The organism is Reyranella sp. GW821-FHT14A01 (assembly GCF_058803965.1).
This window is the reverse complement of sequence record NZ_JBXAPM010000018.1, coordinates 1-109,534: the sequence shown is the minus strand read 5'-3', so window position 1 is coordinate 109,534 and position 109,534 is coordinate 1. Positions and strand designations below refer to the sequence as shown.

Genomic DNA, 109,534 nt, shown 5'->3' with positions numbered 1-109,534 from the left:
GCCCGCCTGGCCGGCGAGTGGGAATCCGACAAGGGCATCGACATCGCCCCCAAGGCGGCGGGTCCCGAACAGCGCAACTTCCGGGAACATATCCGGATGGAGCCGATCGATCCGCAGCCCAACGGGCCGCAACTCCTCTACGGGCTGCGCTACCACATCCATATCAACACCGACGAGGAAGCCATCACCTTCCACGACCAGGTCGGCTACTGGCTGTATGAGCCGGCGACCGGCCTGATCATGCAGTCCATCGCCATTCCGCGCGGCCAGGTCGTGCTGGCGGGCGGAACGGCGAAGCCGGGCGACAAGACCATTTCCGTCGAGGCCAAGCGCGGCGACACGCGCTTCGGCATCTGCTCGACGACTTTCCTCGAGGAAGCGTTCCGCACCGACTATTACCGCATCGACATCACCTTCAACGATGACGGGACCTGGTCCTACGTGACGCGCACGGACCTCGCGGTCCGCGGCAAGACCCCGGCCTTCAACCATCGCGACACGAACACCTTGCGCCGTGTCGCGGCGCCGGCGCAGAACCCGATGATCGACCTGCTGAAGACCGGCAAATACGAAGACTGACGGGATTTCTACTTGAGCTTCAGGCCGATGACCCGCACGAGACCGTCCGGCATCGGCCTGTAGCCCTCCAGCCGGTCGATGTGGGCGATCAGGATCTGCGGGTGGTAGAGGTAGAAGATCCAGCCTTCTGACAGGAACTTGGCGGTGATCTTTTCGTAGATCGCCTTGCGCGCGGCGGGATCGGTGACGGCGCGCGCCTCCTGGTGCCAGGCGTCGATCTCCTTGTCGCAATACTTGCCCATGTTCTGCGGCGCGCCGCAGGTCTGGTAGATCACCGAATTGCCGTCGGGGTCGCTGCGGCCGCTCCAGGTGTTCATGTAGACCTGGAAATTGCCGTCCTCGCCCTGCTTCAGCGCGGTGGCGACTTCGGTGACGCGGATCTTGAGGTCGAAGCCGGCTTCGGCCGCCATCGACTGCACGACCTCGGCCACGGCGCGTGTCTCGGGCGTGTTGGTCACCATGAAGTCGAGCACCAGCGGCGTGGTCACGCCGGCTTCCTTGAGCAGTGCCTTGGCCTTGGCGACGTCGCGCTTCGGGACCGGGAACTTCTGCTGATAGTAGGGATTGAGCGGACTGACCCACTGGTTGCCCGGCACGAATTCGCCGTTGAACACCACCTGGTTGATGGCGTCGCGATCGATCGCCAGTTCGAAGGCGCGGCGCACCCGCGGATCCTTGCCCAGCGGATTGTCGGCCTTGGGACCGTTGGCGACATTGGCGAACAGGGCGAACCAGCCCAGCGACACCGCCTTGCTGAGCTTGAGCTTCGGCGTGTCGCGCACCGTCTTGATGTCGGTCGCCAGCACGCGCTCGATCAGGTCGAGCCCGCCCGAGCGCAGGTTGGCCAAGCGGACGGTCGCATCGACGATCGGCAGGTAGGTGATCTTGTCGATGAAGACCTGGTCCTTGTTCCAGTAGTCGGCGAACTTCTCGACGACGATGCGGTCCTGCTGGACACGCTCGACCAGTTTATAGGGGCCAGCGCAGACCGGCTTCAGGCCGAACTTGTCGCCCGCGGCTTCGGCGGCCTTGGGCGAAACCATCATGCCGGCGCGGTCGGTGAGCTGGGCCAGCAGCGGCGAGAAGGGCTGCTTCAGGTTCAGCTTGATGGTGAGCGGGTCGACGACCTCGACTGTGTCGATCGTGCCGATCTCGGGCTTGCGGAACGAGCTCTTCATGTTGAGGTGGCGGTCGAGGCTGTACTTCGCAGCCGCCGCGTCGAAGACCTCGCCGTCGTGGAATTTCACGTTCGGGCGGAGCTTGATGATGACCGTCTTGCCGTCGGCCGAGGTCTCCTGGCTGAGCGCGAGCTGCGGGACGATGCCGAGCTTCTCGTCGATGTCGAACAGCTTGTCGCAGATCGAGGCGAAGACGATGCGCGCGGTGTAGGTCCGCGACAAAGTGGGATCGAGAACATCAGGGTCGTCACCCAACCCGATGCGCAGATGGCTCTGTGCCGAGGCGGCCGTCGCCATCAGGCAGAAAGTGGAAGCCACGACGAAGCAGCGAGCGATCGGTCCCATGATTCCCTCCGGTCTGTCCCCGAAAAGGAGATTGCACACGCCGTGCCAGCCTGCGCCCTGAAACAGGTGTTACGCTTTTACGTCGGCGGAGGTCGCTCTTATTCGAGGTAGTCTGGCCATGCGCCAGCTTCCGACGATAAGGACTTGGATCATGCCTCTCTCCACTTCTCCCTCCGGCATCTACGACGGGATCTTCGCCTCCGAGGAAGCCGACCACACCCTGCCGAGACGGCATTTCCCGCGACATGAGCGCGATGCCCGCATGATCTACCAGGCGGTGCATGACGAACTGCTGCTGGATGGCAACTCCCGCCAGAACCTCGCCACCTTCTGCCAGACCTGGGTGGAGCCGGAGGTCCATCAGCTTCTTGACGACTGCATCGATAAGAACATGATCGACAAGGACGAGTATCCCCAGACCGCGGTGATCGAGAGTCGCTGCGTGATCATGCTGGCCGATCTCTGGAACTCTCCGGACAAGGACAATTCGATCGGGTGCTCCACCACCGGTTCGAGCGAAGCGGCCATGCTGGGCGGCATGGCGATGAAGTGGCGCTGGCGCGAAAAGCGCCGGGCGCTCGGCCTTCCGACGGACCGTCCCAACCTGATCACCGGCCCGGTCCAGGTATGCTGGCACAAGTTCGCCCGCTACTGGGACGTCGAGCTGCGCGAGATCCCCATGGAGGAGGGGCGCTTGCTGATGACCCCCGAGGAAGTCCTGAAGCGCTGCGACGAGAACACGATCGGCGTGGTCCCGACGCTGGGGGTGACCTTCAACGGACGCTACGAGCCAGTGAAGGAAATCGCCAACGCGCTCGACCGTCTCCAGGCGGAGACCGGGATCGACATTCCCATCCACGTCGATGGGGCGAGCGGCGGATTTCTGGCGCCGTTCTGCGCGCCGGACCTGGTCTGGGATTTCAGGATCCCCAGGGTGAAATCGATCAACACGTCCGGCCACAAGTTCGGGCTCGCGCCGCTGGGCTGCGGTTGGGTGGTGTGGCGCGAGAAGGCCGACCTGCCGGAGGATCTGATCTTCAACGTCAACTATCTCGGCGGCAACATGCCGACGTTCGCCCTGAACTTTTCCCGTCCCGGCGGCCAGGTCATCGCCCAGTACTACAATTTCCTCCGCCTGGGCCGCGAGGGATATACCAAGGTCCACTCGGCCTGCTATCGCACCGTGCAGTTCCTGGCCAACGAGATCGCGGCGCTCGGTCCCTTCGAGGTCATCTTCGACGGCAATCCGCTGGAAGGCATTCCCGCCGTCTGCTGGAAGATGGGCGCGGAGGATCCCGGCTACACGCTCTACGAACTGGCTGATCGCCTGCGCATGAGAGGATGGCAGGTTCCCGCCTATTCGCTTCCGGCGAATCAGGAGAGCCTCGTCGTCCAGCGCATCATCGTGCGCATGGGGGTGAGCCGTAATCTGGGCGCGCTTCTCCTGGACGACATCAAGGCGGCGATGGTCTATCTGGCGCAGCAGAAAGGCTCCGGCACGCTCCCCGTTACCAACGCCCATCATCACTGAGGCGAGGCGGGAATACGTCATGTTGCCGTGGATCATCTGGGTGCTGTCGGCACTCTTCGTGGTGCTGAACTATGTCCAGCAGGTCTTCCCCAACGTCATCGCGCCGGAACTCGGGGCGGCCTTCCATGCCGATGACACCGTCCTGGGAAGCATCGCGTCGGCCTACTTCTATGCCTACGCGATTCTCCAGATTCCGGTCGGCCTGATCATCGATCGCTTCGGCGTCCGCCGTTCCCTGGCGCCGGCCGTCCTGGTGGCGGGACTGGGAACCCTGGCCTTCGCCTTTGCCCAAACGGCGGAAAACGCCTTTGTCGTACGGCTTCTGATGGGGGCCGGTTCGGCATTTTCGTTCATCGGGTGCCTGAAGCTCGTCCAGGAATGGTTTCCCGATCGCTTCTCGATGTTCGCCGGCATGACCAATACAGCCGGCATGCTGGGTGCCGCCTGCGCAGGCCCGCTTGCGGTACTCGTGAAGGTGATCGGTTGGCGCTCTGCCATGGGCTGGATCGGTGGCGTGGAACTGGTCCTCGGGATTCTCATCCTGCTCGTCGTCCGCGACAGGCCGGTGTCGCCCCCCGAGGTGAGGGAGGTTTCTGCAGGGCCGGCGGCGTCCGGCAAGCTCGGTTTGTTGCGTAACGGGCAGGTCTGGCTCAACGCCCTCTACGCAACCGGCATCAGCCTGATCTTCGTCGCCTTCGGCGGACTCTGGGGCGCGGGCTACATCCAGAAAGCCTATGGCCTCGACGCCGTGTCGGCCGACGGCACGAGCTCGATCCTTTTCCTCGGAGGGATTGCGGGAAGCCTCTTCTATGGATGGTACTCGGACTATCTCAAGAGCCGGAAGATCCCCATGGTGCAGGCGGGCATCGGCGGGCTCCTGACGATATCGCTGCTTCTCTACGTCCCCGGCATTCCGCTTCTCGTGTTCGAGATAGGGCTCTTCCTTGCCGGCTTCTTCAGCAGCGCGAACATCGTCTCCTATGCCGTCGCCCGCGACCTCTATCCCAACCTCTCGGGCTTCTCGATCGGCTTCCTGAGCACCTGCTACTATGCAGGAAACGCGACCTCGCAGCCCCTGGTCGGCTTCCTGCTGGAGCGTCATGCGTCTGGCAGCGGCGGGACCGAAGTGCTTACGGTCGGCGACTACCGCTTCGCGCTTACGTCCCTCGTCATCTGCATGGCGGGGGCTCTCGTTTGCGCCCTGCTCCTCAGGGATCCACTGCGACCCGCTTCCTGAACCGCGGATCGGAAGCGGCGGCGGAACCTACTTCAGCTTCAGGCCGACCACGCGGAGCAACCCGTCCGGCACGGGGCGGAAGCCTTCGAGCCGGGTCGTGTGGGTCGCCAGATTCTGCGGATGGTACAGGTAGAAGATCCAGCCCTTGTCGAGGAAGCGCTCGGTGATCTTGCGGTAGATCGCCTTGCGCGCCTCCAGGTCGGTCGCGGCCCGCGCTTCCTGGTGCCAGCCGTCCAGTTCCTTGTCACAATACTTGCCCATGTTCTGCGGCGCGCCGCAGGTCTGGAAGACCACGGAATTGCCGTCGGGATCGCTGCGGCCGCTCCAGGTGAGCGCATAGACCTGGAAGTCGCCGTCCTCGCCGGCCTTGAGCGCGGTCGCCACCTCGACCACGCGGAGCTTCAGGTCGAAGCCCGCCTCGGCCACCAGCGACTGCACGACCTCGGCGATGGCGCGAGACTCGGGCGCATTGTTCACCATGTAGTCGAGCGTCAGCTTGCCGGTGATGCCGGCCTCCTTCATCAGGGCCTTGGCCTTGGCGATGTCGCGCTTGGGGATCGGGAAGTCTTTTTGATAGTAGGGGCTCTGCGGGCTGATCCACTGGTTGCCCGGCACGAACTCGCCGTTGAACACGACCTGGTTGATGGCGTCGCGATCGAGCGCCAGTTCGAAGGCGCGGCGCACCCTCGGATCCTTGCCCAGCGGATTGTTCGATTTCGGCCCGTTGTCCTGGTTGATCATCAAACCGAACCAGGCGAGCGACACCGAGTTGGCGAGCTTCAGCTTGGGATCGGCGCGGACGGTCGGGATGTCGGTCGCGAGAATGCGCTCGGTGAGGTCGATGCCGCCGGAGCGCAGGTTGGCCAGGCGCACGGTGGTGTCGACGATGGGCAGGTAGGTCACCTTGTCGATGAACACCTGGTCCTTGTTCCAGTAGTCGGCGAACTTCTCGACGACGATGCGGTCCTGCTGGACCCGCTCGACGAACTTGTAGGGCCCGGCGCACACGGGCTTCAGACCGAACTTGTCACCCGCGGCCTCGGCGGCCTTGGGCGAGACCATCATGCCGGCACGGTCGGTGAGCTGGGCGATCAGCGGCGAAAAGGGTTGCTTCAGGTTCAGCTTGATGGTGAGCGGGTCGACCACGTCGACGGTTTCGACGATGCCGATCTCGGGCTTGCGGAACGAGCCCTTCATGTTGAGGTGGCGCTCAAGGCTGTACTTCGCGGCGGCGGCGTCGAACGGCTCGCCGTCATGGAATTTCACGCCGGGCCGCAGCTTGATGGTGACGGTCTTGCCGTCGGCCGAGGTCTCGTGGCCGAGCGCAAGCTGCGGCACGATCGCCAGCTTCTCGTCGATGTCGAACAGCTTGTCGCAGATCGACGCGAAGACGATGCGGCCGGTGTAGGTGCGCGACAGGCTGGGATCGAGCACGTCGGGGTCGTCACCGATGCCGATCCGCAGATGCCCCTGCGCCGAGGCCGTACTGGCCGCCGCGCAGAGAGCCAATGTTACAAGAGCGCGCTTTACCGTCCGCCGCATGTTGCCTCCGTCCTGACCGTTCAAAGCCTCCAGCACGGGGCGTGCCATGAAGCCGAGCAAAGCTCGGCCTCTACCGAATCTCGAAACCCATCTTCGCCAGCGCGGCGCGCAAGGTCTCGCGGCCGTTCATCGCCTTGATCGGAGCCAGGCGGTTCAGCACCCGCTGGGTCCAGGTCGCGGCCTGCAGCTCGTGGCGAGCGGAGAACTTGGTCATCTCGGCGTCGTAGGCAGCGCGCAGGGCCTCTTCCTTGCTCGCGTCGTAGCGCTCGGTATGAAGCACGACCGACTGCGGCAGGCGCGGCTTCACCTCGCCTTCGCCCTTCTCGGTGGCGTATCCGACGCAGAGGCCGAACACGACGACGGCCTGCGGCGGCAGGCCCAGCAGCTCGGCAACCTTGATCGGGTCGTTGCGCATCGCGCCGATATAGACGGTGCGCAGGCCCATCGACTGCGCGGCGACCACGGCGTTCTGGGCCGCGAGCGCGGCGTCGATCGAGGCCACCATGAAGGTCTCGAGCCAGGGCATGGTCTCGAACTCGGTCTTGGTCGCGTCCGAGATGCGCTGGTTGCGCGACATGTCGGCGATCCAGGCGATGAACAGCGGGCACTGCTCGATATGCTTCTGGCCGCCGGCGATCTCGGCCAGCACCTTCTTCTTGGCGGGATCGGTGACGGCGACGGCCGACCACCACTGCATGTTGGAGCTGGTCGCGGCCGACTGGGCAGCGGCGATCATGCTTTCCAGCGCGCCGGCCGGCACCGGGTCGGGCTTGTAGCCGCGCACCGAGCGGTGATCGAGCATGACGGCGATCGTCTCGTTCCACGGGCCTGCCGCCGGGAGGGCATCGGCGCCGTAGCGGCGGACCAGGGCTTCGGTGGCGGCATCGGTCTTGGCGGGGGTAGCGGGCGTCAGGGAATCCATCAGGCAATGCTCTCGGGTTTGCGGCGGGTGATCGCGGTGACCAGCGCCAGGAAAATGAAACCGGTGACGATCATGAAGATAGCGCGCGGCTCGTTATGGTCCATCAGGAAGCCGTAGAGCAGCGGGGCGACCATGCCGCCCAGGTTGAAGCCGGTGCTGACGAAGCCGAACACCTTGCCGAACGAGCCGGGCGGCGTCACGGCGCGCACCATCATGTCTCGCGACGGCTGGATGATGCCGTTCAGCAGGCCGCCGGCCGACATCAGCACGATCAGCACGGCGCCGGGCATGTTCACCCAGGCCATCAGGATCGCCATGGTCGAAGTGCAGGCGAAGCCGATGGCCGCCACGCGCTCATGGTGCGGCGTGCGGTCGGCGATGATGCCGCCCAGCAGCACGCCGCCGGCGCTGCACAGCAGGAAGCCCGACAACGCCACGCTGGCGACATCGGCGGGCGTGCCGTGGATCTGCCCCATGCCGACGACGGTGAAGACCTGGATGCCGCCATTGGCCATGGCGAGGCAGAAGAAGAACAGCAGGTTGCGCAGGATCGGCGCGCTCAGCAGCAGGTCGAGGCCGACCTTCTGGCCCCCTTTTGCCGCTTCCTGGCCGGGCTTGTGCGAGATGCGTGGCAGGATGCTGCCGGCCACGATCAGCACGAAGGCGGTCGCGATCGACAGGCCGGCGACGAACAGGAAGGCGCCGCGCCAGCCCCACATCGCTGCGCAGGCCAGCGCCAGGGCCGGCGTGACGCCCGAGCCGAGATAGCCCGCGAAGGTATGGATCGAGAAGGCCTTGCCGATCCGCTTGTGATCGATGGTGGCCGAGAGGATCGAATAGTCGGCCGGGTGATAGACCGTGTTGGCGAGGCCCAGGAAGCCGTAGGCGATGACGAAGAACCAGTAGCCGGGCAGCAGGGCGGCCGCCGTCACAGCGAAGCCGCCCAGGATGAGGCCGCCGGTCAGCATGGCGCGCGGACCGACCCTGTCGACCAGGAAGCCGGCCGGTGTCTGCAGCAGGGCCGACGCGGCGTTGAAGGCCGTCAGCGCCAGGCCGATCTCGACATAGCCGACACCGAAAGCATCCTTCACCTCGCCGAACAGCGGCGGCAGCAGCATGATGTGCACATGGCTCACGAAATGCGCCACGGCGATCAGCGCGATCACCTTGAACTCGCGGGCCTTCTTCGCATCGGTGCCGGCGTCGCTGGCCGGCAGGTCGAAAGAGTTACTCGTCGACGACATTGACGCCCAAGGTCCCTATGCCTGAGATCTCGACTTCCAGCCTGTCGCCGCCCTTCATCCAGAGCGGCGGCTTGCGGCCGGCGCCCACCCCGTCGGGCGTGCCGGTCGCGATGATGTCGCCCGGCTCCAGCCAGGTCACGGTCGAGAGATATTCGATGATGGTGGCGACATCGAAGATCATGTGATCGGTCGTGTCGTGCTGCACCACGGCGCCGTTCAGCCGCGTCGTGAGCTCCAGCCGCTGCGGATCGGGGATCACATCGGACGTGACCATCCACGGACCGAGCGGCCCGGTCGCCGGGAAGTTCTTGCCGGCGAAGACGGAGTTCTTCTGGAAGTCGCGCACGCTGCCGTCGATGAAGCAGGTGTAGCCCGCGATCACCGAGAGCGCGCTGGCTCGCGGGACATGCCGGCAGCGTTCGCCGATCACGATGGCGAGCTCGCCTTCATAGTCGAAGTCGATCGAAGCGCGCGGCCGCACGATGTCGCCGCCGTGGCGCACCAGCGTGTTGTGGAGGCGAGAGAAGAGGCTGGGCACGGTCGGCATCTGGCGTCCGACCTCGCCGACATGGCTGGCATAGTTGAGGCCGACGCAGAGGATCTTGCCGGGATCGGGAATGACCGGGAGCAGTTCGACGTCTTCGAATTTGAGATCGGCCGCCGCGCCTTTCGCGGCCGCGCGCAATTCATCGAGCGCGTTCGCGGTGATGACGTCACGCAGGCCGGACCAGCGGCCGCTCGTGCGCAAAGACAAATCGACGATACCGCCGTCGACGGCCGCGCCGAATTTGTTCGCGCCCGCATGGCGAAAGCTGACCAACCGCATGGGGACGGACCCTAGGGCGATTGCAGCAGCTTCGAAAGACCTTTGGAGAGCTCGATGCTGTCGACGGGTGCCGGCTTCGCAAGTGCACCATTTTTGGCTTTCGCCGGTTGCTGCAGCGCAAGTCCTTCGGCCATCGAGATGGCGCAAGCAACCCCATCGAGGAGAGGGGCATCAACCATCGGTTTCAGCTTCGCTGCAAGGCCGGCCAGTCCCGCGCCGCCCAGGATCACGACGTCGGCGCCATCCTCTTCGATGCAGGCGCGGCAGCATTTTGCCAGCAATTCCATGGCGGCCTTGGGGTTACGCGCGATGTCGGCACCGGTCGGGGCGACGGTGCGTACGGACGCGAGCCGCGAAGAGAGGCCGTGCCCTGCGACGAATTCCTCGAGCATAGACTGCCAGCGCTCGCCGCCGGTGACGATGGAGAAGCGATTACCGATGGCGCAGGCCTGCAGGATGGACGCATCAGCCATGCCCACGACCGGGACCGGGCTGACCTCCTTCAGGGCCGCGAGGCCGGGATCGCCGAAGCAGGCCAGCACCACGACATCCTTCGGTCCGCGATCGTTGGCATAGGCGTCGAGCGCGGCGTGGCTGGCGATGGCGTAGGCTGCACGCGAGGCGATGTAGCGGGGGCCGAACGAACCAGTGAGCGCGCGCAGGCGCGTACCCTTGGAGGCGAAGGTCTTTGCGGTCTTCAAGACCAGATCGGTGATCGACTTCGTCGTGTTGGGATTGATCAGCAGGATGTTCGTCATGGTCACGTCCGCATGGTTTCCGCGAGGCGCGCGGCATCGTGATTCTCGCCGATCGACATCGAGCAGATGCGCGAGATGTGGGTGAGGGGCAAGCCGCTTTCCCTGGCCCATTCATTGATCTGCGCCTGGGCGAGCTTGTGGTCCTTCTTGGAGGTGCCCTTCTCGCTGATCGGCACGCCGGCGTCGCGCAGGCACATCATCAGGTCGCCTGTCAGGATGAAGGAGTCGCGGCCGAGAAAACGCAGCAGGTACTGGCCCGAGAAGCCGCCGAGGCGGGAGCCGCGCTTGGCAAAGACTTCGAGCAGGCCGATCTGGTCGTCGGCCGGCCAGGCGGCGAGGAACTTGCCGAAGCTGCCATGCTCCGCGGCGATGTCGGTGACGAACTTCGCATTGTCGCGCACGGACCGGATGCTGGTCGGGTTGCGCACGATGCGCGTGTCCTGCGTGAGCTTCTCCCAGAACTCAGCAGGCTGGAACAGGAGCCGCTTTGGGTTGAAGCCGAGGAAGGCTTCCTCGAAACCCGGCCACTTCTTGTCGATGACGCTCCACACGAAGCCGGCGCAGAAGACGCGGCGCGCCATTTCCGCCAGCACGCGGTCGTCCGTCAGCTTTGCCAGGGCTTTGTTGTCGCGCTTCTTCGGCAGCAGGGACGCCAGCGCCTTCTCGCCGCCCTTGCGCTTGGCGGCGCGCGCCTGGATCGACTTGAAGCTGACCCTTGCCACGCCTTCTACTCGAGCCAGCCGTCGAAGAAGTCGAACACGGTCGCCTTGAACATCGGATGTCCGATGCAAGAGAAGTGATCGCAGCCCGGCAGGGTCACCGCCTTGGCGCCGGGAATCGCTTCGGCCAAGCCCTGCGGCGGGCCGGCGAGCTGGTCACGGGCGCCGGCAACGACCACCGTCGGACGGCGGATCGCCATCAGGGAGTCGCGCGTGAGCGGCACACGGGCGCCGCGCGAGCAGGCGGCCAGCGCCAGCCGGTCTTCCTTCTGCTCGTCGGCGAAGTGCCGGAAGCTCTTCAGCATCGGGTCGGCGATCTCGTCGGGGCTGGCGGCTTCCATGGCCTCGGCCATGGCGCCTTCCGCGCGCGGCGGATCGAACAGCTTGCCGCCGACGCCGGCCACCACGAGATGGTCGATGCGACCGGGCTCGACCAGCGCTGCCGTCAGCGCGATGTGCGCGCCCATCGAGAAGCCCAGCACATGCGCGCGCTCGACGCCGGCATGGTCCATCAATGCAAATACATCGCGAGCCATCGCCTCGCGGTCGTACTTCTCGGGATCGTGCGGCTTGGCGCTTTCGCCATGGCCGCGATTGTCGAGCGCGAAGCCGCGCAGACCCTTGGAGGCGATGGCGTCGTACCAGCCCATGCGCTTCCAGTTTTCGTAGCGGTTCGCCGAGAAGCCGTGCACCAGCACGATCGCCTTGCGGCCATCGGCGGGACCGAATTCGTCGTAGGCGAGGTCGAGGCCATCGGACGTGAAGTGAGCCATGACTTTCCCTAACCCGCGCCATGAATTGCGACAAGGTTGATCGCACTGCCCAAGTGTCGGACAACCGCGGGCAACGAAAGGGAAGCGCATGACGGAACAGGGCGGCAAGATCGGCAAGACGGTCCAGGACTCCCAGCCCCACTGGCCCGAGACGCCGAAGCGCCCCAAAGGTGCGCCCAACATCCTCGTCATCCTGTTCGACGATGTCGGCTTCTCCGACTTCGGCTGCTACGGCTCGCCGATCCAGACGCCCGCCATCGACGCCATATCCAAGCGCGGCCTGCGCTACACCGGCTTTCATACGACCGCCATGTGCTCGACCACGCGTGCCGCATTGCTGACCGGGCGCAATCATCATTCGGTGGGCGTCGGCTGCCTCGCCAATTTCGATTCCGGCTATCCCGGCTATCGCGGCAAGATCAGCCGCGAGGCTGGCACCATTGCCGAGATGCTGCGCCCGCACGGCTATCGCAACTACATGCTGGGCAAGTGGCATGTGACGCCGCTCACCGAGTCGGGCGCCACCGGCCCGTTCGACGGCTGGCCGCTGGGCCGCGGTTTCGACCGTTATTACGGCTTCATGGATGCCGAGACCGACCAGTACGCGCCCGAGCTGGTGCGCGATAACACGCCGGTCGATCCGCCGGGCACCTTCGCCACCGGTTATCACCTGACGTCGGACCTGGTCGATCAGGCCATCCGCTATCTCGCCGATCATGTCGCAGACAATGCCGAGATGCCGTGGCTCACCTGGCTGGCTTTCGGCGCCTGCCATGCGCCGCACCAGGCGCCGTTCAACCTGATCTCCAAGTACGATTCGGTGTTCGCCGAGGGCTGGGATGCCGAGCGCGAGCGGCGCCTCGCCCGCCAGATCGAGATGGGCATCGTGCCGAAGGGCACGCAGCTGCCGCCGCGCAACGATTCCGTGCGCCCCTGGGCCGACGTGGCCGAGCCCGAGCGCCGCATGTTCACGCGGCTGCAGGCCGCCTACGCAGCCATGCTCGATCATGCCGACCAGCATATCGGTCGGTTGATGGCCTTCCTTGAAAGCGCCGGCCAGCTCGACGATACCCTGGTCATCGTCATGTCCGACAACGGCGCCAGCCAGGAAGGCGGCCCCTTCGGCATGATCAATGCCATGGGTCCCTACAATCTCCGCCGCGAATCGCTCGAGGAGAAGATCGCGCGCATCGAGGATATTGGCGGTCCCGACACGCACTCGAATTTCCCGTGGGGCTGGGCGATGGCGGCCAACACGCCGTTGCGCCGCTACAAGCAGAACACCCATGGCGGCGGCATCCGCGATCCGCTGGTCATGGCCTGGGACAAGGGCATCGCCGCGCGCGGCGAGCTGCGCCACCAGTTCTGCCACGCCAGCGATCTCGTGCCGACCCTGCTCGACGTCGTCGGCATCAAGCCGCCCAAGGTGGTCAACGGCGTGAAGCAGATGCCGATCGAAGGCACCAGCTTTGCGAAGAGCCTCAAGAACGCGAAGGCCAAGTCCAAGGCCAAGGCGCAGTATTTCGAGATGTTCGGCCATCGCGGCCTGGTGCAGGACGGCTGGAAGGCGGTCTCGTTCCATCCGCCGGGCGCCGACTTCGCCAACGACAAGTGGGAACTCTACCATCTCGACCAGGATTTCAACGAGACCAACGACCTCGCCGAGAAGGAGCCGGAGCGGCTGAAGGCGATGATCGACGAATGGTGGCGGCAGGCCGAGGCGAGCAAGGTGCTGCCGCTCGACGACCGCTTCGCGCCGCGTTTCGCCGACAATGCCAAGCGCTTCCACGGCCCGCGCAACCGCTTCGTCTTCCATGCCGGCATGGGCCATGTTCCGACCGATGTGGCGCCGGACGTGCGCAACCGTACCTACACGATCGAGGCCGACGTCCATGTCGACGGGCCGATGACCGAGGGCGTGCTGATCGCCCATGGCGATATGACGACGGGCTACTCGCTCTACATGCAGGACGGCAAGCTCGCCTACGACATGAACATCGGCGGCGAGCATCACCTGATCGTCTCCGATCGTCCGGTGCCGGCGGGCAACCGCAAGCTCGGCGTGCGCATGCGCCGCAACAAGGGCCGAAATCTCGCCACCCTCCTGATCGACGGTGAGCCGGCCGGCAGTTTCGACACCCAGAACGGCTTCGTGAGTTTCATCTCCTGGTCGGGCCTCGACATCGGCCGTGATCGTTCCAGCCCGGTGTCGCATTACGAGGCGCCGTTCGCCTTCACCGGCAAGCTGCGCAAGGTCACCGTGCTGATGGACGACGACCAGGTGCTCGACGCCGAGAAGGCAGCCGCGGCGGCGCTGGCCCGCGAGTGAGCGACGCCCCGTCGGGAAGGGGCATCGACAGCGCCTATGCCTGGCGGCTGGCGCTGGTCTCGATGGCCTGCGTGGCGCTGGGCGGCGGCGGCATCTACCTGCCCGTGGTCGGCCTCAAGGAGATGGCGGCCGATTTCGGCGACCAGCGCGCCGTGCCGTCCTTTGCCTATATGGTGGGCTTCTTCGGCATGGGCGTGGGCGGCGTCTTCATGGGCTGGCTGGCCGATCGCACCAGCCCGAGGGTGCCATTGCTGATCGCCGGCCTCTCGATTGCGCTCGGTGGATGGGTCGCCTCGCGCGGCGGCGAGATCGCGCTCTACGCCGGCTATGCGATGCTGCTGGGCTTCTTCGGCAATGCCGGCACCTTCACGCCGGCGATGAACAACGTGCAGGGCTGGTTCGACAAGAAGCGCAACATGGCCGTCGCGCTGATCTCCATCGGCCCTGCGGTCGCCGGCTCGGTCTGGCCGCAGGTCTACCGCCTGCTGCTGCCGGAGATCGGCTGGCGCGACACGCTGCTGGTCTACGGGCTGGTGTCGGGTGTGTTGCTGCTGCTGGGCGCCCTCTATGTGCGGGCGGCGCCGACCCTGCGCGGACCCGGCGGCCGGCGGCGCGAGGAGAAGGTGCACCTGCCGCTGCCCTCCTCGACGATTATGGTGCTGTTGTCGGCGGCCGGCTTCTGCTGCTGCGCGGCCATGGCGATCCCCTTCGTGCATATGGTCGCCTTCTGCGGCGACCTCGGCTATCCGGCCGCGCGCGGCACCGAGGCAGTGTCGCTGGTGCTGCTCTCGGCCATCGTCGCCACCTTCGTCATGGCGCGGCTGGCCCAGCGCATCGGCCCGCTGCCGGTCAGCCTGCTCTGCTCGGTGATCCAGATCGGCTCGCTGGTCGGTTTCCTCTACGTGCGCGACATCAACGGCATCTATGCCCTGTCGCTGCTGCACGGCATTCCGTTCATCGCCATCGTGCAAGGTTATGCGCTCAACCTGCGCTTTCTCTACGGCCCGACGATCGCCGGCTGGCGGCTGGGCGTGGTGATGCTGTTCGCGATGGCCGGCATGGCCGCCGGCGGCTGGTTGGGCGGCTTCATCTTCGACGCCACGCTTTCCTACATCTCGGCCTTCCAGTCGGCCCTGGCGTTCAACCTGCTCAACCTGATGCTGCTGGGCATCCTCTACATCGCCCAGCGCCGGCGGCACATCGTCAATCTGCCTTGATGCCGGACTCGGCGATCACCTTGCTCCAGCGCTGATCCTCGCTCCTCAGGAAGGCGGCGAACTGGGCCGCGCCCATCGCATGCGGGATCGCACCGACCGCCAGGAACTTCTTCTGCATCTCAGGCGTGCCGACCACCTTCACCACGGCATCCGACAGGCGCTTCACCTTGTCGCCCGGAGTCTGCGCCGGCAGGAGGACCGCCAGCCAGGCGCTGGCCTCGAGGCCGGGAAAGCCCTGCTCGGCGATGGTCGGCGTGTCGGGGAAGAAGGACAGGCGGTCGAGCGTGCTGACGGCGATCAGGCGCATCCGGCCGGCATCAATATGCGGCTTGGTGACGGTGACCGTATCCATCGCCACCTGCACCGTGCCGGCGACGAGGTCGTTCATCGCCGGTGGGCTGCCCTGATAGGGCACATGAAGGATACGCATGCCGGCCTTGGTCTTCAGCTCCTCCATCGCGACGTGGCTCAAGGTGCCGTTGCCCGACGAGGGATGGCTGAGCTTGTCCGGGTTGGCCTTGGCGTAGGCGATCAGCTCCGGCAGCGTCTTCACCGGCAGCGACGGATGCACCACCAGCACCAGCGGCAGGTCGCAGACGCGCGCCACCGGCTCGAAGCTGGTGAGGCTCTGGTATGCGACGTTCTTGTAGAGGTGCGGGTTGATGGCGAGTGCGGCGAGCGGCGACAGGATGAAGGTGCCGCCGTCTGGCGCCGCGCGGGCGAGCAGGCCGAGTGCGATGCTGCCGCCCTGGCCGGGCTTGTTGTCGACGATCACCGTCTCGCCCAGCTCGAGCTTCAGCGCCTCGGCCAGCAGGCGGGCGATGATGTCGGTCGCCTGGCCGGCCGGAAAGCCGACCAGCAGCTTCGCGACCTTGTCGCCCTGTGCGTAGGCGGCAGGCGCACCGAGTGTGGCGAGCGAAAGCGCGCCGAACGTCCGTCGTAGCATCGTCAAGTCTCCCTAGATGACCTTGCGTGACTTGAGCGCCGCGATCTCCGCCGCGGTGAGGCCCAGGCCGCCATAGACTTCCTCGTTGTGCTGGCCGATCGACGGACCGGCATGGCGCACGACGCCCGGCGTCTCCGAGAAGCGCGGCACCACGCCCTGCATGCGCACCGAACCCAGCTCGCCGTCTGGCACGCTCACGATCGCTTTGCGCGCCGCGAACTGCGGGTCGGCGAAGACGTCGGCGATGTCGTAGATCGGCGAGAAGCCGACCTCGTGACGGGTGAAGGTCTCGCGCAGCTCGGCAAGGGTCAGCTTGCCGATGGCGGCGCCGACGATCTCGTCGAGCTCCAGATAGTTTTTCACGCGCGCCGGATTGAGAGCGAAGCGCGGATCCTCCAGCAGGTGCTTCAGGTCGAGCGCCGCGCAGAGCCGCACGAAGATGCTCTGCGTCGAGGCCGCGATGGAGGCCCACTTGTCGTCGGCCGTGCGATAGACATTGCCTGGCGCGGCATACTGGCTGCGGTTGCCCGAGCGCGTGCGCACCGCGCCGAGCTGGTCGTACTCGATCGCCAGGAATTCGAGCGTGCGCATCATCGCCTCGGTCGCCGAACAGTCGATCTCCTGTCCGCGCCGTTCGGGATTGCGCGCGAGGTCATGCAAGGCGGCCAGGATGCCCAGCGCCCCGAAGAGACCGGCGACGGCATCGGAGATCGGATAGCCGAGATGCAGCGGCCGTCCGTCCTCCTCGCCGCAGATCTGCGTGAAGCCGCTCATCGCCTCGAAAATGCGCGCGAAGCCGGGGCGTTCGGCATAGGGGCCGTCCTGGCCGAAGCCGGTGACCCGGAGGATCGTGAGGCGCGGATTGAGGCCCTGCAGCCAGGCCCGCGTGATGCCCCAGCCGTCGAGCGTGCCGGGACGGAAATTCTCGACCAGCACGTCGGCATCGGCCACCAGCTTGGCGAACAGGTCGCGGCCTTCGGGAATGCGCAGGTCGAGGGTGACACCCTTCTTGTTGCGGTTGGTGACCTTCCACCACAGCGGCACGCCATCCTTGTGCGGCGCCAGCGCGCGCAGCGAGTCGCCGACGCCCGGCATCTCGACCTTCACGATCTCGGCGCCGAAGTCGCCCAGCAGGCCGGCGGCGAAGGGACCGGCCACGACCGTCGAGATGTCGACGATCTTCAGGCCTTTGAGCGGGCCGGCCGGCTGTACTTCATTCGTTGTCATTGTGCGTTTCCTCGGGTGGGCGAGAGCAGGAGTGCCGGCCTCATGCAGAGTGGTCAAGCCAGCCAATTCGGTTTGCAGGACATGGACGGCAGACAGATGCCCGCGAAGGCTGGCACACTGAAGGCCGGAGGCAATGCATGAGTAACGAACTTTGGCGTCTTACCGCAGTCGAGGCCGTTTCGCGTCTCAAGAAGAAGGAGATTTCGCCCCTCGACCTTGTCGAGGCCTCGGCCAGGCGCATGGAAGAGGTCGAGCCCGCGGTGAACGCGATGCCGACGCTCTGCCTCGATCGTGCGCGTGATCATGCCAAGAAGATCATGGCCGGCAAGGCCAACGAGGCCGAGGGTGAGGCGGGCTGGCTGGCCGGTCTTCCGGTCTCGATCAAGGACCTGACCGACGTGGCGGGCGTGCGCACCACCTATGGCTCGCCGATCTTCGCCAACCACGTGCCGGAAAAGTCGAACCCGCTGGTCGAGCGTATCGAGCGCAAGGGCGGCATCGTCATGGGCAAGTCGAACACGCCGGAATTCGGCGCTGGCGGCAGCACCTTCAACGAGGTCTTCGGCCGCACGCGCAATCCCTGGAACACCTCGCTGACCTGCGGCGGGTCCACGGGCGGCGGCTCGGTCTCGGTGGCGACCGGCGAAGTCTGGCTGGCGCACGGTTCCGACCATGGCGGATCGCTGCGGCGGCCCGGCACCTATTGCTCGACGGTCGGCATCCGCCCGTCGGTGGGTCGCGTGACGCGCGGCACCTCGAACAACCTCTATTCGCCGCAATCGGTGCAGGGGCCGATGGCGCGCAATGTCGCCGACCTGGCGCTGTTCCTCGACACGATGTCGGGCTTCTGCCCGCACGACGCCATGACCTTCGACGCGCCCGCCGTGTCGTTCAGCGACGCGGTGGCCAATCCGGTCCTGCCGAAGCGCGTCGCCTTCACCATCGACTTCGGCGGTCGGTTCGAGGTCGATCGCGAGATCCGCGAGATCTGCACCAAGATGTCTCGGCGCTTCGAGGAGCTGGGCTGCATCGTCGAGGAAGTCTCGCCCGATTTCGGGCCGGTCGACGAAGTCTTCATGGCCTTTCGCAGCCAGCAGTTCCTCGTCGATCGCGAGCTGCAGATCCAGCAGTATCGCGACAAGTTCAAGCCGGACATCATCTGGAACACCGAGCTCGGGCTGAAGCAGACGACCAGCCAGCTCGCCTGGGCCGAGCGCGAGCGCGCGGCGCTCTATCGGCGGATGCTCACCTTCTTCCAGACCTACGACCTGCTGGTGACGCCGGGATCGCCGACCGCGGCCTTCGACGTCAACCTGCGCGCGCCGGCGACCATCGCCGGCAAGAAGCTCGAGAACTACATGTCGGGCTCGACGCTCAACTCGGCGATCACCGTGACCGGCAGCCCCGCGATCGCCGTGCCCTGCGGCTTCGACAGTTTTGGCCGCCCCGTGGGCCTGCAGCTCGTCGGCAAGCCGCGTGGCGAGGCGGCGCTCCTGCAGGCGGCCGCGCTTTACGAGAAATTGGTCGGATTCGATCAACTCCTCCCCATCGACCCCAAGCCGGGAACCGTGCCACCATCCTCCCCATAAGAAGGGCCATAAAGGGGAGGAAACAATGCGTGTCGTCATTACCGGCGCAAGCCGTGGCATCGGTCGCGCGACCGCCCTGAAACTCGCATCCGACGGCGCGGAGGCCATGACCCTCTGCGACGTCGCCTATCTCGACGAGCTGGAGGCGCTGGCCACCAGCATCCGCACCTCGGGCTGCAAGGTCCGCACGCTCAAGGCCGACATGGCCAAGCCGACGGAGCCCGCCAAGGTGATCGCGGCGGCGGTCAAGTCGATGGGCGGGATCGATGCGCTGGTGGGCAATGCCGGCATCACCGCGCCCTCGAAGCTGGTCGATCTCGACCTCGCGACCTGGAACCGCGTCTTCGACATCAACCTGCGCGCCAACTGGCTGCTCGCGAAGGCAGCGCATCCCTATCTCAAGCGCTCGAAGGGCGCGATCGTCATGCTGGCCTCGATGGCCGGCGTCGTGCCGCAGCTGCCGACCGGCGCCTACAGCCCGACCAAGGCGGCGCTGATCATGCTGACCGAGATGATGGCCCAGGAATGGGCGCCCGACGGCATCCGCGCCAACGCCGTTTGCCCCGGCTTCGTCCATACCTCGATGACCGAGGCGATCTACAGCCAGCCCGCACTGGCGCGCGGTCGCGCCAAGCTGGTGCCGCTCGGCCGGGTCGCCAAGCCGGGCGACATCGCCGACGCCATCGCGTTCCTGTTGGGACCGCAGGCCAGCTACATCACCGGGCAATCATTGCTGGTCGATGGCGGCCTCGTCCATTCGGTCCTGAATCACGTGCCGGGAGTCGCCGCGACGCCCAAGGGGAAGTGAACAAGAGCAAACGAAAGGGAGTGAAATGAAGGCATCGCTGTTTTATCTGCCGAGTATCGCCAGCCGCGCCGAGATCGAGAGTGGCATGGCCGGCATGCGACCCGACTTCTATCAGCGCATGCTGAAGGAACTGTCCGAGCAGATCCGCCTGGCCGACGATCTCGGCTACGATTCGGTGAGCTTCACCGAGCATCACTTCCACATCGAAGGCTTCGAACTTTCCAACAACCCGGTGTTGCTCGATCTCTACTTCGCGATGCAGACCAAGCGGATCCGCGTCGGGCAGTTGGGCATCGTGCTGCCGGCGTCGAACCCGATCCGCGTGGCCGAGGACATCGCCATGCTCGACCACATGACCGGCGGCCGCGCCAACGCCGGCTTCGCGCGCGGCTACCAGCGGCGCTGGGTCGACATCATGGCGCAGCAGACGCATGGCATTCACGGCGCGCTGCCCAACCAGCATGACGAGATCGACAACGCCAACCGCCTGGCGTTCGAGGAGAATTTCCGCATCGTCAAGAAATGCTGGACGGAGGAGATGCTCACCCACGACGGCAAGTTCTGGAAGATCCCCGCCGGGCCGACGCCGTGGACGCTGGATACGACCGAGAAGTGGGGCAAGGGCGTCGAGAACGGCATCCTGAAATCGGTCGGCGTCGTGCCGAAGCCGTTACAGAAGCCGCATCCACCATTGTTCCAGCCCTTCGCCAGTTCGGAGAACACCGTCCGCTTCTGCGCCAAGGAGAATGTGACGCCGATCCTGCCGCCGATGCATCCCTTCCACGAGGACAAGCTCTACAGCGTCTATGCCGAGGTCTCGGGCAAGCCCAAGGGACAGGGTACGGGCGTGCTGCGCGACGTCATCATCGCCGACACCGACGAGGAGGCGATGGCGCTGTGGCAGAATTCGGGGCAGTTCTCCGGCCGCGCCTGGTTCGAGCCCTTCGGCTTCCGCAAGGGCATGGCCGATCCCAAGACGGGCCGGTTTCCCACGCCGGAAGAGGTGATTGCCGAGGGTTATGCCTATGTCGGCACGGTCGACACCGTGCTGCGCGGCATGGAGGTCCAGCAGAAGCGGCAACCCGTCGATTGGGTCTTCTGTTACACTTACAACAGCCTGGTGCCCCATCCGGTCCTGATGAAGTCGATCGAGACCTTCTGGACCAAGGTGATGCCGCGCTTCCGTTAGACCCCTAGCTCCCGCGAGGACCGCCATGGGCATGTTGAGCGACGAGGAACATGGCGGGCTTGCTCCCGCGCGCTTGGCTGGCAAGACAACCCCGGTGCCGACGCAGGTCGTCTCCAGTGACGAGTTCCTGCCGATCCCGCAGACCGAGCAGCAGAAGCAGGTCGAAGCGCGCATGAACGCGCTCGGCGACGAGTTTGGCCGCAAGAACGGCCTGTCGCGCCGCCGCTTTTTCCAGACCGCCGCCGGCATGGCGACGGCCTTCGTTGCCATGAACGAGATCTATGGCCCGCTTTACGGCGCCTCGCCGGCCGAGGCCAAGAGCGTCGATCTCGCCCAAGCGCGTGCCGACGGGCTGAAGGACCAGTTCGTCATGGACGTGCACACGCACTTCCTGCGCGACGACACGCGGCTCGAAGGCTTCGTGCGCGGCCGCGAGGCGGTGGGCCAGGCCGGCTGGAACCCGGGACTGGTGAACAAGCCGCAGACCATCGACGATCTCAAGTATCCCAACTGGTTCAAGGAGATCTATCTCGACAGCGACACCAAGGTGGCGTTGATCAGCGGCTCGGCCTCGGAGGATCCGCGCGACTGGTTCCTGACCAACGAGATGAAGGCCGAGGCGCGCGAGAAGGTGAACAAGGCGGCCGGCTCCAAGCGCTGCCTGTCGCACGCCATCTTCACGCCGGGCTATGACGGCTGGATGGAGGAGGTCGACAAATGCATCGCGACGCTCAAGCCCGATTCGTGGAAGGGCTACACGGTCGGCGACAACACCAACAAGGACCTGGCGCGCCATCCCTGGCGCATGGACGACGAGAAGCTCGTCTATCCCTTCTATGAAAAGATGCTGAAGGCCGGCAACGACATCGTCTGCGTGCACAAGGGCCTCTATCCGCCCTCGGTCTCGCAGCGCTGGCCGCATCTCACTGAGTACGCGACGGTCGATGATGTCGGCAAGGCGGCCAAGGACTGGCCGCAGATCCGCTTCGTCGTCTACCACTCGGCCTTCCGCTGGACCGGCGCGCCGGGCGCCTCGGCCGATGGCTATGCGCAGTTCGAGAAGACCGGCCGGGTCGACTGGACGACGGATCTCGCGGAGATTCCGGCCAAGTACGGCGTCAGCAACGTCTATGCTGACCTCGGGCAGATCTTCGCGCAGACGACGGTGACCGAGCCGCGCCTGTGCGCCGCCCTGATGGGCATGCTGATCAAGGGCATGGGCGTCGACCATGTCGTGTGGGGCACCGACGCCGTGTGGACGGGCGCACCGCAATGGCAGATCGAGGCGTTGCGCCGCCTCGAAATCCCCGAGGACATGCAGCGGAAGTTCGGCTACGCCCCGCTCGGCAGCGCCGACGGTCCGGTGAAGCGCGCGATCTTCGGCGAGAATTCGGCGAAGATGTACAAGTACGACATCAAGAAGGCCGCCTGGCGCGACGACCGCTTTGCCGCGATCAAGTCGGACTACGAGCGTGCCGGCCGTGAGCCGTCGAACCTGCGCTACGGCTTTGTGGTGCCGAGCTGAAGATCCTCTCTGGAGTGGCGCGCTCCAATGAGGCACCGAAACTTCAATTGAAGATCGACGGATCGATCAGGGGCCGGCCGCGCGGGCGGGCAGCTTCGGGGCGGTCGCACTTCTGGAACCGGCCGCGGCCGGCGGAGCCGCTCATGCGGCCTTCGTCCATCACCACCTCGCCGCGCGACAGGGTCATCACCGGATAGCCGGTGAGTTCGCGACCCTCGTAGGGCGTGTAGTCGCAATTGTGGTGGAGGATCGAGTTCGTGAGGCTCACCTTGCGCTCGGGATCCCACAGAACGATGTCGGCATCGGCGCCGACCGCGATCGTACCCTTGCGCGGATGCAGGCCGTAGATCTTGGCGGCGTTGGTTGAGCTCAACGCCACGAACTGCTGCAGGCTGATGCGGCCCTTGTTGACGCCCTCGGAGAAGAGCAGCGGCAGCCGTGTCTCGACGCCCGGCACGCCGTTGGGGATCTTGCGGAAGCTCTCGCGGGCACCCGGCAGCTTCTTGCCGCGCACATCGTCGAACTTGAAGGCGGCATGGTCGGACGACAGGACCTGGAAGGTGTTGGCCGACAGGCCGGTCCAGATATGCTCCTGGTTGTCGGTGCCGCGCGGCGGCGGCGAGCAGACGCATTTGGCACCCTCGTCGCCCGGCTTCTCGAAATCCTCTTCGCTGAGGAACAGGTATTGCGGGCAGGTCTCGCCATAAACACGCAGGCCGCGCGCCTGGGCACGCTGGATCTCGTGCATCGCCTCCTTGGCCGAGACGTGGACCAGCAGCATCGGCACGTCGAGCAGCTCGGCGAGCGAAATGGCGCGGTGCGTCGCCTCGCGCTCGACCACGAAGGGCCGCGACGTCGCATGGAACTTCGCGGCCGTCATGCCCTTCAGCTCCAGCCGTTCGGTCAGCCAGGTGATGCAGTCGGAATTCTCTGCATGGATCATGAGCATCGCCTGCTCGCGCCGGGCGGCGGCCAGGGCGTCGAGCATCTCGCGGTCGGTGAGCTTCACGTCGTCATAGGTCATGTAGACCTTGAACGAGGTGTAGCCGTCGGCGACCAGGGCGGTGAAATCCTGGCCCATGATCTTCTCGCTGGCGTCCGACAGGATCACATGGAACGCATAATCGATCAGCGACTTCCCTTCGGCGCGCGCGTGGTACTTGTTCACGGAGTCGCGCAGCGGCTGGCCCTTGTTCTGATAGGCGAAGGGAATGATGGTCGTGGTGCCGCCGGCCGCGGCGGCGCGGCTGCCGCTCTCGAAATCGTCGCAGAAGACCGAACCGTCGGCCGTGTCCTGGTCGAAATGGACATGGGCGTCGATGCCGCCCGGAACGGCGATCCGGCCGGTGCCGTCGATCTCGCGATGGCCTTTGTCGAGCCGCTCGCCCAGTGCGACGACCCGCCCTCCCACGATGCCGATATCGCCCTTCACGACATCCGAGGCCGTGGCAATCGTCGTGTTGCGGATGACGAGATCGTACTCGGCCATGGTTCCTCCCGGGGCAGCTTTGGCGCCACTGTAGCAAGTCCCATGCCCAGGTCTCGCCGCCCCGTCTTCGCCTAGACCCGGAGCGCGGCCCGGTCCAAACTCACCGCAACAATATGGGAACAGTAATGAAACGCTGGGTCGGACCCTTGATCGCCCTGTTGGCGGCGTCTGGAATCGGTGCGCTTGCACAGGCGCAGGTCGCGGCCATCAAGCCGGCCGTCGTTTTCGCCACCGGCGGCAAGTTCGACAAATCCTTCAACGAAGGCGTCTGGCAGGGCGCCGAGAAATTCAAGAAGGACACGAACATTCCCGTTGCCGAGTTCGAACCGAGCAACGAAACCCAGTTCGAGCAGGCGCTGCGGCGCTTCGCCCAGCGTGGCCAGGATCCGATCATTGCCGTCGGCTTCGCGCAGGCGGTGGCCCTCGAAAAGGTCGCCAAGGAATTCCCCAACATCCATTTCACCCTCATCGACAGCGTGGTGAACCTGCCCAACGTCCAGTCGGTGGTGTTCAAGGAGCAGGAAGGCTCGTTCCTGGTCGGCATGCTGGCGGCGATGGCCTCGAAGACCGGCAAGATCGGTTTCGTGGGCGGTATGGACATCCCGCTGGTGCGTCGTTTCCAGTGCGGCTTCGAGCAGGGCATTAAGTACGCCAATCCCAATGCCGAGCTGATCACCAACATGACCGGCACGACCCCGGCCGCCTGGAACGATCCGGGCCGCGGCGCCGAGCTCGCCAAGGGCCAGTTCGACCGCGGCGTCGACGTCGTCTATGCCGCCGCCGGCAGCACCGGTCTCGGCATCCTCCAGGCCACCAAGGATCGCGGCAAGCTGGGCATCGGCGTCGATTCCAACCAGAACCATCTGCATCCCGGCAACATGCTCACCTCGATGCTGAAGCGCGTGGACCTTGCGACCTACAACAGCTTCAAGGCCGCCCAGGACAATCGGTGGAAGGGCGGCGTGCAGGTGATCGGCCTCAAGGAAGGCGGCGTCGACTGGGCGCTCGACAAGGACAACGAGAAGCTCATCACGCCGGAGATGAAAGCCAAGGTCGATGCCGCCAAGGCCGCCATCATCTCGGGCCAGATCGTCGTGCATGATTATATGAGCAACAATTCGTGCAAGAGCTGACGGCCGACGCTGCCATCGAGCTTCGGCGGATCGACAAGTCGTTCGGCAGCGTCCACGCGGTGCGCGGCGTGTCGTTGCGCATCGAGTGCGGCGGCATCACCGGCATCGTGGGCGAGAACGGCGCCGGCAAGTCGACCCTTATGAGCATCCTCTACGGTCTCTATCGCGCCGATGCCGGCGAGATCCTGGTCGATGGAAAGCCGGTCGAGATGGCGAGTCCGCGCGATGCCATCGGCCACGGCATCGGCATGGTTCACCAGCATTTCATGCTGGTCGACAGTTTCACCGTGCTGGAGAACCTGGTCCTCGGTGCCGAGGGTGGCGCGCTGCTGGCCGGCGGGCTGGCGGCGGCACGGACCGAACTGGCGCGACTCGCCCGCGAGTATGGCCTCACCGTCGATCCCGATGCGCGCGTGGGCGACCTGTCGGTCGGTGAGCAACAACGGGTCGAGATCCTCAAGGTGCTGTTCCGGGGCGCGCGCATCCTGATCCTCGACGAGCCCAGCGCCGCGCTGACGCCGCAGGAAACCGACCGGCTGCTGGAGATCCTGCGCGTGTTGCGCGATCGCGGCGTGACCGTCGTGCTGATCACCCACAAGCTGCGCGAGATCCTGAGCGTCACCGACAAGGTGATCGTGATGCGCCACGGAGAGGTCGTGGCCGAGCGACGCACGGCGGACACCAACGTCGAGGAACTGGCCGAGCTGATGGTCGGCCGCAAGGTTCGCTTCGATCTTCACAAGGCACCGGTGCAGAAGGGCGAGACGCTGCTGGCGGCTCGAAACCTGTCGCTGGCCGATAGTCGTCGCGTGCGCCTGCTCGACGATGTCTCGTTCGAGGTGCGGGCCGGGGAGATCGTCGGCATCGCGGGCGTCTCCGGCAACGGCCAGACGGAGCTGCTGCAGGTCCTGTCGGGCATTCGCCGGCCGACCGGCGGCACCTTGGAAGTCTGCGGACGCACGGTCGATGCCGGTCATCCCATCGACCCGGCGGAGATGCGCAATCTCGGCGTTGCGCATGTGCCCGAGGATCGTATTCGCCAGGGGCTGGTGCCGGCCTTCCTCGCTTCGGAGACGTCGATCCTCGGCTATCAGGATCGTGAGCCGTTCTGCCACAACTACCTGCTGGACGGGCCGGCGGTCGGCAAGCATTGCGAAGGTCTCATGGAGCGCTTCGACGTGCGGCCGCGCACGCCGGGCCTGCGCTCGTCGAACTTCTCCGGCGGCAACCAGCAGAAGCTGATCCTGGCCCGCGAGATGGCGCGCAATCCAAAGGTGTTGCTGGTCGGCCAGCCGACGCGCGGCGTCGACATCGGCGCCATCGAGTTCATCCGCCGCGAACTGGTCGCCAGTCGCGACGCAGGCTGTGCGGTGCTGGTCGTGTCGGTCGAACTCGAGGAGATCCTGTCGCTGGCCGATCGCATCCTGGTGATGTTCGGCGGCCGCATCGTGGGCGAGGTCGCGGCTGGCGAGGCCGACGAACGCACGCTCGGCCTGATGATGGCGGGCGCCCAGGCGGCATGAGCGCGCCGCGTCGTCCGTTGCCGGGCTGGGTCGAGATCGGCCTGCTGCCGCTCGCCAACATTGCGATGGCTTTTCTCGTCGTTGGGCTCATCGTGAAGGTCATCGGCGTCCATCCCTTCCAGGCGCTGAAGTTGCTGGTGCTGGGCGCCGTGGGCTCGTCGGAATCGATCGGCTACACGCTCTATTACGCGACCAACTTCATCTTCACAGGGCTCGCCGTCGCGGTCGCCTTCCATGCCGGCCTGTTCAACATCGGCGGCGAAGGGCAGGCCTATATCGGTGGGCTGGGCTGCGGCCTCGCGGTGCTGGCGCTCGATCGGTACCTGCCGGGCCTGCTGATGATCCCGTTCGCCATTCTGGCCTCGGCGGCGTTCGGTGCGGCCTGGGCCGCCATTCCGGCGTGGATGCAGGCCTGGCGCGGCAGCCACATCGTCATCACCACCATCATGTTCAACTTCGTGGCCTCGGCGCTGATGGTCTACCTGATGGTGAACGTGCTGATCGCGCCGGGCTCGATGACGCCGCAGAGCCGCGGCTTCGCCGCCTCCGCCGCCGTGCCGTCGATGCAGGCGGCACTGCAATGGGTCGGCATCGCGGTCGCGCCATCGGCGCTCAACCTGTCGCTCTTTCTGGCGCTGCTGGCTTGCGTCGGTGTCTGGATCTTCCTCTGGCACACGCCGTGGGGCTATGGGCTGCGGACCATGGGCCACAATCCCGAAGCGGCCCTCTATGCCGGCACCAACCTGAAGCGCACGACCATGCTCGCCATGTGCCTGTCCGGTGCGCTGGCGGGCGGCGTCGCGGTCAACGAGCTGCTGGGCGTGCATCACCGGCTCGTGCTCGACTTCGCGGCGGGTTACGGCTTTACCGGCATCGCGGTCGCGCTGATGGGGCGGGGTCATCCGCTCGGCATCGTGCTGGCGGCATTGTTGTTCGGCGCGCTGCAGCAGGGCGGGGCGGAACTCGCCTTCGAAATCCCGCTGATCACGCGCGAGATGGTCGTCGTGATCCAAGGCCTCGTGATCCTGTTCTCGGGCGCGCTCGTCCATCTGCCACGGCCGTGGCTGCAGGCCCTGTTCGCGCGGAGGGGCTGAGGTGGAGGAAGCACTCACCCTCGTCACCCTGACACTCGCCGCGACCCTGCGTGTGGCGACGCCGCTTGTGCTCTGCGCCATGGGCGGGTTGTTCTCCGAGAAGAGCGGCATCATCGACGTCGGGCTCGAAGGCAAGATGCTGATGGCGGCGTTCTTTGCGGCCGCCACCGCCGCGGTCACGGATTCGGCCTGGATGGGTGTCGGCGCCGCAATCCTTGCCGCCGAGGTGCTAGCCCTGCTGCACGGCTTCGCCTGCATCAGTCACCGTGGCAACCAGGTGGTGAGCGGCGTCGCGATCAACATCCTGGCGATGGGCCTCACCGTGGTGCTGGGCACGGCCTGGTTCGCGCGCGGCGGCCAGACGCCGCCGTTGGCCGATACCGAGCGCCTGAACCCGATCTTCTTTCCCGTCGCCGGCGACAATATCCTGGTCTACGTGGCGCTGTTGTCGGTGCCCTTCGCCTGGTGGCTGATCGAGCGCACGCGCTTCGGGCTGCGGCTGCGTGCGGTGGGCGAGGTGCCGCTGGCCGTCGATGCCGCGGGCATTTCCGTGGCCTGGCTGCGCTATCGCGCAGTGCTGCTCTGCGGCCTGTTCTCCGGGCTGGCCGGAGCCTATCTATCGATCGCCCAGAATGCCGGCTTCAGCCGCGACATGACGGCGGGGCAGGGCTTCATCGCCCTGGCGGCCATCATCTTCGGCCGCTGGCGCCCGTTCCCGGCGTTTGGCGCTTGTCTCGCCTTCGGCCTGCTCGACGCCATCGCCATCCGCCTGCAGGGGGTGAAGTTGCCGGGCGTCGGCGAAGTTCCAGTGCAACTGATCCAGGCCATGCCGTATCTTCTGACTCTATTCCTGCTGGCCGGATTCATCGGCCGTACCGTCGCGCCGAAAGCGGCCGGCGTCCCTTATGAGAAAGAGCATTGAGATGGATGACCTTCTCCACCTGGCGCAGCGCATGATGCTGCGCGCCCATGCGCCCTATTCGAAGTTCCATGTCGGCGCCGCGCTGCGCGCCGAGGACGGCTCGATCCACGGCGGCTGCAACGTCGAGAACGCGGCCTATCCGCAGGGGCTTTGCGCCGAGGCAGGCGCCATCGCGGCGCTCATCGCGTCGGGCAACAAGCGTATCCTCGAATGCGTCGTGGTCGGCCCCGGACCGGAAGTCATCACGCCGTGCGGCGGCTGCCGCCAGAAGCTGCGCGAGTTCGCGGGCGACGAGGTGCAGGTGCATCTCTGCGGTCCGGACGGACTGCATCGCACGGTGACCCTGGGGCAGCTCCTGCCGATGTCCTTCGGGCCGCAGCATTTCGGCTAGCCGTGACCGATGTTCTCGCCCGCGCCGCACCCGGCTTCCGACCCAAGGTCGCCCTGATTCTTGGCTCGGGTCTGGGCAGCTTCGTCGATGAGGTGACGGCGGTCGCAGCCATTCCCTACGCTGACCTGCCCGGTTTTCCGCAGCCGACGGTTGGCGGTCATGTGGGGCGTCTGGTGCTCGGGCATGTCGGCCCGACTCCCGTCGCCGTGATGCAGGGCCGTGCCCACTACTACGAACGTGGAAAGGCCGACGAGATGAGGGGCGCCATCGAGGCGGTCGCCGGGCTGGGCTGCGAGACCCTGCTGCAGACCAATGCGGCCGGCAGCCTGCAGCTCGACATGCCGCCGGGCTCGGTGATGGCGATCAGCGATCACATCAATTTCGCCGGCATCAATCCTCTGTTCGGCATCAGTCCCGGCGACAGCCGTTTCGTCGACATGATCGACGCCTATGATCCGGGCTTGCGCGCAAAACTGATGGAAGCGGCGAAGGCGGCCAACGTGATCTGCCATGAAGGCGTCTACATTTTCTTCAGCGGACCGAGCTTCGAAACGCCGGCCGAGATCCGCGCCGCGCGCGTGCTGGGCGCCGATGCCGTGGGCATGTCGACCGCGCCCGAGACCATCCTGGCGCGCCATGCCGGCCTCAAGGTCGCGGCGCTGTCGCTGATGACCAACTATGCCGCGGGTCTCGTGCCGGGCGTTCTGGCGCACGAACAGACGCTGTCGGTGGCGGCCGCGGCGGCGGGCAAGGTCCGCCTCGTGCTGCGCGCCTTCCTCGAACGGTACGAGTAGGGCCATGCTGCCGCAGGAGATCATCCGCCGGAAGCGCGACGGGCACGAGCTGTCGGCCGAGGAGATCGCCTTCATCGTGCGCGGCATCCATGACGGCAGCCTGAGCGAAGGCCAGGTCGCGGCTTTCGCGATGACCGTGTTCTTCCGCGGCATGACCGTGCCGGAAAGGGTCGCACTGACCCTGGGGCTCGCACGTTCGGGCATCATGCTCGACTGGCGCGACCTCGACCTGCCCGGGCCGGTGATCGACAAGCATTCGAGCGGCGGCGTCGGCGACAAGGTGAGCCTGATGCTGGCGCCCATCGTGGCGGCCTGCGGTGGCTTCGTGCCGATGATCTCCGGTCGTGGCCTCGGCCATACCGGCGGCACGCTCGACAAGCTCTCGTCGATCTCCGGCTACAACGTGCAGCCGGACATCGAGACCTTCCGCCGCGTCGTGGGCGAGGTCGGCTGCGCCGTCATCGGCCAGACCGACGATCTGGCGCCGGCCGACCGCCGGCTCTATGCGACGCGCGACATCAGCGGCAGCGTCGAATCGATCCCGCTGTTGGTGAGCTCGATCCTCAGCAAGAAGGTCGCCGAGGGGCTGGACGGGCTGGCGATGGACGTGAAGTGCGGTTCCGGCGCCTTCTGCGACACCGAGGAGATGGCGCGCGATCTGGCGCAGAGCCTGGTCGATGTCGCCAACCAGGCCGGGCTGCCGACGGTGGCGCTGATCACCGACATGGACCGCGTGCTGGGCCGCGATGTCGGCAACGCGCTCGAAGTCGCCGAGACGGTGGCCTATCTCACCGGCAACGGCACGCGCGAGCCGCGTCTGCACGAGGTCACGATGGCACTGGCCGGCGAGATGCTGGCGCTGGGCAGACTGGCCGCGAATGCCGACGAGGGCAGGGCCAAAGCCGAAGCGGCGCTGGCCGACGGCCGCGCCGCCGAAACCTTCGCCCGCATGGTGTCGGCGCTGGGCGGGCCCGACGACTTCCTGGAGCACAGCAATCGCTATCTCGGTCACGCCGCTGTCGTGAAGCCCTGCACGGCCGAGCGGTCCGGCCATGTCGCCGGCATGAATGCCCGCCAGGTCGGTATTGCGGTCGTGGCGCTGGGTGGCGGGCGCCGCCATGCCGACGATGCCATCGATCCCTCGGTCGGCCTCACCGAGTTCGTCGATGTCGGCCAGCGCATCCGCAGCGGTGAGCCGCTGTGCCTCGTGCATGCCGCCAGCGATGGCGAGGCCGACGAGGCGATCGCCCTGATTCGCCGCGCCGTCCGCATCGACGAGCGTGCGCCGACGGCGAAGCCGGCGATCATGGAACGGGTCGCCCAGTGATCGATATTTCGATCGACCTCGCTGCCTATGCGCGTGACGGCTTCGCGGTCCTGCCGGACTTCGTGTCGTCTGCCGAGTGCGAGGCGCTGAAGGCGCGCGCGGCCGAACTCGTGGCCGGCTTCGATCCGGGCGCGGCCCCGACCGCCTTCTCGACGCGGGATCAGGCCCACGCACGCGACCGCTACTTCCGCGATTCCGGCGGCGCCATCCGCTTCTTCGTCGAAGAGGGCGCACCGGACCAGTTGAACAAGATCGGCCACGCCCTGCACGATCTCGATCCGGTGTTCGACCGCTTCTCGCGCCAGCCGCAGCTGGCCGCGCTCGCCCGAGCGCTCGGCCTCGAAGCCCCGCTGTTGCTCCAGTCGATGTACCTCTTCAAGCAGCCGCATGTCGGCGCCGAGGTCGGCTGGCACCAGGACGCCGCCTTCCTGCGCACCGACCCGCCGAGCGTCACGGGCTTCTGGATCGCCCTCGACGATGCGGATCGGGACAATGGCTGCCTGGTCGCCCTGCCGGGCGCGCATCGCGGTCCGTTGCGCCAGTGGTTCGGCTACCAGGGCGACGAACTCGTCACCCGGACGCTCGATGCCACACCCTGGCCGGCGGTCGAGCCCGTCGCACTGGAGGTCCGGCGCGGCACCCTGATCGTCCTGCATGGCCTGCTGCCGCATGCCAGTACGGCCAACCGCTCGGCGCGGCCGCGCCACGCGTATAGCTTGCACCTGATCGACGGGCATGCCGATTATCCCAAGGACAATTGGCTGCAACGACCCGACTTGCCGCTCCGAGGATTCGCGTGATTCCCAAGGCCGAAATCCACTGCCATCTCGAAGGCTCGATTCCGCCGAAGCTGGCCATCGAACTGGCCGAGCGAAACGGCCTCGCGCTGCCGCCGAACCTGTTCGACGAGAAGGGACATTACGCCTGGAAGGATTTCTGGAGCTTTCTGGAATCCTACGACCGCGTCTGCACCACGCTCAAGAAACCCCGCGATTTCCGCGACGTGATCTACAGCTATCTCGCCAGTGCGGCGCGCGAGGGCGCGGTCTATGTCGAGATGTTCTGTTCGCCCGAGCGGCCGGCGGCGCTGGGCATCGCCTATACCGGCTGGCTCGCGGCGCTGGTGGAAGGCATCGACGATGCCAAGCGTGATTTCGGCATCGTCGGGCGCATCATCATCATCTGCATCCGCCATCTCGGGCCGGAGCGCGCCGAGGCGATGGTCCGCGCCATGCTGGCCGAGCCGCATCCCTATGTCGTGGGCTTCGGCATGGGCGGCGACGAAGCCAAACTAGCGCCCGTCGACTTCGCGCCGGCCTATCGCCTGGCGCACGAGCACGGCTATGGCTGCACCGTGCATGCCGGCGAAGTGAGGGGACCCGAAAGCGTGTGGGCGGCGATCCGCGATCTGCCGGTGACCCGCATCGGCCACGGCGTGCGCTCGGCCGACGATCCGGTCCTGATGGAGGAGTTGGCGCGGCGCGGGATCGTCCTCGAGGTCTGCCCCGGCAGCAACGTGGCGCTGGGTCTCTATCCCGACCGGGCCTCGCATCCATTGCACCGGCTGATCGCGGCGGGTGTGCGGGTCACGCTGAACTCCGACGACCCGCCCTTCTTCCACACGACGCTCGGCACCGAGTACGATCTGGCCGGTCTCGACGAGTCGCACCTTCGCGCCATCGCGCGTACCACGATCGAGGCGTCCTTCGCCGACGAGGCGACCAAGCGGCAGTTGCTGGAGAGGATATCGCCATGAGCGCACCCAAGACCCTGATCCTCGGCGTTCTCATCGCGGCGCTGTCGGGTAGCGCGGTCCAGGCCCAGCAGGCGCCGCCGGCGCACGACATGCTGCTGGCGAACCTTTGGATGCAGCGCGCCGTCGAATACAGGGCCAATACGCTCACCGTCTATGCCCTGGCGCGAATCCGTCTCGACGAGGCGCTGGCCGACAGGAACTGGACGGCGGCGCCGGCCGAGCAGAAGGGCGATTTCCAGAACCTGCCGCCCGCGGTCGTGCTCGATGTCGACGAGACCGTGCTCGACAATTCGAAGTACGAGGTCTGGCTGATGCAGGCCGATCAGAGTTTCAGCACCAAAACCTGGAACCAGTTCTGCGCGGCGCAGATTTCGGCCGCGACCCCGGGCGCCGTCGAATTCACGAAATACGCCGAATCCAAGGGCGTGAAGGTCTTCTACGTCACCAACCGCGGCGCCGAGACCGAGAAGGACACGCGCGAGAACATGCAGAAGCTCGGCTTTCCCATGGGCGGGAATGTCGACACTTTCCTGATGCAGGGCGAGAAGCCCGATTGGACCGGTCCCAAGAGCACGCGCCGCGCCGCCATCGCGAAGGACTACCGCATCCTGCTGAACATCGGCGACAATCTCGGCGACTTCGACGACCGCTACCGCAACAGCGAGGCCGACCGGGTGAAGGCCTTCGAGGCCGGCATGCCCTATTGGGGCAAGCAGTGGCTGATGCTGGCCAACCCGGCCTACGGCTCCTTCGACACGTCGCCCTACGGCCACGACTTCAAGAAGCCGCGCGACGAACAGCGCAAGGCGAAGTGGGACGTGCTGGAGTCGTGGGCGGGGCCGACGCCGTAAAGACGACGGAAGTTTGTTGTCAGATCGCCGCTTCGCTCTCGGCGTCGAACAGGTGCAGGCGCTCGGGCTTCAGCGAGAGGCGCAGCCTGTCGTTGCTGTGGATGCGCATCGTGGGATCGACGCTGGCGACCACCGTTGCCGGGCCCACCCTGGTGTCTAACAGGATTTCCGAGCCGAGCTGCTCCACGACCTCGACGATGGAGTCGAAGCAGAGGTCGGGTGAGTCCGAAGGGGTCGCGACGTGCACGTCCTCGGGGCGGATGCCGAGCGTGACAGTGCGGCCGGCCTTGGCGCGGGCCCGGGCCGCCTGGGGGCCGGGCAGGGTGAGGCGCAGGCCAGGCGCCTCGGCCACGACGGCGCCGTTGCTTTCGCCGAGCGTCGCCTCGATGAAGTTCATCGCCGGCGAGCCGATGAAGCCCGCGACGAAGCGATTGGCCGGCGTGTTGTAGAGTTCGAGCGGTTCGCCCACCTGCTGGACCCAGCCGTCCTTCATCACCACCACGCGGTCGCCCAAGGTCATCGCCTCGACTTGGTCGTGGGTGACGTAGATCGCAGTCGTGCCCAGCCGCTCGTGCAGCTTCTTCAGCTCGACGCGCATCTGCACGCGCAGCTTGGCGTCGAGATTGGAAAGCGGCTCGTCGAACAGGAAGACCTTGGGGTCGCGCACGATCGCGCGGCCGAGGGCCACTCTCTGGCGCTGACCGCCGGAGAGTTGGCGCGGCTTGCGTTCCAGCAGGTTCTCGATGCCCAGGATGGCGGCGGCGCGCTTGATGCGCGTCTCGATCTCGGGCTTGGCGAACTTCCGCATCTTGAGGCCGAAGGCCATGTTGCCGGCGACGCTCATGTGCGGATAGAGCGCGTAATTCTGGAAGACCATGGCGATGTCGCGATCCATCGGCGGTACCTCGTTCACCACCGCATCGTCGATCAGGATCTGGCCCGAGCTGATGGCCTCGAGCCCCGCCACCATGCGCAAGGTCGTCGTCTTGCCGCAGCCGGACGGGCCGACCAGCACGACGAACTCCTTGTCGCGGATCTCCAGGTCGACGTCCTTCACCACATGGGTGATGTCGAACGTCTTGTTGAGCTTGCGGATGCTGACCTCGGCCATGATGCGCTACCCCTTGACCGAGCCGGTGAGGCCCGAGACGTAGTGTTCGACGAAGAATGAATAGACGATCGCGACCGGGATCGAGCCCAGCAGGGCGCCGGCCATCAGCGGACCCCAGAAGAACACGTCGCCGCGGATCAGCTCCGAGGTGACGCCGACGGGGACGGTCTTCTGGTCCGGCGAGGACAGGAAGACGAGGGCGTAGATGAACTCGTTCCATGATAGCGTGAAGGCGATGATGCCCGACGACAGGATGCCGGGCACCGCGACCGGGATGATGATGTAGACCATCGCCTTCCAGCGCGAGGCGCCGTCGATGCGCGCGCACTCCTCCAACTCCTTCGGGATGGCTTTGAAGTACCCCATCATCAGCCACGTACAGAAGGGGATCAGGAAGGTCGGGTAGGTCAGGATCAGCGACCAGGGCGTGTCGCCCAGCTGGAAGTTGCGGATGATCTCCGCCAGCGGAATGAACAACAGAGTCTGCGGCACCAGGTAGGTGATGAAGATCGCGGTGCCGAGGCCGCCGGCATAGGGGAAGTTGAGGCGGGCCAGCGCGTAGCCCGCCAGCACGCCGCAGAACAGCGAGATCACCGTCGATATCAGGGCGATCAGCATCGTGTTGAACATCCAGCGCGCGAAGTTGGTCTCCTCGAACAGGTAGACGATGTGCTCGATCGTCGGATTGTTCGTCCAGAACGGCATGTAGTTCGGCGCGTTCCAGGGCAGGTAGAGTTCGCCGTCCGGCCGGAAGGTCGTGACGATCATCCAGTAGAACGGAAACAGCAGGACGAAGACGAACAGGATCAGCGGAACGTTGTAGAAGACCCATCGTCTCCAGAGGGCGCCCTCGATCATCAGCGGGTCTCCACTCGGCGGATGTAGAGGAGTTGCACGACCACGATCACGAACAGGAACGGAAACATCGCGAGCGAGATCGCGGCGCCTTCCGACAGCAGGCCGGTGCCGATGCCGAGCTGATAGGCATAGGTGGCGAAGAGGTGGGTGGCGTTGGCCGGCCCGCCGCCGGTCATGACGTAGACCAGCTGGAAGTCGGCGAAGGTCTGGATCACCGAGAAGAGCACGACCACCAGGGTCACCGGCATGAGCAGCGGCCAGGTCACGTGCCAGAAGCGCGCCCACGGGCGGGCGCCGTCGATCGCGGCGGCTTCGTGCAGCTCGGGGCTGATGGTCTGGAGGCCGGCCAGCAAGGTGATGGCGAAGAACGGCACGCCGCGCCAGATGTTGATGATGATGATCGACGTCATGGCGAGGTCGGGATCGCCCAGCCAGTTGATGCGGGTGGTGATGAAACCGAGCTGGAACAGCGTCCAGTTGATGACGCTGAACGTCGGGTCGAACATCCACTTCCAGGCGAATGTCGAAAGCACCGTGGGAATGATGAACGGCAGCAGGATGAAGGCGCGGATGATCGCCTTGCCCCTGAAATGCCGGTTGAGCAGGATCGCCAGCCACAATCCCAGCGCCAGCTTGAACACCGTCGTCACGCCCGTGTACCAGAACGTGTTCCACACCGTCGTGTGGAAGATGCTGTCGTCCCAGATCTTGTGGAAGTTCTTGAGGCCGACGAAATGACCGGGATCGCCGACGCGCGTGCTGCTGAGCGACAGCACCACGCCTTCGAAGAAGGGATAGGCGATGAACAGGCCAAGCAGGACCGCGGTCGGCGCCAGAAGCGCCATCGCGAGCCAGCGCTCGTCCTCGAGCTTGCGCAAGCGCGGGGAGAGGCGTTTGCTCTCCGCCGCCGAAAGTGCTGTCACCGCCATGGAAGGTTACCTCGAGCGCAGTTGTTCAGCTTGAGACGTAGACCTTCTTCAGTTCGGCTTCGGCCCATTTCACCGAGTCCTCGGCGGGCATGCCCTGCACCGCCTTGGCGTACATGTCGGTGACGATGTACTTCGAGAGGACTTCCTGGGCCTTGGCGTCCGGCGGTCCGGCATTGCCGATGGCCTGGCCGAGGCGGGCCGCCACCTTGAAGGGCGCCATGACCGGATCGACATCCCACAGCTTGTCGGTTTCCCATTTGGCGGTGCACGGCGTCGCGAAGCCCTTCTGCGATTCGAAGAACTTCCTGTAGTTCGCCTCGGTGTGGATCCACTTGAGGAACGCCTTGGAAGCATCCTGGTTCTTGGAATACTTCATCAGCATGTTCGACTGCAGCAGGTGGAAGCCGAACTGTCCCGCCGGACCCTTGGGCAGGGGCGCATGCAGGATGTCCTTGTTCATCGGCTGGCCCTTTTCCGTCTTGTACTGGTCGGGCTTGCGCAGGGTCTCGATGTAGATCGAGGCGCCGTTCAGGGTGGCGGAGATGGTCTGTGACAGGAAGGCCCGGTTGTTGTTGGTGTCGTCCCAGGCGAGGCCGCCTTCATCCATGCCTTCCTTCCAAAGGCCCTGCATGAATTTCACCGATTCGACGGTCTCCTTGCTGTTGATCACCACCTTTCCGCCGGCATCGATCTCCTTGCCGCCCCACGACCAGAGGTAGGGATAGGTGAAGCCGGGAGCGTCGCCGAAGGTATGCCCCAGGGTCTGGCCGAACGGCCGGCCCTTGGCCTTTAGCTTCTTGGCGGCGTCGCGATAGCCTTCCCAGGTGTCGGGGAACGCGGTCACGCCGACCTCCTCGAACCACGACTTGCGATAGGCGATCATGCCGCCGATCACGGCCCAGGGCATGCCCATGTACATCTTGCCGTTGCTGCAGATCGCCTGTGCGTACGGGAAGATGCCGCCCTCACGCTTGCCGACTTCCTCGGCGATCTCGCTGACGTCGATGACGCTGTTGGCGTAGAGGTGAGTGTAGCTGTTGAACGACATGATCAGGTCGGCGCCGGAGCCCGACTGGATGCCGGCCGTGATGCGCGGCTGCAGGTCGTTGCCGTTCACGGTCTCGAGGTTGATCTTGATGCCCAGCGCCTTTTCGGCCTCGGGCATCATCTCCCTTTTCAGGAGCGCATCGGTTGCCGGCACGAAGTCGACCCACTTCAGCCAATGAACCGTTCTCTGTTGGGCGAAAGCCGGCATACGGCCGGTTGCAAGTATGCCGGCCATGCCTCCCATGGACGCAGCGGCGGCGCCGCCGGCAAGCTTAAGCACGCTACGACGCTTAGTCTTGGCCATGTTGTCCTCCCAGGACTGCCGCCTCGTTGGACGGCTTTGTATTGCCTTCATCGTAGGCATTTGGGAGGACATGGCGCAAGCCGGCATACGGAATTTTTATCGGCGATATTGGGTATCGCCTGGCGAATCCCTATTCGAGCAGCGAACGCAGCATCCAGGCCGACTGTTCGTGCACGGTCAGGCGCTGGGTCAACAGATCGGCCGTCGGCTCGTCGCTCGCCTTGTCGGCCAACGGGAAAATCTCGCGCGCGGTGCGCGCCACCGCCTCGTGGCCGGTGACGAGGATGCTCACCATGTCGAGCGCCTTCGGCGGCTTGGCCGGCGCGTCCGCGAGCGAGCTCAGCTTGCTGAACTGGCCGTAGGAGCCGGGTGCCGGATAGCCGAGCGAGCGGATGCGCTCGGCGATCGGATCGACGGCGTTCCAGAGCTCGGTGTACTGGGTCATGAACATCGTGTGGAGCGACGTGAACATCGGCCCCGTGACGTTCCAATGGAAATTATGGGTGGTGAGATAGAGCGTGTAGGTGTCGGCCAGCAGGTGGCTCAGCCCCTCGGCGATCTTCTTGCGGTCTGCTTCCTTGATGCCAATCGAGATGGCGGGTGTCTTGGCCATGGGCTGCTCCTCTGATGTGCAGGCCGAACCTATCAGCGCCCGCGCCATGGACAAGTATACGAAAGGTTAGAGCAGCTCCGGATCGAGGGTGAACAGGTCCTGCGCCTTGCCGACGCCGCGCAGCGCGAAGCGGCCGACGGAGACCATCGGGGTGCGTTCCTCGGCGGGCAGCGTCTCGGCGAAGGTCGAGGAGATGAGGAGGGGACGGTCGACCGAACGGCACATCGAGGCGATGCGGCTGGTCTCGTTGACTGCAGGGCCAACGACCGTGAAGTCGAGGCGGTCGAAGCTGCCGATATTGCCGTAAAAGACTTCGCCAACATGCAGGCCGATATAGACGTTCGTGATCGGATGCTCTTCGGCGAGGCGGCGCTCGTTCAGCTCCTTCATGCGGGCCCGCAGGTTATGCTCGGCGCGCAACGCGCAGCGGCAGGCTTCGGCCGGATCGTCGGCGCGGAAGACCGCCAGGGTGCCGTCGCCGATCAGCTTCAGCACGTCGCCGCCGGCCTCGTGGATCGAGGTGATGACCGCCTCGGCATAGTCGTTCAGCAGCGGGATGATCTCGCTGGGCAGGGCCTTGTCGGTGATGGCGGTGAAGCTGCGCAGGTCGGAGAACCACAGCGCCGCCTCGATGCGGTCGGCGACGCCGCGCTGGATGCTGCCGTCCAGCACGCGCCGGCCGGCATCGCGGCCGAGATAGACCTGGACCAGGGTATCGGCGATGCGCGCCAGGGCGGCGCTCTTGATCGTGAGCGCCAGCGCCGGCACCAGGCGGCGCAGCGCCACGATATTGGCGTCGCTGAAGCCCTCGGAATGGCGCGTCGACCAGGCCGAATAGACACCGTCCATGTCGCCGATCTTGGTGGCGTCGGCAAAGCGATGGATGAAGACGACATAGTCGGTGTGGCCGAGGTCCTTCATCTCCTGGATGACAGGAAAATCGGGCTCTTCGCCGAAGCCGATACGACGGCGCAGCTCTTCCCCGCCGGTCTCGAGCAGATGGAAGAAGGGGCTGCGTTGCCAGGATTCGGCGGCGGGACCGCCCTGGTCGGTGCGGGCATAGTCCGTGGCCGCCGGCTCCTCGACGGAATCGTCGCGCCAGCGGTAGATGCGGCCTTCATGGACGGGGTGCAGCGTGTCGATGAAGGACAGCGCCCGCGAGAGCATGAGGCCGGCTTCGCGGCATTTCTCGCAGAATTCGCGCAGCAGCTGAGCCTCGTCCACGCCGTCGAGGCCGCGGCGGACGATCCAGTCGAGAAGGATATCGGTGTCGAGTGGGGTCATGGCATCGCTCGCGGAGCTAGTTCGTCTTTGCCTTGGCCAGGCGCTGGCTTTCCTTCTTCAGCGGGCGCGACACGGGACACACCTCCTGTACGAAGTTGTTCAGCGTATTTGCGAGGTTGTCGCGGACGATACGATAGTGGACGTACTGCCCCTTCTTCTCGCTTGCGATGAGTCCGGCGCCCTCGAGCACGGCGAGATGCTTGGAGATCGAGGGTTTCGAGATGTCGAAGCGATCGGCAATCTCACCCGCGGTCAGGTCGGCAGACGACAGATAGGCAAGTATCTTGCGCCTCACCGTCGACGAGAGTGCCTCGAAAACCTTGTCGATCATCGATCGTTCGATCCTGTATTTAGCCAGTTGACGAATTAGCTAATCATCTATAATTAGCTAATAAGCTAATTAACTCTCTAATTAGCACAAAGCGAAAGGGAGAGACAGTCATGTCCGTCGAATACTTCATGGCTTACTACGCCGCTTACGTCGCCTTGAGCCTGGGCGTCACGATCTGGGTCGGACATACGCTCAGCCGGAACGGACTGGTTTTCCTGGTGGAAAATTTCGAAGGAAGGGAAGAACTTGCCCGGAGCGTCAACCATTTGCTGCTGGTGGGCTTCTATCTCGTCAACGTCGGCTTCATGACCTTGATGCTGCGTTACGGGGGCCGGCCGGACGGTCTTGTGGCGGCGATCGAATATCTCAGCACGAAGATCGGGCTGGTGATCGTGCTGCTCGGCGCCATGCATTTCGCCAACATGTACGTGCTGATGCGGTTCCGGAAATCTTCGCTGTTCCGCTTTGTCGAGCCGGCGCACGCCGCGCCAGTCGCACCGCAACCGTACACGTGAACTTCGATCCTGGATGGGAGCGCGCCGGCGACGGCGCGTTTCCTATTGGGTCAAGTCACGGAAATGACAAGCCGCGCGATGGCCCGGGGATACTTCGCCGAACGCCGGATACTCCGCCGTACAGATATCGGCCTTGAGCGGGCAGCGCGGATTGAAATGGCAGCCGGGCGGCGGTTTGAGCGCACTGGCGATCTCGCCATGTGCCTTGGCGCTGGCGCCGATGGCGGCGCGGTGGAACGGATCGGGGATCGCCGCGATCAGGGCGCGCGTATAGGGATGGCGCGGGTTCTCGAAGATCTCCTGCCAGCCGCCCTGCTCGACGATGCGGCCGAGATACATCACGGCGACGCGATCGCTCACATGCTCCACCACGCCGAGATCGTGGCTGATCATGATGTAGGCCAGCCCCATCTCGTCCTTGAGTTCGAGCAGGAGGTTGATGATCTGGGCACGGATCGACACGTCGAGCGCCGACACGGGCTCGTCGCAGAGCACGAGCTTGGGCTTCAGGATCAGCGCGCGGGCGATGCCGATCCTCTGGCGCTGGCCGCCGGAGAACTCGTGTGGATAGCGGTCGGCCTGCTCAGGGCGCAGGCCGACCTTGGCCATCATGTCGATGACGCGTGCTTCGACTTCCGCCTTGTCGGTGACGCCGTGCAGGCGCAGCGGATCGGCCAAGGTCCGCCGCACCGTCTGGCGCGGATTGAGCGAGGCGTAGGGGTCCTGGAAGACCATCTGCACCGTGCGCGCCATCTTCATGCGGTCGGGCGGGGTGCTGCCGGAAATCTGCTGGCCATCGATGTTCATCGTGCCGCGCGTCGGCGGCAGCAGGCCCATGATGGCCAGTGCGAGCGTGGACTTGCCGCAGCCGGATTCGCCGACCAGGCCCAGGCATTCGCCGGGCTTCACGTCGAGCGTGACGCCGTCGACCGCCTTCAGCGTCTTGATGCCGCCGGCCAGCGCATTGCCGACCTTGAAGTGGACGGCAAGGTCGTCGAGCGTAAGCAGGGCCTCAGCCATGATGATGGCACCTCACAAGCCCCTCGGCCGGCAGCGGCGTCGGCTCCGGCACGACGGTGCGGCAGACATCGGTGACGGCGGGGCACCGCGGATTGAACCGGCAGCCGGCCGGATAATTGGCGATGGCGGGCACGACGCCCGAGATCTCGCGCAGCTTCTGACGGCCGCGCCTGGCGCGCTCGCCGAGCCGCGGCAGGGAATCGATCAGGCCCTGCGTGTAGGGATGGCTTGGCCGCGCGAAGATGGCATCCGCCACCTGGCTCTCGACGATGCGGCCGGCATACATGACGGCGACCCGCTTGCACATGTTGGCGACCAGGCCGAGATCGTGGCTGATCATCAGGACGGCCGTGCCCTTGGCGGCGCAGAGTTCGGCCATCAGGTCGATGATCTCGGCCTGCACCGTGACGTCGAGCGCCGTGGTAGGTTCGTCGGCGACCAGCAGGTCGGGGCCGCAGGCCAGCGCGATGGCGATCATCACCCTCTGGCGCATGCCGCCCGAGAGCTGGTGCGGATAGTCCTTGATACGGCGCTCGGGCGAGGGCACGCGGACCTGGCGCAGCGCATCCTCGGCGCGGTCCATCGCCTCGTTCCAGTTGGCGCCCTGGTGCAGCACGAACATCTCGGCGATCTGTCGGCCGACCGGCGACAGAGGATTGAGTGCCGTCATCGGCTCCTGGAAGATCATGGCGATGCGCTTGCCGCGCAGGCGCCGCATCTCGGCGGCGGAGACGTTCTGGATCTCCTGCCCGTCGAGGACGATCTTGCCGCCGGCCAGCGACAGCGGCCGGCGCAGCAGGCCCATCACCGACAGCGCCGTGATGCTCTTGCCGCAGCCCGATTCGCCCACCAGCCCGAAGGCCTCGCCGCGGCCGATCTCGAACGAGACGTTCTCGACGGCATTGTAGGTGACGCCGTCGCCGGCCAGCGCGATGCGCAGGTTCTCGACCTTGAGAAGGGGCGTTGTCATGCGCGTGCCCTCATCCCCGCCGCGTCGTCGATTGCGGGTCGAGATAGTCGCGCAAGCCATCGCCCATCAGGTTGAGGCCGAGCACGGTGAAGAAGATCGCGAGGCCCGGGAACACCGACAGCCAGGGCGCCGTGGTGATCTGGTCGCGCGCCTCCGACAGCATGCTGCCCCAGCTCGGGAAGGGCGGGCGGATGCCGAGGCCCAGGAACGACAGCGCTGCCTCGGCCAGGATCGCGCCACCCATGCCCAGGGTCGCGATCACGATCAGAGGCCCCAGGATGTTGGGCAGGACCTGCGTGAACATGATGCGCAGGTCGCCATAGCCCAGGATGCGCGCGGCCTGGATGTAGCCCTGGCTCTTCAGCGACAGGACCTGGGCGCGCGCGATGCGGCAGGAATAGGACCAGCTCGTCAGGCCGAGCGCGATCACGAGGCTGAACAGGCCGGGTCCGAGGATCGCCATGATGGCCAGCGCGAAGACCAGCGAGGGGATCGCCAGCATCAGGTTGGTGAGGCCGCTCACCAGATCGTCCCACCAGCCGCCCCAATAGCCGGCGGTCAGGCCCAGGGTGACGCCGATCAGGCTGTTGCAGATCTGGCTGATGATGCCGACGCTCAGGGACACGCGCGCGCCGTAGACGATGCGGGAATAGATATCGCGGCCCTGCGCGTCGGTGCCGAATGGATACTCCCAGCCGGGCGGGATCTCGGCGTTCATCAGGTTGGCGTCCATCACCGGATCGGTCAGCGCGATCCACGGCGCCAGGATCGCCGCGGAGATCGCGATGGCGACCAGGCTGCCGCCGACCCAGAGGGAGGACCCGCCCTTCAGTCTGAGGCGAGGGAGTTTGAGGGCAATGCTCATCGGTACCGGATCCGGGGGTCGATCACGACATAGGCGATGTCGACCAGTGTGTTGATGACGAGGAAGAACACCACGATCATCAGGATGCAGCCCTGGACCGTGGGCATGTCGCGCTGGAACACCGAATCGACCATCAGCGAGCCGACGCCCGGCCAGGCGAACAGCTTCTCGACGACGACCGCCTGGCCCATCAGAGAGCCGAACTGCAGGCCCACGATGGTGATGACGAGGACCAGTGCGTTGCGCAGCACATGCCATTCGACGACACGGCGCTCGCTCATGCCCTTGCTGCGCGCGGTGCGGACGAAGTCGGCATTGAGCACGTCGAGCACGGCGGCGCGCGTGGTGCGGGCCAGCAGGGCCATCGGGCCGACGCCCAGCGCGATCGCCGGCAGGATGAGGTTGCGCAGGCCGCCATCGCCATAGCCGAAGCTCGGCAGCCATTGGAGTTTCAGCGCAAACAGGTACATCAGCATCAGGCCGAACCAGAACTGGCTGAGGGAGAGGCCCGAGATGGCGCCGACCATGGCGGCGGTATCGACCAGGCTGCCGGGCTTCAGCGCGGCCAGGAAGCCCAGCGTCACGCCGACCAGGATGGCGAAGGTCATGGCCGCGAGGACCAGCTTCAGCGACGGCCAGATGCGGCCGGCCAGCATCTTGGTGACCGGCTCGCGCGTGCGGAAGGAGGTGCCGAGATCGCCCGTGGCGGTTGCGGCCACGTATTTTGCGAAGCGCTCGATCAATGGATCGTCGAGGCCCATCTCCTTGCGCATGCGCTCCATGACCGCGGGGTCGATGGTCGAGCGCCCATCTTCGTTCATGCCGGAGATGAAACTGCCGGGCAGGACGGAGAACAGCAGGAAAACGAGCGCCACGACGGCGAGCAGCGTCGGGATGACGTTGGCGAGGCGGCGGCCGAGGACAAGAAGCATTGCGAGGTTTCTAGAGGTCCCCCGCCACAGCTCTCGATGACAGCAACTTTGTCATCCCGAGCGGCAGCGAGGGATCCTTCAACTTTCTTCGTTCGCGGCTATTTGGCCGGCGAGCTGGCGTCGACCCAGATGTTCTCCGGGTATTGATGCGTGATCTCGGTCGGGTTGGGCTGCAGGCCGTGGACCCACGGCTGGAAGGCCAGGACCGCCTTGTTGTAGTTGAAGAACCAGACCGGTGCTTCATCGTAGAGCAGGTTGTTGGCCTTCTTCAGCATCTCGTCGCGCTTGGCCATGTCGCCTTCCTGGGCGGCATCGTCGAGCAGCTTGTCGAAGTCGGCATTGTTGAAGCCGGTATAGTTGCAGGCCGTGCGCGGCGTTTTGGAGTAGTAGCAACGCAGCGTCGCCAGCGAGTCCGGACCCGTCAGACTCGACTGGATGAGGGCTTGATGGTCGCCCTTCATCAGGATCTCGGTCTGTACCGTGACCTCGACCAGCTTGGGCTTGGCCTTGATGCCGACCCGCGCCAGCATCGGGATCGCCGCTTCGACGATCGGCAGGCCCCAGCTCTCGTTCTGGCTGGTCGTCCATTCGAACTCGAAGCCGTTCGGGTAACCCGCTTCGGCCAGCAGCTTCTTGGCCTTCTCCGGATCGTACGGATAGGGCTTCACGGTCTTGTCGAAGGCCGCCGACGAGGGCGGCAACCAGCTGGTGGCGCGGTAGGCCTTGTCCTTGACCAGGCGCGAGATGATCAGGTTGGAGTCGATCGCGTAGTTGATCGCCTGCCGCACCCGCTTGTCTTTGAATGGCTTGATCGAGTCGAGGTTGAAGTGCGTCGAGCGTGTGAACATCTCCGGCACTTCCAGGATGCCCTTGGCGAGCTGCGGATCGGCGCGATAGGCTACGTACTGGGCCGGGCCCAGGATCGACGTGTCGATCTCCTTGTTGCGGAAGGCGACGTCGCGGGCGGCCGCTTCGGCCATGATCAGCACCTCGAGCTTGTCGAGGTAGGGTTGGCCGGTCTTGTAGAACTTGTCGAAGCGTTCCATCGCGACGCGCGAGCCGGGAATGTGCTCCTTGAACTTGAAGGGGCCGAGGCCGACCGGGTTGGACGCATAGTTGCCCTTCTCGACTTCCTCCTTGGGCAGGATCGCCGTCGAGCCGCCGAAGAAATAGTAGCCGGGGTCGACGCGGTCGGTGATCGTCATTTCCAGCGTCGAATCGTCGATCTTCTTGAGGCCGGAAATCTCCTTGGCCGTGCCCTTCTCGACATCGACCGCGCCCTTGATCAGGCGGACATAGCGGGCGCCGGGATAGCCCTTCGTGCCGTCCATGATGCGGGTGAAGGAGTAGATCACGTCGTCGGCCGTCATCTTGCGGCCGTTATGGAAGAAGGCGTCGTCGCGCAGCTTGTAGGTGTAGGTGAGGCCGTCGGCCGAGACCGCTACGGACTTGGCCAGCTCCAGCGTCAGCTTGTTGGCCGCGGTGTCCCAGTTGTAGAGCGAGCGCTGCAGCGCCTTGCCGACGATGTCGTCCTGGGCGCGCGGCGTCACATGCGGGTCGAGGCTGCCGAAGCTCGCGGCGTAGGGCGCGGTCATGCGCAGCGTGCCACCCTTGCGCGGGGTCTGCTGGGCATTCGCCGTGCCGGCGCCGATGACGGCAATCGCGGCGACCGCGAGCCATGCCAGTTTACGCATCAACCATCCCCCTCTTGAACGTTCTCGTTGGAGCGCATTCCATCTTGCATCGCGCCTCGGTGCAAGAGGAATGCCGAAACGCGGCGCAACCATGTCGAGAGATCTGCATTACCCGCCCATGCAGGTTTCCGAGATCATGACCCGGGAGGTCGAGACGATCGCGCCCGACGCGTCGCTCCAGAAGGCCGCCGAGGCCATGGAGGCGATGGGGGTCGGTTCGCTGCCGGTCTGCGACGGGAAGCGCCTGGTCGGCACGATCACGGACCGCGACATCGTCGTGCGCGCGGTGGCGGCCGGCTGGTCGCCGGTCGATGCCCTGGTCAAGGACTGCATGACCGAGGATGTCGCCTACGCCTTCTGCGACGAGGAGACCGAAGAGGTCCTCGAACGCATGAAGGTGCTGCAGGTGAGGCGCCTCGTCATCCTCGACCGCGACAAGAACCTCGCCGGCATCGTGGCCCTGGGCGATATCGCGACCGAGCCTGATGCCGCCGCGGAGTCCCGCGTCGGCGCCGCCGTGGCCGAGATTTCCGAGCCGTCGCGGCCGCGAAAGTAGCGCTCAGGCCGGGACGCAGTAGCCGTCGCGCCGCGGGTCGCAGCCGCCGGTGAAGATGCCGGTCGCCTGGTCGATCGCCACACCCTGCATGCCGCCCACCTTCATGGTCCATTCCGGACCGGTCGTGATGTTGTGGCCGAGCTTGCGCAGGTCGGCATGGACGTCCGGCGGCAGGCGCGATTCCAGATAGACCTCGGCACCGTCGGTGAGGCGGCCGCGCGGTGCCTCGATCGCCTGCTGCAGCGGCAGGCCGAAATCGACGTGCTGGACCATCGCTTGCGGCTGGGTCTGCAGGATGCCGTAGCTGCCCGGCGTGCCCAGCGCGAGGATCGGGTCGCCGTCCTTGGTCGAGATCGAGGGCGCCATGCACATCGGCAGCTGGTCGCCCGGTTTCACGCGGTTCGGGCTCTGCGGATTCACGTCGGCCCAGTAGAGGAAGTTGTTGAGGCAGAGACCGGTGCCGGGCACGACGATGCCCGAGCCGAACACGCTGCCCAGACTCTGCGTCAGGCAGATCAGGTTGCCGTCATTGTCGGCGATCGAGAACGACGTCGTGTGGCTCTCGTCGACCGGCGAGACCGGCTCGTTCGACGGCGTCCACTGCTCGGTCGGGCCGATCACCGGCTTGCCGTCGCGCACGCGGGCCCGCAGCGTCTCGACATGGGCGTCCGACAGGATCTCGGCCAGCTTCTGCGGCGCCGGCACGCCGGTCGCGATGCGCACGCCGGCGGCGAGGCGGACGGCGCGCAGCACCGTGTCGACATGCTCCGTCGAATTGCGCTTCATCTTCGCGAAGTCGAAGCCTTCGAGGATGCGGAGCGTCAGCAGGAACTGGAAGCCCTCGCAGGGCGGCGGCGGCACATGGACGGTGCGGCCGCGATAGGTGACCGCCACCGGATCGCGCCAGGTGGCCTTGGCGGCCAGTAGGTCGTCCATGACCATGCAGCCGCCGAGTTCGGTCAGCCGCTCGAGGATCTTCTTTCCGAGCGCGCCGCCGTAAAGCAGGCCCGGGCCCTCGTTGGCCAGCGCCTCGAGCGTGCGGGCGAGATCGGGCTGCTGCAGCACGAAGCCCGGCTTCACGTTGCCGGCGCCGGCCGTATAGACGCGCGACCATTCGGGATGCAGCGCCTTGTAGCCCGCGAGTTCGCCGGCGACGCCCTGGATTTCCTCGATGTTGAATTCGATGAGCTGGAAGCCGTCGCGCGCGATGGCGATCGCCGGTGCGAACAGTTCGGGCAGCTTCTTCTTGCCGTGGCTGCTGTTCAGCTCGCACCAGCCGGCGAGGTTGCCCGGCGCGCCGACGGCGAGGGCGCCGCGCTGCAGCTGTGAACGGTTGCTAAGCTTGTCGACCGGGAAGTTCTTCGAGATCGGCCCGACGAAGTCGAGCGTGCGGACGCGCTTTTCCTTGGCGATGTAGCAGGTGGCGACGCCGCGGCCGGCGAGGCCCGACATGTAAGGTTCGACGACGTTCAGTGCCGCTGCGGTCGCGACCGCCGCATCGAAGGCATTGCCGCCGTTCGAGAGGATACGCGCGCCTGCTGCCGCGGCCAGCGGGTGGGCGGCGGCCACCATGCCATGCCGCGATGCGATTGTCGGACGCTTGCCGTGTTGCAGCATATGAACTCCCAAATGTTGAGAAGATCGTGCCGCCTCTTTCGCGCCTCGACCAGCGCCAATTGCGCATCGGTGCCGCCGCTTGCATAAAGATCGGCATGAGCATCAGCCGGCGCAAAGCCTTGACGATCCTTGCCGCTGCGTCTGCGGCACCAGCACCCTTGCAGGCGCAGGCATGGCCCGCGAAGCCGCTTTCCATCGTCGTGCCCTACGCCGCCGGCAGCGCCACCGACACCTTGGCCCGCGTCATGGCGGAATACCTGGCGCCCAAGCTCGGCCAACCGGTGATCGTCGACAACAAGGGCGGCGGCAACGGCTCGATCGCCGCCAACTACGTCGCCAAGGCACCGCCCGACGGCTACACGCTGATGATCGCGACGGCCGCGACGCATGCCGGCAATCCCAACCTGATGAAGTCGGTGCCCTACGATTCGCTGGTGGATTTCGCGCCGGCCGGCTTCTACGGCTTCATCCAGTTCGTGCTGCTGGTGCGCGCCGATGCCGGCATGGACACGCTTCCCGACTTCATCAAGCGCGCCAAGGCCAAGCCGCCGCTCACCTCGGGCGCCGGCACGCCCTCGGCGCGTGTCATCACCGCGACCCTGGCGGAGCGCCTCGGCACCGAGATCACCTACGTGCCCTACAAGGCCGCGCCGCAGGCGCTGGGCGATCTCCTGTCGGGCCAGATCGACATGACCTTCGCCGACGTGGCCATCGCCGTGCCGCAGGTGAAGGCGGGCAAGGTGAAGGCGCTGGTGATGGCGTCGGACTCGCGCTCGCCGCTGCTGCCCGAGGTGCCGACCTTCCAGGAGGCGGGGCTCGGCCAGTTCGCGCTCGACGCCTGGTTCGTGATCATGGCGCCGGCCAAGACTCCAACCGAGGTCGTGGCGCGCATCGACAAGGCCGTGCAGGAGATAGTGACCGATCCCGAAGTCATCAAGCGCCTGCGCGGCATCTCGTTCGAGCCGCAGCGCAAGGCGCCGGAAGATGTCCGGCCCTTCATCAAGTCCGAGATCGAGAAATGGGGCCGGCTCTCCAAGGCCGCCGGCATCGAGAAGGAATGACGATGGTTAACGAGATGGCGGCTGATCAGAAGCGCCTCGAATTCGGCTGGTTCCTGCCCACGGCGGGCGACACCACCGCCTATGGATTGGCGAGCGCCCAGGTGGCGCCGTCGCTGGACTTGTTCGACAAGGTGGTTGGCGCGGCCGAAGCCGCCGGCTTCGAATACATGTTGGTGCCGGTCCAGACCGCCTGCTGGGAAGCCTGGATCTCCAGCGCCATGATGGTGGCGCGCTCGAAGTCGATGCGCATGCTGGTCGCGGCGCGGCCGAGCTACATCAATCCCGTGCTGCTCGCCAAGATGATCACCGCCTTCGACCAGCTCTCGGGCGGCCGCATCTGCATCAACCTGATCGCCGGCCAGAGCGAGGCCGAGAATGCTTCCGAAGGCATCAAGTGGGGCAAGGAAGAGCGCTACGAGATCATGGACGAGGAAGTCTCGATCCTGAAGGCGCTGTGGACCACGAAGGGCCCGGTGAATTTCGACGGCAATTTCTATCAGCTCAAGGGCGCGCAGATCCGGCCCTATCCGCTGCAACAGCCCCATCCGCGCTTCTATCTCGGCGGCGGCTCGAAGCAGGCCTGGGAGATTTCGGCCAAGCACTCCGACGTGCACCTGTTCTGGGGCGACACCTACGAGCGCATCCGCGCCAACATGGCAGAGATCAAGTCGATGGCGGCACGCCACGGCCGCGAGAACGAGATCGGCTTCGGCATGCGCCTGCAGGTCGTCTGCCGCGAGACTGAGAAGGAAGCGTGGAACTTCGCCCATGGCCTCGTTTCGCATGCCAGCGAGGCGCAGAAGGCCTTCGTGAAGGAGCGTTTCGCCACGTCGGAAGCCAACCGCCGGGTGCGCGAGCTGGCGGCGATCGGCGAGACGATCGAGCCGCATCTGTGGACCGGCATCACCCAGGTCCGCCCCGGCGCCGGCATCGCCATCGTCGGCAATCCCGAACAGTGCGCCGACACCTTGCAGAAGTTCATCGACCTCGGCTGCCACTCCTTCTGCCTCTCGGGCTACCTGCACGACGAGGAGGCGGAGCGCTTCGGCAAGTGGATCATGCCGATCCTGCGCCAGCGCAATCCCGGGCGCATGCTGGCGGCGTAGGGCCGAGCGAAGCTCGGCCGTTGAGCGTCAGGACATCGCTTTGCGATGTCCGGGAGCGCCGAAGGAAGAACGGCCACGCATGACCCCTCCGGCGCTACGCGCCACCTCCCCATTTGAATGGGGCGGAAGGTGATCCTGCTTCGTCTTCACGGTAGACAGGACCAAAGATCCCTCACTTCGCTTCTCTCAAAGCGTGAGCTGCCATGGCCCAGCCGACCCTGCCGGATTTCAGCGCCCGCCAGCTCGAGGCGGTGCTCGCCGTCGGCGAATACGGCAGCTTCATCGCGGCGGCGGCGCGGCTGCGCATCTCGCAGCCAGCGCTGACGCGCACGATCAAGCGGGTCGAGACGGCGCTGGGCGTTCGCCTGTTCGAACGCAACACGCGCCATGTGCAGATCACGCCGGCCGGCCGCGAATTCGCGGCTGTGGCCGAGCGCATGCTGAACGACCTGCGCATCACCGTGCGTTCGATCCGCGAAGTCGCCGAGGAACAGCGCGGCCGGCTCAGCATCGCCAGCATCATGTCGGTGGCGAGCGGCGCGCTGCCCTTGCTGCTCGCTTCCTATCGAGCGGACCGGCCCGGCATCGAGATCCATGTCCAGGAAGGCGTGCATGGCAGCGTGCTCGAAGCGGTGCGCAGCGGCGCCGCCGATCTCGGCCTCACCTATGTCGACGAGCTGCCCGACGCGATCTCGGGCGAGGCGCTGCAGCGCGAAACCTTTTGCCTGGTCGTGCCGCGCCGCCATCGGCTGGCCGCGCGCCGCAGCGTCCAGCTCGCCGAATTGAAAGACGAGCCGCTGGTGGCATTACCCAGTGATTCGCGCACCCGTCGCACGGTCGATGCTGCCGCCGCGGTCGCCGGTCTCACCCTTCGCCAGATCGTCATCGTCAACCAGTTCGCCACCCTGATGGGCTGCGTCCGCGCCGGCGTCGGGCTCGCCATCGTTCCGACCGGCGCCACCGGCCTTTTCCTCGGCCGCGACCTGCGGGCGATTCCCCTCGGCGAGGCGAAACTCTCGCGCCGCCTCGGCATTGTTCTCCTGCGGGAGCGCGAACCGTCGCCATCGGCGGCGGGCTTCCTTGCGCTGGCGCGCCGGTCTTGGCCGAAACCCGTCCGGCTTTGATGCATCAAGTGGAATAATCGCGGCTATCAGGTTGCGGTTGGCATAGGCGCTGAGGGGACTATTCTGGCCGGAAGCCCTCCGGCGTCCTGTGCGCGGGGAGTGGCGGAGGAACATTATGCAGTTTGCATCCCGATCCTACTCGGCCGACAGCATTTCGGCCGTCCAGGAACTCTATCATTCCAACGGCTGGACCGACGGTCTGCCCATCGTGCCGCCGACGCGCGAGGCGGTTCAGGAATGCCTCGAATGGGTGATGATGCCGCCCGACCAGCTGATCGGCATCGAGCCGGTGCGTGGCCTCGCCATCACCGCCGAGAAGCTCGCGATCAACGCCGTCATGGCCGGCTGCCTGCCCATGCATTTCCCGGTCGTCGTGACGGCCTGGACGGCCATGATGCAGGACGAATTCCTGATGCATGGCGCCACCGCGAGCACCGGCGGCTGCGCGGTGCTGGTCATCCTGAACGGGCCGATCCGCCTGGAGATCGGCGCCAGCGGCACGTTCAACGCGCTCGCCAACTCCGACCGGGCGACGGCGGTCATCGGGCGCGCCATCCGGCTCTGCCTGATCAACCTGCTGGACGACCGTCCAGGCGTGATCGACCGCTCGACCCTCGGCCATCCCGGCAAGTTCAGCTACTGCGTCGCCGAGGACGAGGAAGACACGACCTGGCTGCCGCTCGCCGAGCATCGCGGCGTGCCGAAGGGTGCGTCCTCGGTCACGGTGATGTCGGCCGGCGCACCGCGCCAGCTCATGAACGAATGGACGACCAAGCCCGAGGAGATCCTGGAGACCTTCGCGGCCGAAATGCGCGCCAACATGCGCCATTACTCGATCCATCCCGGCAACTACGCGATCGTCGTTCCCAAGCAGCTGCGCGAGCACCTGCAGGCGGGCGGCTGGACCAAGGCCGACATCGCGACCTTCATCCATGAGCGTGCGCGCATCCACCGCCGCGAATGGGCCGATGTCGGCAAGGGCGCCGTGGTCCGCGATCGCGGCGACAGCGTCTACACCGCGATGGATTCGCCCGACCAGCTTCTGGTCGTGGCCGCGGGCGGACCGGCCGGCGGCTTCGGCGCGGTCATCCCACCCTGGCTCGGCAACAAGAGCTATGCCGTCACCCTGCCGATCGGCGTCTGCGTCGATTGCGAACCCCCAAAGAAATAAGAGGAACCCATGTTCGAAGTTCTCGATCCCACGCCGGGCACCGCCCCGCCGGCCGGCCAGCTCGCCCCGCGTCTCGACACGCTCGAAGGCAAGACCATCGGCTTCATCTCGAACGGCAAGGAAGGCACCAAGGGCTTCTTCAAGCACCTCGACCAGATCCTGCGCGAGGAGTACGGCGTCGCCAACGTGGTGAGCCGCACCAAGTCGAACTACAGCGCGCCGGCCGACCCGCACATCGTGGCGGAGATCAAGGGCTGGGATGCCGTCGTCTCAGGTTTAGGGGATTGAGGGTCCTGCTCATCGTGCAGTCTGCACGACTCAGTTACCGCCGAACGACTTGAAGTTCCCGCGTTCAGCGTGATGACCACGCGATTCGCCAGTGCCGCCGAAATGATGGGCCGCGTGCTCGGCATGCCGGGCTACGCCTTCGCGCAGATCGGCCATCCGGTCAGCAGCGCGACCGACGACCAGCTCCGTGACATGGCCCGGACGGCCATCGAGCAGGGTCTGGCGATGCTGGTCCAGCCGAAGGCCTGACTTCCTGAACGGCAACCTCGGGCAGCATTTCGCGTTGCCCGAGGGAACCAATAACGGGAGATCACGGCATGAAGCCGATGGCTATCTTGGGCGTCCTTTTGATCGCGATCGGCATCGCCGGCCTGGCGATCGACAACATCTCCTTCACCGAGCGCAAGACCATCGTCGATGCCGGCCCGCTGAAGGTCACGGCCGACGAGCAGCGCACCATCCCAATCCCGACAATCGCCGGCGTCATTGCCGTGATCGCCGGCGCCGGCCTCCTGTTCATGGGCCGCGCCGCGCGCAGCTAAGGCCGCGTCAGCCCAGCGGCCAGGTGAAGCGGATGTTGTTCTTGGACAACCCGTCGAGAACGACTTGCTGGCCGCCCGACTTCATCATCCATTCCAGGCGATGATCGCGATACTCGCGGCGGATTTGTCCGGACGCGAGCCGCTCGTGCGCATTCGCCATGCTGGCGGCGGCGGCCTCGAATTCCTTGAAGGTCGCCGCGACCGACGGGCGTTCGATGAGTCGGTCGCGCCACCGCGCCAGCGGTGAACCGCCTGGCGTTCCCAGCCCATAAAAGAACGAGCGGTTGAGGAAGGGCGCGACGCTGAGGTCGGCCCAGCCGAAGCTCTCGCCGTTGAACCACGGCCGGTCGCCGAGCTTGTTGGCCAGCCAGGCTTGCAGCTCGACGGTCTGTCGTGCCGCCGTTGCCTTCATCTTCTCCGCCTGCTCGCCCTCGGCGCGCTTGAACCAGCGGATCTCGCTCAGGCCCCAGTTCACCGCCTCGTAGAGCGTGTCGCAGAGATCCTCGATCATGCGCGCCTCGGCGCGCGCCGCGGGATCACGCGGCAGCAAAGGCGGGGAGGGATACTTGTCCTCGATATATTCGAGGATGATCGTCGAATCGAAGACGCGCGCTTCGCCGTCGATCAAGGTCGGCACTTCGTTGCGCGGGCTGGCTGCTGCGAACGCGCCGCCGGCCGTACCGGTGCCCAGTGCGGCGGGAGTCTCGACCTTGAAGTCGAGACCCTTTTCGCGCAGCGCGATCTTCACCTTCTGGGCATAGGACGAAAGCGGGTGTTCGTAGAGCAGCATGGTGCCTACTCCGGTCAGGGAATCTCCATCCGGACCGCGATGGCGGCGCTGGCGATCACCGCCGGATCGTTGTTCTCCGGATCGGCGATGTCGAGGCCGCCCTTCACCACCTTCACGGTGACGATGCCGTGGGGCAGCGAGGCCTTCACCTTTTCCGCGTCGACCTTGTCGGGCTGCTGCACGCCGATCGTGACGTCGACGAACATGCCGGTCTTGGTGTCGATCTTGAGCGCCCGGATCATGGCGAGAGACGAATGGTGCAGGGCGTCCTGCACCGCGCGCAGGGCGGCCTTGGTGTAGTCGCCGCCGTGCAGGTCGTTGCCGGTGCCGAGTTCGAGGATCACGCGCTTGGCGGTCATGGTCGTTCTCCTCTTACAGGTCCAGGCGGACGATGGCGGCCGCCTGGGCGATCACCGTCTTGTCCGTCCCGGCTTCGTTGTCGATCTCGAGGCCGCCCTCGAAGACCTTCACCGTTCCGGTGCCGTGCGGCAGGACCGCCAGTACCTGCGCGGTGTCGACCTGGTCGGGCTTGGGCACGCCGATCAGGACCTCGACGACCATGTCGTCGCTCGACTTGCCGAGCGCCGTCGCGATGGTGAGCGAGTTGTGCCACAGCGCGTCCCGCAGGGCGCGGACGGCGGCCTTGGTATAGTCGCCGCCCCTGATATCGGTGCCCATGCCGATCTCGAGGGCCACCTTCTTCAACGCCATGCTAAGACTCCTCCTCAGGACTTCGCGAGGCCGGCCTTGATGAGCAGCGGCTTCACGTCGTTATAGTATTTCTCGGCGAAGGCCCGGAACTCGGCGGGATTCTTGTCCCACGGCACCTGGATGAACTTCGCGAGATACTCCGTCACCTTCGGCTCGGCCGAAGCCTGCTTGAAGGCTTCGTAGAGCGTGTTGACGATCTCCGGCGGCATGCCCTTCGGTCCGAGCAGGCCGTAGGGGCTCTGGCCCACGACGTTGACGCCGAGCTCGATCATGGTCGGCACGTCGGGGTAGCGCGGGATGCGCTTCTCGGTCGCGAAGGCCAGGATGCGGCACTTGCCGTCGTCGACGAACGGCGCCCATTGCGCGGCGTCGGCGATGAACTGGATCTCGCCGCCCATCAGCGCCTGCATCCACTCCGCGCCGCCCTTGTAGGGGACGTGGGTGAACTTCGCGCCGGTCGCCTGCTCGACCTCGATCATCATGAGCTGGCCGGTGCCGCCCACGCCGGAGGTGCCGAAATTGTACTTGTCCGGGTCCTTCTTGCCGGCGGCGATCATGTCCTGGAACGTCTTCCAGGGAGAGTCGGTGCGCACGACGATGCCCATCGTGTAGCCCGACAGGCCGGTGATGTAGGTGAAGTCGGTCAGCGGATTCCAGTTGGTCTGCTGGTAGTGCGGATAGCGCAGCGTGTTGATGCTCATCACCGCCAAGGTGTAGCCGTCGGGCTTGGCGTTGAGCAGCATGGCGGGCGCCAGCGTGCCGGCGGCGCCCGCCTTCACGTCGATGATGATCTGCTGGCCCAGGATCTTGGTCACGGCCTCGGCGAGCAGGCGCATGTGCACGTCGGTGACGCCGCCCGCGGCAAAGGGGTTGTAGATCGTGATCGGCTTCTCCGGCTTCCAGCGCGGCTGGCTGCGGGCGACCCCGGGGACGATCGTCGGGGCTGTGAGCGCGGTCGCGCCGGCAAGGGCGGCAAAGCGGCGGCGGTTGATCGAGACCGGCTGGGACATGAACGCTCCTCCTGACTTTTTATTGTCGTACACATCGAAACGGCTGCACGAGGCAGCCGTCCGTTGTTCGTTCCATAGCGTCTTGGCGCAGGCGCGTTAAGCGCTACTTCCGGCGTGCGGCGTCGATGCTCCACGGTCCGGGACCCGCCGCCGCGAGATAGAGGAAGACGAAGCAATAGAGCACGGCCAACTCGCCCTTGTTGAGGATCGGGTAGAAACCCATCGGGGCATGGACCAGGAAATAGGCCACGGCCGTCATGCCGGAGGCGACGAAGGCGGCCGGGCGGCTGAACAGCCCGATGACCAGCAGGATGCCGCAGACGAACTCGATGATGCCGGCATAGCCCGGCATCGACATGAGGTTGAAGTTGGCGGGGACGACGCCGGCCGGGAATTTCAGCAGCTTGCCGGTGCCATGCTGCAGGAAGAGGAGCCCACTCATGATTCGCAGCACACTGAGCAGGCGCGGCGCCCAGGCGGTCCCGAGAGCGTCGAAGTTCATTGCGGTAAATCCCCAAGATAAAATTGCACTTTAGACATCCTGCAGGCGGTTCTCACTTCCGACAAGCGATTGCTGGTGATCGGGTTACCAATTCGTCAGTGAGTACTCGCACTTCACGTCGGGTTTGTTATGATCCCGCCACGACCGGTCGAAAGAGCCGGCAAAAGTACAAGCAATAAGCGGCCCGAGGCCGCACGCGTGGAGGAAGTATGGCGACGGTCGAAGTCCGCAAGGCGCGGAAGGCGTTCGGGCCGGTAGAGATTCTACATGGCGTAAGTGTCGACATCGCCGATGGCGAGTTCGTGGTGCTGGTCGGCCCGTCGGGCTGCGGCAAGTCCACCCTGCTGCGTATGCTGGCGGGGCTCGAGAACATCACGTCGGGCGAGATCGCGATCGGTGGGCGCGTGGTCAACACGGTGCCGCCCAAGGATCGCGACATCGCGATGGTGTTCCAGAACTACGCGCTCTATCCGCACATGACGGTCTACGACAACATGGCCTTCTCGCTGACCCTGGCGAAGGCGCCGAAGTCGGTGATGGACCAGGAAGTCGGCCGGGCGGCCAAGATCCTCGGCCTCGAGCAGCTCCTGCATCGTTTCCCGCGCCAGCTCTCGGGCGGTCAGCGCCAGAGGGTCGCCATGGGGCGTGCCATCGTGCGCAACCCACAGGTCTTCCTGTTCGACGAGCCGCTGTCCAACCTCGACGCCAAGCTGCGCGTCCAGATGCGCTCGGAGATCAAGGAACTGCATCAGCGGCTCAAGGTCACGACCGTCTATGTCACGCACGACCAGATCGAGGCGATGACCATGGCCGACAAGATCGTGGTCATGAACAACGGCCATATCGAGCAGATCGGCGCGCCGCTGGAACTCTACGACCGCCCCGCCAATCTTTTCGTGGCGGGCTTCATCGGCTCGCCGGCCATGAACATGGTGAAGGGCACGGTCTCGAACGGCGCGCTGCGCATGGAAGACGGCACGGCCTGGCCGCTGCCGACCAATGGCGGTCGTCCGACCGAGGGCCCCGCCGTCTACGGCGTGCGGCCCGAGCACCTCATGCTCGATCCCGGTGGTATCCCGGCCACCGTCCAGGTGGTCGAGCCGACCGGCTCGGAAACCCAGGTCCTGCTGCGGATCGGCGGCCAGTCGGTGATCGGCGCCTTCCGTGAACGCGTTACGGCGAAGCCCGGCGAGATCCTGCCCGTGAGGCCCGATCCCGCCCTGGTCCATCTGTTCGACCAACAGTCGGGCCAGCGCCTCTGAGAACGGGGAAAAAAGACAAACTAAAGGTCAATTAGGAGGAAACAAGAATGGCTTTCATCATCAAGCGTCGTGAGTCGATCATTCTCGGTGCCGCCGCGGCGGCGATGGCCATGGCCGGCAAGGCCAACGCGCAGTCGGAAATTCCCAAGGCGGACGTGCCGGCGCCCAAGCTGCCGATCGAGAGCGGCGCGACGCTGCGCCTGATCCGGCCGGCGCGCTTCGTCGAGCCCGACGAGGTCATCTTCCGCGCCAACAGCGCCAAGTTCGCCAAGGAGACCGGCGTCGAGGTCAAGGTCGACCTGGTGGGCTGGGAAGACATCCGCCAGCAGACCGCCGTATCGGCCAATACCGGCGCCGGCCCCGACATCGTCCTGGGCTGGGCGGAAGATCCGCACATCTATGCCGACAAGGTGATCGAGCTCTCCGACGTCGCCGAGTATCTCGGCAAGAAGTACGGCGGCTGGATGTTCCTCGGCGAGAAGTTCGGCAAGAAGGCCAAGACCAACAACTGGATCGGCCTGCCGATGGGCGGCACCGGCGGCCCGCTGGTCTATCGCGCGTCGGCGGTGAAGGAAGCCGGCTTCGACAAGGTGCCGACCACACTGCCTGAGTTGCTCAAGCTCTGCCAGCAGCTCCAGAAGATCAAGAAGCCGGCCGGCTTCGCGCTCGGCAATGCGGTGGGCGACGCCAACGGCTTCGCCAACTGGATGCTGTGGAGCCATGGCGGCTCGCTGGTCGACGAGGACGGCAAGGTCACCATCAATAGCAAGGAAACCGTCAACGCGCTCAACTTCGTGAAGGAACTCTACCCGACCTTCATCCCGGGCACGATGTCGTGGAACGACATCAGCAACAACCGGGCCTATGCGTCGAACGAGCTGTTCTTCACGGCCAACGGCGTGTCGATGTACTTCGCGCTGAAGAACGACCCGGCGACCAAGGCGATCGCCGACGACACCGAGCACGCGCTGCTGACCCAGGGCGTGGCGAGCTCGGCGCCGATGAGCGCCACGGTGCTGAATGCCATGGTGTTCAAGCACACCAAGTTCCCGAACGCCGCCAAGGCCTACCTGACCTTCATGATGGAGGCCGAGCAGTACGATCCCTGGCTGACCGGCTGCCTGGGCTACTGGTCGCACCCGCTCAACGCCTACGACAAGAGCAAGGTGTGGTCGAGCGACCCCAAGATCGCGATCTATCGCAGCACCATGAACAACCGCTTCTGGAGCGGCTACAAGGGCCCCATCACCCAGGCCGCCGGCACCGTCGCCGCGGAATACATCCTGGTGCAGATGTTCGCCTCGGTGGCCTCGGGCCAGGCGACCCCGGCCGACGCCGCCAAGGAAGCGGAGCGTCGCACGCGCCGTTACTACCGCTAAGGCCAGACAGGCCAAGGCAAGACAGGGATGGCGCGACCGGTTCGACCGGTCGCGCCGCTCTCCCGCTCTTCGGAGGGAAGATGACCGTCGCCACGATAACCGACTGGAACCGGACCCGGATACAGCAGGGTTGGCTGGCGCGCCTGTTCGACAACAAGGCGTTCCTGATTTTCATGTGCCTGCTGCCGGCCTGCGGCCTGCTGATGGTGTTCCTCACCTATCCGCTGGGCCTCGGCATCTGGTTGTCCTTCACCGACACCAAGATCGGCCGTACCGGCAAATGGATCGGGCTCGATAATTTCGAATACCTGATGGAGGACCCGCAATTCTGGACCGCGGTCTTCTACAGCGTTTTCTATACGGGCGTGGCCACGTTCGGGAAGTTCGCGCTGGGCCTCTGGCTCGCGCTGCTGCTGAACCGGCACCTGCCGCTCAAGAACCTGCTGCGCGCCATCATCCTGCTGCCGTGGATCGTGCCGACCGTGCTGTCGGCGCTGGCCTTCTGGTGGATCTACGATCCGCAATTCTCGATCATTTCCTACTTCGCGGTCGACGTGCTGGGCGTGCGCAGCAAGCCGTTCGACTTCCTGAGCACGACCTGGCCGGCGCGCTGGTCGCTGATCGCCGCCAACATCTGGCGCGGCATTCCGTTCGTGGCGATCTCGCTGCTGGCCGGCCTGCAGACGATCTCGCCCTCGCTCTACGAGGCGGCCCTGCTCGACGGCTCTACGGCGTGGCAGCGTTTCCGCTACATCACTTTCCCGCTGCTGCTGCCGATCCTGGCGATCGTGATGACCTTCTCGATCATCTTCACGTTCACTGACTTCCAGCTCGTCTATGCGATCACCCGCGGCGGCCCGATTAACTCGACCCACCTGATGGCCACGCTCGCCTTCCAGCGCGGCATCGCCGGCGGCGAACTGGGCGAGGGCGCCGCCATCGCCGTCGCCATGATCCCGTTCCTCGTGTTCGCCACGCTGTTCAGCTACTTCGCGCTCGCGCGCCGCAAGTGGCAGCAGGGAGAGGCCAATGACTGACGCCGCAACGACGGCCCAGACGCCGACCAGCTCGACCGCTCCCGCCGAGGATATGGTCTGGGAGAGCCGCGGCCGGCGGATGGTGACGATCTACCTGCCGCTGATCTGCTTCGTGATCATCCTGCTCTTCCCGTTCTATTGGATGGGAATCACGGCCTTCAAGCCGAACGCCGAGCTGTACGACTACAAGACGTACAATCCGTTCCTGATCGGCAGCCCGACCTTCGACCACATTTACAAGCTGCTGTTCCAGACCTCGTATCCGAAGTGGCTGATGACCACGATGGGCGTGGCGGTCTGCTCAACCTTTCTGTCGCTGCTGTCGAGCGTGCTGGCGGCCTATGCCATCCAGCGCCTGCGTTTCAGGGGCAGCCAGTATGTCGGCCTCGGCATCTACCTCGCCTACCTGGTGCCGCCGTCGATCCTGTTCATCCCGCTGGCGACCACGGTCTACCAGCTCGGCCTGTTCGATACGCCGCTGGCGCTGATCCTGACCTACCCGACCTTCCTGGTGCCGTTCTGCACCTGGCTGCTGATCGGGTACTTCAAGTCGATCCCGTACGAACTGGAGGAATGCGCCCTGATCGACGGGGCGACGCGCCTGCAGATCCTGCGGCGCATCACCCTGCCGCTGGCGGTGCCCGGCCTGATCTCGGCCGGCATCTTCTCGTTCACCCTGTCGTGGAACGAATTCATCTACTCGCTGGCCTTCATCCAGAGCAGCGAGAAGAAGACGGTCCCTGTGGCCATTCTGACCGAACTCGTGTCGGGCGACGTCTACCAGTGGGGCTCGCTGATGGCAGGCTCGCTGCTGGGCTCGCTGCCCGTGGCGATCTTCTATTCGTTCTTCGTCGACTACTACGTCTCCTCCCTCACCGGCGCGGTGAAGGAGTAGATTTAAGGCCTCAAGCCACAGGCCCCGGTGGGCCCTGCGGATGGGGTACGGGCGTCGGCATATCTTCCGGCGCCGGCATGCCGGGCGGCAGCGGCATCTCGGGCGGCACAGGTTCGGCCTTGCCGGGCGCAGGTGGAATGGCGGGGACTTCGCGCGGCGGGTCCGCTGCATAGTGCGTCATCGTGAGAACCTCCTTTTCTGGTTTCTGAAAAACGAATGCCCGCCGTAAGGCGGGCATTCGGATTCAGGGGATCAAGGACTAGTGGTCCTTGTTCTGATGCTGCTGAGGCTGACCAGGCTTCTGGTTGGGCTGCTGGTTCTGCTTCTGCTGCTGCTCGCGCTGGACCTGCTCGCGCTGCTGGCGCTCGCGATCCTGCTGCTGCGACGGATTCTGCTTCTGGTCGTTCATGGCGTTTCTCCATGTTCGCAGCGATCGCCGGAATGGCGACCGCTGCTAACAAAACGCCCCGCTCGGGAACGTGGTTGCACGCCGCGCCGTTCTTCGATGACACGCCGAAAACACAACAAGGACGGAGACTTCGAATGATCCGCAAATTTGCAGGCGCCGCGATTATCGCTTCCGTTGCGTTCGCCGCCGTACCGCAGTTAGCCTTTGCCGCCAACGAGGCCGATTGCGCCGCCGAATGGGCGCAGGCCGATGCCAACAAGGATGGCGTGATCGCCGGCCCCGAGGCGGACCGTTACATCGCCTATATCCGCATCCGCTCGCAGGCCGCACCCCAGGACGGGCGCATTACCCAGGACGCTTTCATGGCGGCCTGCAAGGGCGACGTGTTCAAGGCCAAGGCCCCCGATGCCGGCGCGCCGCTGAAGGGCGCCAACTCCTTCACGGAAGGCCAGGCCAAGGATCGTGCGGTCGCGGCCGGCTACACCGACATCGCGACCCTCGCCAAGGACGATGACGGCATCTGGCGCGGCGCCGCCAAGAAGGGGCCTCAGTCGGTGAACGTCGCCGTCGACTTCAAGGGCAACGTCGTCTCGCAGTAATCGCCTGACAAGGAGAACGATCATGAAGACCATTACCCGCGTTTATGATTCCTATGCCCAGGCCGCCCAGGTCGTGGCCGATCTCGAAGCGGCCGGTGCCGCTTCGTCCGACATCAACATCATCGCCAACCGCTATGTCTGCGAGGAGAGCGTGCGGGCTGAGGAACCGTCCGGCGCAGGGGCAGGTGCCGGCATTGGTGCGGCCCTCGGCGGTACCGCCGGCCTCCTCGCCGGTCTTGGCATGATCGCCATCCCCGGCCTCGGCCCGGTGGTCGCGGCGGGCGCGCTGGCGGCGACGGCGGTCGGTGCGGCCGCGGGAGCGGCGACCGGGGGCGTGGTCGGCGCGCTGGTGGCGTCGGGCGTGCCGGAGGGCGAGGCACAGGTCTATTGCGAGGCCGTGCGCCGCGGCGGCACGATGGTGAGCGTGCGCACCTCGGAGGCCGACGAGCCGCGCGTGCTGCGCCTCATGGATCAGCACCGCCCGATCGACTACGTCGCGCGCGAGGCCGATTACCGCAAGGCCGGATGGACGCGCTTCGATCCCAAGGCCGAGCCCTACACGCCGAGTCAGGCGGAGATCGAGCGCCTGCGCCGGCCTTACGCCTAAAGCAGGTGCGCGTTGGCGCGGCGGGGGGCGTCGCGTTCGGTGTAAGCGAGCAGAAGGGTAGAAAGGGCGGCGGCGATCGTGATCGCAAGTACCCACAGGTACGTGGTCCCGAAACCGCTGGCCTGCCCGGCGGGCGTGGAGTTGTGTCGGAGTTGGTCGTCGAGGATGACGATGAGCACGGCCGTGCCGATCGCGCCGCCGACCCTTTGCAGGACGTTGAGTTGCGGGGTGGCGTCGGGAATCTTGTTCGACGGCAGCGCGCGATAGGCGGCCGTCATGACCGGCGTGATCGACAGGGTGAACCCGGCCCCTCTGATGGCCATGAAAAGGCACAGCGCATAGGAGGTGGTGTCGGTCAGGAACACGAACGGGATGGTCGAGATCGCCTGGAGAACGGCGCCCACAAAGGCGGTTATCTCGGCCCGGTAGCGGTCGGTGAGCGGCGCGGCGAGAAGGGCGCCAAGCCCGACTGGGGCGACCAGGAGCCCGGCGAGTATCACGCCTTCGCCACGGACGATCTGGAAATACAGCGGCGTCAGGATCATGCCGCTGTACATCGCGGCCCCGAGCGCGAACGTGGCGATCGAGGCGGCGGTGAACGCCCGGCTGCCGTACAGCCCGAGGTCGAGCAGCGGCCGCTTTGCCCGAAGGGCATGCACGACGAAGCCGAGCAGGGCGGTCAGTCCAACCGCCAGTGCAACGATGGCAGCCGTGTTCAGTCCAGCCGCGGCGCCGTATTCTGCCAGGCCGTAGGTGATGCCCAACGTCCCGGCGGAAGCCAGGATCAGACCAATCACATCCAGCCGTCCCGCGTCACCTCCCTTGTCCTGGGGGAGGAGCCGAAGGGCGAGCACGACACCGACGATACCGAAGGGTATGTTGATCCAGAAGATGGCCCGCCAGTCGATGCCCTGGATGAGGAGGCCGCCGATGGTGGGACCGAGCGTCGGGGCAAGCACGATCGGTACGGCGATCAGGCTCATCACGCGCCCCATCTGCGCCTTGGAGGACTGCCCAGTCCAGATCATCGTGCCGACCGGCATGATCGCTCCGCCACCGATGCCTTGCAGAGCCCGGGCGGCGATCAACATCTCCACGCTCTGCGAACATGCGCACAGGGCCGACCCGACGGTGAAAATTGCCAGCGCGGCGACGTACAGGCGGGCGGCACCGAACCGGCGGGCCGCCCAGCCGGTCACGGGGATGACCGCCGCGAGCGCGAGGACGTAGGCGGTCACCACCCACTGCACCGTCCCCAGTCCGGCGTGCAAGTCGGCCGAGAGGGTGTCGACGGCGACATTGACGATGGTCGAGTCCAGAAACGACAGCGACGCCCCGATCATCACCACGCCTACCGATCGGCGTAGGCCCGGCGAGAACGGTTCGGTGGTGGCGGTCATCGGCCTTTCCCCTTCCGACGTCTCTTCTCGTCGGCGAGGATCTCGGGAAGCTTCTCCAGCAGCGACTCATGCCAGGCGATCTCGGCCGCGAGCCGGGCGTCGCGGTGGCGCACGACGAACTGCTCGGTCACGCTCAGGTTCTGCGCGAACTGCTCGATCTTGCCGCGCTCGCGCGCGAGCATCGCGCGCAGCCGCTGCAAGCGAAGATCCAGCACGGCCGGGAACTCGTCGAGCCGGTCGCGGTCCAGTCGCGACATCGCCAAGTCGAACGGGTCGGGGCGGAACACGACCTCGCCGAGCCCCTCCTCGCGCAGCCGGGCGAGGGCAATGCGTCCCTCGTCGGTGATGCGCCAAATCTGGCGCTCGGGGTAGGCGCCCTTCCGTTCGGTGCGCGACTCCTCGATGAGCCCCTCGTGCGCCATGCGCTTGAGCGCGCCGTAGAGGGCCCCGACGGAGATGTCTGTCCAATGGGTGATGTACTCCTTGTCCGCGAGTTGGCGGAGCTGGTGTCCGTGCATCTCGCCCTCGTCGGCAAGAGCACCAAGGATGTATAGTCGTATGCTCGACATGAGACTACTCTCACAGGAGTAATCATGCATGTCAAATTCTCGGGCTACACCGCGTGGTCACTCGTTCTGGATTTTTGGTCGCTCTTCCTTCGGCGCTCCCGGACATTGCCGAAGGCAATGTCCTGCCGCTTATGGGGGCTGAGCTTCGCTCAGCCCCTCAACCTCTCAGTTCTCCGGCACTTTGCCGATCCGCTCGACCGCGACCTTGAGCCGGGCGGCGTCCTTGTCGAGAAAGACCTTGAACTCGGGCGCGTCGAGATAGGCGATCGGCGTCTCGACTTTTGCCATGGCCTCCTTGAACTCCGGATCCTCGACCGTGCGTTTCGCGGCCTCGCGCAAAGTCGTGAGGATCGGCGTCGGTGTCGCTGCGGGCGCAAACAGTCCCGACCAGATGTAGAAGGTGGCGTCGTAGCCCAGCTCCTTCATGCTGGGCACGTCGGGCAGCGAGGCCAGTCGCTTGTCGCCCCACACGGCCAGGGCCCGCATCTTGCCCGCCTTGATTTGCCCGATGGCGGCCGATGGACCGGACGCCAATGCATCGATCTGGCCGCCGAGCAACGCCGCGACCGCCGGTCCACCACCCTGGTAGGGGATATGGAACAGCTTGATGTCCGCGGCATTGGCGAAGATTTCCATGGCCACGTGCAGCGTGCCGTAAACGCCCGACGATCCATAGTTGATGGTGCCGGGCTTGGTTTTCGCGGCCTCGACCAGGTCCTTCAGCGTCTTGTAGGGTCCATCCTCGCGCACCACGAGCACCGTGGGATCGGCGCTGATCAGCGCGATGGGCGCGAACTGGTTGAGCTCGTAGGCAGGTGCGCGGCCCTGCAGGACATCGGCGACGGGCAGGACCGAGATCGACGACAGCGCCATCAGGAGCGTGTAGCCGTCCGGCGCCGACCGCGCGGCCTGGGCCGTGCCCACCGACCCGCCGGCGCCGCCCCGGTTCTGCACCACGACCGATTGCTTCAACAGCTTGCCCATCACATACGCGGTCGGCCGGCCGGTGATGTCGGCTACGCCGCCGGGCGGGAAGGGGACGATCATGGTGATCGGCCGCGATGGGTAGGCCTCCTGGGCTCGCAGCGGCGCGGCCAGCGGCAGGATCGCCGCCAGCGATGTCGCGCTGGCCAACAGGGAACGACGCTTCATTCTTTCCTCCTTGTCTCGCTTGGTTACTTGCCTTTCGAGCCGGCTTTTGCCGCGCCGGCGCGCGTGCCGGGATAGGTCGCGGTGAAGCCGAACAGGGTCGAGAGCGCATCGGGCACCATGATCTTGTCCAGGTCATCGAGGCCCGCGGTCTTGGTCGGCTTCAGGCCCAGCACCAGCGGGCCCTTGGGCGCCTTCCAGTCGGCGACGAAGGAGGCGACGGCGTCGAGGGCCTTCAGCGTCTCGCCGCTCTGCGCCTGGGCAAAGCCGCCCAGCGCGTCGAGCACCGTCGTGATCAACTCCGCAGGTTCGATGCCTTCTTCCTGGGCGGCCGCCGGGATGAGCTTGGCCAGCAATTCCTTGTCGTCGACCGTGAAGGAGGCGCTGCGCAGCCGGCCTTCGTCCTTGGCGGTGTCCATGTCGGTCTTGTCGCTCACGCCGTCGAGGACCATCGACAGGGCAAAGCGCGCCTGGCCGCGCAGGGTCACTTCCAGCATGTTGAGGGTCAGCACCTTCGCGGCCGGGTCGATGCGGTAGTCGAGCGCGACGTCGAACGGCACCTTGGGAACCCCATAGGGTTCGAGCGCGGTGAACATCTCGTCGTCGCCCGTCAGGCCCTCCAGCCGGAGCTTGGCGAAGCGCGGTGCGAGATCGTCCTTGCTGTCCTTCTTGAGGCGGTCGAAGTCGAGTTCCTCGACCGTCACCGTGTCGATCTTGACCGTGCTCTCCTGGTCGCCCGTCGCGGCGTTGGCCGGGACGACCGCCACGACGTCGTTCAGGACGAAGCCCGAGGCACCCAGCGGCTGGGCGCTGGCGTAGCTGAATTTCTTCAGCTCCAGCTGGGGCTTGATGTCCTTCTCGAAGCGCTCCAGGCCGTTCTGGGCCGAGGCGCCGGTCGCGATCCCGATCAGCAGCAGCGCCGAGACCAGCGCCGCGAAAATTACCCGCATGAGAGTCTCCCCTGCTCGATGGCGGAGATTAGCAGCGCAGGCACACTGCGACGAGGCTGGATATCCGGGGCGCCACCTATGCGAAGGGATGAATCGCTTCTGTCATACGGCCGGGGCACAGTGTGCCTACCCACATCCGACGGGAGACGAGACATGATCCGCAAGGCAAAGGCCGAATGGCGTGGTACCGGCAAGGACGGCACCGGCGACATCACGAGCGATTCCGGCGTTCTTTCCAAGACGCCCTATTCCTTCAAGACGCGCTTCCAGGGCGAGAAGGGCACCAACCCCGAGGAGCTGATCGCCGCCGCTCATGCCGGCTGCTTCACCATGGCTTTGGCATTTCAACTGCAAACAGCCGGCTTCACGCCGACCTTGCTCGAGACCGAGGCCGCCGTCTCGCTCGACCAGGACGGCGCCGGTTTCAAGATCAGCAAGTCGGCGCTGACCCTGGTGGCCGAAGTGCCGAATCTCGATCAGGCGACCTTCGACAAGCTGGCCGAGGCGGCCGAAAAGGGTTGTCCCGTCTCCAAGCTGTTCAATGCAGAGATTACGCTCACCAAGACATTGAAGTAGGCTCCGGCCATCGATACCGGGTGCGCCGCATGTCGCGGCGCCCCGCAAGCCGGGGGGAAATTTCAATGATCCGCATGTTCGCCCGCTCGCTGGCGTTGCTCGTGCTGCCGCTTGCGACCGCTTCCGCCCAGACGATCAAGAAGGAAGATGCCGAGAAGATGGTGATCGGCCTCTACGCCGTTTCCGTCGCCGTCGACACGTGCGATCTCGACATCACCAAGGATCAGGAGAAGCGACTCGAGTTCTGGATCGAATGGGCCGAGAAGCAGCTCAACATCGCCGACCGCAAGCTCGACAAGACCTACGACACGATGGAAAAGGAAGCCGAGAAGAACAAGAAGGACTTCTGCGACAAGATGGTCCCGATCGCCAAGCAGGCGCTGACCGATCTTCCGCCGTCTATGTAAGGGCTGAGCGAAGCTCAGCCCTTGAGAAGGCAGAACGACCACTCACTTCGTCAATTCGATCCACGCCGGCGCGTGATCGCTCGGGCCTTCCCGCCCGCGTTCCGCCCGGTCGACGTTGCCGCGCTTCAGGCGCGGGGCGAGGTCGGGGCTCACCAGCAGATGATCGAGGCGCAGGCCGGCATCGCGCTCCCAGCGATGCCGCATGTAGTCCCAGAACGTGTACATCGGCTCGTCGGGATGAAGCGTGCGCAGGCTGTCGGTCCAGCCCTGCGCCAGTAGCTTTTTGAAAGCCGCGCGCGGCGCCGGCTGGACCAGCGCATCGTTCTTCCACGAGCGCAACGAATAGATGTCGAAGTCGGTCGGCACGACATTGTAGTCGCCCGCCAGCACGATCGGCGCGCCGCTCTTCAGCAGCGACCTGGCATGCGTGTGCAGGCGGCGCATCCAGTCGAGCTTGTAATCGTACTTCGGTCCGGGCTGCGGATTGCCGTTGGGCGCATAGAGGCAGCCCACGACCAGGCCCTTCACCGCCGCCTCGATGTAGCGGCTCTGCGTGTCGGCGCGGTCGCCGGGCAGGCCCTTGCGTATCAGGACCGGCTCGGTCTTCCGCCCGAGAATGGCAACGCCGTTCCAGGTCTTCTGCCCCTGCCAGACGGCGCGGTAGCCCGCTCGCCGCAGCTCGGCCTCGGGAAAGGCCTCGTCGGCCGCCTTGAGCTCCTGCAAGCAGACGATGTCGGGCTTGGCGCGCTTCAGCCAGGCCAGCAGGTTGGGCAGGCGCCGGTTCACGTTGTTCACGTTGAAGGTGGCGATCTTCATGGCGTCAGCGATACCCCGCCGCCTGCAGCTCGAAGAGCTCGGCGTAACGGCCTTGCTGCGCCACCAGCTCCTCGTGCGTGCCCTGCGCCTCGACCCTGCCGTCGGCCAGCACGAGGATGCGGTCGGCCATGCGGACGCTGGAGAAACGGTGCGAGATCAGTACCGCGGTCTTGCCCTTGCTCAGCTCCTTGAAACGCTGGAACACCTCGAACTCGGCGCGGGCATCGAGGGCGGCGGTCGGCTCGTCGAGGATCAGCACCTCGGCCTCGCGCATATAGGCGCGGGCGATGGCGATCTTCTGCCATTCGCCGCCGGACAGTTCGACGCCGTTCTTGAAGCGCTTGCCGATCATCTGGTCGTAGCCGCGCGGTAGACTGGCGATCACCTCGTCGGCCTGGCTGCGGTTGGCGGCGCGCGCGATGCGTTCGTGATCGTCTCGCGCCTCGACCCGGCCGACAGCGATATTGTCGCCGGCCGGCAGGTTGTAGCGGACGAAATCCTGGAAGATGACGCCCATGCTGCCGCGCAGCTCGTCGAGCCCGTAGTCGCGCAGGTCGCGGCCGTCGAGCAGGATGCGGCCCTCGTCGGGGTCGTAGAGGCGCGTCAGCAGCTTCACCAGCGTGGTCTTGCCGGCGCCGTTCTCGCCGACCAGCGCGACCACCTCGCCGGCCTTCAGGGTGAAGGAGAGATGGCGCACCGCCCAGCGCTCGGCGCCGGGATAGATGAAGCCGACATCCTCGAACACGAAGCCTTCGCGAATGGGCTTGGGAAAGGGCAGGGGATCGGCCGGCGAGTGGATCTCCGGCCGAACCTCGAAGAAGGTGAAGAGATCGTCGAGGTAGAGCGCCTGGCCCGCCACCGAGGAGAAGCCGCTCAGCAGCGATTCGAGCAGGGTGCGCAGGCGGCGGAAGGAGCCCGCCAGGAAGGTGAGGTCGCCCACCGAGAATTCGCCGGTCAGCGTGCGCCACGCGATGTAGGCGTAGGCGAAGTAGTAGCCGATCGTGCCGATGGTGGTGAACAGCCCGCCCCAGCCGGCGCGGCGCAGTGCCAGGCGGCGGTTGGCGTCGTAGAACGAGGCGGCGAGGCTCCGGTAGCGATCGACCAGGAAATCGTGCAGGCCGAAGATCTTCACTTCCTTGGCGGTCTCGACGCTGGCCGCGGTCTGCCGGACATAGTCGAGCTCGCGCCGTTCCGGAGTCCGGCCGAAATCGAGTGAGTAGCTCTTGGCGTTGAAGTGCGCTTCGCCCAGGAACGCCGGCACCAATGCCACCAGCAGCAGAACGATCAGCCACGGCGCAAAGACGATCAGGCCCGCAGCCAGGCTCGCGACGGTGACGAGGTCCTGCGCCTGGGCGAAGAGCTGGCTCATCAGGGTCATGCGGCCGCTGGTCTGGCGGCGGGCGCGCTCGAGCTGGTCCTGGAACTCGGCATCTTCGAAATCCTCGAGGTCTAGCGTCGCCGCGTGCTCCATCAGCCGCACGCTCGAGCTGGTGCTGACCTGCTCGGCCAGCAGCCCATCGAGGAGCGTGACGATGCGCCCCAGCACGTCCGCGAGCACCGCCACCGCGAACTCGGCCAACAGCAGGAAGCCGAGCTTGTTGAGATGGCCGCTGTCGAGCCATTGCTGGAGCGTCGTCGGCTTGTCGGGAAGCTGCACCAGCATCACGACGTCGTCGATGATCAGCTTGCCGATATAGAGCGTCGCCACCGGCAGCAGCGCGCGCATCAGGCGGAGCAGGATGGTCGCGGCGGTGAGCGAGGGGCTGGTCGCCCACACCATGGCGAGGAAGGGCCGCAGGTTTCTGAGCGCGCCGACCCTCTCGCGGAAGGAGCTGGCGCTGATCGTCGAGGGTGAAGGCATCCCGGTCTAACCCCGGTAAAGGGGCGCGGGTTCCGGTTCAGCCATCGGGCAGGGACTGGGCATCCAGCCACTGCCGCGCGAGATGAAGTTCGCGGAAGATGGCGAGAGGCCGGCGCGCGGTCGCGGCGGCGGCGAAGATCTTCGCCTGTTCATAGCTGGTGTCGGAAGCGGCGACGATGGCCAGCGGTCCGATCTGGCCATGCTGGGCGTAGAGCACGACCCGGGCGCCCAGCGCCTGGAGATTTTCATTGCTGAGCGCGGTGGGTGTGTGCGTGATCTCGAAGATCTTGCGATAGCCTATCGCGCCGTCGGCTGTAACGCCGGCGAAATATCGCTCGATGTCGGCCACCGTCACCTGTTCCTTGGCGACGGCGACGACCAGTCGATCTGCATGTGAGATCGTCCATTGAACCGGCATGAGGCGAATTCTAGCACGGAACGGATGACGGGTGGGACCCGAAGACGGCATAGTGCCGCCGGGGGAGATACCATGAGCCTACGCGTTTTTGCCGCCGTTCTCGTTGCCTTGTTTCTGGCCGCCTTGGGGCCGGCCACTGCCGAAATCCTGCCGACCCCGCCGGGTTGGCAGATCGAGCGAGCCATCGTGCTGAGCCGCCATGGGGTGCGCTCGCCGACCGAGACCAACGAACAGCTCGACAGATACAGTGCAACGGCTTGGCCGGCCTGGCCGGTCGAGCCCGGCTTCCTCTCGCCGCGCGGCGAGGAGCTGATGCGGCTGATGGGTACCTATTATCGCGTGCTCTATGGTGGCCGCGGTTTGGTCCAGGCGGACGATTGCCCGACGATCGGCACGGTCGCTGCCTGGACGGACCTCACGCAGCGCACGCGCGCCTCCGGCGCGGCGATCCTGGCCGGCATGTATCCGCGCTGCGCCAACCTGCCGCTGCGCAACCAGGCGAATTTCACCCTGCCCGATCCCCTGTTCCATCCGCAGCCGACGGCCTCCTGCCCCATGGATGTCGCGTCCAACCGTACGGCGATCCTGGCGCGGCTGGGCGGCAGCTTCGCCTCGGTGCATCGCGACTATGCCCCCCAGATTTCGATGATGCAGTCGGTCCTGTGTCCGGCCGATGCCACGAAGTCCGCTGGCGGCGGAAGCTGCGGCGACATGAGCGCGCATAATCGCGTCGATGCCGGTTCGGACGGCTGGGTTTCGCTCAAGGGACCGCTCGGCTACGCCTCGACCGCCGCCGAGAATTTCCTGATGCAATCGGCCGACGGCATGCCGAAGAACCAGGTTGCCTGGGGCCGGATCGCACACGACGCGTCGTTGCGCGAGCTGCTCTCGTTGCATCAGCTCGATCAGGATCTTACCCAGAAGACCAAGCCGATCGCCCAGCAGCGCGGCTCCAATCTATTGTCGCAGATCGGCGCGATCCTGGTGAACGGCCACAATTTCCCGGGTCATGCCGCGACCGGCCAGCCCGTGCGTTTCGGCCTTCTGGTCGGGCACGAGAGCAACATCCACAACATCGCCGCACTGCTCAACCTGACCTGGCAGATTCCCGGCTTCCTCCCGGGCGAGGCATCGCCGGGCGGCGCGCTCGCCTTCGAGCAGTTCCGTGAAGTGCAGGGCGGGAAGCAGTATGTGCGCATCGCCTACTATGCCCAGACGCTGGACGAGATGCGCCGTCGCGCGCCGCTCAACTACCGCGACCCGCCGGGCATGACGCAGGTATCACTGCCCGCCTGTTCGGGAGAGCTGGTCGAGAATGCCTGCCCCTTGGAGACGTTCCTCAAGATCGTGAAGGCGGCGGTCGACCCGGCGTGTGTGACGGCCATCAACGGAAACTTCTAACGATCGGAAATCAGCCGCTCGCGGCCAAGCGCGGTAATGGCGTCGCCTTCGGGCGACGTCTCGATCAAGTTCAAATGAAGCAGACGGGTGCGATGCTCTTCGGGCATCGACAGCATCGTGCCGTCGCCCAATCCGCGCAAGGACGCGAGAGCAGCCTGAGTGAGCGGCGCAATCAGGCCTTTGGGCATAGTTCGAATATCTCTAGCCATATCGTGTATCACCTCAATCGTATTGAAGGTGATAACGGGTTGACGCTGCGAAAGTTGAAAGCGCAGAGCTCGAATACGCCGGGAACCGCCCCGACTTCGCCCTGTTTCGCGGACTGTTGCAATGGAGCGCGCAACTCCAGTTGCGCTCAAGCTTCGTTGATCAGCAAGACATGAGCGCAACTGGAGTTGCGCGCTCCAATGACCGCTACGCTTCGGCGGCGCGACGAGACGGCGGTTCGAGCAACGACACCAGCACGCGCTCCAGGGTCTCGGCTTCGAGCGGCTTGGGCAGCACGGGGATGTTGGCGTAGCGCCGGTCGATGCTGTCGCGTTGATAGCCGGTGATGAAGATGAACGGCACGCCGCGCGCGATCAGCAGGTCTGCCAGCGGATCGGCCAGCTCGCCGGCGAGATTGAAGTCGAGCAGCGCGCCGTCGAAGCGTTCGCTGCGCGCTGCCGCCAGGCCGTCGGCCAGCCCGCCATAGGGGCCGAGTACCGTGGCGCCCAGCTCTTCCAGGATGCGCTTGGCCATCATGCCGACCAGCACCTCGTCCTCGACCATCAGCAGCCGCCGGCCCGCAAGGCTGCGCGGCCGGCGGTCCGGCATCGCGCGCGGGCCTTCCGTCGCCGGCTTCGGCGTCGGTGTCGGGCCGACGATCTGGGCGCGCGGAATGGAGAGCCGGCAATGCAGGCCCTCGGGTCGCCATTCGTAGAGAACGCCGCCGCGAAATTGCGCCTCGATCGAGGAGCGCACGATCGACAGGCCGAAGCCCAGCGATTTGGGCTCGGCGGCGGGCGGCCCACCGGTCTCGGTCCAGTCGACGACAAGGGCTTGGTCGTCGATCGTCCAGACGAGGCGGAGGTGGCCGGTGTCGGTGGAGAGCGCACCGTACTTGGCGGCGTTGGTGGCGAGTTCGTGCAGGGCGAGCGCCACCGCCTGCGCGGTCGCTGGCAGCAGCATGGCCGGCGGGCCGCTGGCTTCGATACGCTGGCGGTGGTCGGTGCGGTAGGGTGCCAGTTCCTCGTCGACGATCTGACTGAGGTTCGCGCCCTGCCAGCGCGCTGCCGACAGGAGATTGTGCGTGGCGGCCAGCGCATGGATGCGGCCCTCGACCGTCGACACGAATTCCGGCGTGCTCTTGGCCTTGGTGAGGCGCAGCACCGACAGCACGACGGCCAGCATGTTCTTGGCGCGATGGTCGACCTCGCGTGCCAGCACGAGCTGGCGTTCCTCGGCGCGCTTGCGCTCGGTGATGTCGACGGTGACACCGTTCATCTGCGTGGCCTTGCCGTTGCCATCGCGCGAGATGACGCCGGCGCCGTAGCACCAGCGGATCTCGCCGCTCGGGCGGACGATGCGGAACTCGACCTGGAACCGGCTTTCGCCTGAGGCGGCGATGGCGGCGACCGCGATCTTCTCGCGGTCCTCCGGGTGCATCATCGCCTCGACGCGCTCGACCGTGGGCTCGAAGGTGGCGCGGTCGACGTCGAAGATGCGGTAGGCGCCGTCGTCCCACTCGATCCGGCCGGTGGCGACGTCGACCTCCCACGATCCCATGTCGCCGGCGCTGAGCGCGATCGAGCGGCGCTCCTCGCTGCGGCGGAGCTGCTCGGTCTGGGCCTCCAGCTCGGCGGTGCGCTCGGCGACGCGCTTCTCCAGCTCCTCGTTCATCGCCTCGAGCTGGCGGGTCTTGCGGTAGAGCTCGATGAAGACGCGGACTTTTGCGCGCAGCACCTCCGGGACAACGGGGACCGCCACATAGTCGACGGCGCCGATCTCGTAGCCGCGCAGATGGTCGGTCTCGGCGATCTGCACCGCCGAGACGAAGATGATGGCGAGCTTCTGGAAGCGCGGGTGCTCGCGGATCATGGCGGCGAGCTGGAAGCCGTCGATCTGCGGCATCACGACGTCGATCAGCACGACCGCGACGTCCTCCAGCTTGAGCAGCAGGCCCAGCGCCTCGTGCGGCGAGTTGGCCTTCACGAGGTTCTCGCCGAGCTCGCCGAGGATGACCTCGTAGCTCAGCAGCTTGGCCGGCTGATCGTCGATCAGCAGGATATTGACCTTGTCCATGGGAGCCGATGCGCGGGTCAAGGTCAGCGGTGCAGCCAGAGGCGCAGGGCCGAGAAGAGCTGTTCGGTGTTGACCGGCTTGGCGAGATAGTCGGACGCGCCGGCCTCCAGGCACTTCTCGCGGTCGCCCTTCATCGCCTTGGCGGTCAGCGCGATGATGGGCAGGCGGCGCAGCGCCGGCTTGCTGCGGATCAGCGCCATGGTCTCGTAGCCGTCCATCTCGGGCATCATGATGTCCATCAGCACGATCGATACGTCGGAGGATTTCTCCAGGATCGAGATGGCTTCGTGGCCGGTCGTCGCCGTCAGCACCCGCATGCCGCGCCGCTCCAGCGCGCTCGACAAAGCGAAGATGTTGCGGGCGTCGTCGTCGACTACCAGCACGGTGCGCCCGGCCAAGACCTCGTCGGAGCCGTGCAGGCGCTCCAGCATGCGCTGCTTCTCGGGCGCAAGTGCGGCCGCCGCGTGATGCAGGAACAAGGAGGTCTCGTCGAACAGCCGCTCGGGCGAGGCCGCACCCTTGACCACGATGCTGCGCGCCATCGAATGCAGCCGGCCTTCTTCCTCCGCGGTGAGGTCGCGTCCGGTGAAGACCACGACCGGCAGGTCGGCCAGCGTCGGGTTGGACTGGATGGCCTCCAGCACCTCGAAGCCCGACATGTCGGGCAGGCGCAGGTCGAGCACCATGCAGTCGTGCCGTTCGGTGCGCAGAAGTTCCAGGGCTTCCTGCCCCGTGCCCACCGTCGTGATCTCGACGTCGGGATGATCGAGCAGGGTGGCGACGCTCAGGCGCTCACCCTCGTCATCCTCGGCGATCAGCAACCGCTTGCGGCGCGGCTGGACGTAATCGTTGATGCGCGCCAGAGCGGCGCTCAAGCCCTCGGTGGTGGTGGGCTTGCTCAAATAGGAGAAGGCGCCGCGTGAAAGACCCTGCTGGCGGTCCTCGTCCATGGTGAGGATCTGAACCGGGATGTGGCGCGTCTCGAGTGTTCGCTTGAACTGGCTGAGCACGTTCCAGCCCAGCATGTCGGGCAGGAACACGTCGAGCGACATGGCGACCGGCTTGTACTGCAGCGCGAGGTCGAGCGCCTCGGCGCCGCGTGCCGTCACCACGGCCTTCAGCCCCGCGGCGTGCGCCGCATCGACCATGATGCCGGCATAGTTGGCATCGTCCTCGACGATCAGCAGGGTGCGGTCGCCCATCTGCAGCTCATGGCGGTCATCGGGGAACTGGTCGGCGAGATGCTCGGGCAGCGCCACCATCGGCAGCGGCTGCGAGCCCTGTCCCTGCGTCGGCTGGCGCAGGGCGGTGCGCGGGCCGGTGTACATCATCGGCAGGAAGAGCGTGAAGGTGCTGCCGACTCCCGGCGTGCTGCGCAGGGTGAGTTCGCCGCCCAGCAGGCTCGCCAGCTCGCGGCTGATCGCGAGGCCGAGACCGGTGCCGCCATACTTGCGGCTGGTGCTGGCATCGGCCTGCTGGAAGGCCTCGAACACGATCTTCTGTTTCTCCATCGGGATGCCGACGCCGGTATCGGTCACCTCGAATGCCACGACCGAACTCGCCTGGTTGAGCGCGGCATTGTCGGGCCGCCAGCCCGCGGTCATCGGTACGGCGCGCAGCCGAACGCTGCCCTCGGCGGTGAACTTCATGGCGTTGGACAGCAGGTTCTTCAGGATCTGCTGCAGGCGCTTGGAATCGGTGACGATGGACCGGCCGAGATGCGGATCGGCCTGGACCTCGAAGGTGAGGCCCTGCGACTCCGCCTGGTGGCGGAACGGGCGGGCCACCGTCTCCAGCACGTTGGCGAAATAGATCTCCTCGGCATCGACGGTGACGGTGCCGGATTCGATCTTGGAGAGATCGAGGATGTCGCTGATCAGGTTGAGCAGGTCGGTGCCGGCGCCGTGGATGGTGCGGGCGAACTCGACCTGCTTGGCGCGCAGGTTGCCGTCGGGATTATCGGCGAGCTGCTGGCCCAGGATCAGGATCGAGTTGAGCGGCGTGCGCAGCTCGTGGCTCATATTGGCCAGGAACTCCGACTTGTAACGTGAGGTCAGTGCCAGCTCCGAGGCCTTCTCCTCGACGGCGCGGCGGGCCTGCTCGATCTCCTGGTTGGCGCGCTCGACCTCGGCGTTGCGTTCGGCGAGCTGCGCGGCCTTCTGTTCGAGCTGGTCGTTGGTCTGCTGCAATTCGCCCTGTTGGCTCTGCAGCTCGCCGGCGAGCTTTTGCGACTGCTGCAGCAGGCTCTCGGTCTGCATCGTGGCCTCGATCGAGTTCAGCACGATGCCGATCGAGGCGGTGAGCTGTTCGAGGAAGGCGATCTGCAGTTCGGTGAAGGTGTTGAGCGAGGCCAGCTCGATCACCGCCTTGACCTGGCCTTCGAACAGCACCGGCAGCACGACAAGGCTCTTCGGCACGGCGCGGAACAGGCCCGAGGTGATAGGCCGTGCCGCTTCCGGCATGGTCGAAATGTGGATCGGCCGTCCATCGGCGGCGCACTGGCCGATCAGGCCTTCGCCGACGCCCACGATCTCGGGATGGCCGTCGCCCACGGCATCGGCATAGACCGAAAGAAGACGCAGCAGGCGTTGCGAGCCGTCGTCCTGGGTCTGGTAGATCACCGCCTGATGGGCTTCCACGAGCGGGGTCAGCTCGCTCAGGATCAAGCGGCCGACCGTGCCGAGGTCCCGCTGGCCCTGCAGCATGTTGGTGAACTTGGCGAGGTTGGTCTTCAGCCAGTCCTGCTCGGTGTTGCGCTCCGTCGTGAGACGGAGGTTGTCGATCATGGTGTTGAGCTTGTCCTTGAGCTCGGCGACTTCGCCCAGCGCATCGACCTGGATGGAGCGCGTCAGGTCGCCCTTGGTGACCGCGGTCGCCACCTCGGCGATGGCACGCACCTGGGTGGTGAGGTTGGCCGCCAGCATGTTCACGTTGCCGGTCAGGTCCTGCCATGTGCCGGCGACGCCCGGCACCTGCGCCTGGCCGCCGAGCTTTCCTTCGGTGCCGACCTCGCGCGCCACGCGGGTGACCTCGCCGGCGAAGCCATTGAGCTGATCGACCATCGTGTTGATGGTCTCCTTGAGCTGCAGGATCTCGCCGCGCACATCGACGGTGATCTTCTTGGAAAGGTCGCCCGTCGCGACGGCGGTGGTCACCTCGGCGATATTGCGCACCTGGGTCGTGAGGTTGGCGGCCAGCAGGTTGACGTTATCGGTGAGGTCCTTCCAGATGCCGGCGACGCCCGGCACCTGCGCCTGTCCGCCGAGCTTGCCCTCGGTGCCGACCTCGCGCGCGACGCGGGTCACTTCGCCGGCGAAGCCGTTCAGCTGGTCGACCATCGTGTTGATGGTGTCCTTGAGCTGCAGGATCTCGCCACGCACGTCGACGGTGATCTTCTTCGACAGGTCGCCGGTCGCGACGGCGGTGGTCACGTCGGCGATGTTGCGGACCTGGGTCGTGAGGTTGGCGGCCAGCAGGTTGACGTTGTCGGTGAGGTCCTTCCAGGTGCCGGCGACGCCGGGCACCTGGGCCTGTCCGCCGAGCTTGCCCTCGGTGCCGACCTCGCGCGCGACGCGCGTCACTTCGCCGGCGAAGCCGTTCAGCTGGTCGACCATCGTGTTGATGGTGTCCTTGAGCTGCAGGATCTCACCGCGCACGTCGACGGTGATCTTCTTCGACAGGTCGCCGTTGGCGACGGCCGTCGTCACCTCGGCGATGTTGCGTACCTGGCCGGTGAGGTTGGTGGCCATGAAGTTGACGTTGTCGGTAAGGTCCTTCCAGGTGCCGGCGACGCCGGGCACCTGGGCCTGGCCGCCGAGCTTGCCCTCGGTGCCGACCTCGCGCGCGACGCGGGTCACTTCGCCCGCGAAGGAGTTGAGCTGATCGACCATCGTGTTGATGGTCTCCTTCAGGCGCAGGATCTCGCCCGAGGCATCGACGGTTATCTTTTTGGACAGATCGCCACCTGCCACCGCGATGGTGACGTCGGCGATGTTGCGCACCTGGGTCGTGAGGTTGGCGGCCAGCAGATTGACGTTGTCGGTGAGATCCTTCCAGGTGCCGGCAACGCCGGGCACCTGGGCCTGGCCGCCGAGCTTTCCTTCGGTGCCGACCTCGCGCGCGACGCGGGTCACTTCGCCGGCGAAGCCGTTGAGCTGATCGACCATCGTGTTGATGGTCTCCTTGAGCTGCAGGATCTCGCCGCGCACATCGACGGTGATCTTCTTCGACAGGTCGCCGGTCGCGACGGCGGTGGTCACCTCGGCGATGTTGCGCACCTGGGCGGTGAGATTGGTCGCCATCGAGTTGACGTTGTCGGTGAGGTCCTTCCAAGTGCCGGCGACGCCCGGCACCTGGGCCTGGCCGCCGAGCTTGCCTTCGGTGCCGACCTCGCGCGCCACGCGGGTGACCTCGCCGGCGAAGCCATTGAGCTGGTCGACCATCGTGTTGATGGTGTCCTTCAGCTGCAGGATCTCGCCGCGCACGTCGACGGTGATCTTCTTGGAAAGATCGCCGCGCGCCACGGCGGTGGTCACGTCGGCGATGTTGCGCACCTGGTCGGTCAGGTTGCCGCACATGGCGTTCACCGAGTCGGTGAGGTCCTTCCAGGTGCCGGCGACGCCCGGCACGATCGCCTGGCCGCCGAGCTTTCCTTCGGTGCCGACCTCGCGCGCCACGCGCGTCACTTCCGAGGCGAAGGAGCGCAGCTGGTCGACCATCGTGTTGATGGCTTCCTTGAGCTGCAGGATCTCGCCGCGCACGTCGACGGTGATCTTGCGCGACAGGTCGCCGTTGGCCACCGCGATGGTCACGTCGGCGATGTTGCGCATCTGGGCCGTCAGGTTGTTGGCCATCGAGTTGACGCTCTCGGTCAGCTCGCGCCACACGCCCGTGACTTCGCTGACCTTGGCCTGGCCGCCCAGCTTGCCCTCGGTGCCGACCTCGCGCGCCACGCGCGTCACCTCGGAGGTGAACACCGAGAGCTGCTTGATCATGGTGTTGACGATGGTGGCGGCGCGCAGGAACTCGCCCTTCAGGGGGCGGCCGTCGACGTCGAGGCGCACCGTCTGCAGCAGGTCGCCCTGCGCCACGGCGCCGATCACGCGGGTGACCTCCGTGGTCGGCCAGACCAGGTCGTCGATCAGCGTGTTGACCGAGCCTTCCATCTCGCCCCAGGCGCCGGCCGACAGGCCGAACTTCATCCTCTGGCGGGTGCGGCCCTGCTCGCCGACCGCCTTGCCGATGCGCTCAAGCTGCCGGGCCATACTTTCGTTGCCGGCGGCGATGTCGTTCACGACAGCCGCGATCTTGCCCAGGGTTCCGTCATGGTCGCCGGTCAGGCGGGCCGAGAAGTCTCCGCTGCGCAGGGCTTCGAGCACCCCCAGCAAGTCGCGAAGATCGGTCGAGGGCGGCAGGCCGCGGCGTGGGGAAGGAGGGGTCGCGGCGGTTGGTCCAATGGCTAGCGAAGAGCCGGCGTCAGCAGTCATGCAGTAAGCCCCCTCGTATGGGAGCATGGCGTGCGGATTTTTTTCAGTTCTTTTGGAACCCGTTCCGCCCGCGGTCAGACCTCCCGCAACGGAAGACAACGCCGCTCGTCGCGCCGGGTTGCATGGACTTTCGAAGTAGGCCTAAAGTGTGGTCAGACCACGGACTGACCAAGGCTCAGATGCTCCATATCGTCCGGCAAGATAATGAGGAAACGCCAAGCGGCGCAGACCGCGTCTTCACCTTCTTCCGCGACCGGCTTCTGTCGGGTGAGCTGAAGGCGGGCGACCGGCTGCTGGGCGAGCGCGAGCTGGCGCTGGCGCTTGGGGTCAGCCGGCCGGTGCTGCGCGAGGCACTGCGGTCGCTCGCCATGCTGGGCCTGCTCGACATCCGCCACGGGCGCGGCGCCTATGTCCGTTCGGCCGACGCCTCGGTCCTGGGCCAGGCGCTGACCCTCTGTCTGGCGCCCGAGCCCAACATCCTCGACGACGTCCTGCAGGCCCGCATCGCCATCGAATGCCAGGCCATCCGCTTGGCCTGCCTCAGAGCCAGCGAACGCGACCTGCAGGCCATCGCGGCCCTGCTCGATACGCTGGTCGACTCGCTCGACGATCCGGAGCGCGGCGGCGGTGCCGACTACGCGTTCCACCTGGCCATCGTGCGGGCGAGCGGCAGCGGCGCGCTGATGAAGATCTACGAGGCGATCTCGCCCCTGCTGATGCGCAGCCATGTCGAGCGCCGGCGCGACACGTTCCGCGAGCCCGCCATCACCTCGGGCCTCGTCGATGCCCATCGCCAGGTTTTCCTGGCGCTGGCGGAGCGCAATCCCGACGAGGCCGAACGGCGGCTGCGCGCGCATTTCGAGATTGGCGACGGGCTGCGTCGCAACAACCTGATCTCAACCTACCAAACACAGGGCACGAACCCATGAAGATCGTCGTCGGATCGGATCACGCAGGCTTCCCGATGAAGGCCGAGCTGCTCGCTTTCCTGCGCGAGCGCAGGCACGAGGTCGAGGATGTCGGCTCCTACGATCCCAACCCGGTCGACTTCCCCGACGTCGCGCGCAAGGTCGCCGCGGCGATCACCTCAGGGACTGCCGAGCGCGGCCTGATGGTCTGCGGCACCGGCGTCGGCGCCTCGATCGGCGCCAACAAGATGAAGGGCATCCGCGCCGCGGTGTGCCACGACGTGCATTCGGCGCACCAGTGCGTCGAGCATGACGATGTGAACGTCATGTGCATCGGCGCGCAGATCGTCGGTCCCTGGCTCGCCAAGGACCTGATCGCGGCCTACCTCGACGCCAAGTTCTCGACGGCGGAGGAGTTCCGCCGGCGCGTGGCAAAGCTCGCGGAGATGGATGCGGGCCGCTAGAGTCCGGAAAACGACAAAACGAAAACGGAGGAAACGATGAAAAAGATAATGACGGCCGTCGCGATTGCGGCGGTGGCAATGATGGGCGTCGCCCAGATGGCACACGCCGATGCGCTCGACGATATCAAGAAGTCGGGCAAGATCCGCATCGCCGTCGATCTCGGCGTGCCGCCCTACGGCATGACCGACGACAAAATGCAGCCGACCGGCTCGGACATCGAGACCGCCAAGCTGCTCGCCAAGGACTGGGGCCTGCAGTTCGAGCATGTGCCGACCACCGGCGCCTCGCGCATTCCCTCGCTGCAGACCGGCAAGGCCGATCTCGTGATCTCGACCCTGTCGATCACGCCGGAGCGCGCCAAGGTCATCGACTTCTCGCTGGGCTATGCCGTCCTGCGCACCGTCATTGCCGCGCCCAGGAGCGTGAACGTGAAGAGCCTCGCCGACCTGGACGGCAAGACCGTCGGCACCGTGCGCGGCACGACGCATGACACCCAGCTCACCAAGGAAGGCCCCAAGGGCATGAAGCTGGTGCGCTACGAGGACGACGCCACCGAGGCGCAGGCGTTCCTGAGCGGCCAGGTCGACATCTTCTCGACGGCCGAGCTTCTGGTCGCGCCGATCGACAAGAAGAACCCGGCCCGCCAGGTCGAGGTCAAGTTCGTGCTCGACACCTTCAAGCTCGCCGTCGGCGTCAAGAAGGACGAGACGCGGCTGGTCGAGGAGGTCAACAAGTGGATCCTGGCCAACCTCAAGAACGGCAAGCTCGACGAGATCTACAAGAAGTTCCACGGCAACGGCCTGCCGGAAGTGATCCTGAACCAGAAGTAGCCGGCGAGAAGGGCGGCAGGCACCTAAGCCATGTCGTACAAGTTCGATTTCGCCTTCCTGGCCGACAGGTGGCCCGACTTCGTGGCTGGGGCCTGGCTCACCATCCAGCTCACCGTGGCGTCGATCGCGCTGGGCTTCGTGGTGGGCACGGTCTGTGCGCTGGCCCGCGTCTATGGCGGGCCGGTGCTGCGGCGGCTGGTCGGCATCTATGTCGAGACGATCCGCAACACGCCGCTGCTGATCCAGATCTTCATCGTCTATTTCGGCCTGTCGAGCCTCGGCCTGAAGCTCAGCGCCGAGGTCTCCGCCATCGTGGCGCTCACGGTCAACATGGGCGCCTATACGACAGAGATCATGCGGGCCGGCATCCAGTCGATCCAGCGCACGCAGCTCGAAGCCGCCGATTGCCTGGGCCTCACGAAGCTGCAGACAATCCTTCATGTCGTGCTGCTGCCGGCGATGGAGCGCGTCTATCCAGCACTCTCCAGTCAGTTCGTCCTGCTGATGCTGGCTTCGTCCATCACCTCGCAGATCTCGGCCGAGGAGCTGACGGCGACCGCGAATCTCGTCCAGTCCGACACCTACCGCAGCTTCGAGGTCTACATGATCGTGGCGGTGGTCTATCTCGCTTTGTCGGCCCTTTACCGGCTCGCGCTGTGGGCGATCGGTCTGGTGCTCTTCGAGCGCCGCCGTCGGCTGGGCACGCCGCTGTGATCCAGCTCAGCGCCAACCATATCCTCTATCTCGTCGAAGCGGCGCGTTGGACGATCCTGCTGTCGCTGATCGCCTTCGTGGGCGGTGCGCTGGTCGGGTTGCCGCTGGCCCTGATGCGCGTGGCCCGGTCACGCCTTCTGCGCGGCCTCGCCAGCATCTACATCCAGATCGTCCAGGGCACGCCGCTGCTGATCGTGCTGTTCCTGTCCTACTTCGGCCTCGGCATCGTGGGCTTCAAGCTCGACCCGCTGGTCGCCGCCGGCCTCTCCCTCACGATTTACGCCGCGGCCTTCCTCGCGGAGATCTGGCGCGGCTGCATCGAGGCGGTGCCGAAGACCCAGTGGGAGGCGTCGGACTGCCTGGGCCTGAACGCTTTCCAGCAATATGCCTACGTGATCCTGCCGCAGGCCATACGCATCGCCACGCCGCCCACCGTGGGCTTCATGGTGCAGATCGTGAAGAATACCTCGCTCGCCTCGGTGATCGGCTTCGTCGAACTGGCGCGGGCCGGACAGATCGTCAACAACTCGACCTTCGAGCCGTTCGCGATCTTCGCCATCGTCGGCGCGATCTATTTCGCCATCTGCTATCCGCTGTCGCTGGCGAGCCGCCATCTCGAGAGGAAGGCCCATGCCGGGAGAAGCTGACGCCGTGATCCGCGTCAATGACGTGGTGAAGGAATTCGGCCCTTTGCGCGTGCTCGACGGCGTCGGCTTCGACGTGTCGCGTGGGCAGACCGTGGCGATCGTCGGCCGAAGCGGTTCGGGCAAGAGCACGCTGCTGCGCTGCATCGCCGGACTGGAGTCGATCCAGGGCGGCGCCATCGAGGTCTGCGGCCATGCGGTCGGCCGGCCGGGCAGCGAGGCGCGTGCCCAGTTGCGGCGTGACGTCGGCATGGTGTTCCAGAGCTACAATCTCTTCCCGCATCTCACGGTCGAGCGGAACATCACCCTGGCGCTGACCCTGGTGAAGAAGCAGCCGAAGGAAGAGGCAAAGAGGATCGCCGCGGAGGTGCTGGGCCTGGTCGGCCTCACCGACAAGCTGCTGGCCTATCCCGAGCAGCTCTCGGGCGGGCAGCAGCAGCGCGTCGCCATCGCGCGCTCGCTGGCGCTGAAGCCGCAGGTGATGCTGTTCGACGAAGTGACCTCGGCGCTCGACCCCGAACTCACCGCCGAGGTGCTGGCGGTGATGGAGGATCTCGCCCGGCGCGGCATGACGATGATCACCGTCACGCACGAAATGGGCTTCGCCCGCCGCGTGGCCGATCTCGTCGTGTTCATGCATCGCGGCAGGGTCTGGGAGATCGGTCCCACGGCCGAACTGTTCGCCGACCCGAAGACTGCTGAGTTCAGGCAGTTCGTCGGCAGCGAACTTTAGGCGTCACTGCCCGGTGAACTGCATCGCCTCGCGGCGGCCGGCCTGTTCGTTGGCCATCATCACCAGACCGTAGGTCACCACCAGGGTGAACACGATCGTGGCGTAGAGCGTGTAGGGATGCGTTGCCGCCGCCGCGCCCTCGGGCAGGACGTGGATCACTTCCAGGCCCAGTACGCCGGCGCGGACGACGCGCGCGACGCCGAGGCCGACGAAGGCAAGTGCCGCGGGCAGGCGGCTGCGCAGATTGTCCGTGTGGCGGCCCTGCCAGATCTCCCCGGCCGAAGCGAGGCCCAGCAGGCCGAGGAACAGGGAAAAGGGAATCGACGCCGCCTGCAAGCCCGCGCCGAGCGCGCGCAGCACGATGAACAGGGCGAGAAACGAGACGCTGACCGTAACGGAGGCGACGACCAGCCGGCTCAGGTTTTTGCGGCGCTGATTGGCGAAGCGCAGGCTCAGCCACATGCCGGCAAAGCCCGCGACGATCACCATGTCGGCGGCGAGGGTCAGGGCGATATCAGCCTGCGAACCGCGGAAGCGCAGGATGAGGGCGCCGAAGCTGGTCAGGAGCAGGGCGGTTGCCCAAGCGCGCAGCCCCGGCGCCTCGCGATGGTAGTACCAGGTCAGGAGCGCAGCACCGGCACCGGCGACCGTAACGATGCCGCCGATCAGGTAGAGCGTCTTGACGTTTAGTTCCATGAACGTCAGGCGGGCGGCGCGACGGACAGGCCCTTGACATTGTGGCGATCGATGAAGCTCTGGACCATGCCGGACTTCTTCGCCTTCTCGACGAAATCGGCGAGGAAGGCCGCGCCCTCGACATTGGCCTTGGCCGTGCCGACGGCCTGCTGGACCGCCGTGAACTTGCCGTCGAGGATCTTGAGGCCTGGCGCCTTCTCGACATCCTTGAGGAGGCCGGGGCGGAGACCCGCCAGCACCTCGAGCTTGTCGGACATGAACTTCTCATAGGCGGCATCAAGGCCGGCCACCTGCACCAGCGTGGCGTTCTTGATGTTGTTCACCAGCCACAGGTCGTAGGCCGAGCGGGCCGACACGGCGATGCGCACGCCCTTCTTGTCGACGTCGGCGATCGATTTGATCGGCGAGCCCTCGGGCACCATGTAGGTCGCCTCGATCTCGACATAGGCGGCGGTGAACTGGATCTTCTCGGCGCGCTGCGGCTCGGCGCCGATCAGGCCGATGTCCCACACGTCCTTGCCGACCTGGTCGCCCAGCTCGCCCGGCGTCTTGAAGGGGACGTAGTGCACGGGCACGCCCAACGCGGCCGCGATCTCGCGGGCCATGTCGGGCGCGACACCGACCGGTTCGGACTTTTCGCTGCGGCCGGTGACCAGCAGGAAGTTGGAGAGGTTGATACCGGCGCGCAGGACACCGGTGGGGGCAAGTTGGGCTCGGGCTTTATCGGTCATGGCCGCAGTCTATGGCCAACCGGCGCCGGATGGTAGGTTGATGAGCATGTCCAAGGAGCTCACCGCCCGCCTCCGGTCGATCTGCCTCGCGCTGCCCGAGGCCACCGAGAAGGAGGCCTGGGGCGACCCGACCTTCCGGGTGCGCGACAGGATTTTCGCCATGGAGAAACGCGGCGATGGCCGCGTGTCGGTCTGGTGCAAGGCCGCGCCCGGCAGCCAGGCGATCCTGGTGGGCGCCGATCCCGTACTCTTCTTCGTGCCACCCTATGTCGGAGCGAAAGGCTGGATCGGCATGCGGCTCGACGCCAGGCCCGATTGGACCGAGGTCGCAGCGATTGTGCAGCGCAGCTACCGGCTCATCGCCCCGAAGAAGCTTGCGGCGCAGCTAGGCGAAATTGATACCGTCCAATCGCAGCGCCGGCTCGCCCGTTCGGGGTAGACTTGAGATCATGACAGCAGAAATCATCGTCGAGACCACCGCCGGCAAGATCCGCGGCACGAGCGATCGTGGCGTCGAGATCTTCAAGGGCATTCCCTATGCCGAACCGCCGCTCGGCGACCTGCGCTTCCGGCCGCCGCGCAAGCCCAAGCCCTGGACAGGAGTCCGCGACACGCTCGACTACAGCAACATGGCCGTGCAGAGCCAGAACGTCTTTGCGTTGCCCGACGACCTGCTGCGCATCTTCACGCTCGCCGGCAAGCAGAAGCTCGACGAGGACTGTCTTTATCTCAACGTCTGGACCTCAGGGCGCGAGGGAGCGGACAGGCCTGTGCTGTTCTGGTGCCATGGCGGCGCCTTCATCACCGGCTCGGGCTCGTCGCCCTGGTCCGACGGCGCCAATCTTTGCCGGCTCGACGATGTCGTGGTCGTCTCGTTCAATCATCGCCTGGGCGCGCTGGGCTACCTGCATCTCGAGGACATTGCCGAGGGCTTCGAGCGGTCGGGTCTTGCAGGCGTGCTCGACATCGTGGCCGCGCTCGAATGGGTGCGCGACAACATCGCCCGCTTCGGCGGCGATCCGCACAATGTCACGATCTTCGGCGAATCGGGAGGCGGCGCGAAGGTGAGCGTGCTGATGGCCATGCCGCCGGCCCGGGGCCTGTTCCACAGGGCCATCATCCAGAGCGGGCCGGCCGTGCAGATGGCCAACCGCGCCGACGGCACCAGGACGGCGCGCGAGATGCTGGAGCATCTCGGTCTCGACGTCAGCAAGGCGGGCGAGTTGCGACACATGCCGGCGGCGAAACTGCTCGAAGCCCAGGTCAAGGTGCTGGCGGGCGTCAGTCGCGCCGCCTTCGCCGACCGGCGACGGCTCGGCTTCAACCCGGTGATCGACGGCACGCTGTTTCCGGGCGGGCCCTTCGCGCCGCATGCGCCGCTGACCTCGACCAACGTCCCGCTGATGATCGGCAGCAACAAGGACGAGATGACCCTGTTCCTCGGCCACATGCCGTGGGTTGCCGACGCTACCTTCGAGAGCTTGCCTGAATCGCTGACGCCGTATCTCGGGGCTCGGGCCGCCGAAATCGTCGCCACCTATCGCAAGGCGCAGCCGAAGCTGCGGCCCGACGAGATCGCCATCGCCATCGTCTCCGACCAGGGCGTCCGCGTCCCGTCGCTCCTGATGGCGGAGCGCAAGCTGGCGCAGGAAGCCGCCCCGGTCTTCGTCTATCTCTTCGCCTGGGAGACGCCGGTGCTGGGCGGCCGGCTGCGCTCCTGCCACACGCTCGAGATTCCCTTCGTCTTCTCCAACCTCGAAACGGCCGAGCTGACCGGTGACGATCCCGAGCGCCTGTCGCTCGGCGAGACGATGAGCCGGGCGTGGATCGCCTTCGCCAGGAACGGCAATCCCGAGCATCCTGGCCTGCCGGTATGGCCCGCCTATACGGCGGCCATGCGCGCCACCATGATTTTCGACACGGTATGCCACCTCGACATCGACCCGCAGGGCACGGAGCGGCGGGTCTGGGAGACAAAGTAATGAAGATCACCGACGTCACGCTGACGCTGTTCGCCTGGGACGACATCCCGCCCACGACCTACGGCGCGCATACCGGCCGCTTCTCGGGCAAGAGCGCGCTCGGCCTGCTGCGCATCGTCACCGACGAAGGGCTCGAAGGCCATGCCTTCCTGGGCTCGGCGATGAATCCCGCGACGACGGACGGACAGGGGCTGATCTCGCATATCAAGCCGGTGCTGATCGGCAAGGACCCGTTCCAGCGCGAGCACATCAACCAGGAGATATGGAAGCGCCAGCGTTCGGCCGGCGTGCGCGCCATCGGCGCGGTCGACGTGGCGCTGTGGGACCTGGTCGGCAAGGCGATGGGCCAGCCGATCCACCGCCTGCTCGGCACCTATCGCGAGACCGTGCCGGCCTATGCCAGCTCCGCTGTTCTCGCCTCGCCCACGGAGTACGCCGAGGAGGCGATGCGCTTCAAGGAGTACGGGTGGGCCGCCTACAAGATCCATCCGCCGACGCGCTGGCGCGAAGACATCAAGGTCTGCGAGGCGGTGCGCCGCGCCGTCGGCGACTACACGATCATGCTCGATTCGACCTGGAGCTACGACTATCCGGCCGCCATCCGCGTCGGCCGCGCCGTCCAGGAGATGGGCTTCTACTGGTACGAGGACCCGCTCGCCGACCAGGACATCTACAACTACACCAAGCTGAAGCAACAGCTCTCGATCCCGATCATGGCGACCGAGTACCCGCAGACCGGCCTCGATTCGTACCAGCCCTGGATCCTGCAGCAGGCCACCGACTATCTGCGCGGCGACGTGGCCGTGAAGGGCGGCATCACCACGCTGGTGAAGACCGCGCATCTCGCCGAAGCCTTCCGCATGAACTACGAGGTCCATCACGGCGGCAACTCGCTGAACAACGTCGCGAACCTCCATGTCATCGCCGCGATCCGCAACACCGAGTTCTTCGAGGTGCTGCTGCCCGATGGCGCGCAGAAGTACGGCCTCGAGAAGGACATCACCGTCGGCCGTGACGGCATGGTCCGGGTGCCCAGCGGCCCGGGGCTCGGCGCGGCCATTGATTTCGCACTGATCGAGCGCAAGAAAGTTGCCGTCCTGAGCTGAGATCGGCGGGCTTCAGGGCGCAACTCCTCCGGAACGGGCGGCGTTGCTGGGACATCCCAATTCAAGAGGAGGTCCCGATGATCAAGCGTACGCTGTTCACACTCGCCCTGATCGCTTCCGCCGGTGCTGCCTATGCGCAGGGCGAGCCGGCCGATCCCTATGGCCGTCCGTTGATCGGTCGCGAGGACTGGGTCCGTCAGCCGGGCGACCAGCCGGGTGTGAAATCAGGCATGGGCCAGCAGCCCATGGGTCAGCAATCGTCGCGGCCGGCGCCGATGGCGTCAGCCCCGATGACTCCGGATATGGCCGCTGCACCGGCTCCGATGGCGAGCAGCCCGTCGGTGGCCGGTGAGCCGCGCGATCCCTACGGCCGTCCGCTGATCGGCCGCAACGACTGGGTCCGCCAGCCGGGCGATCAGCCGGGGCCGGCCAGGTAAGAACGCTACTCGGCGCGGATGTTGTTGGCGTCGATGACGGTCTTCCACTTGGTGCGATCGCGCAGAATGGTGGCCTTCATCTCGTCGATACTCCCGCCGGTCGGCTGGAAGCCGAGCGAGATCAGCTTCTCGGCAAAGGCCGGATCCTTCACCAGCTTGTTCACCTCGGCGTTCAGCCGGTCGACCACCTCCTGCGGGGTGCCGGCCGGTGCGCCGAGGCCGAACCAGTTGTCGGCTCGATAATCGGGCAGGCCCGACTGCGCGATCGTCGGCACGCCGGGCAGGACCGGTGACGGCGGAACGCTTGTAAAGGCGACCGCCCGGACCGCACCCGAATTTATGTGCGGCAGGATTTCCGCGAGATTGCCGAACATCATGTCCACGCGTCCCGCGACGATCTCGGCGATGGCCGGCGGTCCGCCGCGAAACGGCACGTGCAGCATGTCGATGTTCGCCATGTAGGTGAACTGCGCGGCCCACAGGTGATAGGAGCCGCCGACTCCCGACGAGGCATAAGTGAGCTTGCCGGGATTGGCCTTCGCGGCCTTGATCACATCCTCGACCGTCTTGAAGTCCGTTTTCGGCGAGACGTAGAGCAGGTTGTCGAGACCGGCGATGATCACGATCGGCACCAGATCCTTGTCCGGATCGATGTTGACCTTGTTGCCCGGCATGATCGGCGACGTGCAGGCCATGTTCATCGTGTAGAGCAGGATCGTGTAGCCGTCGGGCGGGGATGCTGCGACCGCCTGAGCGGCGATCATGCCGGTCGCGCCGGTGCGATTCTCGACCAGCATCTGTTGGCCGAGTGCCGCGCTCAGCCGTTCGGCGACCAGGCGGGCCAGAATGTCGGCGCCGCCTCCCGGTGGGAAACCGTTGATCAGCTTGATCGGCTTGCTGGGCCAGGCCTGCGACCAGGCGCTCGGCACGGCGACCGTCAGCGACAGAATTGTCGCAACGGCCAGTCTCACAAAGTTTCGCATTTTCCTGTTCCTCACACGGGCTGATATGAGGGGAAGGGCCGGGGGTCGACAAGCGCCGGCGATGACGTGGTTTCAGGGAGCGAACAATCGATATCTATATCGACGCCGATGCCTGCCCGGTGAAGGCGGAGGTCTATCGCGTGGCGGAGCGCTACGGGCTCAAGGTCTTCGTCGTGGCCAATTCCTACATCAACGTACCGCGCGATTCGCGCATCGAACGGGTCGTCGTGAGCGACGGCTTCGATGCGGCCGACGACTGGATCGCCGAGCGGGCCGGGCCCGACGATATCGTGATCACCTCGGATATCCCGCTGGCCGATCGCAGCCTGAAGAAGGGCGCTTCGGTGATCGGTTCGACCGGCGTGCCGTTCACGACCTCATCGATCGGCATGGCCATGGCGAGCCGCGAGCTGATGTCCAACCTGCGGGCGATGGGCGAGGTGACGGGCGGACCGAAGCCCATGGCGGCACGCGACCGCTCGCGCTTCCTCTCGGCGCTCGACGAGACGATCCAGAAGATCCGGCGTCGTCGCTCCTAACGGCGGTCGAGCCAGACGTCCTCGAAGCGGAAGCCGTTGTAGGAGCTGTTGGTCTGAGGGACGTAGCCCTGCACATAGGGCTGCCAGCAGGTCGCGGCGCGGTTCCACATCAGGGGCGGGCGGGCGCTGTCGGCCAGCAGCTTGGCGTCGATGTCCCAGGCGAGGCGGCGGCGCTTCTCGACGTCGAGTTCCGAGGACTGCGCCTCGAACAGGCGCTCGATCTCGGGATTGCAGTAGTGGTTGTAGTTGCGCTCCGACCGGCAGGAGAAGGTCTCGTAGAAGACCTGATCGGGATCGTCGACGGCGTTGCCGGTCGTCTCGATCGCCAGCGCATAGTCGCGGCGCTGCAGGCGGGTGAACCAGTGCACCGTCTCGACGATGTCGAGCGTCGGCTCGATGTAGATTTCCTGGAGCTGGGTGGCCAGCACGGCGGCCGGGCTGCGATACAGCGAGACGGCACGGGTGAAGATCTTGAGCGGCAGCGGCTTGCCCGGCCCGTAGCCGGCCTTGCTCATGAGCTCGCGCGCTTCCTCGCGGTTCTTCTCGATGTTTCCATTGAAGCCGGGCATTCCGGCCAGCGCCTCGGACGCCATGCCCCAGCGTCCCTCGGGTGGCGGCTGCAGATGGCCGCCGATCATGCCGCCGCCTTCGAGGGAATCCATGAAGGCCTGGCGATCGAGCGCCAGCACGAGGGCGCGGCGAATGTCGGGATTGTCGAACGGTGGCGCGTCGCGATTGAGCAGCAGGTTTGTGTTGTTGTTCATCGCCGTCATCTCGCACATCACGCGGGGCGACTGGCGCTTGACGTCGCGAAGCTGCGTCATCGAGACGTCGTTCGGGAAGGTCATGTCGTAGCGGCCGGCGACGAAGCTCAGCAGCGCCGTCGAGCGGCTGGCCACCACCGAGAACTCGATGGCATCGAGATAGGGACGGCCGGACTTCCAGTAGTCGGGATTGCGCACGAGCCGGATGCGGTCGAACTGGTTGAAGCTTTCGAGCTTGAACGGCCCGGTGCCGACCGGCTTCACCCGCATCTGCGCCAGCGGCACGTGGCAGGGATAGATCGGCGTGAGGCCAGACGCCAGCATGGGCAGCAGCGACGGCTGCGGCCGGTTGAGATGGATCGTGACCTCGTAGTCGCTGGGCGCCTGGATGAAGTTGATGTTGCCGAACCAGGCATTGCGCGGATTGGTGCGCAGCCGGCTGCGGCTCCGGTTGGTCAGCAGGTTGAAGGTGCACTCGACGTCGCTCGAGGTGAACGGCATGCCGTCATGCCACTTCACGCCAGGCCGCAGCTTGAAGGACAGCTCGGTCTTGTCGTCGTTCCATGACCAGGATTCGGCGAGGTCGGGAACGATCGACTCATCGGTGTTCTGCGCCACCGCCGGATCGAACATGACGAGGTTGTTGAAGATCGGCATGAACGCCACGACGGTCGAGGCATTGGTCTCCTCGAGGATCGAAGCGTTGGTCGGATTGTCGCGATGGAAGATGCGCAGCACCCCACCGTTGCGCTGGGCGAGTGCGACGTCGCACCAGCACAGCAGCAAGGCCAGGGAGCCGATCAGCAACCTCGTACGCATTCGCAAAAACCTTCAACGCGGTACCGGGCCCTTCGGCCGCAGCTTCTTTCAAAGCTTACAGCGTCGAGGGGCGGACGAAAGTTTCATTCCTGCAACATTAGGGCCGGTCGGCGTTCGACGGGAAGCGAACAGCGTGTCCGAAGATACAAGCCTTACAATTCAGGCGGCGCGAACGGTTCGCATTGCGCTGGAATAACGCGGGCAAACTTCCTGGGCGAAGCGCGTCATCATGCGCTGCCGCAGTTCCAGCGGCGTTCCAGGCGTCGCCGACGAGACCATGAAGTAGTTGAAGCCGAGGGCCGCAAGCTGGTCGATGCGCCGGCAGATCGTCTCGGGACTGCCGACCAGGTTCGAATCCATGAACGGACCGAGCTCCGCCGGATCGGTGAGCTTGCGCAGGTTGGCGAACATGCGACTGAAATCCTGGTACTCCGGTATGTCGGCCCACGGATTGGCGTCGGACTCGTAGTGCGTGCACTGCAGGTCGAAGTAGGGCGGATAGAATCGGCGGCCGAGGTCGCGCGCTTCCTCGTCGGTGTCGGCAATGAACATCTTGACCGAGATCGGCAGGATCGCGTCCTTCGCGGCGGCGCCTGCGCGGCCGCGCCAGCGTTCGAGGATCTTCGCCAGCAGCTTGTCGGGAAAGGTCGAGAGGCAGATCGGCGCGACGCCGAGATCGCCCATCACCTCGGCGCTCGCCGGGCTGCCGATGGCGCCGTAGAAGCGGACCTTCTTCGTGGTGGGATCGGGCCGCAGCCGGATCGGCTTGTCGATCGTCCAGAACGGCCCGTCATGGGTGAAGGGCTCGCCGGTAAGGCCCTTCTCGACGATGCGATAGCATTCGGCGAAGCGGGCGCGCGCCTCGTTCATGTCGATGTTGTAGGCTTCGTACTCCATCTTTGCGGTGCCGCGGCCGATGCCGAGATGCAAGGTGCCGTTCGTCATGCCGTTCAGCATGGCGATCTCTTCCGCGAGCCGCAGCGGATGATACCAGGGCAGCACCAGCACCGAGGTGCCGAGCGACAGGTCGGGAAAGGCCGCCGCGATATGCGCCATGAACAGGAGCGGGCTCGGCGTCGGGTAGTAGTCGCTGAAATGATGTTCGAGCAGCCAGGCGGCGTCGTAGCCCAGTCTCTGGCCGAGCGCGCAATCGGCCATTACTTCACGATAGAGCGCCTGGTCCGACTTGTGGACGTCGCTGGCCGGGGCCGCCTGGAATCCGAACGCAATGTCACCCATCGTCGTTTCCTCTTCGTTGTCCCTGACTATATAAAGCCGGGACGTTCATGGGGAGGGGCTGGATGGGCCGGATCGGATCGACGACGAGACGCTGCGTTGCAGCACTGGGGCTGGCGTTCGTGGCGATGCTGCCGGTGGCGGCGCAGGCGCAGCAGAAGAAGGTCGTGGTCTACACGTCCAACGAGAGCACGTTGAACGACCTCGTGTTCGGCGCCTTCACCAAGGAAACCGGCATCGCCGTCGAGCCGGTCGTCGCCGGCTCCGGCGTGGTGATCCGCCGCCTGCAGGCCGAGAAGGAACGGCCGCTCGGCGACATCGTCTGGGGCATCAGCCGCTCGCTGCTGCAGACCAACAAGGCGCTGTTCGCGCCCTATGCCTCGAAGAACAAGGATGCGACGCCGGTCGAGTATCGCGATCCGACCGACCTGTGGGTCGGCAACAATCTCCACCTGCTGGTGATCCTGCAGAACACCAAGATCCTGCCGGCCGACCAGGGGCCGAAGGGCTGGAACGACCTGCTGGACCCGAAGTGGAAGGGCAAGATCGCCTTCACCGATCCGGCCAATTCGGGCTCGGCCTATACGACGGTCACCATGCTGGTCGACCTGTGGGGCGGCGGCGATGCCGGCTGGAAGAAGGTCGGGCAGCTGTTCAGGAACCTCAAGGTGCTGAACCGTTCGTCGCTCGTGTTCCAGGGCGTCGGCAACGGCGAGTATCCGCTGGGTATCTCGCTGGAATATGCCGGCCCGATGTGGGCCTCGGGCGGTGCGCCGGTGAAGACGATCTATCCGGCCGACGGCACGCTCGCCACTATGGAAGGCGTCGCCATCATCAAGAACGGTCCCGATCCGGCGGAGGCCAAGGCCTTCGTCGATTTCGTGAACCGCAAGGACGTGCGCGAGATGATCCTGAAGGCCACCTTCCGCCGGCCGACGCGCAGCGACCTCGATCTGTCGAGCCTGCCGGGCGGTCTGCCGCCGATGAGCAACCTCAAGATCGTGAAGTACGACGAGGATGCCTGGACCGACAAGCGCAAGGAAACGATGGAGCGCATCAAGGACCTGCTACAGGAGTCCCGCTGAGCGTGACCGGCATTGTCATTGAAAGCGTAACCCGGACCTTCGGGACGGTGCGCGCGGTCGACGGTGTAAATCTCACCGTCGGCGAAGGCGAGTTCTTCACCCTGCTGGGGCCCTCGGGCTGCGGCAAGACCACCTTGCTGCGCATGATCGCGGGTTTCTGCGATCTCGACGGCGGCTCGATCCGTTTCGGCACGAAGCGCATCGACAAGCTGCCGGCGCATGTGCGCGACATCGGCATGGTGTTCCAGAACTATGCGGTGTTTCCCAACCTCACGGTCGCGGGCAACGTTGCCTACGGCTTGAAGGCGCGGAAGGTACCGGCCGCCGACGTGGCGCGGCGGGTCGAGGAAGCCTTGTCGCTGGTCCAGCTCGGCGGCTACGGCGAGCGCTGGCCGCATCAGCTTTCGGGTGGACAGTTGCAGCGCGTCGCCATCGCGCGTGCGCTGGTGATCCGGCCGCAGGTCCTGCTGTTCGACGAGCCGCTCAGCAACCTCGATGCGCGGTTGCGCGTGAGCATGCGCGCCGAGATCCGTGAACTGCAGAAGTCGCTGGGCATCACCGCGATCTATGTGACTCACGACCAGGAAGAGGCGATGTCGGTCTCCGACCGCATCGCCCTGATGCAGAGCGGCAAGCTCGAACAGGTTGGCGCGCCGGCCGAGATCTACCGTCAACCCGCATCGCGCTTCGCGGCCGAGTTCATGGGCACGACCAATCTGCTCGAGCCGAAGGCGCTGGGACTTTCCGGCGCCGGCATGGTTTCGCTGCGGCCCGAGGCGCTGCGTCTCGATGCGGAGGCGCCCGCGGGATGGCCGCGCCTTTCCGGCACCGTCGCGCATGTCGAGATCCTGGGGCCGATCACGCGCTTCGACGTGCGGCTCGGTGATGGCGCGCTGATCCGCGTCGCGTCGCTCGACGAGCCGCATCGTACGCTGGCGACCGGCGCCCAGGTGACGCTGGCCTATGACGCTGCGCGCGTAACCGTGCTGCCGTGACGCTCTCGATTCCGCACCAGCAACGCCTACCGTTGGCGATCGCCGCGCTGGGCTTCCTGTTCCTGGGCCTATTCCTGCTCTATCCGCTGTTCAACGTCTTCAGCGCGAGCGTGCTGGACGGCGAGGGCGAGAAGTTCACCTTCGCCAATTACGTCAAGATCCTGGGCCGGCCCTTCTATCGCGGCGCCGTCGCCAACACCTTGATGATCGGCATCGCCGCCACGTTCACCACCATCATCGTGTCGGTGCCGTTCGCCTTCGCGCTGGCGCGCCTACCGGTGCCGGGCAAGGCCGCGATCATCGCGCTCGCCGCCATGCCGCTGGTGCTGCCGTCCTTCGTCAGCGCCTACGCCATCGTCCTGCTGCTGGGCCGAGCCGGCGTCGTGACACAGTGGCTCAATTCCTGGGGCATCGGTTTCGGCTCGATCTACGGCGCCGGCGGCATCGTGCTGGTCTACACGCTGACCCTCTATCCCTACGTGCTGCTGCCGACCATGGCGGGCTTCAAGGCGGTCGATGTCTCGATCGAGGAGGCCGCGCAAAGCCTCGGTTCCTCGCCACGCCGCACGCTCTGGACGGTGACGCTCCCCATCGTCGTGCCCTCGATCCTGGCCGGCGGGCTCCTCGTCTTCATCGAGACGCTGGAGAATTTCGGCGTGCCGTTCGTGCTGGCCGAGGACATGCCGATCTTCGCCGCCGAGGCCTTCAAGCTGTTCGTGGGCGAGACCGCGCCCAATCCCTCGTCGGCCGGCGTGCTGGGGGTGCTGCTGATCCTGATGACCTCGCTGGTGCTGCTGATCCAGCGCCGCTTCTTGGCCAACCGCCGCTTCGCCACCGGCGCCCGCGCGGCGCCGCCGATCCTGAGGGTCGGCCTCGGCCTCAGGATCGCCGCGACGGTCTATTGCTGGGCGGTCGTCCTGCTGGCGCTGGTGCCGTTCTTCGCCATCGTCGTGCTGTCCTTCATGGAATTCCGCGGCCCGGTGCTCCATCCCAATTTCAGCACGGCGAACTTCACGGCGCTGTTCGAGCGCTCGACGCGGCCGCTGCTCAACACGCTGATGTTCGCCACCCTGGCGGCCATCGGCACCACGCTGATCGGTGTGCCGATCGCCTACGTCGTGACGCGGCTACGCTCGGGGCTGGCGGCGGTACTCGATGTGATCGCCACCTTGCCGTTTGCCGTGGCGGGCACCGTGCTGGCGATCGGCTTCGTCGTGTCGTTCAACAGCGGCTGGCTGATCCTGACCGGCGGGCCGTTCATCATGGTGCTGGCCTACACCGTGCGCAAAATCCCGTTCGCGGTGCGCTCCTCCAGCGGTATCCTGCACCAGATCGATCCCTCGCTGGAGGAAGCCTCGATCAGCCTCGGCCGCTCGCCGCTGCAGACCTTTGGGCGCATCCTGGTGCCCCTGATGCTGGGCGGGATCATGAGCGGCTTCGTGCTGACCTGGGTGACGATCGCCTCCGAGCTCAGCGCCACGGTCGTGCTCTACAGCGGCCAGTGGCGCACGCTCACCGTGGTGATGTTCCAGGCGCTGGAAGGCGGCGGTGGCGGAATCGCCACGGCGGCGGCCTCGACCCTCATCGTCGTGACCTTGGTGCCGATCGCGCTGCTCTACCGGCTGATCCGCCGCTACGAACTGGCGTCCTGACGCTCGATCGATTTCAGGAAGCGGCCGCGCCCGGCGCGTGAATGGGCCTCGGCGCGTTCGCGCGCGAGACCGGGTTCGCCAGACAGGATGGCGTCGAGGATCGCGCGATGCTCGGCATTGGACTCGGCCATGCTGGCATTGCGGTCGAAGGCGCGGCGGCGCGAGAGCTGCAGCTTGCGCGTCTGGTCGAGATAGATCGCCTCGATCTGGCGGTTGCCGGCATAACCCACGATGCATTCGTGGAACTCGACGTTCCGCGCAAAGTAGCGGGCGCCGTCACCGGCCGTGGCGGCGGCCTCCATGTCGTCGAGCAGCCGGCGCAGGTGCAGCGCCTGCTCGGCGCGTATACCCAGCGCAAGCTGTGATGCGCCGAAGGCGAACAGCAGCCCGTTCAGGATGTAGCTCTCCAATGCCTCGTCGAGCGGCACGATGCGCACGAAGGCGCCGCGGTTGCGGATGACGTTGACCAGGCCCGCCCGTTCGAGCGCCCGCGCGGCCTCGCGGATCGGCCCGCGGCTGACGCCGAGCCGAGTCGCCAGGGCGACTTCGTTGAGCTGGGTGCCGGGTGCCAGGGTGCCATCGAGGATCATCCGCTCGAGCTGACGGCGCACACGGTCGCCCAACGAGCTGTCGCGTGCTTGGCGATTTATTGTCGACAATTCCAGGAAGTCCGGCGCCATTCCGCTCAGGATAGCGCCTGTATTGCCCTTCGAAAGGGAAATTATTGTTTACAATCTTGCGGGCCACTTTCAGGCTCCCGGCATAAGAAGAGCGATCTGGGAGGATCAGCACATGAAGCGGCGCGTGTTCGTGGCGGGCAGTCTCGCGGCGGCCGGTTCCGGCCGGATGGCCGGGGCGGCGGAGCCCTATCCCTCCAAGCCCGTCCGCTGGGTCGTGCCCTATCCGGCGGGCGCTTTTACCGACGCGGCCGCCCGGGTGATCGGCAAGCGGCTGGGCGAGCGGCTCGGCCAGCAGTTCGTGATCGACAACAAGACCGGCGCCGGCTCGAACATCGGCACCGAGATCGTCGCGAACGCCCCGCCCGACGGCTACACGCTGCTGTTCATCAGCACGGCCAACGTGATCAACACGTCGCTCTACAAGACGCTGCCCTTCGACTTCCGCCGCGACATTCTCCCCGTGGCCGGGCTGGTGCGCATGCCGCAGCTCATCGTCGTCAATCCGGCGGTACCGGCCAAGACGACGACCGAGTTCATCGCCTACCTCAAGGTCAATCCGGGCAAGGTGAACATGGCCTCGGCCGGCCTCGGGACGGGCAATCACCTGGCCGGCGAGATCTTCCAGTCGATGACCGGTACCAAGATGACCCACGTGCCCTATCGCGGCACGGCGCCGGCCATGGCCGATCTCATCTCTGGCCAGGTGCAGGTGATCTTCGACAATGTTGCCACCTCGCTGGAGCACATCAGGGCGGGGAAGATCCGCGCCATCGCGACCACGACGAAGGATCGGCTGCTGCTGCTGCCCGACGTGCCGCCGGTGGCCGACACCGTGCCGGGCTACGAGGCCATCTCCTTCTACGGCGTCGGCGTTCCCAAGGGCACGCCACCTGAGATCGTCGACAAGCTCAACCGCGAGATCAACCTCGCCCTCGCCGATCCCGAGATCGAGCGCTTCTTCCTGGCGCTGGGCACCCTGATGGCAGCCGGCAGCCCGGCCGATTTCGGGCGGTTGATGGATACCGAAGGCGCGAAGTGGGCCAAGGCCGTGAAGGAGACCGGCGCCACCTTGGAATAGCCCCAATGCAGGGTCTCAACTAGACTGCAGGCATCCTGCGGTGGCGCCCGACGTTCATACGCCGGAGCGTGTTTCACGAGACCCTTGGGCCATGCGGAAGCGAACCTGGATCCGGATCGGAGCGGCTGTCGGGGCGTTTGTCGCCCTGCTGACGCTCGCCGTCGTTGCCGCGCCGACCCTTCTGAACGTCGAGCAGTACAAGCCGGCCATGATCGCTGCCGTGAAGGAGGCGACAGGCCGGGAGCTGGTGATCGACGGACCGCTAAAGCTCACCTTCTTCCCAACCCCGCGCATCAGTGCGCGGCAGGTTCGTTTCGCCAATGCCCTGGGCGGCAAGGGCGCACAGATGGTCGACGTGCGCTGGATCGGTGTCTCGCCGTCCCTGGAGGCGCTGCTGCGCGGCAAGATCGAGGTCGGACGGCTCACGCTCTTCCGGCCGACCCTCGTCCTCGAGACCGATGCCGACGGCGTGCCGAACTGGGAGTTCAATCCCGGCGCCGGTGCCAACCAGCCGGACGGCGCGCCCAGCAGCGGCCTTCACCTGGCGATCGGCACCCTCAAGATCCGCGAGGGGACGCTCAGCTATACCAATCCCAGGACCAACCAGACCCTGAAGGCCGAGAACGTCGAGCTGCTGGCGTCGGTCGGCTCCTTCCAGGGCCCGTTCAGCCTGGACGGGACGGCGACAGTGAACGGCGTGCCGCTGTCGCTGGTGGCGGCCGTGGGCGCGCCGACGGACAAGGGTAACGATATCTCCTTCAAGCTCAATGTGCGGAGCGGCACGCTGAACTTCGACGGCCATGTCAGCCGCATCGACGTCGATGCCGACGTGAAGGGCAGGGTCGCCCTTACGACCGGCGGCCTCACGGACTTCGTCGAGACCCTGATCCGGGCCGGTGGTCAGGAACCGCCGGCCTTCGACGCCTCGGTGATCGGCCAGTTCTCGTTCGACGGCGACATCGAGCGCACGCCCGAGAAGCTCGCTCTCACCAACTTCAAGATGTCGATGGGCAACGAGACCGTCTCGGGCGACGTCGTCCTGACCGGCGGCGCCAATCCGTCGGTGGAAAGCCATCTGTCGCTGCCCAGGCTCGATGCCCAGAAGTGGGATGCGCTGCTCTCCAATCCCGACATCTTCAAGCCCAAGCCTGCAGGGGCCCAGCCTGCCGCCGCCAAGCCCGCCGATGCAAAGCCGGCCGCGCCTGCAGCACCCGCCAAGCCACCCGCCACGACTCCGGTTGCGGGGAAGCCGGCGGCTCCTGCGGCGACTGCCCCGGCCGCACCCTCGCTGTCGCCCTTCCCGCCGGCCTTGACCGTCGTGGTGTCGATCGACGCCAAGGAAGTCCTCTACCGCAAGGGCACGGTGCGCGACGTGGCGCTTGGCGTGGAGATCCGGAAGGGCGTGATCACCGTGCCGCGGCTCAATGCCATCCTGCCGGGTGACATGGTCCTGCAAGCCAATACCGCCGCGGCGGCGCCTGCTGCTCCTGCGGCGAAGCCCCCGGGCAACCCGGTCCAGTCAGCCGGCGAGTTCAGCCTCGTGGGGCCCCGCTTGCGTGAGACGCTGGCGTGGATGGAGATCGACACATCGGGCGTGCCCGCCGGCAAGCTCCAGGCCCTGTCGGTCAAGGGCAAGGTCGCGGCGACGGCGAACAGCCTGCAGGTCTCCGACCTCGCGATGGATCTCGACGGCCAGCGCGCGACCGGAACCGGCAGCATAACCTTCGGCATGCCTGTGACGGTGGCGACCTCGGTGCAGCTCGACCGCTTCGACCTCGACGCCTACCTCCCGAAGCCCGGCGAGCCATCGTCTTCGCCGGCCGTCGTCCCGGCGGTGGCCACGGCGGCAACGCCCGCACCGGCTCCCGTTGCGCCTCCTGCCACGCCGCCTCCTGCAGCCGCGGCACCGGACAAGAACCTCCCCGTGCTGGGACTCAAGGCCAAGGTCGCCAAGCTTGTGTTCCGCGGCGAGACGTTGAACGGCATCGACGCGGACCTTTCCGCGCAGGGCAATCTCCTGAAGGTGAACGGCCTCAAGCTTGCCGACGTCCTGGGCGCCAAGTTCGACTTCAAGGGCCAGGTCGCGGACTTCGGCAGGGCGCCGCGCTTCGACGTCACCTTCAACGCGAACATGCCCGACACGGACAAGCTGCTGGTCTATGCCGGCATGCCGAAGTTCCTGAACGGCAAGCTCGGCGCCTCGACGGCGGGTGGCAGCGTCGCCGGCACGATGGAGCAGCTCACCCTGCGCAACGCCTCGGTCACGGCGGCCGGCGCGACGGCGAAGGCTACCGGCACGCTGGTGCTGGGCGACAAATTCTCCTTCGATCTGTCGAACTTCAGCGTCCAGACGCAGGATGCGAGCCGGCTGGTGTCGGTGGCCACCGGACGCGCGCAGGCGGGTCTGGGCGGCATGGCCGCCGAAGGCTCGTTCAAGGGCAACGACCAGCGGGCGGCGTTCGACGGCAGCCTGACGGCCATGGGCACGCAGATGAACGGCCGCATCGACGCGACGCTTGGCGCGCGGCCGAACTTCAACGCCAACCTGCGCATCCCGGGCACGCTCGACCTCGACGACTGGCTGGGCGTCACCGATGGGCCTGCACAGGGCGTTCCCACGCCGGCGATCCCGGCGGCGCCGGGCGGGGCTAATGCCGAAGCCGTGCCGCTGCCCAGCAAGGGGCCGCGCGCGACGGCCGGGAAGCAGATCGACCTTTCAGCCCTGCGCGCCTTCGACGCCACGTTGAACCTCGAGACCAGCGCGATCGAGTTCGCGTCCCTCAAGGTGGGCTACGCCGACATGGACGCGACCCTGCGCAACGGCGTCTTCAAGGTGTCCAAGCTTACCGGCCAGTTCTACAGTGGCGCCGTCGACTTCGGCGGCACCATCGACGCCTCGAAGGACACGATGACGGTCGACGTGGCCGGCACGCTGCAGGGCATCTATGTCGGCGAGATGCTGCGCGGCGCGGCCGGGCAGAACGTCTTCGGCAACGAGCACCTGATGGTGGCGGTCGACGGCAAGATCAACGTCATGCGGATCGCCCTGCAGGGACGGGGCAACTCGCCCGAGCAGATCCGCGATTCGCTGACCGGCAATGGTCATCTCTCGGGCGTGATCTATCCCTCGGTCGCCGGCGGTTCGCTGGGCTTCGCTTCGTTCGCAACGGGGCTGGGAAGCATCTTCAGCACCGAGATGGGCTTCGGGTCAGCGGTCATCTCGGGCTTCATCAATGCGCAGAGCACGATCGAGGGCGACATCACGCTGTCGAACGGCGAGATCAACCTGCAGAACCATGCGCTGAAGGGGCCCAACGCAACGGCCCGGATCAACAGCCGCACCAGCCTGACCGCCGCGACGACCGAGACCACCATCGCGCTCGATGCCGGCTCGAACGGTGCGACCGACTATGTGATGACGGTGACCGGGCCTGTCGCCGCGCCGACGATGAGCATCAAGGGCAGATAACGAACCCATCAATGGAGCGCGCCACTCCAGTGGCGCTCAAACTTCGTCGGCAGATATGAGCGCCACTGGAGTGGCGCGCTCCATTTAGACGGCTCTCGGCTCGTCGGGTTTTTAAGCCGCCCGGTTCTTCAGGATTTCCCAGGCGCGGCGGAAGGTCTGCGCCATCTCCTCGGCGGGCACGGCGCCGGAGAAGAGCACATGGCCCTGCAACGCGAAGCTCGGCACACCCTGGATGCCGGCATTGCGCGCCATCTGGTCGCCGGCCAGCACTTCGCGGCGGCCTTCGTCGCTGGCCAGCATCGCCAGCACGTCGGCACGGTCCATTCCGGCCTCGGCCGCCACGTCGGCCAGGATCCTGGAATCGCCGATATCGGCACCCTTGCAGAAATAGCTCTCGAACAGCTCCTCGACGAGCGCGTCCTGCACGCCGCGCTGGCCGGCGAAGCGGATCAGGCGATGGGCGTTCACCGTGTTAGGAGTGCGCACGATGCGGTCGAGATGGAATTCGAGCCCGACCGTCGCGGCGGTCTCGGTGATGCGCTGGTCCATCTGCTTGGACCGCTCCAGGCTGCCGAACTTGGCGATGCGATAGCTGGTGCGCTCGACGCCTTCGGCGGGCATCTCGGGATTGAGCTGGAAGGGATGCCAGGCGACGGCGACCCTGCAGTGCTGTGTGGCGAGAAGATCGAGGGCGCGTTCGAGCTGGCGCTTGCCGATGTAGCACCAGGGGCAGATCACGTCGGAGATGACGTCGATTCGGCCGGTCGGTTGAACCTGGTCCATGGTTTATTTCCTTCCCTATTGACTGGAAGCCTATACCTGCCGGGAATCTCCGGCAACGAGAGGACCCCTGCACATGCCGAAATACCGCTCTGCCCTGATCGTCGGGACCGGCCCCGGCCTCAGCGCCTCACTGGCCCGCCTGTTCGCGAAGAACGGCCTGTCGGTCGCCCTGGCCGCCCGCCAGACCGACAAGCTCGCTGCACTTGCGAAGGAAACCGGGGCGTTCGTTCATGCCTGCAACGCCGCCGAGCCCAAGGATGTTGCAGCGCTGTTCGAGGCGCTCGACGCCGCCGGTCGCACACCGGATGTCGTGGTCTACAACGCCAGCAACCGGGCGCGCGGCGCGCTGGTCGACCTGGCCCCGGACGACGTGAAGCGGGCCATCGAGATCAGCGCCTTCGGCGCCTTCCTGGTCTCGCAGCAGGCGGTGAAGCGCATGCTGCCCAGGGGCGAGGGCGCGGTCTTGCTGTCGGGCGCGACGGCCGGCGTGAAGGGCTTCGCGCTCTCGGCCACCTTCGCGATGGGCAAGTTCGCGTTGCGTGGGCTGGCGCAGTCCATGGCCCGCGAACTCTCGCCCAAGGGCATCCATGTCGCCCACTTCGTGATCGACGGCGGCATCCGCAGCGCCGCGCGCCCGGTGCCCGACGACAAGCCCGACAGCCTGCTCGATCCCGACGCCATCGCCGAGACCTACTGGCACGTGCTCCACCAGCACCGCAGCGCCTGGAGCTGGGAGGTCGAGGTGCGGCCGTGGGTCGAGAAGTTCTAAAGCGGTCGGCGCGCTACCAGGAGAACCGCCAGGTGAGCGCGCCGCCGGCCACGAACTGGTTCCGCGATCCGCCGGGGCCGGTGACGATCGGCGAGTTGGCGGCAACGTCGGCCAGATAGTTGTAGCTGCCGAAGGCGACGAAGCTCAGCCTGTCGTGGATGCGCCATAGCGCACTCGCACCGGCGCCGACGCTGCGCAAACCTGCGCCCGGGTAATATTGCGCGTAGCCCGAGTTGATCGACTGCAAGGAATTGATGCCGAAATAGGCCTGGTTGAAGGTGCCGTCCGTTACCGAGAGTCTCGGACCACCGGACAGGAACACGCTGTCGCTCACGCGCAATTTGCCGTCGATCAGCGCATCGAAGATCAGGCCGTTGCTGCCGCCGATGCCGCGTCGCAACTCGACCTTGGCCGCGAAGTAGGGCTGCTCGTAGCGCAGGAACGCGCCGCCTTCGACGGTGAACGGCACGTTCCCCGTGCCGTAGAGATAGCCGCCGTCTCCCTGATTGCGCGGGAAGCGATAGCGAAGGATCGGGCCAGCCTTGAAGCCTGAGGCATCGAACAGAGTCGCGCCGACGCCGTCGCGCGCCGAGATGAAGACCTTGTCGCGCTGGTAGCGCAGGTCGAGGTTCGGAATCGGCAACACGCGATAGTTCGCACTGCCTTCGAACCACGGGGCGATCACCACGCCCGGTCCGATGTCGAACGTCCAGTCCTTCGGCGGCGGGCCTGCGGGTTCGCTGCCGATGCTCGTGGGCTGGGCATAAGCTGTTGCTGCTTGCAGCGTGACGAATGCGAGGCAGGCAATGAGGAGACGACGCAAGCGCACAGGCAACTCCGCTGTTGACGCTCCTCTACGCGCCCCACGGATCGCCAGATCAGTCGATGTGAATTTAAAGAAATTCCTCGAGCAGCCGCCGCGCTTCGTGCAGGTCGTCGAACACGCGCAGGCACTTGGCGCGGACCTCGGGGAGCGGCGGCAGGATGTCCGGCACCATGAAGGCCATCGTGCCGGCGGCATGGGCGGCGGTGAGGCCGACGTTGGAATCCTCGAAGGCGATGCAGCGCTCGGGCGCCACGCCCAACCGACGCGCGGCTTCGAGATAGACGTCGGGCGCGGGCTTGGCGTTCTCGACATCGTCGCGCGTGGCGACGGCGGCGAAGCGGTCGATCAGGCCGGCGCGGCTGAGATGGCGATCGGCCGTGATCCGGCCGGAACCGGTGGCGACGGCGAGGCGCAGGCCGCGGCCTGCGAGAAAGTCGAGCATCTCGACGACGCCGGGCTTGACCGGCAGATGGCTCTCCAGCCGCCGCTTGGCATGGCCCGAGAAGCGCTCGCGGAACTGGTCGATGCGGAAGCCGGACCCATAGAAATTCTGGATCATGACGTCGCACTCGCGACCGGAGATGCCGATCATCGAATGGCAGAACTCGATCGACATCTCGACTTCGAGATCGCGGGCCGCATCCTGCAAAGCGTCGATGTAGACGGCCTCGGTGTCGATCAGCAGACCGTCCATGTCAAAAAGAACGGCTTCAACAGGTTTCCTGAGCATGCTTTCGTTCTAAGCCTTCTCGCTTCAATAACTACGGCGTTTTCAGCCGCTTTTTGGCACCGGGTTGGCACCGAGGCTAGTTCACCTGCCCATTGGGTGCGGCGCGTTCGTACCTGAGCGCTACTTCCTCGACCACGCGAGCGATATCCGCCGTGCTGCTGGTGCCGTACAGGTTGCGCAGCATCGCGATGGCGCCGGCCGGCGTCTGTTCCTCGATCGATTGCTCGAAGCTGCGCCGCACGATGTCCGATCCCCGGGCGCTCATCCGTTCTCTCCCCTCAAGTGCCGAGACCGGCCAGAGTCGCATTGATCACCGCGGCGGCCCGGCCGTCGTCTTTCTGGTACAGGTGCGCGTAAGTCGTCAGCGTCACCTTGGCATTCTTGTGCCCGATCCGCTTCGCGATCGTCACCGGGTCAAGGCCGGCATCGATCAGAAAGCTGACATGGCTGTGCCTCAAATCGTGAAACCGGACATCTGCCACCCCAGCATCTCGCCAGTCGTGCGACAGGGTGGTGGGGCGTCGCAGCCCGCCGGCGGTGTCCGGGAACAGCAAGGCGTCTGCGTCCGGTCTGCCACGAATCCGACCGTCGACCGCGCCACAAGGTCTTTGACCAAGGATTTGAGCTCAAACGCCATGGTGTTTCGTCCTGAGGAGGCTTGGCGGCCCGAGCTCGTTGCTCGGAGGGGAAAACTTTGGCACCCGAATTGGCACCGGACTAGCGGGCATCAGCCGAAATTAGCTAATACCAGCCGTCATGCTGTCCGGCGCGAAACCCAACGGGACAAGCCGAAACGTCACACCAGGGGATAGGATGTGACGCCACTCATGCTCTCGTTCTAAGCTGTGGGCCGCAGAGAGCAAGGGAGAGAAAAATTCATGCGTATCCATAATCTGTATGTCGATGCCGACGGCGAGACCCACTTCCGCGACATCGAGGTCGAGTGGAAGAACGAGGGCCGCGGCGGCAAGACGTCCGCGACGCTGCCGGCGACCGGCATCATCTTCCGCGAGACGCCCGGCACCTACGATTATGAATGGCATCCGGCGCCGCGCCGGCAGTACATCATCAATCTCGACGCCGGCGTCTCCATCCAGGCCAGCGACGGCGAGACCCGCATCATCGGCGCCGGCGAGGTCATCCTGGTCGAGGACACGCACGGCAAGGGCCATTTTTCCAAGGCGATCAACGGCCAGCTCCGTCACTCGATCTTCGTTCCCATCGAATAGTCATCGTTGGGCAAAGAGTTCCAAGCGTAGAGAGGCATCCATGAACATCCAGACTCCCGTCGATCCGACCAACGACCTCGTCGAGCAGGCGCGCCGCGTCCTGCCGGGCGGCACCTTCGGCAACATGCCGGCCGAGGTGATCCTCAAGGAGGGCAAAGGCGGCCGGATCGTCGACGAGGCCGGCAAGGAATATGTCGACTTCCTGCTGGGCTCCGGCCCGATGTTCATCGGGCATGCCCATCCCGAGGTCACGGCGGCGGTGCAGTCGCAAGTGCCGCTGGGCACGACCTTCTTCGGCAACAACCGCCACGGCATCGCACTCGCCGAGGCGATCGTCGACGCCGTGCCCTGCGCCGAGCAGGTGCGCTTCGTCTGCTCCGGCACCGAGGCCGACCTCTATGCGATGCGGGCTGCGCGCGCCTTCCGCAAGCGCGACAAGATCCTGAAGTTCGAGGGCGGCTATCACGGCATGAGCGACTATGCACTGGTGTCGCTGGCGCCCAAGGCTCCCGGCAATTTTCCGCGCGGGTCCATCGATTCGGCGGGCATCCCGAAGTCGGTGGCCGACGAGATGGTGGTCGCGGCCTTCAACGACATCGACATGGTCAGGAGTCTGATCGAGGAGCAGAAGGACGAGCTGGCCGGCGTCATCGTCGAGCCGTTCCAGCGCCTGATCCCGCCCAAGCCCGGCTTCCTGCAGGCACTGCGTGAGGTGACGGCCGAGCACGGCATCCCGCTGATCTTCGACGAGGTCGTGACCGGCTTCCGCTTCGCCTATGGCGGTGCCCAGGAATATTACGGCGTCACGCCCGATCTCTGCACCCTGGGCAAGATCGTGGGCGGCGGGTTTGCGCTGGCGGCCATCGCGGGCCGTGCTGACATCATGAAGCACTTCGATCGCCTGACGATGAACGACGACGACTTCATCTTCCAAGTCGGCACGCTCTCGGGCAATCCGGTCGCAGCGGTCGCGGGCCTCGCCACGCTCGAGGTGCTGAAGCGTCCCGGCACGTACGAAGGCGTCTTCGCCACCGGCCGCAAGCTGATGGACACGCTGTCGGAGCTCCTGAAGAAGCACGGCTTCAAGGCGCAGGTGCTGGGCGAGCCGCCGCTGTTCGACATCGTCTTCACCGACCAGCCGATCAAGGACTATCGCGACACGCTGAAGGCCGACACCGCGATCCTGAAGCGCTTCAACCAGGCCCTGCGTGCCCGCGGCATCATGAAGGGCGAGAGCAAGTACTACGTCAGCGTGGCGCACACCCAGGCCGACATCGATCACACGATCGGCGCGTGGGAGGAGGCGCTCAAGGAGATCAAGTGAGCAAAGCGAGAGTGACGAAGCCGAGCGCGGACCCTGACGGGACCGCCTCGGGCCGATGTCTCTGCGGCGCAGTAGAGGTCGAGATCGAAATGCCAGCCCGCTGGGCCTGGCACGATCACTCCACTGCGACGCGGCGGGCCCATGGTGCCGCCTACGCGACCTATGTCGGGAGCTGGCGGCGCCGGTTTCGCGTGACCGAAGGTGCCGACTGCATCACGCGATTCAAGGACGAGACGACGGGCACGACGCGCAGTTTCTGCGCCACCTGCGGCACGCCGATCCTCTACGAGCGGGCGCGCTCGGCGCACATGGTCAACGTCCCGCGCGCGCTGTTCGCCGGCCGCACCGGCCGGGAGCCGCGCTATCACGTCGCCATCGGCGAGTTGCAGGACTGGACCTATCGCGGCGAAAAGCTCGTTCCCCTGAAGGGCTTTCCCGGCATCGTGTGGGAGCGCCCGACCCGGAACAAGATCAAGGTCTCGCGCTGAGCAGGTTGCCGAGGATCAGGCCGAGCGCGAGATCATCCTCGGCCCCGAAACTGTGGCGTGCGATCCGGCCTTCGCGATCGATGATCACGGTCGAGGGCGTGCCGCGGAAACCGTAGGACGCCATGGTCTGCGGGATCGGTCCGTCGGACGAGGCGCGATCGACCCCGACCGGGAAGGTGATCTTGTATTCGTGCAGGAAGGCTTCGAGCGACACCGGCGTCATCGCCGCGTGATGCTCGAAGACCGTGTGGATGCCGAGCACGACGAGATCGTCGATCGACTGGGCGATCTCATTCAGCTTGCGCGCCTGCGGAACCGCCGTGGAAACGCAGCCGGGGCACAGCATCTGGAAAGCATGCAACACGACGATGCGTCCGCGCAGGCTTTCGAGCGTGATCGGCTGATCTGTGTTGAACCAGCGCTCGACCACGAGGGGCGGGGCGAGGGGGCGTGCGGTGTCGTTCATCTGAGTAAAGGTCCTTCGCTGCGCTCAGGATGACACCGGTTTTGGAATGGGCGCAGTGCGTTGAATCACAAAACAGGTGTCATCCTCGTCTTAGCAAAATCCGGTAGGTTTTGAGCGCTTCGCAAGAAGCGTGTGGGCCCGGATGGCCATCCGG

The 109,534-nt window shown here is 65.9% G+C and carries 109 protein-coding genes (1 of these 109 cut by a window edge); 56 read left to right on the top strand and 53 right to left on the bottom strand.

Annotated elements, in window-relative coordinates; all coding sequences use genetic code 11:
- Positions 1-579 carry the 3' portion of an FABP family protein gene (locus tag AC1ROX_RS27135; RefSeq protein ID WP_493131166.1) on the top strand. 78 nt of this gene lie to the left of the window's left edge, so 579 of the gene's 657 nt are visible here — the last part of the coding sequence; its start codon lies beyond the left edge, outside the window; the stop codon is at positions 577-579.
- A gap of 8 nt (positions 580-587) precedes the next feature.
- On the opposite strand, the gene AC1ROX_RS27130 is transcribed toward AC1ROX_RS27135, so the two are convergent.
- Positions 588-2,102 (bottom strand): ABC transporter substrate-binding protein, encoded by a 1,515-nt coding sequence (locus AC1ROX_RS27130; protein ID WP_493131164.1) that lies wholly within the window; start codon positions 2,100-2,102, stop codon positions 588-590.
- A gap of 151 nt (positions 2,103-2,253) precedes the next feature.
- Between AC1ROX_RS27130 and gad the strand changes: the two genes are divergently transcribed.
- Positions 2,254-3,633: a glutamate decarboxylase gene (gene gad, locus AC1ROX_RS27125; RefSeq protein WP_493131162.1), complete on the top strand. Its 1,380-nt coding sequence runs from the start codon at positions 2,254-2,256 to the stop codon at positions 3,631-3,633.
- Between the two features lie 19 nt (positions 3,634-3,652).
- On the top strand, positions 3,653-4,870 hold the full coding sequence (locus tag AC1ROX_RS27120; RefSeq protein ID WP_493131160.1) for an MFS transporter: 1,218 nt from the start codon (positions 3,653-3,655) through the stop codon (positions 4,868-4,870).
- 27 nt (positions 4,871-4,897) lie between these two features.
- On the opposite strand, the gene AC1ROX_RS27115 is transcribed toward AC1ROX_RS27120, so the two are convergent.
- From AC1ROX_RS27115 to AC1ROX_RS27085, 7 genes are all read right to left on the bottom strand, one after another.
- Positions 4,898-6,412, bottom strand: a complete 1,515-nt coding sequence (locus AC1ROX_RS27115; RefSeq protein ID WP_493131158.1) for an ABC transporter substrate-binding protein — start codon at positions 6,410-6,412, stop codon at positions 4,898-4,900.
- Between the two features lie 70 nt (positions 6,413-6,482).
- Complete coding sequence (locus AC1ROX_RS27110; protein WP_493131156.1) at positions 6,483-7,334, bottom strand: nitroreductase family protein; 852 nt, start codon at positions 7,332-7,334, stop codon at positions 6,483-6,485.
- Entirely contained in the window at positions 7,334-8,578 is a 1,245-nt protein-coding gene (locus tag AC1ROX_RS27105; protein WP_493131154.1) for an MFS transporter, read from the bottom strand. The genes AC1ROX_RS27110 and AC1ROX_RS27105 overlap by 1 nt, the downstream gene beginning before the upstream one ends.
- The gene (locus tag AC1ROX_RS27100; RefSeq protein ID WP_493131152.1) at positions 8,562-9,404 is read right to left on the bottom strand and encodes a fumarylacetoacetate hydrolase family protein; all 843 of its coding nucleotides are present in this window, start codon (positions 9,402-9,404) and stop codon (positions 8,562-8,564) included. The genes AC1ROX_RS27105 and AC1ROX_RS27100 overlap by 17 nt, the downstream gene beginning before the upstream one ends.
- An 11-nt stretch (positions 9,405-9,415) precedes the next feature.
- Entirely contained in the window at positions 9,416-10,162 is a 747-nt protein-coding gene (locus AC1ROX_RS27095; RefSeq protein WP_493131150.1) for an aspartate/glutamate racemase family protein, read from the bottom strand.
- A 2-nt stretch (positions 10,163-10,164) separates the two neighbouring features.
- The gene (locus tag AC1ROX_RS27090; RefSeq protein ID WP_493131148.1) at positions 10,165-10,884 is read right to left on the bottom strand and encodes a DNA-3-methyladenine glycosylase I; all 720 of its coding nucleotides are present in this window, start codon (positions 10,882-10,884) and stop codon (positions 10,165-10,167) included.
- Positions 10,885-10,889: 5 nt separating this feature from the next.
- On the bottom strand, positions 10,890-11,654 hold the full coding sequence (locus AC1ROX_RS27085; protein WP_493131146.1) for an alpha/beta fold hydrolase: 765 nt from the start codon (positions 11,652-11,654) through the stop codon (positions 10,890-10,892).
- Between the two features lie 88 nt (positions 11,655-11,742).
- Here AC1ROX_RS27085 and AC1ROX_RS27080 point away from each other — a divergent pair, with 88 nt between their 5' ends.
- Complete coding sequence (locus AC1ROX_RS27080; protein WP_493131144.1) at positions 11,743-13,983, top strand: arylsulfatase; 2,241 nt, start codon at positions 11,743-11,745, stop codon at positions 13,981-13,983.
- Entirely contained in the window at positions 13,980-15,200 is a 1,221-nt protein-coding gene (locus AC1ROX_RS27075) for an MFS transporter (RefSeq protein WP_493131142.1), read from the top strand. Before AC1ROX_RS27080 ends, AC1ROX_RS27075 begins: the two co-directional genes overlap by 4 nt.
- Here AC1ROX_RS27075 and AC1ROX_RS27070 read toward each other — a convergent pair.
- Positions 15,187-16,146: a Bug family tripartite tricarboxylate transporter substrate binding protein gene (locus AC1ROX_RS27070; protein ID WP_493131140.1), complete on the bottom strand. Its 960-nt coding sequence runs from the start codon at positions 16,144-16,146 to the stop codon at positions 15,187-15,189. The two genes, AC1ROX_RS27075 and AC1ROX_RS27070, sit on opposite strands and share 14 nt — an antisense overlap.
- A gap of 12 nt (positions 16,147-16,158) precedes the next feature.
- Positions 16,159-17,373, bottom strand: a complete 1,215-nt coding sequence (locus AC1ROX_RS27065) for a CaiB/BaiF CoA transferase family protein (RefSeq protein ID WP_493131138.1) — start codon at positions 17,371-17,373, stop codon at positions 16,159-16,161.
- A gap of 137 nt (positions 17,374-17,510) precedes the next feature.
- Here AC1ROX_RS27065 and AC1ROX_RS27060 point away from each other — a divergent pair, with 137 nt between their 5' ends.
- Genes AC1ROX_RS27060 through AC1ROX_RS27045 form a run of 4 tightly spaced genes read left to right on the top strand, consistent with a single transcriptional unit; the run spans position 17,511 to position 22,484 of the window.
- Positions 17,511-18,962 (top strand): amidase, encoded by a 1,452-nt coding sequence (locus AC1ROX_RS27060; protein ID WP_493131136.1) that lies wholly within the window; start codon positions 17,511-17,513, stop codon positions 18,960-18,962.
- Between the two features lie 25 nt (positions 18,963-18,987).
- The gene (locus AC1ROX_RS27055) at positions 18,988-19,770 is read left to right on the top strand and encodes an SDR family NAD(P)-dependent oxidoreductase (protein ID WP_493131134.1); all 783 of its coding nucleotides are present in this window, start codon (positions 18,988-18,990) and stop codon (positions 19,768-19,770) included.
- Between the two features lie 25 nt (positions 19,771-19,795).
- Positions 19,796-20,959 (top strand): LLM class flavin-dependent oxidoreductase, encoded by a 1,164-nt coding sequence (locus AC1ROX_RS27050; protein WP_493131132.1) that lies wholly within the window; start codon positions 19,796-19,798, stop codon positions 20,957-20,959.
- A 25-nt stretch (positions 20,960-20,984) separates the two neighbouring features.
- Positions 20,985-22,484 carry an amidohydrolase family protein gene (locus AC1ROX_RS27045; RefSeq protein WP_493131130.1) on the top strand — a complete coding sequence of 500 codons (1,500 nt, stop codon included), beginning with the start codon at positions 20,985-20,987 and terminating at the stop codon, positions 22,482-22,484.
- A gap of 43 nt (positions 22,485-22,527) precedes the next feature.
- Here AC1ROX_RS27045 and hydA read toward each other — a convergent pair whose 3' ends face one another.
- Complete coding sequence (gene hydA, locus AC1ROX_RS27040) at positions 22,528-23,973, bottom strand: dihydropyrimidinase (RefSeq protein WP_493131128.1); 1,446 nt, start codon at positions 23,971-23,973, stop codon at positions 22,528-22,530.
- Positions 23,974-24,098: 125 nt separating this feature from the next.
- On the opposite strand from hydA, the gene AC1ROX_RS27035 reads away from it, so the two are divergent.
- The 10 genes from AC1ROX_RS27035 to AC1ROX_RS26990 are packed head-to-tail and all read left to right on the top strand — an operon-like array spanning position 24,099 to position 33,764.
- The gene (locus tag AC1ROX_RS27035; RefSeq protein ID WP_493131126.1) at positions 24,099-25,106 is read left to right on the top strand and encodes a BMP family lipoprotein; all 1,008 of its coding nucleotides are present in this window, start codon (positions 24,099-24,101) and stop codon (positions 25,104-25,106) included.
- A complete protein-coding gene (locus AC1ROX_RS27030) occupies positions 25,103-26,629 on the top strand; it encodes an ABC transporter ATP-binding protein (protein ID WP_493131202.1) in 1,527 nt (508 codons plus the stop codon). The genes AC1ROX_RS27035 and AC1ROX_RS27030 overlap by 4 nt, the downstream gene beginning before the upstream one ends.
- Entirely contained in the window at positions 26,626-27,723 is a 1,098-nt protein-coding gene (locus tag AC1ROX_RS27025; RefSeq protein WP_493131124.1) for an ABC transporter permease, read from the top strand. The genes AC1ROX_RS27030 and AC1ROX_RS27025 overlap by 4 nt, the downstream gene beginning before the upstream one ends.
- 1 nt (position 27,724) lies before the next feature.
- Positions 27,725-28,645 carry an ABC transporter permease gene (locus AC1ROX_RS27020; RefSeq protein ID WP_493131122.1) on the top strand — a complete coding sequence of 307 codons (921 nt, stop codon included), beginning with the start codon at positions 27,725-27,727 and terminating at the stop codon, positions 28,643-28,645.
- 1 nt (position 28,646) lies between these two features.
- Positions 28,647-29,036 (top strand): cytidine deaminase, encoded by a 390-nt coding sequence (locus AC1ROX_RS27015; protein ID WP_493131120.1) that lies wholly within the window; start codon positions 28,647-28,649, stop codon positions 29,034-29,036.
- A 2-nt stretch (positions 29,037-29,038) separates the two neighbouring features.
- Positions 29,039-29,830, top strand: a complete 792-nt coding sequence (locus AC1ROX_RS27010; RefSeq protein ID WP_493131118.1) for a purine-nucleoside phosphorylase — start codon at positions 29,039-29,041, stop codon at positions 29,828-29,830.
- Between the two features lie 4 nt (positions 29,831-29,834).
- The gene (deoA, locus tag AC1ROX_RS27005) at positions 29,835-31,157 is read left to right on the top strand and encodes a thymidine phosphorylase (RefSeq protein ID WP_493131116.1); all 1,323 of its coding nucleotides are present in this window, start codon (positions 29,835-29,837) and stop codon (positions 31,155-31,157) included.
- On the top strand, positions 31,154-31,957 hold the full coding sequence (locus AC1ROX_RS27000) for a phytanoyl-CoA dioxygenase family protein (protein ID WP_493131114.1): 804 nt from the start codon (positions 31,154-31,156) through the stop codon (positions 31,955-31,957). The genes deoA and AC1ROX_RS27000 overlap by 4 nt, the downstream gene beginning before the upstream one ends.
- On the top strand, positions 31,954-32,913 hold the full coding sequence (add, locus tag AC1ROX_RS26995; protein ID WP_493131112.1) for an adenosine deaminase: 960 nt from the start codon (positions 31,954-31,956) through the stop codon (positions 32,911-32,913). Before AC1ROX_RS27000 ends, add begins: the two co-directional genes overlap by 4 nt.
- Positions 32,910-33,764 (top strand): 5'-nucleotidase, lipoprotein e(P4) family, encoded by an 855-nt coding sequence (locus tag AC1ROX_RS26990; RefSeq protein WP_493131110.1) that lies wholly within the window; start codon positions 32,910-32,912, stop codon positions 33,762-33,764. The genes add and AC1ROX_RS26990 overlap by 4 nt, the downstream gene beginning before the upstream one ends.
- Positions 33,765-33,783: 19 nt before the next feature.
- On the opposite strand, the gene AC1ROX_RS26985 is transcribed toward AC1ROX_RS26990, so the two are convergent.
- From AC1ROX_RS26985 to AC1ROX_RS26955, 7 genes are all read right to left on the bottom strand, one after another.
- Complete coding sequence (locus AC1ROX_RS26985; RefSeq protein ID WP_493131108.1) at positions 33,784-34,875, bottom strand: ABC transporter ATP-binding protein; 1,092 nt, start codon at positions 34,873-34,875, stop codon at positions 33,784-33,786.
- A 6-nt stretch (positions 34,876-34,881) separates the two neighbouring features.
- Positions 34,882-35,733 carry a carbohydrate ABC transporter permease gene (locus tag AC1ROX_RS26980; protein WP_493131106.1) on the bottom strand — a complete coding sequence of 284 codons (852 nt, stop codon included), beginning with the start codon at positions 35,731-35,733 and terminating at the stop codon, positions 34,882-34,884.
- Positions 35,733-36,662 carry a carbohydrate ABC transporter permease gene (locus AC1ROX_RS26975; RefSeq protein ID WP_493131104.1) on the bottom strand — a complete coding sequence of 310 codons (930 nt, stop codon included), beginning with the start codon at positions 36,660-36,662 and terminating at the stop codon, positions 35,733-35,735. The genes AC1ROX_RS26980 and AC1ROX_RS26975 overlap by 1 nt, the downstream gene beginning before the upstream one ends.
- A gap of 25 nt (positions 36,663-36,687) precedes the next feature.
- Complete coding sequence (locus tag AC1ROX_RS26970) at positions 36,688-38,013, bottom strand: ABC transporter substrate-binding protein (RefSeq protein ID WP_493131102.1); 1,326 nt, start codon at positions 38,011-38,013, stop codon at positions 36,688-36,690.
- A 130-nt stretch (positions 38,014-38,143) separates the two neighbouring features.
- Positions 38,144-38,626, bottom strand: coding sequence for a Dps family protein (locus AC1ROX_RS26965; protein ID WP_493131100.1), 483 nt, complete (start codon positions 38,624-38,626; stop codon positions 38,144-38,146).
- Between the two features lie 66 nt (positions 38,627-38,692).
- Positions 38,693-39,910 carry an adenylate/guanylate cyclase domain-containing protein gene (locus AC1ROX_RS26960; RefSeq protein WP_493131098.1) on the bottom strand — a complete coding sequence of 406 codons (1,218 nt, stop codon included), beginning with the start codon at positions 39,908-39,910 and terminating at the stop codon, positions 38,693-38,695.
- Between the two features lie 16 nt (positions 39,911-39,926).
- On the bottom strand, positions 39,927-40,241 hold the full coding sequence (locus tag AC1ROX_RS26955) for a metalloregulator ArsR/SmtB family transcription factor (protein ID WP_493131096.1): 315 nt from the start codon (positions 40,239-40,241) through the stop codon (positions 39,927-39,929).
- 110 nt (positions 40,242-40,351) lie between these two features.
- Here AC1ROX_RS26955 and AC1ROX_RS26950 point away from each other — a divergent pair, with 110 nt between their 5' ends.
- On the top strand, positions 40,352-40,756 hold the full coding sequence (locus AC1ROX_RS26950) for a hypothetical protein (protein WP_493131094.1): 405 nt from the start codon (positions 40,352-40,354) through the stop codon (positions 40,754-40,756).
- Between the two features lie 42 nt (positions 40,757-40,798).
- On the opposite strand, the gene AC1ROX_RS26945 is transcribed toward AC1ROX_RS26950, so the two are convergent.
- The 5 genes from AC1ROX_RS26945 to AC1ROX_RS26925 all read right to left on the bottom strand — a co-directional run bounded on the left by AC1ROX_RS26945 (position 40,799) and on the right by AC1ROX_RS26925 (position 46,237).
- The gene (locus tag AC1ROX_RS26945) at positions 40,799-41,776 is read right to left on the bottom strand and encodes an ABC transporter ATP-binding protein (RefSeq protein ID WP_493131092.1); all 978 of its coding nucleotides are present in this window, start codon (positions 41,774-41,776) and stop codon (positions 40,799-40,801) included.
- Positions 41,769-42,746 (bottom strand): ABC transporter ATP-binding protein, encoded by a 978-nt coding sequence (locus AC1ROX_RS26940; RefSeq protein WP_493131090.1) that lies wholly within the window; start codon positions 42,744-42,746, stop codon positions 41,769-41,771. Before AC1ROX_RS26940 ends, AC1ROX_RS26945 begins: the two co-directional genes overlap by 8 nt.
- Before the next feature lie 10 nt (positions 42,747-42,756).
- The gene (locus tag AC1ROX_RS26935; protein WP_493131088.1) at positions 42,757-43,611 is read right to left on the bottom strand and encodes an ABC transporter permease; all 855 of its coding nucleotides are present in this window, start codon (positions 43,609-43,611) and stop codon (positions 42,757-42,759) included.
- Positions 43,608-44,543 carry an ABC transporter permease gene (locus AC1ROX_RS26930; protein WP_493131086.1) on the bottom strand — a complete coding sequence of 312 codons (936 nt, stop codon included), beginning with the start codon at positions 44,541-44,543 and terminating at the stop codon, positions 43,608-43,610. Before AC1ROX_RS26930 ends, AC1ROX_RS26935 begins: the two co-directional genes overlap by 4 nt.
- Positions 44,544-44,641: 98 nt before the next feature.
- On the bottom strand, positions 44,642-46,237 hold the full coding sequence (locus tag AC1ROX_RS26925; RefSeq protein WP_493131084.1) for an ABC transporter substrate-binding protein: 1,596 nt from the start codon (positions 46,235-46,237) through the stop codon (positions 44,642-44,644).
- Positions 46,238-46,328: 91 nt separating this feature from the next.
- On the opposite strand from AC1ROX_RS26925, the gene AC1ROX_RS26920 reads away from it, so the two are divergent.
- Complete coding sequence (locus AC1ROX_RS26920) at positions 46,329-46,793, top strand: CBS domain-containing protein (RefSeq protein WP_493131082.1); 465 nt, start codon at positions 46,329-46,331, stop codon at positions 46,791-46,793.
- Positions 46,794-46,796: 3 nt separating this feature from the next.
- Here AC1ROX_RS26920 and AC1ROX_RS26915 read toward each other — a convergent pair whose 3' ends face one another.
- Positions 46,797-48,410: a gamma-glutamyltransferase family protein gene (locus AC1ROX_RS26915; protein WP_493131080.1), complete on the bottom strand. Its 1,614-nt coding sequence runs from the start codon at positions 48,408-48,410 to the stop codon at positions 46,797-46,799.
- A gap of 26 nt (positions 48,411-48,436) precedes the next feature.
- On the opposite strand from AC1ROX_RS26915, the gene AC1ROX_RS26910 reads away from it, so the two are divergent.
- The 6 genes from AC1ROX_RS26910 to AC1ROX_RS26885 all read left to right on the top strand — a co-directional run bounded on the left by AC1ROX_RS26910 (position 48,437) and on the right by AC1ROX_RS26885 (position 53,702).
- Positions 48,437-49,471: a Bug family tripartite tricarboxylate transporter substrate binding protein gene (locus AC1ROX_RS26910; RefSeq protein WP_493131078.1), complete on the top strand. Its 1,035-nt coding sequence runs from the start codon at positions 48,437-48,439 to the stop codon at positions 49,469-49,471.
- Positions 49,468-50,577, top strand: coding sequence for an LLM class flavin-dependent oxidoreductase (locus AC1ROX_RS26905; RefSeq protein ID WP_493131076.1), 1,110 nt, complete (start codon positions 49,468-49,470; stop codon positions 50,575-50,577). Before AC1ROX_RS26910 ends, AC1ROX_RS26905 begins: the two co-directional genes overlap by 4 nt.
- 203 nt (positions 50,578-50,780) lie before the next feature.
- Positions 50,781-51,701 (top strand): LysR family transcriptional regulator, encoded by a 921-nt coding sequence (locus AC1ROX_RS26900; protein ID WP_493131074.1) that lies wholly within the window; start codon positions 50,781-50,783, stop codon positions 51,699-51,701.
- A 115-nt stretch (positions 51,702-51,816) separates the two neighbouring features.
- Positions 51,817-52,872, top strand: coding sequence for a hypothetical protein (locus AC1ROX_RS26895; protein ID WP_493131072.1), 1,056 nt, complete (start codon positions 51,817-51,819; stop codon positions 52,870-52,872).
- A 9-nt stretch (positions 52,873-52,881) separates the two neighbouring features.
- Complete coding sequence (locus AC1ROX_RS26890) at positions 52,882-53,409, top strand: UGSC family (seleno)protein (RefSeq protein ID WP_493131071.1); 528 nt, start codon at positions 52,882-52,884, stop codon at positions 53,407-53,409.
- 68 nt (positions 53,410-53,477) lie between these two features.
- Positions 53,478-53,702, top strand: a complete 225-nt coding sequence (locus AC1ROX_RS26885; RefSeq protein ID WP_493131069.1) for a hypothetical protein — start codon at positions 53,478-53,480, stop codon at positions 53,700-53,702.
- Positions 53,703-53,709: 7 nt separating this feature from the next.
- Here the strand turns inward: AC1ROX_RS26885 and AC1ROX_RS26880 are convergent, their stop codons facing one another.
- The 5 genes from AC1ROX_RS26880 to AC1ROX_RS26860 form a co-directional block, all read right to left on the bottom strand.
- Entirely contained in the window at positions 53,710-54,492 is a 783-nt protein-coding gene (locus tag AC1ROX_RS26880; protein WP_493131067.1) for a glutathione S-transferase family protein, read from the bottom strand.
- Positions 54,493-54,506: 14 nt separating this feature from the next.
- Positions 54,507-54,851, bottom strand: a complete 345-nt coding sequence (locus AC1ROX_RS26875; protein ID WP_493131065.1) for a Lin0512 family protein — start codon at positions 54,849-54,851, stop codon at positions 54,507-54,509.
- Between the two features lie 13 nt (positions 54,852-54,864).
- On the bottom strand, positions 54,865-55,203 hold the full coding sequence (locus tag AC1ROX_RS26870; RefSeq protein WP_493131063.1) for a Lin0512 family protein: 339 nt from the start codon (positions 55,201-55,203) through the stop codon (positions 54,865-54,867).
- Positions 55,204-55,217: 14 nt separating this feature from the next.
- Positions 55,218-56,213, bottom strand: coding sequence for a tripartite tricarboxylate transporter substrate binding protein (locus tag AC1ROX_RS26865; RefSeq protein WP_493131061.1), 996 nt, complete (start codon positions 56,211-56,213; stop codon positions 55,218-55,220).
- A gap of 103 nt (positions 56,214-56,316) precedes the next feature.
- Complete coding sequence (locus AC1ROX_RS26860; RefSeq protein ID WP_493131059.1) at positions 56,317-56,715, bottom strand: DoxX family protein; 399 nt, start codon at positions 56,713-56,715, stop codon at positions 56,317-56,319.
- A 209-nt stretch (positions 56,716-56,924) separates the two neighbouring features.
- Here AC1ROX_RS26860 and AC1ROX_RS26855 point away from each other — a divergent pair, with 209 nt between their 5' ends.
- The 4 genes from AC1ROX_RS26855 to AC1ROX_RS26840 all read left to right on the top strand — a co-directional run bounded on the left by AC1ROX_RS26855 (position 56,925) and on the right by AC1ROX_RS26840 (position 61,288).
- Positions 56,925-57,977 (top strand): ABC transporter ATP-binding protein, encoded by a 1,053-nt coding sequence (locus AC1ROX_RS26855; RefSeq protein WP_493131057.1) that lies wholly within the window; start codon positions 56,925-56,927, stop codon positions 57,975-57,977.
- 47 nt (positions 57,978-58,024) lie between these two features.
- Positions 58,025-59,356, top strand: a complete 1,332-nt coding sequence (locus AC1ROX_RS26850; RefSeq protein ID WP_493131055.1) for an ABC transporter substrate-binding protein — start codon at positions 58,025-58,027, stop codon at positions 59,354-59,356.
- A gap of 80 nt (positions 59,357-59,436) precedes the next feature.
- Positions 59,437-60,393: a carbohydrate ABC transporter permease gene (locus AC1ROX_RS26845; protein ID WP_493131053.1), complete on the top strand. Its 957-nt coding sequence runs from the start codon at positions 59,437-59,439 to the stop codon at positions 60,391-60,393.
- The gene (locus AC1ROX_RS26840; RefSeq protein WP_493131051.1) at positions 60,386-61,288 is read left to right on the top strand and encodes a carbohydrate ABC transporter permease; all 903 of its coding nucleotides are present in this window, start codon (positions 60,386-60,388) and stop codon (positions 61,286-61,288) included. Before AC1ROX_RS26845 ends, AC1ROX_RS26840 begins: the two co-directional genes overlap by 8 nt.
- 10 nt (positions 61,289-61,298) lie before the next feature.
- Here AC1ROX_RS26840 and AC1ROX_RS26835 read toward each other — a convergent pair whose 3' ends face one another.
- Entirely contained in the window at positions 61,299-61,469 is a 171-nt protein-coding gene (locus AC1ROX_RS26835) for a hypothetical protein (RefSeq protein WP_493131049.1), read from the bottom strand.
- Between the two features lie 78 nt (positions 61,470-61,547).
- Complete coding sequence (locus AC1ROX_RS26830; protein WP_493131047.1) at positions 61,548-61,697, bottom strand: hypothetical protein; 150 nt, start codon at positions 61,695-61,697, stop codon at positions 61,548-61,550.
- A 134-nt stretch (positions 61,698-61,831) separates the two neighbouring features.
- On the opposite strand from AC1ROX_RS26830, the gene AC1ROX_RS26825 reads away from it, so the two are divergent.
- Positions 61,832-62,296 (top strand): hypothetical protein, encoded by a 465-nt coding sequence (locus AC1ROX_RS26825; protein WP_493131045.1) that lies wholly within the window; start codon positions 61,832-61,834, stop codon positions 62,294-62,296.
- Positions 62,297-62,318: 22 nt separating this feature from the next.
- Positions 62,319-62,903, top strand: a complete 585-nt coding sequence (locus tag AC1ROX_RS26820; RefSeq protein WP_493131043.1) for a hypothetical protein — start codon at positions 62,319-62,321, stop codon at positions 62,901-62,903.
- Here the strand turns inward: AC1ROX_RS26820 and AC1ROX_RS26815 are convergent.
- From AC1ROX_RS26815 to AC1ROX_RS26800, 4 genes are all read right to left on the bottom strand, one after another.
- Positions 62,900-64,303: a DHA2 family efflux MFS transporter permease subunit gene (locus tag AC1ROX_RS26815; RefSeq protein ID WP_493131041.1), complete on the bottom strand. Its 1,404-nt coding sequence runs from the start codon at positions 64,301-64,303 to the stop codon at positions 62,900-62,902. The genes AC1ROX_RS26820 and AC1ROX_RS26815 overlap by 4 nt on opposite strands.
- On the bottom strand, positions 64,300-64,872 hold the full coding sequence (locus tag AC1ROX_RS26810; RefSeq protein WP_493131038.1) for a PadR family transcriptional regulator: 573 nt from the start codon (positions 64,870-64,872) through the stop codon (positions 64,300-64,302). Before AC1ROX_RS26810 ends, AC1ROX_RS26815 begins: the two co-directional genes overlap by 4 nt.
- A gap of 165 nt (positions 64,873-65,037) precedes the next feature.
- Positions 65,038-66,024, bottom strand: coding sequence for a Bug family tripartite tricarboxylate transporter substrate binding protein (locus AC1ROX_RS26805; protein WP_493131036.1), 987 nt, complete (start codon positions 66,022-66,024; stop codon positions 65,038-65,040).
- 23 nt (positions 66,025-66,047) lie between these two features.
- Positions 66,048-66,971 (bottom strand): aq_1923 C-terminal domain, encoded by a 924-nt coding sequence (locus AC1ROX_RS26800; protein WP_493131034.1) that lies wholly within the window; start codon positions 66,969-66,971, stop codon positions 66,048-66,050.
- Positions 66,972-67,124: 153 nt separating this feature from the next.
- Between AC1ROX_RS26800 and AC1ROX_RS26795 the strand changes: the two genes are divergently transcribed.
- Together AC1ROX_RS26795 and AC1ROX_RS26790 are read left to right on the top strand one after the other, a co-directional pair.
- A complete protein-coding gene (locus AC1ROX_RS26795) occupies positions 67,125-67,547 on the top strand; it encodes an OsmC family protein (RefSeq protein ID WP_493131032.1) in 423 nt (140 codons plus the stop codon).
- Positions 67,548-67,612: 65 nt separating this feature from the next.
- Positions 67,613-67,954 carry a hypothetical protein gene (locus tag AC1ROX_RS26790; protein ID WP_493131030.1) on the top strand — a complete coding sequence of 114 codons (342 nt, stop codon included), beginning with the start codon at positions 67,613-67,615 and terminating at the stop codon, positions 67,952-67,954.
- Between the two features lie 42 nt (positions 67,955-67,996).
- On the opposite strand, the gene xth is transcribed toward AC1ROX_RS26790, so the two are convergent.
- From xth to AC1ROX_RS26775, 3 genes are read right to left on the bottom strand one after another with little or no spacing between them, the layout of a single operon-like run.
- A complete protein-coding gene (gene xth, locus AC1ROX_RS26785) occupies positions 67,997-68,770 on the bottom strand; it encodes an exodeoxyribonuclease III (RefSeq protein WP_493131028.1) in 774 nt (257 codons plus the stop codon).
- A gap of 4 nt (positions 68,771-68,774) precedes the next feature.
- Positions 68,775-70,631, bottom strand: coding sequence for an ABC transporter ATP-binding protein (locus AC1ROX_RS26780; RefSeq protein WP_493131026.1), 1,857 nt, complete (start codon positions 70,629-70,631; stop codon positions 68,775-68,777).
- A gap of 37 nt (positions 70,632-70,668) precedes the next feature.
- A complete protein-coding gene (locus AC1ROX_RS26775; RefSeq protein WP_493131024.1) occupies positions 70,669-71,049 on the bottom strand; it encodes a hypothetical protein in 381 nt (126 codons plus the stop codon).
- 72 nt (positions 71,050-71,121) lie between these two features.
- Here AC1ROX_RS26775 and AC1ROX_RS26770 point away from each other — a divergent pair, with 72 nt between their 5' ends.
- Entirely contained in the window at positions 71,122-72,450 is a 1,329-nt protein-coding gene (locus AC1ROX_RS26770; RefSeq protein WP_493131022.1) for a histidine-type phosphatase, read from the top strand.
- Here the strand turns inward: AC1ROX_RS26770 and AC1ROX_RS26765 are convergent.
- From AC1ROX_RS26765 to AC1ROX_RS26755, 3 genes are all read right to left on the bottom strand, one after another.
- The gene (locus AC1ROX_RS26765; RefSeq protein ID WP_493131020.1) at positions 72,447-72,638 is read right to left on the bottom strand and encodes a hypothetical protein; all 192 of its coding nucleotides are present in this window, start codon (positions 72,636-72,638) and stop codon (positions 72,447-72,449) included. The genes AC1ROX_RS26770 and AC1ROX_RS26765 overlap by 4 nt on opposite strands.
- 226 nt (positions 72,639-72,864) lie before the next feature.
- Positions 72,865-74,733 carry an HWE histidine kinase domain-containing protein gene (locus tag AC1ROX_RS26760; protein ID WP_493131018.1) on the bottom strand — a complete coding sequence of 623 codons (1,869 nt, stop codon included), beginning with the start codon at positions 74,731-74,733 and terminating at the stop codon, positions 72,865-72,867.
- 23 nt (positions 74,734-74,756) lie between these two features.
- Positions 74,757-80,219, bottom strand: coding sequence for a HAMP domain-containing protein (locus AC1ROX_RS26755; RefSeq protein ID WP_493131016.1), 5,463 nt, complete (start codon positions 80,217-80,219; stop codon positions 74,757-74,759).
- A 179-nt stretch (positions 80,220-80,398) separates the two neighbouring features.
- On the opposite strand from AC1ROX_RS26755, the gene AC1ROX_RS26750 reads away from it, so the two are divergent.
- The 6 genes from AC1ROX_RS26750 to AC1ROX_RS26725 are packed head-to-tail and all read left to right on the top strand — an operon-like array spanning position 80,399 to position 84,513.
- Positions 80,399-81,148 carry a FadR/GntR family transcriptional regulator gene (locus AC1ROX_RS26750; protein ID WP_493131014.1) on the top strand — a complete coding sequence of 250 codons (750 nt, stop codon included), beginning with the start codon at positions 80,399-80,401 and terminating at the stop codon, positions 81,146-81,148.
- On the top strand, positions 81,145-81,591 hold the full coding sequence (rpiB, locus tag AC1ROX_RS26745; RefSeq protein WP_493131012.1) for a ribose 5-phosphate isomerase B: 447 nt from the start codon (positions 81,145-81,147) through the stop codon (positions 81,589-81,591). The genes AC1ROX_RS26750 and rpiB overlap by 4 nt, the downstream gene beginning before the upstream one ends.
- A gap of 36 nt (positions 81,592-81,627) precedes the next feature.
- Complete coding sequence (locus AC1ROX_RS26740) at positions 81,628-82,422, top strand: transporter substrate-binding domain-containing protein (RefSeq protein WP_493131010.1); 795 nt, start codon at positions 81,628-81,630, stop codon at positions 82,420-82,422.
- 30 nt (positions 82,423-82,452) lie between these two features.
- Positions 82,453-83,136 carry an amino acid ABC transporter permease gene (locus AC1ROX_RS26735; protein ID WP_493131008.1) on the top strand — a complete coding sequence of 228 codons (684 nt, stop codon included), beginning with the start codon at positions 82,453-82,455 and terminating at the stop codon, positions 83,134-83,136.
- Positions 83,136-83,783, top strand: coding sequence for an amino acid ABC transporter permease (locus tag AC1ROX_RS26730; RefSeq protein ID WP_493131200.1), 648 nt, complete (start codon positions 83,136-83,138; stop codon positions 83,781-83,783). Before AC1ROX_RS26735 ends, AC1ROX_RS26730 begins: the two co-directional genes overlap by 1 nt.
- Positions 83,767-84,513 carry an amino acid ABC transporter ATP-binding protein gene (locus tag AC1ROX_RS26725; protein ID WP_493131006.1) on the top strand — a complete coding sequence of 249 codons (747 nt, stop codon included), beginning with the start codon at positions 83,767-83,769 and terminating at the stop codon, positions 84,511-84,513. The genes AC1ROX_RS26730 and AC1ROX_RS26725 overlap by 17 nt, the downstream gene beginning before the upstream one ends.
- A gap of 3 nt (positions 84,514-84,516) precedes the next feature.
- Here AC1ROX_RS26725 and AC1ROX_RS26720 read toward each other — a convergent pair whose 3' ends face one another.
- Together AC1ROX_RS26720 and AC1ROX_RS26715 are read right to left on the bottom strand one after the other, a co-directional pair.
- Positions 84,517-85,209 carry a hypothetical protein gene (locus AC1ROX_RS26720; RefSeq protein ID WP_493131004.1) on the bottom strand — a complete coding sequence of 231 codons (693 nt, stop codon included), beginning with the start codon at positions 85,207-85,209 and terminating at the stop codon, positions 84,517-84,519.
- A gap of 5 nt (positions 85,210-85,214) precedes the next feature.
- Positions 85,215-85,940 carry an ABC transporter substrate-binding protein gene (locus AC1ROX_RS26715; protein ID WP_493131002.1) on the bottom strand — a complete coding sequence of 242 codons (726 nt, stop codon included), beginning with the start codon at positions 85,938-85,940 and terminating at the stop codon, positions 85,215-85,217.
- 40 nt (positions 85,941-85,980) lie between these two features.
- Here AC1ROX_RS26715 and AC1ROX_RS26710 point away from each other — a divergent pair, with 40 nt between their 5' ends.
- The 4 genes from AC1ROX_RS26710 (at position 85,981) to AC1ROX_RS26695 (ending at position 89,465) form a co-directional block, all read left to right on the top strand.
- Positions 85,981-86,379 (top strand): MmcQ/YjbR family DNA-binding protein, encoded by a 399-nt coding sequence (locus tag AC1ROX_RS26710; protein WP_493131000.1) that lies wholly within the window; start codon positions 85,981-85,983, stop codon positions 86,377-86,379.
- A gap of 10 nt (positions 86,380-86,389) precedes the next feature.
- Positions 86,390-87,922, top strand: a complete 1,533-nt coding sequence (locus tag AC1ROX_RS26705) for a carboxylesterase/lipase family protein (RefSeq protein WP_493130998.1) — start codon at positions 86,390-86,392, stop codon at positions 87,920-87,922.
- A complete protein-coding gene (locus tag AC1ROX_RS26700; protein ID WP_493130996.1) occupies positions 87,922-89,028 on the top strand; it encodes an enolase C-terminal domain-like protein in 1,107 nt (368 codons plus the stop codon). The genes AC1ROX_RS26705 and AC1ROX_RS26700 overlap by 1 nt, the downstream gene beginning before the upstream one ends.
- A 77-nt stretch (positions 89,029-89,105) precedes the next feature.
- The gene (locus AC1ROX_RS26695) at positions 89,106-89,465 is read left to right on the top strand and encodes a hypothetical protein (RefSeq protein WP_493130994.1); all 360 of its coding nucleotides are present in this window, start codon (positions 89,106-89,108) and stop codon (positions 89,463-89,465) included.
- Positions 89,466-89,470: 5 nt separating this feature from the next.
- On the opposite strand, the gene AC1ROX_RS26690 is transcribed toward AC1ROX_RS26695, so the two are convergent.
- On the bottom strand, positions 89,471-90,448 hold the full coding sequence (locus tag AC1ROX_RS26690; RefSeq protein WP_493130992.1) for a Bug family tripartite tricarboxylate transporter substrate binding protein: 978 nt from the start codon (positions 90,446-90,448) through the stop codon (positions 89,471-89,473).
- Positions 90,449-90,534: 86 nt separating this feature from the next.
- Here AC1ROX_RS26690 and AC1ROX_RS26685 point away from each other — a divergent pair, with 86 nt between their 5' ends.
- A complete protein-coding gene (locus AC1ROX_RS26685; RefSeq protein WP_493131198.1) occupies positions 90,535-90,987 on the top strand; it encodes a YaiI/YqxD family protein in 453 nt (150 codons plus the stop codon).
- Here AC1ROX_RS26685 and AC1ROX_RS26680 read toward each other — a convergent pair.
- Positions 90,984-92,570, bottom strand: coding sequence for an ABC transporter substrate-binding protein (locus AC1ROX_RS26680; protein WP_493130990.1), 1,587 nt, complete (start codon positions 92,568-92,570; stop codon positions 90,984-90,986). The two genes, AC1ROX_RS26685 and AC1ROX_RS26680, sit on opposite strands and share 4 nt — an antisense overlap.
- Before the next feature lie 159 nt (positions 92,571-92,729).
- Complete coding sequence (locus tag AC1ROX_RS26675) at positions 92,730-93,809, bottom strand: LLM class flavin-dependent oxidoreductase (RefSeq protein WP_493130988.1); 1,080 nt, start codon at positions 93,807-93,809, stop codon at positions 92,730-92,732.
- A gap of 62 nt (positions 93,810-93,871) precedes the next feature.
- Here AC1ROX_RS26675 and AC1ROX_RS26670 point away from each other — a divergent pair, with 62 nt between their 5' ends.
- From AC1ROX_RS26670 to AC1ROX_RS26660, 3 genes are read left to right on the top strand one after another with little or no spacing between them, the layout of a single operon-like run.
- Positions 93,872-94,891 (top strand): extracellular solute-binding protein, encoded by a 1,020-nt coding sequence (locus AC1ROX_RS26670; RefSeq protein WP_493130986.1) that lies wholly within the window; start codon positions 93,872-93,874, stop codon positions 94,889-94,891.
- 2 nt (positions 94,892-94,893) lie between these two features.
- Entirely contained in the window at positions 94,894-95,886 is a 993-nt protein-coding gene (locus AC1ROX_RS26665) for an ABC transporter ATP-binding protein (protein ID WP_493130984.1), read from the top strand.
- The gene (locus tag AC1ROX_RS26660) at positions 95,883-97,538 is read left to right on the top strand and encodes an ABC transporter permease (protein ID WP_493130982.1); all 1,656 of its coding nucleotides are present in this window, start codon (positions 95,883-95,885) and stop codon (positions 97,536-97,538) included. Before AC1ROX_RS26665 ends, AC1ROX_RS26660 begins: the two co-directional genes overlap by 4 nt.
- Here AC1ROX_RS26660 and AC1ROX_RS26655 read toward each other — a convergent pair.
- Complete coding sequence (locus AC1ROX_RS26655) at positions 97,520-98,149, bottom strand: FCD domain-containing protein (RefSeq protein WP_493130980.1); 630 nt, start codon at positions 98,147-98,149, stop codon at positions 97,520-97,522. The two genes, AC1ROX_RS26660 and AC1ROX_RS26655, sit on opposite strands and share 19 nt — an antisense overlap.
- 181 nt (positions 98,150-98,330) lie before the next feature.
- On the opposite strand from AC1ROX_RS26655, the gene AC1ROX_RS26650 reads away from it, so the two are divergent.
- Positions 98,331-99,296: a Bug family tripartite tricarboxylate transporter substrate binding protein gene (locus AC1ROX_RS26650; protein ID WP_493130978.1), complete on the top strand. Its 966-nt coding sequence runs from the start codon at positions 98,331-98,333 to the stop codon at positions 99,294-99,296.
- A gap of 91 nt (positions 99,297-99,387) precedes the next feature.
- Complete coding sequence (locus AC1ROX_RS26645) at positions 99,388-102,765, top strand: AsmA family protein (protein WP_493130976.1); 3,378 nt, start codon at positions 99,388-99,390, stop codon at positions 102,763-102,765.
- A 111-nt stretch (positions 102,766-102,876) separates the two neighbouring features.
- On the opposite strand, the gene AC1ROX_RS26640 is transcribed toward AC1ROX_RS26645, so the two are convergent.
- A complete protein-coding gene (locus AC1ROX_RS26640) occupies positions 102,877-103,548 on the bottom strand; it encodes a DsbA family oxidoreductase (protein WP_493130974.1) in 672 nt (223 codons plus the stop codon).
- 67 nt (positions 103,549-103,615) lie between these two features.
- Between AC1ROX_RS26640 and AC1ROX_RS26635 the strand changes: the two genes are divergently transcribed.
- A complete protein-coding gene (locus AC1ROX_RS26635) occupies positions 103,616-104,317 on the top strand; it encodes an SDR family NAD(P)-dependent oxidoreductase (RefSeq protein WP_493131196.1) in 702 nt (233 codons plus the stop codon).
- 13 nt (positions 104,318-104,330) lie between these two features.
- Here the strand turns inward: AC1ROX_RS26635 and AC1ROX_RS26630 are convergent, their stop codons facing one another.
- The 4 genes from AC1ROX_RS26630 to AC1ROX_RS26615 form a co-directional block, all read right to left on the bottom strand.
- The gene (locus tag AC1ROX_RS26630) at positions 104,331-105,140 is read right to left on the bottom strand and encodes a MipA/OmpV family protein (protein ID WP_493130972.1); all 810 of its coding nucleotides are present in this window, start codon (positions 105,138-105,140) and stop codon (positions 104,331-104,333) included.
- 70 nt (positions 105,141-105,210) lie between these two features.
- Positions 105,211-105,873 (bottom strand): HAD family hydrolase, encoded by a 663-nt coding sequence (locus AC1ROX_RS26625; protein WP_493130970.1) that lies wholly within the window; start codon positions 105,871-105,873, stop codon positions 105,211-105,213.
- Positions 105,874-105,949: 76 nt separating this feature from the next.
- Entirely contained in the window at positions 105,950-106,138 is a 189-nt protein-coding gene (locus AC1ROX_RS26620; protein WP_493130968.1) for a hypothetical protein, read from the bottom strand.
- Positions 106,139-106,151: 13 nt separating this feature from the next.
- The gene (locus AC1ROX_RS26615; protein WP_493130966.1) at positions 106,152-106,427 is read right to left on the bottom strand and encodes a tyrosine-type recombinase/integrase; all 276 of its coding nucleotides are present in this window, start codon (positions 106,425-106,427) and stop codon (positions 106,152-106,154) included.
- Between the two features lie 324 nt (positions 106,428-106,751).
- Between AC1ROX_RS26615 and AC1ROX_RS26610 the strand changes: the two genes are divergently transcribed.
- From AC1ROX_RS26610 to AC1ROX_RS26600, 3 genes are read left to right on the top strand one after another with little or no spacing between them, the layout of a single operon-like run.
- A complete protein-coding gene (locus AC1ROX_RS26610) occupies positions 106,752-107,102 on the top strand; it encodes a cupin domain-containing protein (RefSeq protein WP_493130964.1) in 351 nt (116 codons plus the stop codon).
- A gap of 40 nt (positions 107,103-107,142) precedes the next feature.
- Positions 107,143-108,426, top strand: a complete 1,284-nt coding sequence (locus tag AC1ROX_RS26605; RefSeq protein ID WP_493130962.1) for an aspartate aminotransferase family protein — start codon at positions 107,143-107,145, stop codon at positions 108,424-108,426.
- 11 nt (positions 108,427-108,437) lie between these two features.
- Positions 108,438-108,914: a GFA family protein gene (locus AC1ROX_RS26600; protein ID WP_493131194.1), complete on the top strand. Its 477-nt coding sequence runs from the start codon at positions 108,438-108,440 to the stop codon at positions 108,912-108,914.
- On the opposite strand, the gene AC1ROX_RS26595 is transcribed toward AC1ROX_RS26600, so the two are convergent.
- The gene (locus AC1ROX_RS26595) at positions 108,898-109,380 is read right to left on the bottom strand and encodes a peroxiredoxin family protein (protein WP_493130960.1); all 483 of its coding nucleotides are present in this window, start codon (positions 109,378-109,380) and stop codon (positions 108,898-108,900) included. The two genes, AC1ROX_RS26600 and AC1ROX_RS26595, sit on opposite strands and share 17 nt — an antisense overlap.
- Between the last annotated feature and the right edge of the window lie 154 nt (positions 109,381-109,534).

Excerpts from the sequence above, each read along its gene's own strand:
- AC1ROX_RS27130 (WP_493131164.1), bottom strand. The coding sequence starts at position 2,102 with ATGGGACCGATCGCTCGCTGCTTCGTCGTGGCTTCCACTTTCTGCCTG.
- gad (WP_493131162.1), top strand. The coding sequence starts at position 2,254 with ATGCCTCTCTCCACTTCTCCCTCCGGCATCTACGACGGGATCTTCGCC.
- AC1ROX_RS27120 (WP_493131160.1), top strand. The coding sequence starts at position 3,653 with ATGTTGCCGTGGATCATCTGGGTGCTGTCGGCACTCTTCGTGGTGCTG.
- AC1ROX_RS27115 (WP_493131158.1), bottom strand. The coding sequence starts at position 6,412 with ATGCGGCGGACGGTAAAGCGCGCTCTTGTAACATTGGCTCTCTGCGCG.
- AC1ROX_RS27110 (WP_493131156.1), bottom strand. The coding sequence starts at position 7,334 with ATGGATTCCCTGACGCCCGCTACCCCCGCCAAGACCGATGCCGCCACC.
- AC1ROX_RS27105 (WP_493131154.1), bottom strand. The coding sequence starts at position 8,578 with ATGTCGTCGACGAGTAACTCTTTCGACCTGCCGGCCAGCGACGCCGGC.
- AC1ROX_RS27100 (WP_493131152.1), bottom strand. The coding sequence starts at position 9,404 with ATGCGGTTGGTCAGCTTTCGCCATGCGGGCGCGAACAAATTCGGCGCG.
- AC1ROX_RS27095 (WP_493131150.1), bottom strand. The coding sequence starts at position 10,162 with ATGACGAACATCCTGCTGATCAATCCCAACACGACGAAGTCGATCACC.
- AC1ROX_RS27085 (WP_493131146.1), bottom strand. The coding sequence starts at position 11,654 with ATGGCTCACTTCACGTCCGATGGCCTCGACCTCGCCTACGACGAATTC.
- AC1ROX_RS27080 (WP_493131144.1), top strand. The coding sequence starts at position 11,743 with ATGACGGAACAGGGCGGCAAGATCGGCAAGACGGTCCAGGACTCCCAG.
- AC1ROX_RS27070 (WP_493131140.1), bottom strand. The coding sequence starts at position 16,146 with ATGCTACGACGGACGTTCGGCGCGCTTTCGCTCGCCACACTCGGTGCG.
- AC1ROX_RS27065 (WP_493131138.1), bottom strand. The coding sequence starts at position 17,373 with ATGACAACGAATGAAGTACAGCCGGCCGGCCCGCTCAAAGGCCTGAAG.
- AC1ROX_RS27060 (WP_493131136.1), top strand. The coding sequence starts at position 17,511 with ATGAGTAACGAACTTTGGCGTCTTACCGCAGTCGAGGCCGTTTCGCGT.
- AC1ROX_RS27055 (WP_493131134.1), top strand. The coding sequence starts at position 18,988 with ATGCGTGTCGTCATTACCGGCGCAAGCCGTGGCATCGGTCGCGCGACC.
- AC1ROX_RS27050 (WP_493131132.1), top strand. The coding sequence starts at position 19,796 with ATGAAGGCATCGCTGTTTTATCTGCCGAGTATCGCCAGCCGCGCCGAG.
- AC1ROX_RS27045 (WP_493131130.1), top strand. The coding sequence starts at position 20,985 with ATGGGCATGTTGAGCGACGAGGAACATGGCGGGCTTGCTCCCGCGCGC.
- hydA (WP_493131128.1), bottom strand. The coding sequence starts at position 23,973 with ATGGCCGAGTACGATCTCGTCATCCGCAACACGACGATTGCCACGGCC.
- AC1ROX_RS27035 (WP_493131126.1), top strand. The coding sequence starts at position 24,099 with ATGAAACGCTGGGTCGGACCCTTGATCGCCCTGTTGGCGGCGTCTGGA.
- AC1ROX_RS27025 (WP_493131124.1), top strand. The coding sequence starts at position 26,626 with ATGAGCGCGCCGCGTCGTCCGTTGCCGGGCTGGGTCGAGATCGGCCTG.
- AC1ROX_RS27015 (WP_493131120.1), top strand. The coding sequence starts at position 28,647 with ATGGATGACCTTCTCCACCTGGCGCAGCGCATGATGCTGCGCGCCCAT.
- deoA (WP_493131116.1), top strand. The coding sequence starts at position 29,835 with ATGCTGCCGCAGGAGATCATCCGCCGGAAGCGCGACGGGCACGAGCTG.
- AC1ROX_RS26990 (WP_493131110.1), top strand. The coding sequence starts at position 32,910 with ATGAGCGCACCCAAGACCCTGATCCTCGGCGTTCTCATCGCGGCGCTG.
- AC1ROX_RS26985 (WP_493131108.1), bottom strand. The coding sequence starts at position 34,875 with ATGGCCGAGGTCAGCATCCGCAAGCTCAACAAGACGTTCGACATCACC.
- AC1ROX_RS26980 (WP_493131106.1), bottom strand. The coding sequence starts at position 35,733 with ATGATCGAGGGCGCCCTCTGGAGACGATGGGTCTTCTACAACGTTCCG.
- AC1ROX_RS26975 (WP_493131104.1), bottom strand. The coding sequence starts at position 36,662 with ATGGCGGTGACAGCACTTTCGGCGGCGGAGAGCAAACGCCTCTCCCCG.
- AC1ROX_RS26970 (WP_493131102.1), bottom strand. The coding sequence starts at position 38,013 with ATGGCCAAGACTAAGCGTCGTAGCGTGCTTAAGCTTGCCGGCGGCGCC.
- AC1ROX_RS26965 (WP_493131100.1), bottom strand. The coding sequence starts at position 38,626 with ATGGCCAAGACACCCGCCATCTCGATTGGCATCAAGGAAGCAGACCGC.
- AC1ROX_RS26960 (WP_493131098.1), bottom strand. The coding sequence starts at position 39,910 with ATGACCCCACTCGACACCGATATCCTTCTCGACTGGATCGTCCGCCGC.
- AC1ROX_RS26955 (WP_493131096.1), bottom strand. The coding sequence starts at position 40,241 with ATGATCGACAAGGTTTTCGAGGCACTCTCGTCGACGGTGAGGCGCAAG.
- AC1ROX_RS26950 (WP_493131094.1), top strand. The coding sequence starts at position 40,352 with ATGTCCGTCGAATACTTCATGGCTTACTACGCCGCTTACGTCGCCTTG.
- AC1ROX_RS26945 (WP_493131092.1), bottom strand. The coding sequence starts at position 41,776 with ATGGCTGAGGCCCTGCTTACGCTCGACGACCTTGCCGTCCACTTCAAG.
- AC1ROX_RS26940 (WP_493131090.1), bottom strand. The coding sequence starts at position 42,746 with ATGACAACGCCCCTTCTCAAGGTCGAGAACCTGCGCATCGCGCTGGCC.
- AC1ROX_RS26935 (WP_493131088.1), bottom strand. The coding sequence starts at position 43,611 with ATGAGCATTGCCCTCAAACTCCCTCGCCTCAGACTGAAGGGCGGGTCC.
- AC1ROX_RS26930 (WP_493131086.1), bottom strand. The coding sequence starts at position 44,543 with ATGCTTCTTGTCCTCGGCCGCCGCCTCGCCAACGTCATCCCGACGCTG.
- AC1ROX_RS26925 (WP_493131084.1), bottom strand. The coding sequence starts at position 46,237 with ATGCGTAAACTGGCATGGCTCGCGGTCGCCGCGATTGCCGTCATCGGC.
- AC1ROX_RS26920 (WP_493131082.1), top strand. The coding sequence starts at position 46,329 with ATGTCGAGAGATCTGCATTACCCGCCCATGCAGGTTTCCGAGATCATG.
- AC1ROX_RS26915 (WP_493131080.1), bottom strand. The coding sequence starts at position 48,410 with ATGCTGCAACACGGCAAGCGTCCGACAATCGCATCGCGGCATGGCATG.
- AC1ROX_RS26905 (WP_493131076.1), top strand. The coding sequence starts at position 49,468 with ATGACGATGGTTAACGAGATGGCGGCTGATCAGAAGCGCCTCGAATTC.
- AC1ROX_RS26900 (WP_493131074.1), top strand. The coding sequence starts at position 50,781 with ATGGCCCAGCCGACCCTGCCGGATTTCAGCGCCCGCCAGCTCGAGGCG.
- AC1ROX_RS26895 (WP_493131072.1), top strand. The coding sequence starts at position 51,817 with ATGCAGTTTGCATCCCGATCCTACTCGGCCGACAGCATTTCGGCCGTC.
- AC1ROX_RS26885 (WP_493131069.1), top strand. The coding sequence starts at position 53,478 with ATGAAGCCGATGGCTATCTTGGGCGTCCTTTTGATCGCGATCGGCATC.
- AC1ROX_RS26880 (WP_493131067.1), bottom strand. The coding sequence starts at position 54,492 with ATGCTGCTCTACGAACACCCGCTTTCGTCCTATGCCCAGAAGGTGAAG.
- AC1ROX_RS26875 (WP_493131065.1), bottom strand. The coding sequence starts at position 54,851 with ATGACCGCCAAGCGCGTGATCCTCGAACTCGGCACCGGCAACGACCTG.
- AC1ROX_RS26870 (WP_493131063.1), bottom strand. The coding sequence starts at position 55,203 with ATGGCGTTGAAGAAGGTGGCCCTCGAGATCGGCATGGGCACCGATATC.
- AC1ROX_RS26865 (WP_493131061.1), bottom strand. The coding sequence starts at position 56,213 with ATGTCCCAGCCGGTCTCGATCAACCGCCGCCGCTTTGCCGCCCTTGCC.
- AC1ROX_RS26860 (WP_493131059.1), bottom strand. The coding sequence starts at position 56,715 with ATGAACTTCGACGCTCTCGGGACCGCCTGGGCGCCGCGCCTGCTCAGT.
- AC1ROX_RS26855 (WP_493131057.1), top strand. The coding sequence starts at position 56,925 with ATGGCGACGGTCGAAGTCCGCAAGGCGCGGAAGGCGTTCGGGCCGGTA.
- AC1ROX_RS26850 (WP_493131055.1), top strand. The coding sequence starts at position 58,025 with ATGGCTTTCATCATCAAGCGTCGTGAGTCGATCATTCTCGGTGCCGCC.
- AC1ROX_RS26845 (WP_493131053.1), top strand. The coding sequence starts at position 59,437 with ATGACCGTCGCCACGATAACCGACTGGAACCGGACCCGGATACAGCAG.
- AC1ROX_RS26840 (WP_493131051.1), top strand. The coding sequence starts at position 60,386 with ATGACTGACGCCGCAACGACGGCCCAGACGCCGACCAGCTCGACCGCT.
- AC1ROX_RS26835 (WP_493131049.1), bottom strand. The coding sequence starts at position 61,469 with ATGACGCACTATGCAGCGGACCCGCCGCGCGAAGTCCCCGCCATTCCA.
- AC1ROX_RS26830 (WP_493131047.1), bottom strand. The coding sequence starts at position 61,697 with ATGAACGACCAGAAGCAGAATCCGTCGCAGCAGCAGGATCGCGAGCGC.
- AC1ROX_RS26825 (WP_493131045.1), top strand. The coding sequence starts at position 61,832 with ATGATCCGCAAATTTGCAGGCGCCGCGATTATCGCTTCCGTTGCGTTC.
- AC1ROX_RS26820 (WP_493131043.1), top strand. The coding sequence starts at position 62,319 with ATGAAGACCATTACCCGCGTTTATGATTCCTATGCCCAGGCCGCCCAG.
- AC1ROX_RS26815 (WP_493131041.1), bottom strand. The coding sequence starts at position 64,303 with ATGACCGCCACCACCGAACCGTTCTCGCCGGGCCTACGCCGATCGGTA.
- AC1ROX_RS26810 (WP_493131038.1), bottom strand. The coding sequence starts at position 64,872 with ATGTCGAGCATACGACTATACATCCTTGGTGCTCTTGCCGACGAGGGC.
- AC1ROX_RS26805 (WP_493131036.1), bottom strand. The coding sequence starts at position 66,024 with ATGAAGCGTCGTTCCCTGTTGGCCAGCGCGACATCGCTGGCGGCGATC.
- AC1ROX_RS26800 (WP_493131034.1), bottom strand. The coding sequence starts at position 66,971 with ATGCGGGTAATTTTCGCGGCGCTGGTCTCGGCGCTGCTGCTGATCGGG.
- AC1ROX_RS26795 (WP_493131032.1), top strand. The coding sequence starts at position 67,125 with ATGATCCGCAAGGCAAAGGCCGAATGGCGTGGTACCGGCAAGGACGGC.
- AC1ROX_RS26790 (WP_493131030.1), top strand. The coding sequence starts at position 67,613 with ATGATCCGCATGTTCGCCCGCTCGCTGGCGTTGCTCGTGCTGCCGCTT.
- xth (WP_493131028.1), bottom strand. The coding sequence starts at position 68,770 with ATGAAGATCGCCACCTTCAACGTGAACAACGTGAACCGGCGCCTGCCC.
- AC1ROX_RS26780 (WP_493131026.1), bottom strand. The coding sequence starts at position 70,631 with ATGCCTTCACCCTCGACGATCAGCGCCAGCTCCTTCCGCGAGAGGGTC.
- AC1ROX_RS26775 (WP_493131024.1), bottom strand. The coding sequence starts at position 71,049 with ATGCCGGTTCAATGGACGATCTCACATGCAGATCGACTGGTCGTCGCC.
- AC1ROX_RS26770 (WP_493131022.1), top strand. The coding sequence starts at position 71,122 with ATGAGCCTACGCGTTTTTGCCGCCGTTCTCGTTGCCTTGTTTCTGGCC.
- AC1ROX_RS26765 (WP_493131020.1), bottom strand. The coding sequence starts at position 72,638 with ATGCCCAAAGGCCTGATTGCGCCGCTCACTCAGGCTGCTCTCGCGTCC.
- AC1ROX_RS26760 (WP_493131018.1), bottom strand. The coding sequence starts at position 74,733 with ATGGACAAGGTCAATATCCTGCTGATCGACGATCAGCCGGCCAAGCTG.
- AC1ROX_RS26755 (WP_493131016.1), bottom strand. The coding sequence starts at position 80,219 with ATGACTGCTGACGCCGGCTCTTCGCTAGCCATTGGACCAACCGCCGCG.
- AC1ROX_RS26750 (WP_493131014.1), top strand. The coding sequence starts at position 80,399 with ATGCTCCATATCGTCCGGCAAGATAATGAGGAAACGCCAAGCGGCGCA.
- rpiB (WP_493131012.1), top strand. The coding sequence starts at position 81,145 with ATGAAGATCGTCGTCGGATCGGATCACGCAGGCTTCCCGATGAAGGCC.
- AC1ROX_RS26740 (WP_493131010.1), top strand. The coding sequence starts at position 81,628 with ATGAAAAAGATAATGACGGCCGTCGCGATTGCGGCGGTGGCAATGATG.
- AC1ROX_RS26735 (WP_493131008.1), top strand. The coding sequence starts at position 82,453 with ATGTCGTACAAGTTCGATTTCGCCTTCCTGGCCGACAGGTGGCCCGAC.
- AC1ROX_RS26725 (WP_493131006.1), top strand. The coding sequence starts at position 83,767 with ATGCCGGGAGAAGCTGACGCCGTGATCCGCGTCAATGACGTGGTGAAG.
- AC1ROX_RS26720 (WP_493131004.1), bottom strand. The coding sequence starts at position 85,209 with ATGGAACTAAACGTCAAGACGCTCTACCTGATCGGCGGCATCGTTACG.
- AC1ROX_RS26715 (WP_493131002.1), bottom strand. The coding sequence starts at position 85,940 with ATGACCGATAAAGCCCGAGCCCAACTTGCCCCCACCGGTGTCCTGCGC.
- AC1ROX_RS26710 (WP_493131000.1), top strand. The coding sequence starts at position 85,981 with ATGAGCATGTCCAAGGAGCTCACCGCCCGCCTCCGGTCGATCTGCCTC.
- AC1ROX_RS26705 (WP_493130998.1), top strand. The coding sequence starts at position 86,390 with ATGACAGCAGAAATCATCGTCGAGACCACCGCCGGCAAGATCCGCGGC.
- AC1ROX_RS26700 (WP_493130996.1), top strand. The coding sequence starts at position 87,922 with ATGAAGATCACCGACGTCACGCTGACGCTGTTCGCCTGGGACGACATC.
- AC1ROX_RS26695 (WP_493130994.1), top strand. The coding sequence starts at position 89,106 with ATGATCAAGCGTACGCTGTTCACACTCGCCCTGATCGCTTCCGCCGGT.
- AC1ROX_RS26690 (WP_493130992.1), bottom strand. The coding sequence starts at position 90,448 with ATGCGAAACTTTGTGAGACTGGCCGTTGCGACAATTCTGTCGCTGACG.
- AC1ROX_RS26680 (WP_493130990.1), bottom strand. The coding sequence starts at position 92,570 with ATGCGTACGAGGTTGCTGATCGGCTCCCTGGCCTTGCTGCTGTGCTGG.
- AC1ROX_RS26675 (WP_493130988.1), bottom strand. The coding sequence starts at position 93,809 with ATGGGTGACATTGCGTTCGGATTCCAGGCGGCCCCGGCCAGCGACGTC.
- AC1ROX_RS26670 (WP_493130986.1), top strand. The coding sequence starts at position 93,872 with ATGGGCCGGATCGGATCGACGACGAGACGCTGCGTTGCAGCACTGGGG.
- AC1ROX_RS26650 (WP_493130978.1), top strand. The coding sequence starts at position 98,331 with ATGAAGCGGCGCGTGTTCGTGGCGGGCAGTCTCGCGGCGGCCGGTTCC.
- AC1ROX_RS26645 (WP_493130976.1), top strand. The coding sequence starts at position 99,388 with ATGCGGAAGCGAACCTGGATCCGGATCGGAGCGGCTGTCGGGGCGTTT.
- AC1ROX_RS26640 (WP_493130974.1), bottom strand. The coding sequence starts at position 103,548 with ATGGACCAGGTTCAACCGACCGGCCGAATCGACGTCATCTCCGACGTG.
- AC1ROX_RS26625 (WP_493130970.1), bottom strand. The coding sequence starts at position 105,873 with ATGCTCAGGAAACCTGTTGAAGCCGTTCTTTTTGACATGGACGGTCTG.
- AC1ROX_RS26620 (WP_493130968.1), bottom strand. The coding sequence starts at position 106,138 with ATGAGCGCCCGGGGATCGGACATCGTGCGGCGCAGCTTCGAGCAATCG.
- AC1ROX_RS26610 (WP_493130964.1), top strand. The coding sequence starts at position 106,752 with ATGCGTATCCATAATCTGTATGTCGATGCCGACGGCGAGACCCACTTC.
- AC1ROX_RS26605 (WP_493130962.1), top strand. The coding sequence starts at position 107,143 with ATGAACATCCAGACTCCCGTCGATCCGACCAACGACCTCGTCGAGCAG.
- AC1ROX_RS26595 (WP_493130960.1), bottom strand. The coding sequence starts at position 109,380 with ATGAACGACACCGCACGCCCCCTCGCCCCGCCCCTCGTGGTCGAGCGC.